Origin of the sequence: Agarivorans sp. QJM3NY_29, assembly GCF_050870835.2 — a bacterium.
Classification (GTDB): Bacteria; Pseudomonadota; Gammaproteobacteria; order Enterobacterales; family Celerinatantimonadaceae; genus Agarivorans.
The window spans coordinates 230,686-346,028 of record NZ_CP194036.2; the positions used below are offsets into that span (position 1 = coordinate 230,686).

A 115,343-nucleotide genomic window follows, 5' to 3' on the forward strand; every position below is an offset into this window, starting at 1 on the left:
CAGCGTCGAAAATCGCAGCGAGTACATGACCGTCGGTAATTTGCCTTCGGTATTCGATTTTAGTTTTCAAGGTGTGGTTCGTTCCGTTATTTCGAATGGTCAAGCGAACGAAGCGATGCATTATCTATTTTCTTCTGACGATTATTATATTGGTGCTAAATCGAGTGCAGGCACCCTAGTCAATTTTGTCGGTAACCATGATATGGGCCGGTTTGCTTATTTCCTGCGTAAGGACTTACCTGAAGCTTCTGAAGCCGAATTGATTAAACGTTTTAAGTTGGCCCATGCTTTCATGTTTTTCGCGCGTGGTGTTCCTGTGATTTATTACGGAGATGAACAGGGTTTTGTCGGTGACGGAGAGGATCGGGATGCGCGCGAAGATATGTTGGCCAGTCAAACCGAGTCTTTTAATGACAACGATCTGTTGGCCACAGATGCCACGACTGCAGAAGCCAATTTCGATCGACAGCATCCTTTGTACTTAAGTCTGAAAAAATACATTGATGTATTTAAGTCAGAGACCGCGTTACGCCGAGGCAAGCAGTTCGAGCGCTATTATGACGATAACGATGAAAGTGCTGGCATATATGCCTTTTCACGGGTGATCCCTGAAGAAGGCTTGGATTATTTAGTGGTCTTTAATACCGCCAATCAAGCTAAGCAAGTGAGCTTGGATGCGACGGGCCAGAGCTATCGGTTAGTCTATCAAGAGGATCCCGCAGAGCTAACGCGGCAACAAAATAATCAAGTTGAAGTAAGTTTGGCTCCACTTAGTTTTGCTATCTGGAAGTCGCAGACTGCTCTCGAAGCGGTGGATTTATCAGAGGCGGCACTCTCATTTACTGGGGTCAATAGAGGGGATGTGATTAGTGCCCGCAGTCGTATAGAGGTGACGGTTGACGGATTGAAACCAGCGGCAGTTGATTTGGCTAAAATTGAGTTTTCATATCACGAAAAAGGGAGCACAGAAGAAATTCAATTAGGAGCTGATTGGTCAGCACCTTACAGGATTTTTTGGACGCCTACTGGCATTGACGATGGGACTCAAGTCGAGTTGACCGCTACTTTGGTGAATACCCAGGGTCTGCAACTCAGTCAGTCGATTGATTTAGTGGTTGATCGACGGATCCCTGACGAAATCTCCTTGCACTACCAAAATGGCAATCGTCGCACTCAGGCATTTGCGATTAGCGACCAAGGGGCATTTCGCGGACCACTTGCGGTGGAACAGAACCAGATCCAACTACCGTGGGGCGATAATGATGCGGCACAATTTGTGGTGTTTGAGTCTTTCGATGTCAAAACCGGGCGCTATCAGTATGACCGACCGTTTTTGGTTGAGCGCTCTCATTTAGTACAAGGAAGCCACCAACTCAAAGATGGCGGTCTTAAATCCGATATTTTTGTGAATAATCTGCAACAGTTGACTAAACAAGAGCATGCGGTTGATCAAGCCTTACCCCCGACCTTGACACATATGGTCGACCCGCTTGAACAACCTTTTTTCTTGCGAGGTTCGATGAACGGATGGGCGGCCGTTGACCAAATGATTAAGCAAGCCGACGGCTCCTATGCAGCCACTAGACTGGTTAAAATGGGAGGCAGTGAATTCAAGTTTTCTGACGCTAATTGGACGGCGTTCAATTTGGGAGGGGCGTATGGAAAACTTGGTTTAGTGCAGAGTGATAACCCAGCAAATCTTAACGACATCTTTGTTCGTGATGAGCTCTTTGAGTTTCGTTTGTTCACCATGTCTGATGAGCAAGGGCTGGTGTATCGCTTTCATCATTTGCAGCCAGTACCTGGGCCTTTGGCGAAACCTGTGGCCTTAGAATACCTACCGAAACATTGGAAAATTAAAGGCGATTTACGTTTTGCTTATCTTGATAAAAATAAATATCAGTTGAAAGTTCGTATTGAGCAAGCGGGGACTTATGCACTAAAAATGGATGGCATAGCCGTATCAGACAATAAAAATATTAAAGTTGATCAGAAAGTCGCTGTCAGTACTGGCGAGTCGGATGACTTAACTATTGCGGTGGAACATCCAGGCAGCTACATCTTTAGTTTAGATGCTAAGGATCTCGAGCATCCTAGCTTACTGGTTTATGAAGATACTCACGGCAAGGTTGATCTCGGTCCTTATGCCAAAACCCTATATTTACGGGGTTCGATGAATGGCTGGAGCACTTCTTTACCGATGGGGTACAGCGGGGCCAAACGATATTCGTTGGTCGTATATCTCAGCAAAGGGACTTATCAGTTTAAGTTGGCTGATGAAAGTTGGGGCCCAAGCAGCAATATTGGCGGCGATGCTTCAGTCGCCATCGCTCAAGAGATTGAGCTGGTTACGGCGGCAGACAGCGGTAACTTAAGTATGACGCTGGTGGATGACGGGGTGTACCAGTTTACTTTGTTTGCTGCGAATAAGAGTAAGCCTTTACTCACCTTAGAAGAACTTCATCAAGTGATTATTCACTATTACCTGCCAACAGAACAACGCTGGGAAACTGAATTCGTGGATTTAGAACCACAACAAGCAGGCTTTGAGACTTGGTATATCGAATCGCTCGGGACGACATTCGCCAGCGAGCAAGAAGCTCTCGCGGCCTTGGACGCGAGCGAAGAAAGTTAAGCCTCGATAGTTCTAATTTGCTTACCGACGTCTTTTAAACATCGGTAAGCATACAAGAAATAAGGAAATGTTGAGAATGAATCGCGGTATAAGCAACAAGGAAATCCAACGATGAGTGTTTGTCCTTTGGTGGTCGATCTCGATGGAACGCTGTTAAAAACTGATTTGTTATTTGAATCTTTGATGGCATTTTTACGCCGCCATCCACTGCAAGTTTTACGTTTATTTTGGTGGGTAATTCGGGGGAAGGCCTATTTTAAACATCAGTTGGCTAACTGGGTTGAGTTGGATGTGACCGTGATGCCCTACCACCTAGAATTGTTAGATTATCTCAAGGAACAACAAAACTTAGGGCGCAAATTGATCCTAGCAACGGGGTCGGATTTTGGTTTAGCCACTCAGGTCTCAGAGCATTTAGGGTGTTTTGATAGCACCTTTGGCAGTAGCTTGCATCTAAATTTAGTGGGTAATAACAAACGTGTATTGCTCGATAAACTTTATGGTGCCGGGCGTTATGATTACGCCGGAAATTCCGAGAGTGATTTGTCGATATGGGGATCTGCGCGTCGTGCATTAGTGGTGAATGCGAAGCAAGGGGTGCTTAAAAAAGCTGGTGTTTTAGCCCCAATCGATCGGGTTTTTTTGCCAGAACGAGGGGTTTGGCGTGGTGCTATTCGAGCGATGCGTTTGCATCAATGGGCAAAGAACAGTTTGGTTATGGTTCCTTTATTTTTTGCTCATCAGTTTGCCGACCCGAATATTTGGTTGAAAGCCTTAGCGGCTTTTGTTGCCTGTGGTTTATGTGCGTCTAGCGTATATTTACTCAACGATTTACTCGATTTGACCGACGACCGCCATCATCATAGTAAACGCCGACGCCCTTTTGCCGCAGGGCAAACGCCGATCCCTTTGGGTTTGCTTATGATCCCGCTGCTGTTAATGGTTACAGCGGTTATTGTGAGCTGGCTCCCGCCGATGTTTGGCAAGGTCTTAGCGGGTTATTATCTACTGACAATGTTATATAGCTTTTACTTGAAACGGGTGGTGCTGCTGGATGTGCTGGCACTGGCCATGCTGTACACCTTTCGGATTATCGCGGGTGGTTTTGCAGTTGGCATTGCGTTGTCTTTCTGGCTGTTGTCGTTTTCGGTCTTTTTCTTCTTAAGTTTGGCGATTGCGAAACGCTATACCGAACTCATGGTTGCGAAACGAACCCAGAAGCAGGAGTTGCGCGGAAGAGGCTATGAAACCGACGACATTACGCTGATTGCTTCCTTAGGGTCGGCGAGCGGTTATTTATCGGTGCTGGTACTAGCGCTATATATTAACAGCCCCACAATTACTGCTCTTTATACTCATCCGCAATTAATTTGGCTGGTTTGTCCGGTACTGCTGTATTGGATTAGTCGGGTATGGGTGATCGCCCACCGAGGCAACATGCATGATGATCCGATTATGTTTGCGCTCAAAGATCCAACTAGCCTGGTTTTAGGCTCGGGTATAGTTTCAATTATATTAATGGCGATTTAAATTATGAGTGAATTTCAGTCTTGGGGGCAGGTGCCATACGCTGAGCAGCATGTGTCTCCCTTTCTTTGGCGTCATCACAATCCATATCCGGAAGTTGATGCGCAGACCAATATTTTACCCTATGGCAATGGCCGTAGTTACGGTGACAGTTGTTTGAATCACACTGGAAGTCTGTTAAACATTCGACCGCTGAAACGTTTACTGTCATTTGACCGAGTGCAAGGGCGTTTAACTTGCGAAGCAGGGGTTTTGCTGAGTGAAGTTTTAGCATGTATTGTTCCTCATGGTTGGTTTTTACCGGTGACGCCCGGTACCCAATTTGTCACGGTTGGCGGGGCGATTGCGAATGATGTGCACGGCAAAAATCACCATGTTGATGGTACCTTTGGGGTACATGTTGAATGTTTTGAACTGCTGCGTTCTAACGGTGAACGTTTGCTTTGTTCATTGCAACAAAATAGCGAATTGTTTCGTGCCACGATTGGTGGTCTAGGTCTCACTGGAGTGATTACTTGGGTGGAGTTTCGGCTTAAAGCGATCGGCTCGAATATGATTGATTCAGAGAACGTGAAATGCCGTAATCTTGATGAGTTTTTCTCTTTGGCCGAAGACTCTGATCAACAGTATGACTACACCGTGGCTTGGATAGATTGTTTGGCCAGTGGCGCATCACTTGGCCGAGGTATTTTCATGCGTGGTAATCATGCCTCGCAAGGGGTCAAGTCAGCGCCTCGTTTTTCCTTATCGGTGCCGTTGACCCCGCCAATTTCACTGATCAATAAACTCAGTCTGAAGGCCTTCAATTTTGCTTATTACCATAAGCAGATGGAGAAGGTTCACCAACAACGTACTCATTATCAACCGTTTTTCTATCCTCTGGATGCTGTGGGTGAATGGAATCGGATCTACGGACCTAAGGGATTTTACCAATATCAGTGTGTGATCCCTCTGGCTGATGCGAAAGCAGGGATGAAAGCGATCCTAACGGAAATCTCTGCTTCTGGCTTAGGCTCATTTTTGGCGGTATTAAAAATGTTTGGTGCCGTCGCCTCCCCTGGATTGCTGTCGTTCCCTCAAGAAGGAGTCACCCTAGCCTTAGACTTTCCTAATCAAGGCGATAAAACGCGTCAATTAATGCAAAAGCTCGACGATATCACCTTCAATCATGGTGGGCGGGTGTATCCAGCGAAAGATGCACGCATGTCAGCGGAGCATTTCCAACATTATTATCCACAGTGGCGTCAACTGGAAGCCTTGAGGGATCCTAGACATAGCTCCAGTTTTTGGAGACGGGTAACAGAATTATGAAAATATTAGTCATTGGCGCAACCTCGGCAATTGCTCAATCGGTCATTCGTTTGTACGCTGTCGAAAAGGCCGAAATTTACTTGATTGCTCGAGATGCAGAAAAGTTATCAACGGTGTGTGCTAACGCAGAAGTATTGGGCGCATCGCGAGTGCATAGCTGTTGTGGCGATCTCAATAATTTAGCATTTCAAATCAAAGCGCTTGATGATGCTCAAGTTCAGTTACAACGTTTCGATTTGGCTCTGATTGCACATGGTACGCTCCCAAATCAACAAGACTGCAGCCAGTCGGTGGATGCAACTCTTGCCGCCATTGAAACAAACTTTACGAGTACCGCCGCGCTACTCACTGAACTTGCGAACCGCTTTGTGACTTGGCAAGCCGGCACCATTGCCGTGATTAGCTCGGTTGCTGGCGATCGGGGGCGTCAATCCAATTATGTGTATGGTGCGGCGAAAGGCGCTTTGAGTATTTTTGTACAGGGCTTGCGTAATCGGCTATACCGCAACAATGTTGATGTGTTAACCATTAAGCCTGGCTTCGTTGATACGCCCATGACGGCAGACTTTAAAAAGGGGTTGTTATGGGCATCGGCAGATCAAGTTGGGCTAGGGATTAAAAAAGCGGTTACTCGGCGACGTTCCGTGGCTTACTTACCTGGATTCTGGTTCTTTATTATGAGTATTATTCGGCTCATCCCAGAAATACTATTTAAGAGGATGTCGCTTTGAGTTCTCGTTTAATCGTTCTGTATATTTTATTCGCCATCGCCGCGACTTGGGGAAATTTGACCACTCAGTGGTTGAGTGATCAGATTTATAAAGGGCCGGGGCAGTTTTATATTTCGTTGTTTACGGGAACTTTTGTTGGGTTATTGCTTAAATATTGGTTAGATAAGTCTTACATTTTTTATTTTCAAACCGAAAGTCGTGGTGATGATATACAAAAGTTCATCTTATATAGTTTTATGGGAGTTATCACCACCGTACTATTTTGGGGGACCGAATTGCTTTTTGCATTGTGTTTCGTCGATCTAGAGGGGGCCAAGTATGTGGGAGGTATCGTTGGCTTGGCGATGGGCTACCTACTAAAGTTTTACTTAGATAAACGCTATGTGTTTGTTACTGCAAATTAGTCATAGGGTACGACTTGACGACTGCTTGGGGGCCTGACAATGAGTTAGGCCTTTCTATTTTGAGTGGAATGAAAAGCCAGCTCTCTGGGCGGGTACTATTGACGGACCAATGGATTTTGAAATTTGCGTGACTGGCCGTGGGTATACGCGTTTTTAGCTGTGTTGGCTAATCGGATGAGTGGGGCGTTCATTCATTTTAGGCCGAATTCAGTGCACTTGGCTGCTATTGCAAGTACACTTTTGGCTGGATTCGAGCAGCAAATGGAGCAACTAAATGATGGATATTCAGTCGATCAATGTCGAATTAATACCAGAAAATAGCGCAAAAGCACTCTATCCTGAGCCATTTGCGTCGATGGTTAAGAGCCGGCGTAAAAGAAAGTTAGGTGACTACTTTGGATTGATGAATTTTGGTGTAAATTTGACGACTTTAGCACCTCATTCGATCTCTGCACTCAAGCATCATCATTCTAAACAGGATGAATTTATATACATTGTTTGCGGAACTCCAACCTTGATTTACGGTGAAAAAGAAATTCTCATGTCTGCCGGAGACTGTATGGGTTTTAAGGCGAATACAGGCATCGCTCACCAACTCATCAATCGGACTGCGTTTGAGGTGAGTTATCTAGAAGTGGGGGATCGAACGCTGGACGATGCCGTTGCATATCCTGATGATGACCTCGCTTTGATTCATGAAAAGGATGGTTCCTGGTCGGTATTACACAAAGACGGCTCAGCCTATTAGCCCGCTCATGTGTTCATCAAAACAGTCGCTAGTTAAGTTGTCGCATTGTAAGATGCTGGCGTCTGTTTAGCTTGGCTTATAGAGAAGGATTGTGCGTGGAAATTAGGTTTGGACGGCAGTCAGATATCGCTGCAATTACCGATATATTTAACTTTTATATATTGAACAGTTACGCTCGTTTTGAAGAGCGCATATTCACGCTGGAGGATCGCCAGCAATGGTTTGAGCAATTTCGGGCCGACTCAAAATATCAGCTTTATGTTGCCTGCCATGAGAATGACATTTTGGGCTTTGCTTGCTCTCAACAATACCGGGCGATTGAAGCATTTGACGATACTGTCGAGGTGACCATTTATTTACTTGAACGGGCAAAAGGGCAACGCGTGGGATCATTATTGTACCAGCGTCTTTTTAGCGAACTGGCTACTCAGAATGTTCATCGAGCGCTTTCTGGTATTGCGTTACCAAATGCAGCATCGATTGGATTGCATCAACAATTTGGATTTAGCCAAGTGGGAGTGTTTGATCAGTATGCGAAGAAAAATGGCCAGTATCTCAGCGCGATGTGGTTAGAAAAGGTGTTTTCTAATCATCCCGCTTAAGCATTCATCAGTCTGTTATGGGTGATAGCGAGCATTTAATTTTATAAAGTCAGTGGATTTTATTCATTGTAAATAAAACTGGGCGGTAACCACCCAGTTTTTTAATTCCTGCTCATCCTAGAAAGGGGCGTCGATATCAACCACATTCACCAGTTTATGGTTGACGAACTCTTTGATCCCTAAACCAATCAGTTCGCGACCATAACCGGAGTTGCGTATTCCTCCGAAGGGGAGATCTGCTTTTACCATGGTTGGATGGTTCACGAAAACCATTCCAGTAGAAATGCGGTGGGCAATTTGTTCGCCACGTTTTTCATCCGCAGTGAATACTGAGCCACCTAAACCAAATGGCGAATCGTTGGCAATATTTACCGCATCATCTTCATCTTCAGCGGGTAAAATCATTGATACTGGTCCAAAGAATTCCCAATAGTAAGCCGGATTATCGGCCGTAAGGTTGGTTAAAATAGTTGGCTGTACAAAAGCTCCCTGCTCTGGGACTTTAGGGCCGACTTCAGTTGCCGTAGCACCATAAGCCACCGCTTCTCGGATCTTCTGTTTCACTTCATCTGCGGCGGCTTGCGATGATAAAGGCGCTAATGTTGTTTCCACATCCATCGGATCGCCAGCCTTTAATGCGGCAACCCCTTGGCTATACAGGCTTAGAAATTCATCATAGACAGATTTGACAATAATCATGCGTTTAGAGGATACGCAGACTTGACCACCGTTCCAGTGACGGCCAAATACAGCCCATTTCACGGTTTTTTCGAGTTCTGCATCTTGCAGTACCACAAAAGCATCAGCGCCGCCAAGTTCAAGGGTTGATTTCTTCATTGCTTTACCTGCTTGAGCGGCCACAACTGCCCCAGCTCCTTCTGAGCCCGTCAAGGCTACGCCGCGAACAAGTGGACTGCTAATGATTTTTTCAACTTGAGAGCGAGTGGCATATAGCTGTTGGAATGCGCCATTGGGTAAACCCGCTTCAGACATCAATTTAGCAAATGCAGCTGCGGCTTGAGGAACATTAGAAGCATGTTTGAGTAGTAAAGTATTGCCAGCAGATAGTTGTGGCGCCAAAATGCGGGCAATTTGATAGAAAGGAAAATTCCAGGGTTCGATCGCTAGCAGTACGCCGAGTGGTTCATGGTGTAAGGTTGCTTTGGAGTCTGCTACTGGCAATGTTTCTGGGGCGAGCAGTGTTTCTGAGTGTTTAACATAGTATTCCATGATCTGAGCGGATAGCTCGACTTCGGCTTCAGCTTCAAGCAACAGTTTGCCCATTTCCAAGGTTAGGATCTTGGCATATTTAGTTTTGTTCTCTCTTAGTATATCGGCCGCGCGTTGTAAAATTTCTGCGCGCTGAGCAAACGATGTTTCACGCCATTTTAAAAAAGCTTGGTTGGCATTGTTTAGCGCCAGCTCGACTTCGTCGTCGGTCGCGTCAGCAAATGTTTTGATTAGGTCGCCAGTATAAGGATTCACGCTTGCGTAACTCATAAATAAAACCTCTAGAAAAATAGACTTTGGTGGTGAAGAGATGGCTGTCGGGTCATCGTGTATGGATAGACTGCCGCAGCCGCTTAGCATTGCTTGAATGAAGCCGATTTGGCAGAAAAACAACAACTCAAATGGCTTAGGAATAAGATAAATTCTTTTCTTTAAACAAAACCTTAAGCGATTTCGATGAGGTAATTATGATGATAAAGAGTGGATAGAAGAAATTGTTTCAAACTATCTTATTGATAGTTTTTCCTGATGAGTCAACGTTGATACCACATCTTTGACCCCGACCTCATTTAAGCTGGGGCCTTCCGGTAGGGTTTGTGGCTGGTCTCTGGGTAACCGCTGGATTAATTTCAGCGGCGACACCTAGCGTTTTCAACTTTGCTTAAATACAGCGCTAGTGAAAAATGCAGCCATAAGTCATCAAGCCTAGGTGTAATCCTTGCTTGGATCGGTCAATATGAATTGCTTACAAATTGAATAGGAAATCAGCGTGTATCAACTTTACTACTATCCAAATAACGCAAGCTTAGCCCCGCATTTTTTGTTGTTTCATATGCAGCTCAAGTATCAATTATTGCTGGTTGACCGGAAATCCAATTTTCAAAAATCGCCAGAGTATCTAAAGCTAAATCCAGTGGGGCGAATACCGACACTGATTGATGAGGGGAGGGCAATTTTTGAAAGCACTGCCATTTGCATACATTTGTGCGAACAGCATCCCGAGCACCAGCTTATTCCTGACTTGGGGAGCAGGCTGCGCCCCTTGTTTTTTCAGTGGTTAGCTTATTTAAATAATACCCTTCAAGCGGAATTGATGGTTCGTTACTATCCGCACCGACACACCGACGATGCATGCGCCATTCCGAATATTGTAGCGGCACAAGATGAGCGGATCGCGGAAGCGTTAGCAGTGATTAATGCTCAGTTAGTGGGTAAACAATACTTGTTGGGTGAGCAGATCAGTGCATGTGATTTCTTCTTGTTTATGTTGGCCGAATGGTCATTACCGAGTAAGATCTCGCCTTTAGATTTTGAAGATTTGGCTGCCTATTTAAAACGTCTGTCGGCGCATCCAACAATTCGAGCGGTTTGCCAGTTAGAAGGGATTGATTTGACTCCTTTTGAATAACGGTGGGCTCAAGATGAGCCATGATTGAATTCACCTCGGCACGACCTTGGTAGGCCTTGCCGAGCGCAATCATCGTCTCTCCAAAGGCTTTATGCCTAACTATAATCACAATCCCAAAATCGACAAGCAAGCTCTGGCTTGATCTGATGCTGCGGTTTTGGCTGTCAGTAGACACTCTCGAAGTCTGTGTAAGATCAACATCTCTTGTTGAACTTTTGTTTTTACGGAAGCTGCTCGGGTATTTCGTCTATTACTGGCCTCAAAAGCTGCCAAGGTGTCCTTAAGCTCATTTTGTTACCACGAACAAATGGTTTTATATGTTGCGCAGGGTTCAGTTCTACATGATGCTCCATTGCTGAAAATACTCTGCCCTGCTAATGAGAAAATTATCGAGGAAATTATCGAGACAGCCATCTTAAGATACGATTGCATGAGTGACTGCCCCTGCTCATTTCTGTCAAGAGGAAATTATCGAGACAGCCATCTTAAGATGCTATTGCATGAGTGACTGCCCCAGCTCATTTCTGTCAAAAAAACGCTTCAAAGGTGGTCAAATTATATTGTTGTTCGGTAGTTGCGGGCTAATCTTGGCTGATTTCATATTTGTGAAAGGTATCTTCAATGCTGAGGTCAAATCCAGAGAGCGCGCCATACTTAACCGTGCTTGAAGTCAACAAACGCATTTTATGCACTCCTAAATGTTGCAATATTTGCGAGCCGATGCCTATTTCACTGCTTGCATATGGACTGTTGTTGCTACCTTGATTCAGCTGATTCAAAATAGCTTGGGCACTGAGTTGTCGACCAATGAGTACCAATATGCCACCAGTGAGACTGCTTTGGATTTGCTCCAAGGCGTCTTGAATATTCCACTTCTTGCTATCGATCTTAAATAGATCGAGTGGATAATTAAGCGCATGCACTCGCACCAGCGGGGCGCAGGCTTGGTCACTTTGAAAGTGCTCGCTTACTAGCGCGTAATGTAACTGTTGATCGATGGTATCTTGATAGGTCATGAGTTTGAATCTGCCATGTTGAGTATTCAGATGTTGCTCTAAAATACACTTCACGACTGTTTCGGTTTTTAATCGAAATTTGATTAAGTCAGCAATGGTTCCCAACTTGATATCATGTTTTGCTGCGAATTCTTCTAGCTGCGGCCGGCGGGCCATACTGCCATCCGGATTCAGAACTTCGATAATGGCACAAGATGGTTCAAGACCTGCAAGTTTTGCCAAATCACATCCCGCTTCAGTATGGCCCGCACGGATTAATACGCCACCAGGTTTGGCGACGATAGGAAAAACGTGTCCAGGAGAGACGATGTCTGAAGGCTGCGCAGCGTCACGGCTGGCCATCTTAATGGTATGAGCTCTATCTTGAGCGGAGATCCCTGTGCTAATTCCAGTGGCGGCTTCAATGGAAATGGTAAAATTGGTGCCATATTGTTCGGTATTATTTTTTACCATAATGGGCAGTTTAAGCTGCTGGGCGCGTTGTTCGGTAATAGTTAAACATAGTAGTCCGCGACCTTCAGTCACCATGAAATTAATCATCTCTGCAGTGATGTTCTCGGCAGCAACTAATATGTCACCCTCATTTTCTCTATCTTCATCGTCCATCAGGATGACCATCTTCCCGAGTCGAATATCTTCAATGATGTCTTCAATGCTACTTAAAGTCATATTTCGTGCTCGCTTGAATTTAAAATTACCAGTGAATATATATGCTAGCGTTGCAGTTTAGCACTTTCAGGTGCGATTTTCATGAGTTCATTTGTGCATGTTTCGTTATCTGGATACAACTTTATTCCAATATATAAATCCTTTTAAATCAGTTAATTAGTATTATTTAGGCTTGGTTTCATCCTTTCCAACAGGCTGGCGTATGGATCGTTATCAGTATTATTTTTGGACCGTTTGATGTGCGGTTACGAGCAATTTATATTCAATGACTGTGATGCTGCTCAGGTTTTGTACATCTCGATGTGGACAGATTTTAGATCATTCACTAAGCTGATTTTGAATAAATAACGTTACGTGAATATATATTCAAGGGGTGATTATAATGATAAATAAAATACTAACTATCAGCGCATTAGCGTTAGCGACTACCTTCTCTAGCTTGTCTATGGCTGATAACGGTTTAATAGCAATTATTACGCCGTCCCACGATAACCCTTTCTTTAAGGCGGAAGCGATGGGGGCAAAAGCGAAAGCAGAAGAGCTGGGCTACACAACCTTGGTAGCGTCTCACGATGATGATGCCAACAAGCAAGACCAGCTCATTTCAACTGCAATCGCGAGAAATGCCAAGGCCATTATCCTCGACAATGCGGGTTCTGATGTGACTATCGGGGCTCTCGAAAAAGCTAAAAAAGCCGGGGTTCCAGCCTTCTTGATTGACCGTGAAATTAATAAAACAGGTATTGCGGTTTCTCAAATCGTATCCAACAACTATCAAGGTGCTCAGCTTGGCGCAGAGAAGTTTGTGGAATTGATGGGAGGAGAGGGGAATTTCGTTGAACTCTTAGGTCGTGAATCTGATACCAACGCCCATGTTCGCTCTCAGGGTTACCATGATGTGATCGACGATTACACCGACATGAAAATGGTGGCTCAACAAACTGCAAACTGGAGCCAGCCAGAAGCGTTTAATCGCATGGAGTCTATTTTACAAGCCAACCCAAATATTAAAGGTGTGATTTCGGGGAACGATACCATGGCTCTTGGTGCCGAAGCTGCGCTTAAAGCGGCTGGCCGGAGCGATGTGATTGTGGTGGGTTTTGACGGCAGTGATTATGTTCGAGATTCCATTATTGCGGGCGCAAATATTAAGGCAACGGTCTTACAACCAGCCTGGGACCAAGCGCAAATGGCGATGGTGCAGGCCGACAAATATATTAAAACTGGCAGCACAGGCTTAGATGAAAAACAATTAATGGATTGTTTATTGATCGATGAAAGCAATGCGAAAAACTTAGATACCTTTGCAATGAAGTAAATCCAATAGGAGCTAAGGCTTGCTTTAGCTCCTTTTTCTACTCGGCAATATCCAGTGGTATGTAAAGGATAGTTAGAACATGAGCGTGATGAATTTAAGCAAGTTTTCTTTAGTTCCATTGTTTTGTGTGGCGCTATTGGGATGTGATGTCGTTAAGTTGGACCAAAATGGCAAACCAATTATTCCGATGACTGCAAAAGAGGCTGCATCTCTTCAAAATTTAACACCAGAGGTGCTCGCAGAAAAATTTTGGGGGGACATTTTAAAAGAAGCAAAGGTCAAATCTAAACCGCTTGAACAGGGGAATAGTGGCGGCCTCAAAAGCCAGTTTGTTCGCATTAGTGGAGTGGTTGACCAGGTTGATGATAGTAAAAAAGCCGCGACAATGACGGTGGTGACCGGTGACCAACATGTGGTGTTACAGATTGGCCCGATCGTACGTGGCAACTCCATTAGAGATGCGACCAGTTTCATTAATTTTGACGACTTTAAGAACCAAGTTCAGTTTGCTCGTTTATCAAAAGAGCTGAATAAAAAAGCAATCCAAAATTTTGCTCGTCCTGATAGCTCTTGGGCCGGGAGTCCGGTCGAAGTATTAGCGGCCGTGACTTATAAAAATATGGGTGTCACACAAGTGATTCCTCTTGAAGTTATGAAGAGGTAGTCGGCATGAATTCGATGAATAAAGACATCATCATGAGAGCAGAAAATATCTCGATGGTATTTCCTGGCACCAAGGCCTTAGACCGTGTTTCGTACAATGTATACCGTGGCGCGGTGAACGTGATTATCGGTGAGAATGGTGCTGGTAAGTCCACCTTAATGAAGATACTCGCAGGGGTACAGAAGCAAACCGAAGGGCAAATGTTTATCGCAGATCAGCCGATCGCTTTCGATAGTACTCGTGGTGCGGCTGAACATGGCATTGGTATGGTTCATCAAGAGTTGAACCTTTCAGAAAATCTTACGGTTGCAGAGAATATTTTTCTTGGGCGTGAGAAACAGAAGGGTATTTCTCCCATCGATAATGCGAGTCAATGTGAGCTTGCAGCAAAACTCATGACACGTCTGAAACAAGATATTAATCCGAATGACCTAGTTGCCAACCTTAAAGTGGGTCAAAAGCAGCTGGTTGAAATAGCGAAGGCACTCTCAACTGAAGTGGACATCTTGATCCTCGATGAGCCGACTTCGGCCTTGAGTAAAAAAGAAGTCGACATTCTGTTTGAGGTGATCCGTGACCTTACCGCGCAAGGCGTTTCGATAATTTATATTTCTCACCGTTTAGAAGAGCTGATGGAAATTGGCACTTACATCACGATCTTAAGAGATGGCAAATTCCAAGCCGAAGCCGCGGTTGAAGATATCAGTGTTCCCTGGATTGTGCGTCAAATGTTAGGCAGTGATCCGGTGGTCGATTTTCTTCCGGAAGATAGAGAATTTGGAGTCAAAGTTCTCGAGGCGGAGGGCATTACTTATATCAATGAGTCTGAAGCGAAAGTGGTCAACGATGTGACCTTTTATGTTCGAGAAGGGGAAATTGTTGGTATTTATGGCTTGATGGGGGCAGGGCGAACCGAGTTGTTTGAGTGTTTGGTTGGGAAAGCGACTTACGCTGGCCGTTTTTCTTTAAATGGAAAAATTATTCGAGCCACTACCACCACTCCCGACCGAGTCAAAATGGGCATTGGATTGGTCCCGGAAGATCGCAAACAATCGGGTATTTTCCCGGTTAGTTCGGTGGCCAGTAACTTGACAATTTCAAGCCTTTGGAAGCGTTTAAAGGGGCTCGCTATCTCTGAGCAAGAAGAAGACAAGGCGGTTGCGGAAGCGATCGATAAATTGTCGATTAAAGTTTCTTCACCGAAAGTGGAAATTCAGGCTTTAAGTGGCGGGAATCAACAAAAAGTAGTGATCGGTCGTTCATTGCTCACTGAGCCGAAAGTGCTGCTGCTGGATGAGCCCACTCGAGGTATTGATGTTGGGGCGAAAGCAGATGTGTTTGAAATGATGGTTAAACTTTCCGAGCAAGGGATAGGCGTGTTGTTTTCCACCACCGATCTGAAGGAAATCATGGCGGTTTCGGACAGGATATTGGTGATGTCTAACGGCAAGCTATCAGCAAATGTTTTGCGTAGAGAGACCACCGAAGAAGAATTAGTACTAGCAAGTGCGCAGGGATTTTAATTATGAAAGCCAAAGTAATCGAGGGCATGGCGATGCCAACATCTCAGTTTAATTCAGCAAACATCGGTTTGATGTTATTGAAGTTAAGAACTTTTATAGCATTATTCATTATCTTAGGATTTTTCTCATTTACCGTGGATGGATTCCTTGCTCCGGGTAGTTTAATCATCATGGTTAAACATATCTCGATCAATGCTTTTCTCGCCTTGGGAATTACATTTGTCATCATCACCGCAGGTATCGATCTATCGATCGGTGCAACCCTTGGGTTTTGTGGCATGGTTGCAGGCTTCATGATTTCTAAGGGGATCGTGTTACCCATGTTTGGCATTGCTATATTTCCCAGTGTGTGGGTGATCGTGCCAACTGTAATGGTCGTTGGGGGCCTGATTGGTGCATTGAATGGAGTTCTTATCACGCGTTACAACGTTGCGCCCTTTATCTGTACTTTGGGCACCATGTATGTGATTCGGGGAGCTGCCATGTTGTTGTCTGGGGGAGAGACATTTCCAGGGCTACAGGGGAACGCGTTACTGGGTAATACGGGCTTTGACCAGATTGGTGCGGGTTATTTGTTTGGTATTCCGTATGCCATCTGGATGATGTTTGTGGTTGCGGCAATTATTGCATATGTGGCTAAAAAACTGCCCTTTGGTCGACACGTATATGCGATTGGTGACAATGAGCGGGCGGCTGAGCTTTCCGGAGTGAAAGTGAAAAACGTCAAGATTTGGGTTTACACCATATCCGGTTTGTGTGCGGCGATTGCAGGTATTGTGGTGACATCTCAATTAGTTGCAAGTCATCCTGCAACTGGTACTGCCTTTGAGATGAATGCGATTGCTGCCGTGGTTCTCGGTGGAACTTCTTTAGCCGGGGGACGTGGGACGATTACAGGGACGCTTATTGGTGCCTTTGTTATTGGTATTTTGGCTGATGGCCTAGTCATGATGGGGGTGAGTGAATTCTGGCAAATGGTGATCAAAGGCATCGTCATCATTGTTGCGGTTATTATTGATCAGATGCAAAGCAAGATGCAGTACAAAGCTGCGATTACGTCTCAGAAGTCTGTTGACTAGGTTTATTGTTGGAGAAGCAAAATATCGTCTTGTTCACATTTTGATCTTTTGACGCTATTTTTTTTCTCCCCATGAATATATATTCAGTATTGAATATATTGGAGGTTTGTTATGAATCCTTATCGTTTATCAATTGATGAACTTGCTAAGAAAGCCACCGATATTCGCAAACGAATTGTGGTGCTAAATGCGGAAAGTCCCGCTGGTGGACACACTGGTGCTGACTTATCGCAAGTCGAGCTCGTCACATCTTTATATTTTCGAATTTTAAATTGCTCTCCTGATCGGCTCGATGATCCAGAGCGTGATATTTACATTCAATCGAAAGGCCATGCTGCAGGTGGCTACTACTGCTGTTTATCTGAGGCGGGTTACTTTCCAAGTGATTGGTTAGCGAGCTACCAGCACCCTGATTCCAAATTGCCGGGCCACCCGGTGAAACACAAGACGCCGGGCGTGGAACTTAACACTGGAGCGCTTGGTCATGGTTTACCAGTCGCCGTTGGGCTTGCATTAGCGGCCAAAAAGTCGGGTAGCCAGCGAAAGATTTATGTATTGACTGGGGATGGTGAATTGGCCGAAGGAAGTAATTGGGAAGCGGCTTTAGTGGCAGCCCATTATGGATTGGATAACTTAATTATTATCAATGATAAAAATAAGCTGCAGTTAGCGGGCTTTACCAAAGACATTCTGCAAACCGATCCCTTGGATAAGAAATGGCAAGCCTTTGGAATGCAGGTGAGTGAATGTGAAGGCAATAACATTGCGTCGGTCGTCTCGGCTCTGGAAAGTTTGAAGCCCGAGGGAAAACCGCATGTGGTGATTGCCAATACCATTAAAGGTGCGGGGATCTCGTTTATTGAAGGGCGTCCAGAATGGCATCACCGAGTTCCGAAAGGGGAAGAAGTCACTTTAGCGTTGGAGGAGTTGAATCATGGCTAACGCAGAGCATTTTGCAAATATTATGGTTGAACGTTTTATCGCAGCTGTGAATCGAGGGGTCGATCTTGTGCCGGTGGTTGCCGATTCAACCTCTACCGCGAAGATTGCACCGTTTATTCAGGCTTTTCCTGATCGCCTCGTCAATGTTGGGATCGCCGAGCAAGCCTTGGTGGGAACGGCGGCCGGTTTAGCGCTTGGCGGAAAGGTCGCGGCAACCTGTAATGCGGCGCCATTTCTGATCTCACGTGCGAATGAACAGGTTAAGGTGGACGTTTGTTATAACAATACTAATGTGAAGTTATTTGGTCTTAATTCGGGCGCTAGTTATGGCCCCTTGGCCAGTACTCACCATAGTATCGATGATATTTCGGTGATGCGGGGTTTTGGCAATATTGAGATTTTTGCGCCGGCATCGCCCTTACAGTGTCGTCAAATTATCGATTATGCGATTGAAAAACAAGGCCCTGTTTATATCCGGATGGATGGTAAAGAACTCCCTGAGTTATTTGAGCAAGACTATCAGTTTAAACCGGGACAGATTGATGTATTAGCAACAGGCTCTGACCTGGTATTCGTGGGTATGGGCTCAGCCATGCATGAAGTTGTCGCGGCGGCCGAGCAACTTCGTGAGCAGGGAGTTTCGCCGAAAGTGCTGTGTATCTCTTCGATCCGACCGTGCGATGTTGAGCAGTTAGCCAAGCTTTTGGCAGGTATAAAACATGTGATTAGCGTGGAAGAACATAATGTCAATGGAGGCGTCGGTGCTTTGGTTGCGGAGGTGATTGCTGAATTTGGTACGGCAAGTCGTTTGAAACGGCTTGGGATCCCAGATGGTGGCTATGCCTTAGCGGCCGATCGTAAATCATTACGCGCACATCACGGGATTGATGCCAAGGGCATCGTGAGCCATGCGCTTGAGATGCTCAAGGAGAACTAATATGTCTCAGCCGTTTATCCTCGCCATTGATGAGGGGACCACCAATGCCAAAGCGATTGCCGTGAACCAAAGTGGCGAGGTATTGGCGAAGGGCAGTGTGGGTCTTGAATTGACTCACCCTCATCCGGGCTGGGCGGAGCAAGATCCAGAACAAATTTGGCGGGCAACTGTTGCAGCCATCGAGCAATGCGTGGTGGCGCTTGAGCCTGATTTGCTCGCTGGTATCGCGATCAGTAATCAACGCGAGTCGGTGTTAGTTTGGGATCGTAAAACTGGAGCGGCCTTAACACCGTTGGTGAGTTGGCAGTGCCGTCGCTCGGAAGCAATTTGTGAGCAGGTCGGCCAAAAGCCGGAAGCCCAACAAGTCAAAGCCTTAACCGGATCGGTGATCGATCCGCTTTTTCCTGCATCAAAGATCCGTTGGTTGTTAAATCATATCGACAACGGAACGGAACGGGCATTACGGGGTGAGTTATGTGCCGGAACGGTCGACAGTTGGTTGGTTTGGAAATTGAGTAACGGTAAGCAATTTGTTACCGATGCTTCTAACGCTTCGCGTTACCAATTGTTCAATATTAATCGCTTTGCATGGGATCCCTTATTGTTAGATTTGTACCAGATCCCTGTGCAATGCTTGCCAAAAGTGGTTGCCTCTAGCGGTGAGCGAGGCCTAACACAAGGTTTATCCTTTGTTGCCGATGGTGTGCCTATTTTGGCGCAAGCGGGTGATTCTCATGCGGCTCTATATGGTCAGGGTGGGTTTAATCCCGGAGTTGTGAAGGCGACTTATGGTACTGGTAGTTCGTTGATGGTGCGCATCGAACAGGCACCTAAACACGATTTTGGCGTGTCGACTACGGTGGCTTGGGATGATGGTAAACCCAGTTTGGCGATGGAAGGAAATATTACCCATACCGGCTCGGCGATTAAGTTCATCTCTAAAATATTGGGGATCTTGGATATCGACACGCTCAGCCAGCTTGCTTGGTCGGTCGAGGATGCAAATGGTGTCTTTTTTGTGCCCGCGTTGGCGGGTTTGGGAGCGCCGCATTGGGACGTGAAGGCGCGAGGTTTAATTACTGGCTTAACCGATGCCGTCACACCCGCACATATTGCCAGAGCAGCTTTCGAATCGGTCGCATACCAAGTGGCTGATTTATTGTTTGCGATGGAAGCTTCTGCCGAAATCTCACTATATGAGCTTTCGGTTGACGGTGGACCTACCCAAAATCGTCAATTGATGCAATTTCAAGCAGATTTACTACAAAAACGGATTGTGAAACGCGATGTTGTTGAAGTTTCAGCTCTTGGCGCGGCTTTTCTTGCGGGTAAAGCTTTAGGCTGGTGGCCAGACGCCGCCAGTCTATCGAAGCTTTTGCCAGCGAGTGAAGTCATCACTCCAAATCCAAATATGATCCATATTCACAATAATTATAAGTCGTGGAAGCGAGCGGTTCAGCGAACTCGTTTTCAAGCTAATGACGGAGAGGTCTAGAATGAAAGATACCCAACAACAAACTACCTTAGCGGTTTTATTTGGTAACCGTAATTTCTTCCCAAGTTACCTGCTGGATGATGCCCGCAAAGATACTCAAACGGTGTGTGAAAGCTTAGGTATTAAAACCATTATGTTGTCAGATACCGAAACTCCCTATGGAGGGGTGGAGACCTATCAACATGCAAAAATTGCCGCCGAAATGCTCAAACAGCATAAAGATGACATTCAAGGGATCTTAGTTTGCTTGCCAAACTTTGGTGATGAAAAAGCAATTGCCGATGCCATCCGTATATCTGGTGTGAATGTTCCGGTACTAATTCAAGCGGAATCCGATTCGCTAGATAAGATGGGCTTAGCCACCCGTCGTGACAGTTTCTGTGGCAAGATTTCACTGTGCAATAATCTTCGCCAATATGGCATTCCTTTTTCACTGACAACTCAGCACGTATGTGAGTTGAAAAGCGATGTATTTCTAAAAGATTTAACTCAATTTGAAAATGTTTGCCGGGTTGTTAGCAAAATGAAAGGTTGCCGTGTGGGGGCGATTGGTGCCAGACCTGCCAGCTTTAATACTGTTCGTTATAGTGAAAAAATTCTTGAGCGTTTGGGCGTTACCGTTGAAACGATTGATTTGTCGGAAATTTTCGCAAGCGTAGACAATGTGCAAGATAACGATTTGCGGATTGCCGAGAAGCTGAGCTTATTGAAGTCGAATGCAGATACCCAAGAGATCGCCGAAGACAAGTTGCTAACAATGGCTAAATTGTTTGTGGTGATTAGCCAGTGGATTGCCGAAAACGACATTCATACCACCGCCATTCAGTGTTGGACCTCGTTGCAGAAAACACTGGGGGTAAATGTTTGTTCGATTATGAGCGTGATGTCTGGCCAGCTGATCCCAAGTGCCTGTGAAGTTGACGTGATGGGAGCGTTGTCGATGTACGCGCTGTCCATGGCTTCGCAAAAACCAGCATCGATAGCTGATTGGAACAATAACTTTGGTGAAGATCGCGATAAGTGTGTGTTATTCCACTGTGGTAACTTCGCGACCTCAGAATTAGATAATCCTTTTATGAGCACCGCCGATATTATTGGCACCACGGTGGGTTGTGGGAATACTTGTGGCGCGATAAATGGCCGGATGAAACCAGGTCCGCTTACTTATTTCCGCCTTTCTACCGATGACTTTACCGGGAAAGTAAAATCTTACGTTGGCGAAGGAAAATTCGTTGATGATGACTTAGATACTGTTGGCTGCCGCGCGGTGGTTCAGGTTAAAGAGCTGGAAACCCTACTCTCGCATATTTGTAATAATGGTTTTGAGCACCATGTTGCAATGAATCACTCGTCAACTGGGGATGTGCTTTATGAAGCATTCACCAAGTACTTGGGGGTTGAATGCTACCAACATAGTTAGTGGTTTGAGATTTCCATCCAAGATAAGTTTTTGAAAGCTTGTTGAGGGCCTTGACCAACTTGCCTCGCAAGTTGGTCTTTTTTAAACATAAGCTTTTCGTGAATTTATATGCAAAATTGAATATAATTGCGGGCAAGTATATCCCGTATATTTGTTGTAAGGATGATTATGTTGAAGAGAGACGAACAGCGATTATTAGTCAAGATTGCCACACTTTATTACAACGAAGGTAAAAAACAGTCTGAGATCGCGAAGAAGCTCGACCTTTCTCAATCATTTGTTTCTCGGGCGCTTTCACGTTGTACCAAAGAAGGCATCGTTAAAATTAGTGTGGTTCAACCTGCCAACGTGTACCTAAATCTAGAAGCTGAATTGCAAAATAAATATTCTTTGATGCAGGCGATTGTGGTGGATGTGGCAGAAAATGCCGATGAGTATATGATCAAACGGGCAATCGGCTCGGCTGCCGCGCACTATATGCAAACCTCTTTACCAGCTAGCTCCTTAGTGGGCGTTTCCGCTTGGAGTGGCACCATTCGAGAAATGGTTGAACAGTTACATCCGCTTAATGTAAAAGCAAATGGTGTTGTTCAACTATTGGGAGGGGTTGGAGTAAATGGCAACGCTCAGGCTTCTATGCTTACTCATTCATTAGCCGAACTACTCAATTGTCAGCCTCATTTATTGCCGTCTCAGAGTATCGAAAGAACAGTTAATTATAAAAAAATGCTACTCAATACCGAAGAAGTCAGCTCAGTGGTCAGCCTCTTTAATCAAGTGGATTATGCCTTGGTTGGGATTGGCATGCTGGAGCCATCTCATTTATTAAAGTCTTCTGGTAACTACTATAACCCTGACATGTTGGAAGAGCTCTCTAAACGCGGTGCGGTTGGTGATATTTGCTTGCATTATTTTGATGCTGACGGGAACGCCGTGTTAGCCGAAGATGAAGATCCGGTGATAGGTATGGATCTTAAGTTACTTAGAGACTGTCCTCGGGTGGTTGCCTTAGCTGGTGGTTTAGATAAATTGGCGGCGATTAAAGGCGCACTTACCGGTGGTTATTTAGATATTTTATTTGTAGATGTTCATACCGCAAAGAAATTGATTTAATCCTTTTAGGCTGGCAGCTTTGCTGGTTTCACACCCAGAGTTTGTGAGTTATTGAAAAACATAAACATGCTGTTTCTACTTAGCACATAAATCATCTTTGGCTTACAAAATACGCAGAATGATATCGCTTCAAGCCAGCTGAATGCTGGCTAACATGCTAAAACACCAGCAATACTTAAATCGACCGCTAATGTTGCCTGTTGCATCAATAAGCAGTCATCAAGGCTTTGATTAAAAAAGAGGATGCCAGCATCTTTATGATGCGTAGTGCATACTTCCCTTAGCAAAATCAGTCTGCTGAGTTCTGCGTAGCCATACTTTTTCGTGGAAGAAGTAAGCCACCGAGTTAATTGTTGGTTCAATCGTCGCCATCAGACCACCAATGAAAGAATCGCCGGTTAATGTATAGGTGACCATAAATGCCACACTGAAGTGAATCACCGCAAAGCTTATCGTTTTCACTTGTGTCATCGATTCATGACGTTTTAGAAATGAGATGTTCTGCCAAGCTTTTTCGTGAGCATAAAAAGCGCAGGTATTGATTGAAGGTTCAATCATGGCAATTAAGCTGCCGAGCAAGAAGTCACCGGTTAAAGTAAAAGCGACCAAGGTTGCAATGGTAAAGTGAATTGCTGCAAAAGTTATTGTCTTGATCATCGTGTTGCCCCTAAGAATTTTCTCTATGTCGATGTGGATATTATTGAGAATTATTCGCATTACTTAAAATGGATAGTTTCGATGAGTACGATAGTTTTGGGCTATCGAAATTAAATAATTGATTGTTTGTCAAGTGAGGTAGGCAAAACTCAAGCTAAATCTGGTGCCGCCAAATGCTGAAGACATGTGTCATCGTTCGAGTAGAAGTGCTGCATGATGAACACATCGATGCTGAAGGCAGTTCTGAGTGCTGGATTGAACTCAATGAGAAAGAGATATCTAGAGAGATAACTAGACATCCACCCCAACTAGCCAAATGCCAGTAATAATCTAGAGAGATAACTAGACATCCACCCCAACTAGCCAAATGCCAGTAATAATCTAAACTATCAATAGTTGATTTTTGGGAGTTATTGCCATGCCTCGGTCAAGACAGTCGCAAGTGAGCTTATCGGATACATCTTACTATCATTGTATTTCCCGCTGTGTTCGGCGGGCTTTTTTGTGCGGTAAAGACCAACACACAGGTAAAAGCTATGAGCACCGTCGCCAGTGGGTGGAAGATTATTTGCTCAAATTGACGTCGGTGTTTGCCATTGATGTTTGTGCTTATGCAGTGATGAGTAATCATACTCATGTGGTATTGCACATCGATAAGGCCAAAGCTAAAGCTTGGTCCATGGATGAAGTGTTAGAACGCTGGCATAGTCTGCATCAGGGCACCTTACTGACTCAGATGTATCTCAATTCTGAGTTAGGTCCGAAGTTAAGTGAGGTGCAACTACAGGCCATTCACGCCACAGCTGAAGTCTATCGGACTCGCCTTTTTGATTTAAGCTGGTTTATGCGCCATTTGAATGAATACATTGCTCGAGCTGCCAATAAAGAAGACCAATGTACCGGTCGTTTTTGGGAGGGGCGTTTTAAATCTCAAGCCCTATTAGATGAAGCAGCCCTAGCAGCTTGTATGGCTTATGTGGATTTAAACCCCATTCGCTCAAATATAGCGAGCACGCCTGAAACCTCGGACCACACCAGTATCAAACAGCGCATTCAGCAAGCCAAACAAGGTCAGCAACCCAAGCCGCTAATGCCTTTTGTCGGTAATCCCAGAGAAACCATGCCTAAAGGCTTGCCTTTCGAGTTACAAGACTACCTGCAACTGGTGGAACTTACCGGTCGCGTTATCAGAGAAGATAAACGTGGTTATATCGATGATGCACAAGCGCCCATTTTACAGCGCTTACAAATCGATGAGGAAAGCTGGTTAGCCTTGAGCACGGGTTTAGAGCATCACTTCGCCAGTGTGGTTGGGGCTGGGCATTCACTAGAACGCTACAAGCGTGAGCACAATCAACTTCGCATCAAAGGTATGGCAGCTGCCAAGCGCTGGCTCGATGTTGGCTAAGTAATTTATGGTCTGATTTTTGTCGACCGAGTAGGTCTTTAGCAAACCTAGAAACACTGCGTCCACGAGCTTGTTTATTGCGCTATCTCGCCATAAAAACGTCTATTAATGCTACAACTTTTACATTCAGGTCGCTTTCTGTGTATGAGGAGTTGATACTCATCGCATGATGTTGGTGGTTCAATTGAAGCCTTAAGATGGCTGTCTTGAATAATTTTGCGAAAAGGTGTTATTGTTGGTTTTGTTTTTAGAATGGGTGTCTAGTTTATTGAGAATGGGTGTCTAGTTTATTCAGTTTTCACGAGGGAAATTATGAATTGTACAAGTTGTAAAAATGGAGCGTTATTTCCGAGTTTTATTGACGGCCAATTTCGTGCACATACGTGCTCAAATTGCGGTGGTAACTGGATTTTAATCGAAGACTACGTTTCATGGAAAGAAAGAAATCAAGACTACAAATTTTCTGAAGATATTTCGATTGAAGAATCTGAAGTAATGGATAACAAAAAAGCTATGTTGTGTCCGTCATCTGGGACAATAATGAGAAAATTTAGAATATCTTCTCAAAATGAACATAAAGTCGATTATAGCTCTGTTGTTGGTGGATTATGGTTAGATAAAGGTGAATGGGAATTATTAAAAAGCGAGGGATTAGCTGGTTGTTTAAATTCAGTAGTAACACAAACTTGGCAGCGTAATATTCGTCAAGATAGCGCAAAGCAAAATCTTGCAGATATTTATGAATCTAAATTTGGTGTTGAAACTTACTCTAAATTAAAAGAAATGCGTGCTTGGTTAATGTCACAAGAACATAAATCAGATTTAAGAGCTTACCTTTTGGCAGAAGACCCTTATTCCGCAGATAAGTAGTAAAACAACATAACAAGCCATTGCAGTGCTGGGATTTTTACAGTTGGATTCTCTCACTGCGTTCGGGTCTTAGCCAACAATAAAAAGTCCCTGAATGGGGCGTTGCATCCAAGATGGCTGTCTTGTTTTCATTTAATCATGGGTGTCTTATATAATTCTTTTAGGGCTAAGTTAATCCTCGACTTAAACTTATCTCATTAAATTGCTTAGTTTTTTTGAGCTATAGCCTAGGTAAGTGTCGCAAAAAGGTGTTATTGTTGGTTTTGTTTTTAGAATGGGTGTCTAGTTTATTGTTCATTTACATGGTAATCCCCCCGAAAATTAATCCCATGCAAAAGTAGAATTTTCTCGTATAGTAAATACAGGAGATTCAACATGAAAAAGTCACGTTACACGGACAGTCAGATCTTATCTATTCTCAAGCAGGCTGAGGCTGGTACACCTGTTCCTGAGCTCTGTCGTGAGCATGGAATGAGCAACGCAACCTTTTACAAGTGGCGTTCGAAATACGGCGGTATGGACGCATCCCTTATGGCGCGGATGAAAGAACTCGAAGATGAAAATCGACGGCTTAAAAAGATGTATGCGGAAGAACGCCTTAAAGCAGAGGTGATCTCAGAGGCGATGGCAAAAAAGTGGTGAAGCCCTGTGAGCGTCGATTGATGGCTCAGCGTTCGGTGGCGAACTATCACATCAGCATTAAAAGTGCATGCTATTGGTTTGGGATCAGCGAGACCTGCTATCGCTATAAATCGAAGCTTCAACCTGAGAATGAGTTGATAGCTCAGGAGTTAGTAACGCTGTGCAACAGTGAAGACTGCTCTGACTGGGGCTTTGGCCTGTGTTTTCACCATTTGCGGAACGTTAAAGGGTATACATGGAACCATAAGCGGGTTTATCGGATCTACTGCGAATTGGCTCTAAACTTACGTATTAGGCCAAAACGACGCCTGAATCGCCATACGCCAGAGCCTCTTAAAGAGCCGATTAAAACAAACCAAGTTTGGTCCGTGGACTTTATGCATGATCAGCTATCTGATGGCCGGAAGTACCGTTTATTCAATGTGATAGATGATTACAAACGTGAAGGTCTGGCGTCAGAACCTGATTTTTCAATGCCCACAGTACGAGTCACTCGGATCTTAGAGCAGCTCATCGAACAACGAACCAAACCTGTTGCGATCCGCTGCGACAATGGTCCTGAGTTCATTAGCCATGCGTTTATTAAATGGGCCAACAACCACGACATTCGAATCGATTATATTCAGCCAGGAAACCCACAACAAAACGCGTATATAGAAAGGTTCAACCGTACTATGAGGTTTGGCTTAGTGAGTAAGTATTTGTTTGACACACTTGAAGATGTTCAAGATCGGGCGACCCAATGGTTATGGTTCTACAATCATCAACGACCACACCTTGCAAATGGAGGGTTCCCACCACTAAAAACGGCAGCATGAATTCTACGAATAAATGCGGTTAATAATGGGAGGATTACCACATTTCAGTTATTATCACATAGTCATGCATCATTCGTTCGACACTATTCACGTGTTTTAACATATCAGCATTCTTCAAGTAAAAATTGAACCTGTTCGCTTCCGTAGGGACATTGCAAGGAGTTGTCCCTGAGTCAACGGACCACCTTTCTAGTAATGACCAAGCAAATACGGCTTTTTCAACGACTACTAGGTCGTCATTGTTACCCATGCCAAACTCGATGCGAATAGCTTCTTTCCCTTTATCATCGAGGTTGGGATGTAGGCTTAATTGGATCGGAATAAGTGTATTCCACTCACTATCATCATTAACTGATGATAGTGAGTTTTCATTCGTAGACGTTATACTTTTAAAGCGTGAAAAATGGAAACTTTTGAATATGGAGTGATTAGAGTCTTCTTTAATATCTTTTGCTCGAAAAACCCAGTTTAAACCATCAAAGAAAACTGTAGAGGGTTCTAATCTGCGAATGTTACGATTAAGACTATTAGCAGATATGTATTCTCCGACAACTTGTTTGTTGTCTGTAATAGCCCTTGTAATGACAGCTACTGAACCTGGATCTAGATCGGTTTTCAAATCACAAGCTCGTTTATAATAAGGGGATTCATTAGTATTTAGCTTATGGCGACAGAAACCTTCAAAATGCATTTCGAGAGCCTTACGGGCATCTATATCAACCAGAGGGGAATAAGTATCGAGTTTGATCTGGTGAGACTTCGGGTGAATATTATTTTGTTGAGTAAGTTGCTTGTACTCATTGAGATCTTTAGTTGCTAAAGGCTCAGATACACCAAATTCGTCTACTATTTCTGTTCTAAATATTTTTCCACTAAATCTAACCTTAAAATCGATAAACGCGAGTCGTACCGCTCTTGATTGGTTACCGGTTTCTTCCATTAAGCCATTGATAGTGTACATTCTGTATGTCTCTTTCAGTTTTTTGTTAACTAAATTTAACCATAGCATAGCAAAAAAAGATTTTTTACCCCACTTTTTTTGAATATTTTTCAGTGTGCAGTGTTAAAATATTAACCTGCGTCAATTAAATTTTTATATATTGGTTGATCTTTGATCGGTTTTTATGGCACAATATTAGTGTGGTCAATGCTAGATAGCTTTGTTCCATGAAATTTCATTTGAATTTGTAGGAGGGGCCAAATGGCAACTAACGGAAAAACAGGCGATAACCGTCGTCATGGTATGGTTCGCGAACGTTCACAAACTCAAACACCTTCAGGGCATTGGGTGAAGCGTGACGCGAATACTGGGCGTTTTATGGATGTGAAGCAAGATGGCGCGCCTTTTAAAGGCATCCGGAAAGAAAAATAAAAAGGCACTTTCAGTAAAATACTAAAAGTGCCTTTTTACTAGCGAAGTGAAATGTAGTCGTCATTGCAGTGATCGATTACAAGACCCAACACTAAGAGGTCTCAGGTCTCTATAGAAACCCAATCGCTCGGTGACAATTGCGATATTACCTTTCTATAGCATTCACTTCAATCGTTGAGTTCCCTCTTTATTAAAAAGTATGGAGGAATCTCTCATGAGTATTCGACCAAAACTCGTTGATGTATGCGCGTATGTGCGTCGCCGTTTCGGCCGACTCGAATACGTTTGTAAGCATAAACGTTCATATCCACTTTAAGTAACATTAATTTAGTTTGGCGGGGGTACCCGCCTTGCAGAAAGGTACTACATCTATGTTAGATCTACTGACAGATCCCTTAGTGCTCGCGGTTCTAATTGGTCCGATCGCTGGCATTGTTTGGACTAAAATACTTAATGCAGACTCTCGCAACGGTGAGGGGCTGTCAAAGGGCCATTTTAGAGTCTCGAATAGCGGCACAATAACCGCGAGTGATGACAGTAACATCCAGATTGGTCATGGCAACAACGTTACCAATCACAACTACAACGGCGGCCAATCACCGAAATCGCAAGGTGATGGTGAGGTGTTCATCTTTGGAGTGCTAGGTGTCATCGCCGCGATTCTCTATATTCGCCATCGAGAATGGGCTCTAGGTTTTAGTCTACTTTTCCTTCTTTTCAATACCGCTTTTACGCTCAGTTATTTTGAGTCCAAGAACACTAAAGTTATTAAGACCTTAGCCTATGGTGTTCTGTTTTACATTCTTTATTCCATCTATCGATCGCCCATAGACCCTTACTACGTCAGTATCGTCCAAGCGTTAAAAGGTCAAGGGTTAAAAGCCTATATCGAGGCTATTCGCTTGGATAACCTCCCTTTTCAAATCATTTTAACTGCGATAAGCCAAGCGGGGGCTCTGTTCCTCACTGTGTTTGCATCTCATGCAATTCGAACAACACATGCAGATCGAGGGTTCGCGAAAAACCTTCAAAAGATAGGTGTGATGGTCATTGTTTTAGCAATGCCGTTATATCTACTTCATGTTGAGGCAGTTAACGCCCTGATCATAACTTTTATAGGAGAAGTAATATGAAGTCATTATGGATACTCATACTTTCTGTACTTCTTTCAGCTTGTTCTGCTTCGATCCCTAAAGAAGTCGTTGAGCTGTCCTACAAAATGGATAAGGACATGACGCATGTCGAACAAGCATACATGGACTTGGTTCGTCAGCACATCAGTGTTCTTAAAAAGCAACGAGAAGACTATTTGTACAAAGAGTGGGTGCCAGCCTTGTTGGAAGACTGGATAGTCGAAGGAATGCTGATTGAAATGGCGCAGGGGAAAGTGGTTTATGACAACCAAGTGGAAGACTTTGTCGCCGTGGATAAGCCTAATAGGCTGGCTCAGTTAAATGGGGTGAAGGAATGGGCTCTAGTTGCTACCGAAGAAATTGAGGCGAAGCGCCTTGAGCTCATAGTGCCATTGGAAGAAGCTGAGTATGTGATGTTAGCTGATATTCGCCAGAGTTTCACATTAATGAAGCAGGGGAATCAAACCATTACTGCTCACCTGAATAGCATCAGAGAGGTGCAAGATGTGCAGAATGACCTACTTGAAAGTGTCGATTTAGAGCAATTAAGAAATAATATCAATCAACAACTTAGTGAGTTATCGGATCAGGCTTCTCAAGGCTTAGATAAGGTTCGTGAACTCGAACAGAAAGCACAACCTTATATGGAGAAAGTCAAATGAGTATGAGAAATCGAATTAAGAAGTCTGTTGCTCACGCGAACAGTCAATTGGCAGAGCGAGAGCTTCAGTTATTGTTAAACACTAGTTTTGAGTTGGCGACGTTAAGTCCTGCAATTAAAGGGCATGCCCAATATCAAGCGTTGATGGAGGTGATTCAAGTAGCTACGAATCGAAATTTAAGTGTGGCAGAACTTGAAAATAATATCCGACAGCTTGGTGAAGAGACTTGGCTGCTGGCACAAGACATCGTGAAAGCCGTTCGATAGGAGGAACTATGCAAATTGATATGCACTATTACGGTACATTCTGCGTTGCTCGCGCCGCAGGTCTAAACCGAGAATCGGCACGTATTATAGCGACCGCAGCTCAGTTTGTAGATGACAATGCACAGCAAAACGGCATTGATTTAGCGGATGCTTCGGCTTGTCGAGTCGAAGCAACAGCGCATCACACTGCGGATGTAAGCAACATTGACCCTGATGACCAAAGACAAGTTTGGGTGCCTTACCATTTCTTACCGGGAAATGAAGGTAATTCATTCACTGAGCGGTTGGTATGTCGCAAAGATAGCGTGATTGCCCAGCAAATGTGTCAAAACCACCTAGAGCAAGCTGCAAAACCTTACTTTCTGGAGTTGCTAGGGGTAATGGCTCACGTATACGCTGACACATTCGCGCACTACGGTTTCTCAGGAGTGAGCTCTCGACACAATCGGGTAGGTAATGACTCTTTTGAGTTCAGAGAGTTAGATGAAAAAATGGAAGCATATATTGTTGGTAAAAAAGACAGTTTTTTTGCACGATTTAACCCAATTGTTCGCAACATTAAGTCTCATCTCGCTGAGGAACTGTCTGGGGCGTTAGGTCATGGGGGCGTGGTGACATTTCCTGACAGGCCGTACTTGAAGTGGCGTTTTGAATACGACAGTGGCCACGATTCTGGTTGGAGGGATAACCCTGCGACTTTCCTTGAGTATTGTCACAAACTTCACTCTATGCTGGCAGCATTACCAGAAGAGTATACTGAACCCGAGCAAAGACAGGACTGGACGGCGCTGAAAAACAAGATAACGGAAGTTCTCGCTTTCCAAGGTGCAGGGGGGGCTCGCATTGATAAGTGGAAACACGAAGCTCAGTACGGTGAATTACTCAATATCGCGGAAGATATTCCAGAGTATAGAGATTGGAATGATGGTTTTGGAGCTCTTAGCCATCGCAGTAGCTCTGAGGCGATGGAACATCCTATCTATCGTTACTATCAAGCGGCTTCTTATCATCGTTGGTATGTATTGCGAGAGCTTTTGCCACAACATGGTTTGATGGTGAGATAGATTATGATTGGCCCGCAGGTGTGGGCCAATCATACAAGTGTGGTGGAAGAGTAAACTTGGCTAATAGGTTAGAGTATTTTGCAATACATTAAGTAATCCATTTAATGCCATTTTAGGAAATTGTGTAACTCATTTATGTCCAAAAGTGAGTTACAAAACTAAGCCAACTGATAACACGTATTGTGGCTAGTTTTTTTGATGAAGGAAAATTAGCGCTTCCGGTTAGAACAATTATTTTTCAAAACGAAGACAATCTATTTTCTATAATTTCAATGTGTTAGAGGCTTTTACTAAAAAGATTGTCTTCGTTCTATTCAAATTATCTTCGTTTTAATTTCATCAATACAACTAACAATCCAGCCCGCAGGCGACGCCGGAGGCCCAGGCCCATTGAAAGTTGTAGCCGCCTAACCAGCCGCTTACGTCCATCACTTCTCCAATAAAATACAAGCCTTTTACTTTGGTTGTTTGCATGGTTTTTGAGCTGAGTTCATTGGTGTCGACGCCGCCGAGGGTCACTTCTGCAGTGCGATAGCCTTCGGTGCCGTTCATGGTGATTTGCCAATCATTGAGTTGTTTGGCAATGCTGTCGCGCTCGCCATGGCCCAATTGATTAAGCGCTTTGGCAAGCTGCGCTTGGTCAAACAAGGCTTCGACTAAACGTTTGGGAAGCCATTGGCTGAGGGTGTTTTTGAGGTTTTGTTTGGGGTGTTGTAACAGCACCTGTTCCAGCAGGGCTAGCGCATCTTGCTTTGGGAGCAGGTTAATGTGGATCGCTTCGCCGGCTTGCCAGTAGTTAGAGATTTGCAGAATCGCGGGGCCAGATAAGCCGCGATGGGTAAATAACAGCGCTTCGCTAAATTGGTTGCCGCAGGCGGCGGTGATACAGCAGGGGACGGCGATCCCGGAGAGCGCTTCAAAACGTTGTTTTTGTTCGCTATGCCAGGTGAATGGCACTAGGCCTGCGCGGGTTGGCAATAGTTTGAGGCCAAATTGTTCGGCAATTTGGTAACCAAAGGGGCTGGCGCCAAGTTTGGGCATGGATAAACCACCAGTTGCGATGACCAGCGAGCTGGCTTGATAAGATTGGCCAGCGGCTTGGACTTCGAAGCTTTGTTCATCGAGCTGTTGAATACTGCTGATTTCGCTGCGCAAGCGGATGTTCACAGCTGCCCAGTCACATTCGGTGAGCAGCATGTCGACGATCTGTTTGGCGTTGTCGTTGCAAAACAGCTGCCCGTGGTCGCGCTGGTGGTATTCGATGCCGTGGCGCTCGACCAATTCGATGAAGTTGCTTGAGGGATAGCGGGCCAGAGCTGATTTTACAAAATGCGGATTACTACACAGATAGTTGTTGGGGGCCACATTGATATTGGTGAAGTTACAGCGTCCCCCGCCACTGATGAGTATTTTGCGGCCAGCTTTTTTGGCGTTATCCAGCACCAGCACGGAGCGCCCGCGATAACCTGCGGTGGCGGCGCACATTAAACCCGCGGCGCCGGCGCCAATAATAATTACATCGAATGTTTGTGTCATGCCTGCCCCCAAAAAATCAGCGGCATTGTACCGCTAGCGCTGCTCCGGCGCTAGCGGGGATGTTGCGCTTATTTTAAGGCGCGCCCAACGTCTTGGCTAAACGGCTCAGCAAGGAAGGTGATGCCCGCTAAGGGTGCCGGGTTTGGCGCATCGGGCTGAATGCTCGGATTGACCGGATAACTTAAACCGTCGAAACGCAGCAGCCGAAGCCCCGGGATCGCGCCGCCGCCAGAAACTTCCAGCAGTAGATCTTGCCAGCGGGCGTTACTGCTGGAAGCAAGATAGAAGGGGGGGCGCACCAGCGTGGTTTTACTAAGGAAGCGATAGCCGCTGTCTTTAGCTTCAAAAATTAATAAGCTGCAGCCGCCGCTGCCACACCAGTCCAGATAAGTGATTATTTCATCTTGACCATCCCCGTTGAGATCAAATTTCCACCATTGGTAGCGGGTGCCATTTAGCGCGGTGCGGTGTAGCTTGAAGTATTGTTTGAGCGCGCCTTCAACTTGTGGATCGTAGTCGCTGCTGGCGAGCAGGCTGGCTGGCTCGAAGCGACGTTGGATATGGCTTGGCTCACTGGGGCCTGGCGCCGGTGCCGGGCCATTCATTTTCATCATATTTAAACCCAGTTTGCCCTGCTGCTGTTGCTCGGGGTCACGCAGTCGCAGCAACATACCGTCCCAATCAAAATACATCTGGCTGTTTACTGGTTGGTTCTGGCTTTGGCTCAGGGTAAGTAGCAGGCTGGTTTGATCAAGCGGTTGCCAGTAGCCTTTTTCAATAAAGCTTTTGTCTTGAGCGAGATAGTTATTTTGTAATTCAGCACTTAAATCTTGGTTGAGAGTGAGATTGACCATTCGGCCACTGCCTGATGCGGTGGCGAGTTTGGCTTGGTAGTTGCCGCTAAGTGGTTCAATATCTTGTTGAAAGGGGCGACGGGCGCAGCCCTGATAGCGAAGCCCTTGGTAGAGTAGCTCGGCGTGATAGGCATAAACGGTATCGGCCATGCTGTCGAAACACTGTTCGGCCTTTACCGCGAGTCGCAGCTGGTCAGCAGATTGCCAAAACTGAGTGCCTTGATCCACACCGCTACGGTAAATTGGGTGGCTGCTCGTACCGGCGAGAGTACTCAGTTGCAGTTTGCCTTCGTTGATGTCGATTCGCCAGCTGGGTTCGTTTCCCATAGCGTGCAGCGCTGGGGTTTTGGCTTCACAGCCGGGGCCTTCGCTGGCCAGATACTGCCAGCGTTGTGGGCTGATCTTGGCCCGATAATCCGCTTCAGGCGCCTGCATACCCACGTTGTTGAAACGACCGTCAAATTCTACGTAGACTTGGCTGTGGTTGGCAAAACGGCTGAGCAGTTGCCGGTCATCGCTGGATAAATCGAGCCAATAAGCTTGCTCTCCTTGGCAGGGAGTGAATATTGTGGCCTCGGGTGAGTTGACTAACCAGCCCTTTAATCGGGTGTTTGGTTGATGAGGACTCGGTGGTGCCTCGGATGGTTTGCTTGGCTGAGTGGGGGGCGGTGTTGGGGCGCAGGCTACCAAGCCGATACTCGCGAGGGACGCGATGCAAAGTCGTTTGATTAGCCTCATCGTGATTTCCTTTTATTTATAGCTTAAATGTACCGATTAAAAATTCCGCCACACCATTTTCTTTATTGCTAAGTGTTTGTTCTAAATGAGGTAATGTCAACTTTAAACGGTCGTGTGCGTTGGCCATGATTACCCCTTTGCCGACCAAAGAGAGCATTTCTTTGTCGTTAAGGCCATCACCAAAGGCAATACAGTGCTCTGGTGCGATGGATTTTTGCTCTAATACCGCTTGTAAGGCTGCGCCTTTGTTGGCCTTGGCTGTCATTACCTCAAGGCAGTCGGGTAGTGAGAAGGTAATATTGAGGCTGTCACCAAATTCATCGACCAGTTCCTTTTCGAGCTGTTGTAGTAATTCATGTTCTGCAACAAAAAATAGCTTACAGATATGCTGATGATCTATCCGATCGAAGTCGGTCAACTGATAGTTAAAACCAGAGTGCTTGTTGAAGGAGCGGACGTATTCATTGTTTTCTTCAACGTACCAGTTGTCTTCGTGGTAAATATTTCGATGAAGTGGGTATTTTGCCGATAGCTCCAGAATACGAGTGATTTCAGCGGAACTCAGATCGGCACGATACAGAACTTCGCCGGCTTTATTGTGGACGCGGGCACCATTGGAGGTAATTAAATACATTGGAAAGTCGAATTGATCGGCGATTGGTCGCACATCGTTGTAGTGGCGTCCGGTGGCAATTAAAAACTTAATATTTTGCTCATAGAGGCGAGCAATGGTTTGTTGGGTATGTTCTGAAATTTGATGCTCTGCATTGAGCAAAGTGCCGTCAAGATCGGTTGCGATTAATTGGTACATATCGATTACTCCTCGGTGAAACTGCGACCGGTGGCTTTAGCCTCTGCTGAGACTGGTTTGATGAGCTTAAGCTCGGTGTTGTTCAAAAAAAATGAGAATGCTCGCCAAGGCTGGGTTGCGGATCTCATCACTCTCGAAAAAAATCTCATGTTTGGCCCCTATCACGGGCATCAATTGAGCGTTACTTGATTTACCTGCTGAGGCAGTCAACCTATGGAAAAAGGCATTTTGCCCTTCTGCTGTGACAATAGGATCTTGCTCCGCTTGTAATAATAATAGCGGAATATTGATGTGAGCAGCGTCTTCAATGCTCAGTTGCATGGCTTGAAAACTTTGTTGTAACCAGCGGTTACTTGGGCCGCCGAGTTGGATCGCTGGGTGCTCGACATAAGTTTGCAGGATTTGTTGATAGCGAGCCGGGCTATGGCTCAGATGATTGCGACTAAACTCACTTGGCCGATAGTCGCCTTGACCCAAAGCATAATGAGGTCCATAGCCGAACTGCCGCTCTAAGTGCGCTAGACCTGCGGCTAGCGTCTTCACGATAGGTTTAGGGAGCAGCCCCAAATTAATCCCGAACATGGGGGCCGACAGCGCCACGGCCTGAAAGTGATTTGGATGCTGCTGTAGGTAGCGAGCGGCGATGGTGCCACCCATCGAATGGGCTAATAAAAAATGCTGTTGGTATTGGCAGGGCAAGACAAACTGCTGCACCAGTTGCTGGAGATCATCAACAAAGTATTGAAAATTTTCGACATCCCCAAGTTGCCTGCGAGGGCTTTCTCGATCTGATAAGCCTTGGCCGCGATGGTCAATGATGAAAATATCGTAACCTTGCTGAGCGAGATCGTAGCCTAATTCGTAATACTTGAGGTAGCCTTCGGTACGACCCGGAGAGATCACAATGGCTTGATGTTTAGGCTGAGCGGCGTTTAATTTGGCGAAGTGAATACGCAGGTCATTCACCCCAGAAAAGCTGGATAGTTCGGCATATTGTTGCCAGTAGGGCAGGATGAGCTGCTGATATTGCCTCTCGAGTTGATTTTCCTGACCGAGCAGATAAGGCGGTGTACGCATCATTCAACCTCGAATGTGTCGCTATGAATAGCTATGGAGTTGCGCATTATCTCAGCGAATGAACATAGTCACAATTGGCAAATTAAGGCGTTTGCTTGGTCGAGTCGAGAATTTTGCTTACAGGTGCTTTATTTAATCGCCGAAACCGGCCCGGGCGAGGGTGACTAACATTGGAATAAGCAGTAATACGCCGAGCTCTAAACGAATTAACCAAATCACCGAAGCGTGTTGGCGATAGCTAATCATGGACGGTTTGCCTTGTTTTAAGGCTCGTCGCCAGCGATAAAAGGTAGCCGATGGATACAGCGAGAGTAGAACGACAACGAAAAATAGCAGCATTTTTAGTGCAAAAAAAGGATTGTCGAGATAACTTTTGTCGGTGCTTTGAAATACAGATAATCGTAATGCACCGGTAATGAAGATTAATACGGTGGCGATGGCATGGGTGGCATCGGCCAACAGTAGCTTCTTGACATCGTCCTGAGTCATGCCTCGGCGAAAAAGAAAGGCTTCTGAGTACAATGCGCCCGCCAGCAACACAATTGCCGTGACATGCAACCCTGCATTTATGGCCTCAATTAAACTCATCGTTCAGTATCCAAGAAAATTTGTTGTTCTAGAAAACGCTATCAGCGCAGCAGGATAGTACTGCAAAACCATCCTTGATGCTATACCCTAACAGGCCTAAGTACTTGAGGTCTAGGGTATATAAGGACGCATTAATGAAAGCAAAGCTATCGGCATATGGTTTGTTGTTGTTACCGCCATTATTTTGGGCCGGTAATTTTGTCACTGGTCGCTATATTGCGGGGCAAATACCGCCAATGTCATTATCTTATTGGCGTTGGACGATAGCCTCGCTGTTGGTCTTGCCTTTTCTTTATCGGAGTCTGTGGCAACAGCGGCGAGTGATTCAACGCTATTGGTTGCGCATTAGCTTACTCGCTTGTTTAGGCGTAGCTGGCTTTAATTCCTGTGTTTACATTGGTTTGCAGAGTACAACCGCGACCAATGCTTTGATTATTAATTCGATGATCCCGATCTTTATTTTGCTGGTGAGCTGCTTAGGCTTCGGTCAGCGAATGGGAATGAAACAGATCCTCGGTATTATATTGTCGTTTTGCGGGGTATTGGCCTTGTTGGTAAAAGGGCAATGGCAGTCACTGGCAAGCCTAAGCATCAATCGCGGCGACAGTTGGATCCTGTTATCGGCAGTTATTTGGGCGTTGTACTCCATTGGTTTACGTTTTAAACCGTCCCAGCTAAGCGGTTCCGCCTTTCTTGGTTCAACCTTGGTGATAGGATCACTGGTATTAAGCCCATTTTATTGGCTTAATTTGCCGCAAGCGGCTTTTTCTTTGAATCACGATAGTATGGTCGCCTTGGCCTATGTGGCGGTTTTCCCATCGTTATTGGCTTATCAAAGTTGGAATTATGGCGTGAAAGTTGTTGGCGCAAGTGTTGCTGGTCAATACATTCATTTGATGCCTTTGTTTGGCGCGATCCTCAGCGTTTCATTGTTAGGTGAGCAATTAGCGGTTTATCATCTGATTGGTGCCTCGTTTATTGCTGCTGGCTTATTGGTGGCCCTGCTTCCCGTGGGTTTGCTGCGCCGACGTTTTGTTGGTTCGTCTATTGAGGCGGAGGGCGCGGAGTCGAAGCATGTTGGCTGAATACTCGCGCTAAGCTGTTTGGTTTATTCAATAGTTTTTTCCTATCAAATAAATCAATGCAATCGAATTTAAGTATGGGCTAATTCGACTTAAGCTAGTCTTATTATTTTCTTGAGAGCATGATGATGTACCCAGCGACTACTTGTTTCGGCCCATGCCAGCAGACCCCAATTGTTGAAAACACAGCTTTAGTCGCCGAAGGGGGCGGACAACGCGGTATTTTTACTGCCGGTGTGCTCGATAGCTGGATGAGCTTGGGGTTCAACCCGTTTCAGTTACTGATTGGCACCTCTGCCGGTGCACAAAACTTATCTAGTTATATGAGTTGTCAGCATGGCTTCGCCCAAAAATCAATTACCGAGACCTCTCGCCATGCACGATTTTTCAAGTTAAGTCGTTCGCTTACCGGGCGAAGCATCATCGATTTGGATTGGTACTTTGAACAGGTGAATCGGCCAGCCGATCCCTTAAATGTGAACAGTGCGGCGTCTTTGTTACGGTATCGCCGTTTATTGTTTGCCACGACCAATACCCGCAACAAGGCGGCTCATTATTTTAGCCCTAGTCGGGACAATTGGTTGCATCTGCTAAAAGCCTCAAGTGCCTTACCATATTTATATAAGGGGGGCGTTGAGATTGAGGGGGAGCACTACGTTGATGGTGGCTTGGCTGCTCCGCTCCCTGTGGAAGAAGCTTATCGGCGGGGGGCAAAAACGATTGTGGTGATTCGAACCAAGCAACAGGATTATGTGGCTGAATCCCCTTGGAGCCAACGTTTAAAAACCTGGGTCTGCCAATCGGGAGAATGTCCGAAAGCGCTCGATTATCAGTTGATACATGAACAGGCTTACCAACAGTCTTTGGATTTTATGCATCAACCTCCAGAAGATGCGCAAGTGTTTCAAATTCATCCCAGTCAGGCTTTATCGAGTAAGTTACTCGGTAGTAAAACCTCTGCCCTAGAGCAAGACTATCAACTAGGACTTGAGGCCGGGCTTCGCTTTGTAGAACAGTTCGAGCAGACGACCCCGTTGGGAACTCCGTTGGCTTAAGCTTATTATGGATCGCTGAGCTCTGAAGGTTTAGTTTCGAAACTAACTAATCGGCTGCCTTGAACCGTAAGTTGACCTTCGAGGCCCTCGCTAAATTGCTCAAACTGGTTTTTCTTTAGTTGAAAGCGCCGAGATTCACCGCCGGTTAAGGGGGTGAATTCAACAAAGTAACGATAGCTGTCGGGCATGCTGTCACGTGATTTGCCAACTGGCTTGATGGTTTGTCGTTGATGCGAAGTGACCCGAACGTCTAAGCGATGTAGGGGTTGTTGCTTATCCCAGCGACGTTGTTGAATATGGCGCCAAGCTTGGTATAAACCAAGGCCAACAATTATCGCCATCCCTGCCGCCCACCACCAAGGCATTAGCGCTTGCTCCGATGGGACTGAATGAAGTGATGAATGGTATGCATGGGTCCTTGGCTCCTGGGGTTTGAAGTGATCATTTATTGGTTTTGGCCTTTATCTGAGGCCTTAACCAGTTATCATCATAGCTTGCTATGGAGTCAAGTTTATACTTTTTCCGTTGTATTTGAGTGTTAATACGCCAGCATTGATTTGTTTAGCGACTCGTTATTGGCGATAAAAGCGCTTAGTATAAAGTGATGTCGATGGTGGATGGAAGGATGAGTGTTTGCTGAGCTTAAGTGGGCTGCGAATAAGATGCTGTAGCGTCATGCGCTGGCGCCACCGTTGGATGCTGATGGCGAGTTTTATTTGCTTGTTGGCGGGCAAGCTATACGCCACTGAGCTGAGCGCGGATATGCTTCAGGCTCAGTTTGGAGGGTGCCCACAAGTCCGCACTAGCGGTCTTCGTCTGCAAGCGATCCCCCTGCGTGTTAAGGTGGAAAGTATTGAAATCGACCTTGCTTGTCTGTTGGCGCAAGGCCAGCATGCTCAGCCGTTTCGCTTGGTTTCGCTAAAGCCTCTTGCTCTGCAGTTGTTTCAAGGTTTATTGGACTTACCGAGCTCGGTGGTTGCGAGCTCGGTCGCGGTCGATCGCCTGCAAGTTAAAGCGGGAGCGCAGTCGCTATTTGATGGCCAACTACAACTCTCACAACGAGGCCAGCAATGGCTTGCCAGCTACCAACAAGATGATGGTTTGGCAATTAAGCTGCAGCTGTTGCCAAAAGCTGAGACCCTCATCTTAGAAGGCCATTTAGGGAAGCATAGCTTGCGTGCATTGGCTGGTCTGATTCAGCAGCCGCAATTGGATGGGCCAATATTTGCCGATGCAGATTTTTCCTTGCGGGGAAAAGCGGGCCAGCACTTACAATTAAATGCTCAATTTAAGTTACCTACTTTGGCGATGGAGGGGAAGGCTTGGCTACAAGGGTGGCAAGATTGGCGGTTAAGGCTGGAGAGTTCTAGTTTTCGTTGGCAGGGAAAAGATTGGCCGAGTGTTGAGAGCAAAATCCAAGCAAAAGGTTGGCAAGTTGAGGTTGCCGATTGGCAACTTAAAGGTGAAGGCCTGTGGCAGTGGACGCCAACGATGCAGCTGTCGGGGCTGCTGCATAGCGATAATGTATTACCCTTGCAGCAGGCTCTTTTGCCTTTAGCTGAACCAGCAAAATTACTGTCGGGAGCTTTGGAATCACACTTCACTTGGCAAGCGGAGCAACTGAGTAGCCAGTTTAAACTCAGTGGCCTAAATGCTTTGTGGGGAGAGTTGGCATTGGCCGATGCACAGCTCGCGGGGCAGCTCGATTATCAGCCACATCTTGGTTGGAAACACGCGGGAGAGTTGCAAATTAAGCAATGGGATATCGGTTTTCCGGTGAGCGATATTCAACTGCATTGGCAGCAGCCTAACTATGCCCCCTTGGTACAATGGCACTCGCTACTGTTAGACGATATCTCTTTTGGGTCTTTAGGTGGACGGGGCAGGCTTGCTCAATTGAGATTGAAGCTACCGAGCCAAACATCTTTGCAGTTGAGCAAGGTCCAGTTATCTCAGTTGGCGACACTTTATCCCGAATTAGCTTTAAGCATGCAGGGCTCGGTATCAGGGACGCTTCCCCTGCAACTGAGCAGACAGGGTTTGGCAATCAAAGGCGGCTCGCTGGCGGTTGTTGAGCCGCATGGGCATATCGCTCTCACTCACCAATCCTTACTGGCGGTAAAAGCGCAGCACCCTTCTTTAGATTTTGCTCTAAGCTTATTGGAAGATTTTGATTATGAAAAGCTTGCAGCTGAGCTAGATTTTGCCGAAGATGGGCTGCTCGATATGCAAGTGCAACTGATTGGACGCAATCAACAACTGAGTCCTCGTTTGGTGACTTTGAACTATCGTCATCAAGAAAATATTTACCAGTTATTACGTAGTTTACGTATTGGCCAACAATTGTCAGGACAACTACAGCAATGGATAGACGACAGCGCTTCAGAAGTATCCCCTTTGCCTTAGCGGTAACTTTTGGGCTTATGGCTTGTACCCCAAGGGTGGAGGTGGCCGTAGATAAGCCAATTACGGTGAATTTAAATGTCAAAATTGACCATGAAATTCGAGTGCGAGTTGATAAGCAGCTCGATGATTTGTTTAACGATGAAAGCGGGCTATTTTAGGAGAGTATGATGAAGTGGAATAGCTGGATTTTAAGCCTATTATTGTGTTTTAGCTTATCGGTATCGGCGATGGACTTAGATGATGCCAAGGCCAAAGGTTGGGTCGGTGAACAAACTAATGGTCTATTAGGAATTGTAAGCCATCGCGCAGAAGTCAGTGATTTGGTGAATAATATCAATCAACAACGACTTGCCAAGTACCAACAAATTGCCAAGGAAAATGGCTTAAGTGAGCAGCAGGTCGCTATCCTCGCGGGAAAAAAAGCGATTGAACGTAGTCAAAGTGGTCATTACATACAATCGCCCGCTGGAACTTGGTTAATAAAACCCTGACCGTTTATACGTCTTAAGACGCTAAATAGCGTCTTACTTCGTGGCACACTTGTTGATAGCAGTCTAAGCAGGCACTTAGATCTTGTTCCAATGTCTCACTGTGCTTGAGTTGCTGTACACAGCGGTTTAGTGGAGTGCTACACAGTAAAGACGCAAGGCCTTGCAACTGTTGCAGTAAACCCTTTGAACAACACTGTTGTTGTTGCGCTTGAGCAATTAAGAGCAGGTCTTGTTTGCTACTCTGCAGAAAATCTTGCAACCAATGTCGAACCAGCGCTTCATCGCCAAACTGAGCCTTCCGTTTAGGCCAGTCGATAGCACTAAGCCGACTCATGGTTTTGGTGTGTAAATGGGCGAAGGAAACTGGGTTATGTTGGTGACTTCATGGATTTTTGCGGTGCCGATATCATCGACAGCATCGATGCGCAAAATATTATGCATCGGTACGTAGGTGCGGCTCACTCCGGAGAACTCAGTTTTTAATTTTTCTTCATTAGGATCGACCACGAGCTTGGTTTGAGTATCGAAGACTAAGTCGGCTAACTCAACGAAGCCGAACATTGAACCTTGGGAGACATCTCTGGCATAGAGCTCATAATTTTTGCCATTAGAAATAAAATTAACGCGATAAAGTTGCGACATGCTTACTACTCGTATGATGTAACTAATTACATGGATTCAAGAATCTGTAATATAAGACTATTTGATAAGGTTTCAAGCTGAGGCTGATTCTAACTAGATAGCGGATCTAAGGCTAGTTCGCTGACATTTATCAACAAAAAACTGCCTTTGCGGCTAATTCTTAGTTAATTCATCTGAGTGGACTTTATCCGCTAGTCTATTCAACTATGCTGTATTGAACAACACGATTCCTGTTCGATGGTGTTTAATTGTTGTCATCGGATGTAGAGGCAGCAAGCTCTGCCATCTCATTAGGGTCAACGCCTAATTCTTGGCAAGCATCTAAAAATGAAGCGCCAGTGTGACACATTAAAATATCAATTGCGGGCAGTAAATTAGGTGCTTCTGACATGTTTGGCCTCATTATGTTGTTAATAAAAAGATAATAATGTTAAGCACTGTCCCATAGTTTCACGACAAGCCCTAGAGATCTCGATCACAAAAATACATTTACTCTACGGATGATTTAAGTCGTGGCTGTTGTTGCTTGGCGGCGATAGGCGGTTTTTTAATGAGCTTGCTGACTTTATGTTAAGCGTTTGTGGTGAGCTGAAAATAATTGTTATCGCTTAGCTAAGCTCATACACTGAGGCATTATTGTGACACCCGATGATCCGCAGCGGCTGAATTCGCGGCGGTTCGCTATTCATAACAAGGAATTACCATGCTTGAATACTATTCAATGGCCAAACATCTCCATATGACGCTGGCGATGCTGAGTATTATTGGTTTTGTTTTCCGCTGGTTGTTAGCCTTGAAAGGCTCAGCGATGCTCAATCGCAGATGGTTGAAAGTTTTCCCTCACTTGGTTGATACCTTACTATTGGTCGCAGCTATTTTCTTGTGCATTGCTTCGCAACAATATCCCTTGGTTGAAAATTGGTTGACGGTTAAGGTTGTATTATTAGTGGTCTATATCTTACTGGGAGTGTTTGCCTTGAAGCGTGCGCCTAACCAGTTGATTCGAATATTGGCTGGCCTGGCCGCCATTGCGGTGTTTGCTCAGCTGTTGGTTGTGGCAATAACCAAGTCGCCGCTCGGGCTATTGGCTTAAGTGTATGTTTCGATTATCACTGCGTTCACTGCTGCTTAATCTATGGCATTTCTCTATCGTTTATAGTGTGGTGCTGATTAGTATTGGTTATTGTGAGGTAATGCAGCTGGATTTTGAAGTGGTGGATCAGGGGATTAATCGACACAAATGGAGCATTATTGGCCTATATTTTCTGTATTTGACCTTCTGGTGGTGGCTTAATCCTTACTTTACCCGCTTACGACGCTCCTACTAAATCAGGGCGCTTTACTTGTTGTGAGTGCGGTTAAAAGGGTTCCCTGTTGCTTGGTCATATGGGTTTGATTCGCTCGGATTTTTCTGGCCATACTAAGCTCAAATACCTCTTAAAAAGTTCGAGTCAAAGTCTGCTGTACTGGCTTACGAGGTATTTGGGTGAAGCAAACACTAGGCGCTTAACAAAGCGTCTTGTTGAATGGGCAGCTAAGCGAGCAAGCTCAATTGCCGCTTAGTTATAACGCCAATAACTGGGTAAGAATAAAACCAATACTGTTAGTACTTCTAGGCGTCCCAACAACATGCCGATCGAGAGTAACCACTTTGCGGAATCTGGTAGTAGGTGAAAGTTATGATCAGGGCCGATCACTCGACCGAGACCGGGGCCCACATTGGCTAAGGCGGTCATCGCGCCAGATAAAGCGGTGACCGGATCTAAACCGAGTAAAGCGAGGCCGCTAGCGAGTATGATCAGGGTAAAGAAGAACGCAAAAATAAAGGCGACCAAGGAGCGAATATGCTGCTCACTCACAACCCGGCCGTTATAGCGATGTGGGTAGATACCGTTGGGGTGTAGTAATTGTTTGAGTTGTCGTGAAAATAAACCACTGGCTAATTGAAAGCGGAAAATTTTAATACCCCCCGAAGTCGACCCCGAACAAGCACCCACCAACATTAAAAAGATAAATAACACGGTGGTGAAATTCCCCCAATGGCTGAAATCGGTGAGGCCATAGCCAGTGGTGGTGATGATTGAAATAATATTGAAGGTGCTAATTCGCATTGCATCGAGCAATGAGAAAGTTCCATGCAGCCATAGCCATAGGCTCATCATGCCGCCTAATACTAAGATGACGGTAATAAACCCTCGGACTTGAGCATCTCGCCAGATATAGCGTAAATCGCGGTGGCGTAGGGTTTGCACCAATAATAAGAACGGCAGGCCACCTAGCAGCATAAACATACTACTCACCCAATGACTGGCGTTACTAAAGTGTGCCATCGATTCATCGGAGGTGGAGTAACCGCCAGTGGAAATAGTGGTCATGGAGTGATTGATCGCTTCAAACCAGTCCATACCCGTAATATGGTAGGCAACAGCACAAAGTAACGACAGTAATAAATAAACCTTTAGCATATTACTGGCGACGTTTTTAGTTTTGGGCGTGTTTTTATCTGACCAGTCGGAAGATTCAGTTTGGAACAGCCGCATTCCGCCAACATTTAAAAACGGTAAGATGGCTACGCTGAGTACGATAAAACCAATGCCACCTAACCATTGCAACATCGAACGCCACAGCAAAGCACTCTTGGGCATGTCATCTAATCCGGCCAATACCGTTGAGCCAGTTGTGGTTAGGCCAGACATGGTTTCAAAAAAGGCATCGGTAAAACTAATGTGGTCGATACGATAGAGCGGCAGCGCGCCAAATAGACAGGCAACCAGCCAGACCGTGGTGGTGAGCAAAAACATTTCTCGAACCGATAGCTTGAATGTGGCCTTACTGCCCCAACGAATTAGCGCAAAGGAGGTGGTTTGAGTCAGTACAATGGTGTAAAAAAACTCAATGTAGTCGGGCTCATCGTAAGCCATACCTAAAGCGAGTGGTGCTAACATGAGTAAACTGAGTTTCGATAACACTAGCCCGACGATAAACATAATCGGCCGTAGATTTGGGATAATCACCAGCGGTTACCTTAAATTACAGGAAGAAGGGGCTAGGTTGGAATAAACGCTCAACCTCAGGAATAAACTTCTTATCCACTAAGAACATCACTACGTGGTCGTCTTGCTCGATCACCGTATCATCATGCGCGATAATCACTTGGTTATTGCGCATGATCGCGCCGATGGTGGTGCCCGGAGGAAGCTTAAGTTCGCCAACACTGCGGCCGACAACCTTGGAGGTATTATTATCACCATGAGCAATCGCTTCTATCGCCTCAGCAGCGCCATGACGTAAAGAATAAACATTAACAATGTCTGCACGCCTTACATGAGTTAACAGCGCTGAGATCGTCGCTTGCTGCGGTGAAATTGCAATGTCGATGGCACTCCCACCGCCTTGTACTAATTCAACATAAGCACCGCGTTGGATCAACACCATGACTTTCTTAGCGCCCATTCGCTTGGCGAGCATCGCCGACATAATGTTCGCTTCATCGTCATTGGTGACGGCAATAAAGACATCGACCTGCTCAATATTTTCTTCGCTCAATAGTTCTTGGTCGGAAGCATCACCACAAAACACAATTGTGTTATTGAGCATTTCGGCGAGTTGTTCGGCTCGTCGTTGATTATGCTCTATCAGTTTCACGCTGTATTGACTGTCGAGGCGTTTGGCTAATGCGGCACCAATATTTCCCCCTCCCACGATCATGATCCGGCGGTAAGGTTTTTCGAGTTTTTGCAGTTCTGCCATGACCTTACGGATGTGATCGCTCGCGGCGATAAAGAACACTTCGTCATCGGCTTCAATCACCGTAGTGCCTTGTGGCCGAATCGCGCGTCCTTGGCGGAAAATCGCAGCGACTCGGGTTTCAATGTCAGGCATGTGGTCCCGCAATACTGATAAAGCGTTTCCGACTAAAGGCCCTCCATAATAGGCTTTAATGGCAACCAAACCCACTCGGCCACGGGCAAACTGCATCACTTGCAGGGCGCCAGGGTAGTCGATGAGGCGGCTGATATAATCGGTGACTAACTGCTCAGGTGCGATCAGATGATCGACGGGGATGGCTTCGTCACAAAACAAAGCCTCTTTTTCCGCGAGTAATTCTTCTGAGCGGATCCGCGCGACTTTATTTGGGGTATTAAAGAGGGTATAGGCGATTTGGCAAGCTGCCATATTGGTTTCATCGCTGTTGGTAACGGCTACTAACATGTCGGCGTCATGCGCGCCAGCTTCACGCAGTACACTGGGGTGGGCTGCATGTCCCAATACGACTTGTAAATCAAACTTGTCTTGCAGTTCTCTAAGGCGATCCTGATCATTATCAACAATAGTGATGTCTGATTTTTCGCCGACTAGGTTCTCTGCTAGCGTGCCGCCAACCTGACCCGCGCCAAGAATGATTATTTTCATTATCCTAACAATACCTCAAGCATTCATTGCCAATTTTTAGTGTTACCTTTGCTGCAGCTAAAGGCAAGCTTAACCGTTGCTTTTACGCAGACGCGCATAATAAAAGCCATCCATGTTATTGTCACCGGGTAAAAGTTGCCAGCCGGGTTGCTGAGCCGTTTCGTTTTGGTTAATTGGGAGCAACTCAGCATCAGCAGTTTGTTGCAAAAATGCCGCGATTTGTTGGTAATTTTCTTCTGGAAGCACCGAACAGGTAGCATATAGCAATACGCCTCCGGGCTTAAGATGTTGCCACAGCGCGGTTAATATTTGTTGCTGTAGTTTTACTAACTCGGCGATATCGGCTTCTCTGCGGAGCCATTTTATATCGGGATGGCGACGGATTACACCAGTAGCGGAACAGGGCGCATCCAGTAGAATTCTATCAAAGGGCTGCTGATTCCAACGCTCAGGTTGGCTGGCATCGGCACAATGTAAGGTGGCTTTTAGCTGCAAACGTTGTAGATTTTCACTAACACGATTGAGTCGAGTTTGCTCGGTATCGACCGCGACGAGTTCGGCCAGTTGTGGCTGCAATTCCAAGATATGACAAGTTTTTCCGCCCGGTGCGGCACAGGCATCTAAGACTCGTTCTCCCGCCTGGGCATCGAGTAGCGCAGCTGCCATTTGGGCTGCGCCGTCTTGCACCGAAGCCGCTCCTTGAGCAAAATCAGGTAACTTATTGACTGCTTGGGCTTTCTCCAGGCATAAGGCTTGGGGGGCTAGCTCGCTATGCTGGCTGCCAATTTCCAGCTGGTTTAACTGTTGTTGATAGTCTAGAGTCGTTCCTTGAAGGGCGTTGACCCGCAACCACATCGGCGCATGTTGGTTATTGGCGGATAAAATATCCTGCCAACGCTGCGGATAAGCAGCCTTGAGTCGTTTGGTGATCCAGCTTGGATGACAAAATTGCAGACTATCGTTGGCGGTTAACTGCGGTTCAAGTTGCTCGCGTTGGCGCTCGGCATTTCGCAGTACCCCATTGACCAATTTCTTTAAGCTATGCAGCTTGAGTTGCTGGGTGGCTGAGACGGTCTCAGAGACTGCGGCATGCGCAGGTACCCGCATATAAAATAGCTGATAGAGCCCCACCATTAATAAAAAGTGGCCGTTACGGATTTTGCCTTTGAGGGGTTTATCCATCAATTGCTGTAACACCGCTTCGAAGCGCGGCAACCAGCGCAATACCCCAAAACACAGCTCTTTAACTAGCGCATGATCTCGCGCCACGACTTGCGGTAATACGCGAGGCAGCATTTGGCTTAAGGATTGCCCCTGGTCGACCACTTGAAACAAAATATTGGCGGCAGCCGCACGGGCGTTAATTTGTTTGAGCTTTGGCTGTTCAGCCATGTTTATTCTCCAGCACCAGACCGGGGCTAAACCAGTCCTTTCGGGCATTGAGTACATCGGCGGCGGCTAAGGCTTTTTTGCCCGGCAGTTGAATTTGTTCTAAGCGTAAGGCGTCTTTGCCGGTTGCAACCACTATTCCGCCCTTATCGGCGCTGAGTATGGTTCCCGGGGGGGCGGTGTTTGGCATGGCCACAACACTGGCTTGCCAGACTTTCACATTTTGCTCGGCGACCGGAAAATAGCTGACCGGCCATGGATTAAAGGCGCGAATACAGCGTTCGATAAATTCGGCGTCTTGTTGCCAGTCGATACAAGCTTCGGCTTTGGTTAACTTTTTCGCGTAATTCGCCTGCGTATCATCTTGCGGAGTAGCGGTTAACTTGCCTAGGGCCATGCCATCAACCGCCTGGATGAGCGATAGAGGGCCAACTTCGGCCAGTCGCTGATACAGGGATGCGCTGGTTTCATCCTCGGTGAGGGCGACTTTTTCAAGTAATAACATATCGCCGGTATCTAAGCCGATATCCATCTGCATGATGGTGACCCCGGAATGGCTGTCACCGGCCCAAATAGCGCGTTGGATCGGCGCTGCCCCACGCCAGCGTGGCAATAGAGATCCATGCACGTTGATACAACCTAAGCGTGGCGTGTCGAGGATCACCTGTGGCAATAGCAAGCCGTAAGCCACCACCACCATTAAATCGGCATTTAATCCCGCTAACTGTTGTTGTGCGGTTTCAGCTTTAAAATTCTCCGGCTGATAAACGGGAATTTGGTGTTGTTCGGCCAGTTGTTTTACCGGACTAGTTTGCAGCTTTTTTCCGCGCCCTGCTGGGCGGTCGGGCTGAGTGTAAGTTGCGACAATCTGATGTTCGCTATTGATGAGTGCTGCTAAATGGCGCGCCGCGAAATCGGGCGTGCCTGCAAAGATGATCCGCAATGGCTTCACGCTGTTCTCCAAATTTGATGTTTTACGTTTAGCGTTTTGCAAGCTTTTGGAGCTTGGTTTTTAGCCGTTGGCGTTTCAGCGGGGAGAGGTAATCGATAAACAATTTCCCTTTCAGGTGATCTAACTCGTGTTGTACACAAATCGCCAATAAGCCTTCAGCTTCAAAAATTTGCTGGTTGCCATCGGTATCTAGTGTTTGTACTTTAATCTTTTCAGCTCTTGGTACATCAGCGCGATATTCAGGCACTGATAAACAACCTTCTTCGTTCAGCTGTTCACCTTCACTTTCGATGATTTTGGCATTAATTAACACCAAGGGTTGATTGCGTTCTTCCGATACGTCGATAACCACGATCTGTTGATGAATGTTGACCTGAGTCGCAGCTAGGCCAACTCCTTCTTCTAGATACATGGTTTCAAACATATTTTTGATTATAATTCTAATACTATCATCAATATTCTTAACGGGTTGCGCTATAGTCCTCAGACGCTCGTCGGGAAAACGCAATACTTCGAGTGCAGCCATAACTTTAGTCTTTATTCAGGTTTTGGTAGATTGAAGGTAATTCTAGTCATTTATCTGACTAAAAAACAGCTTTGCATAATAGGGATGTCGTCGGGAGACACTATGAAAGGGATTAAATGGGCTTGGTTAGTGGCTGCGTTACTACTTGCGGGTAACCTAATGGCCGACACTTTGCGTTTAAAAGATGACTTCCCCGAAGTGTATGTGGTGAAGAAAGGCGATACCTTATGGGACATCTCGGCGCTTTATTTACACTCTCCCTGGTTATGGCCACGCTTATGGCAATTTAACCCACATATTGAAAATCCGCATCTGATTTATCCTGGTGATCGCTTATCGCTAATTTATGAAAATGGCGAGCCACGCTTAGTGCGCAAGCGGATCGTTAAGAAATCACCACAGGTGCACATTGAAGAAAAAAAGCAGCCTATTCCAACCATTCCTCTGGCGGCGATTGGCAGTTTCTTGTCGCATGATCATGTGATTGACCAGCAGTCGCTACAAGATATCCCTTATGTACTCGGTGATAACGATGCTGAGTCGCGGATTGCTTTAGGGCGGGCTATTTATGTTCGAGGTGAGGCCGAACCGGGTAAATATTACGGGATCTATCGAGTCGGTGATAAATATACAGATCCCGAGACTAAAGAAAATTTAGGGCAAAAACTGAATTTTATTGGAGTTGGTTTGGCGGAGCGCTTACACCCAAATAATATGATCCAGTTTAAGGTTGTTCAGGTACTAAAAGAAATTAATCAAGGTGACATCATACTGGCGTTGCCTGACCAAGACCGCTTACCCGCCTATTTTGTGCCAAATAATAAGCAACTTGCTTCGCCCGGGGTGATTCTTTCTGCTGCCACAGATACCTCTGTAATGAGTCGTAACGATGTAGTGGTGATTAATAAAGGTATTCGTGACCATGTTGCGCCGGGGGATATGTTTGCGATTACTCAACCCGGCCAGGTGATGATTGATAAGGTACAACGCAAGTCCTACGAAGAGACGGCTAATCATTACGATAGATTGTTTAATAAGGAAGATCAGCGGGTGACCTTGCCGAATGAAAAAGTGGGCGAATTAATGGTATTTAAATCTTATGATAAGGTCAGCTATGCCATTATTACCGACAGTAGAGTGATGGTGCGGGCTAATTATTTGGTCGAGAGTTTATAGTTGCTGCCGAGCTTAACGCTTGAACAGTACCTGCGGCTGGCCGGAGTGCCCCGCTTTTCTCCCAGCCGCCTGTTGGCGGTCTTAACTCGTTGTAGTGTAGAACAATTATTTGCTGCAGATGCCAAGCAACTTGCTGCCTGGCAGTTTAGTGAGGCGCAAATTAAGGCGCTGTTGCACCCAGAACAAGTGCGTATGTCGCTTGCCCTGCGTTGGTTAGAGCAGGAGCGATGTCATTTATTGGGTTGCTTCGACCCGCTTTATCCCGAATGTTTAAGACAAATACAGCGGCCCCCTTTGCTGTTATTTGTGCGAGGCCATCCAACCTTACTCAGCAGCCAGCAACTTGCAGTTGTGGGCAGTCGTCATGCGAGTTGGCGGGGCCTACAGCAAGCTCAAGACTTTGCTCGTCAGTTAACACAACAAGGACTAACTATTACCAGTGGCTTGGCTTTAGGCGTTGACGCTGCAGCCCATAAGGGTGCTTTGCAGGCAAGGGGCGACGGCACGATTGCAGTCGTGGCGACGGGGCTTGATCGCGTTTATCCAAAACGGCATCAGGCTTTGGCGCATGAGATTGCGGAACAAGGCGCGATGGTAAGTGAGTTTTGGCCCGGTACCGCTGCGAAGGCTAATCACTTTCCTCGGCGAAATCGTATTATCAGTGGTTTAAGTTTAGCGGTCTTGGTGGTCGAAGCCGGGCTGCCTAGTGGCTCTTTACTCACCGCAAATTATGCCGCTGAACAGGGCCGTGATGTATTCGCTGTCCCTGGAGCTATTGATGACCCTTTGCATGTAGGTTGCCATCACTTAATTCAGCAAGGCGCTAAATTAGTCACCTCTGCGGCCGATATAACAGAAGAGTTAGTTGGTTTTGTTGCTCAGCCAGAACAGCATTTAGCGTCGCTGGAGCAAAATATGCAAGAACAAGATTTGCCTTATCGGCAATTGTTGGATAACTTAGCATATGAGAGCACTTCAATTGATGATTTGGTCTTAAGCACTCAACAACCTGTTGATGCTGTACTGGCTCAGTTAACTGAGCTTGAGATATTGGGTGTTGTGGCCGTCGTGCCAGGTGGTTATGTGAAGCTGAGGAGGAACTAGTTATGTTTGATATCCTCATGTATCTATTCGAAACTTACATTCATAGTGATGTAGAGCTGCTGATGGATCACGATGAGCTTACAGAAGAGCTTAGCCGTGCGGGATTTCATAAAGAAGAGATCTATAAGGCCTTAGATTGGTTGGAACAACTTGCAGCCTTGCAAGATAGTGACAAACAACCTTATTTGAATCCTTCAGATATACCATCATTACGCATTTATACTGCGCCAGAAATTGCCAAGTTAGATGTTGCTTGTCGAGGTTTCCTACTGTTCTTAGAACAGATGAAAGTCTTGAATGCTGAAACACGTGAAATGGTAATTGACCGGGTGATGGAGCTTGACGGACCAGAACTTGAGCTGGAAGATTTGAAATGGATCATTTTGATGGTGCTATTCAATGTTCCCGGTAGTGAGTCGGCCTATCAGCAAATGGAAGAATTGTTATTTGATCTTGGTGACGGGCCTCTGCATTAAAGTGCTTAGGTTTGAAGCGATGATACACCGCTAACTGGCGGTGTTTCAGGCTGCTTATTGCTCAATCAGACACGCCGCTGTCGAATTAATACGCCTCAACCTGCAATTTTGTTATGCTTAGCCAAGTTGAATGAGGTGTAGCCATGTCCAAAATTGATCCTAAATTGTTTTCTGCGCATGAACATGCCTTAGAGAAAGAATACGAGGTTTGTCCCAAGTGTGGTGGTGAGCTGCAGCATCGCAGTAGTAAATCGGGAGCTTTCTTGGGATGCAGCCAATATCCCAGCTGTGATTATAGCCGTGCTCTACACCAGCAAGACCACTCCTTGGAGAAAGTTTTACCCGGTACTATTTGTCCCGATTGTGGTGAGCCCTTGATGTTGCGACAAGGCCGCTATGGCATGTTTATTGGTTGCAGTGCTTTCCCCCAATGTCAACATATCGAATCGGCTCAGCCGCAAGCCGAAGACTCGCCCGATATCCAGTGCCCTGCCTGCGGTAAAGGGCAACTGGCGAAACGTCAATCTCGTTATGGTAAAACGTTCTATGCTTGTGATTGTTACCCGAAATGTTCGTATGCGGTCAATGATAAGCCAGTCGCGAAAGCTTGCCCAGATTGTGGCTGGAAACTATTAGTACTGAAAAAAACCGCAGCAGGAATACGTGAAGTTTGTCCGCAAAAAAACTGTCAGTATAAGAGTGCACCAATCGAGCAGAATTAAACTGGCGCAAACATTAAGAAAATAGAAAGGGAAGCGAGCTTCCCTTTTTGCTGGCTTTATATCGCACCGCGTGTGAGATAAACAGTTATACCAATCTAACTCATGATCGGTTCATTTCTACTGGCCTAAATCACCGCTAACGGCGTGATGTATTTTGTCATTAGAGCCACTAATTACTGATTATCGGCAGATTTATGCTGCGCAATAAGTTGAGCACATAATGAGTCGGATTGGTATTAGTCTTCGACGTTCAGCTCTTTGAGTTTACGGGTGAGCGTGTTTCTCCCCCAGCCTAATAAGCGAGCGGCTTCTTGTTTATGCCCATGGGTATGTTCTAAGGCGGTGGTGAGCATGATCCGTTCAAAGTCGGGCATGGCTTCACCCAGAATATCAATTTGTCCCGAGACTAACTGTTGCGACACCCAAATTTTTAGCAGGGTTCTCCAGTTTCCTTCACTATTCTCCTCGTGTTCGGTGACGACCGGTTTGCTTAACTCAGTCGGAAGATCCGCCGGTAATACTTCTTGACCACTGGCCATCACCGTAAGCCAGCGGCAAACATTCTCGAGTTGTCTTACATTACCTGGCCAAGCGAGTTGCATCATGAACCTTTGGGTATCTTTGTGTAAGGATTTACTCTCTACATTTAGTTCTTTGGCGGCCTGGCTTAAGAAGTGTTTGGCGAGTGATGGAATGTCTTCACGACGTTCACCCAGAGATGGTAAGTGAATTCGAATCACGTTGAGGCGATGGAATAAATCTTCACGGAAGTCGCCTTCGGTCACTTTCTTCTCTAGGTTCTGGTGGGTTGCCGCAATGATCCGTACATCCACTTGAACAGGTGAATGGCCTCCGACCCGATAAAACTGTCCATCCGCTAATACCCGTAATAAACGAGTCTGAATATCGAGAGGCATGTCACCAATTTCATCTAGAAATAGGGTACCGCCGTTGGCTTGTTCGAAGCGTCCATGACGAATATTGTTAGCACCCGTAAATGCCCCTTTTTCGTGGCCAAATAGTTCAGATTCGATTAAATCTTTAGGGATCGCGGCCATGTTTAAGGCAATAAAGCTGCCATTTGCGCGGGGGCTGTGTTTGTGCAGTGCATGGGCAACCAGCTCTTTACCGGTCCCCGATTGACCGTTAATCAAAACTGAAATGCTAGAGCGGGATAGGCGTCCAATCGCCCGAAACACTTCTTGCATCGCAGGTGCTTCACCAATAATTTCTGGTGCGGGAGAACTGGGTTTGCTACTGACTTTATTACCTTTTTGCTCGCGGGAAACGGCAACGGCCCGTTCGGTTAAGGCGACTGCTTCATCAATGTCGAAGGGTTTGGGTAAGTATTCGAATGCGCCCCGTTGATAGGCATTTACCGCACTATCGAGATCGGAGTGGGCGGTCATAATAATCACCGGCATTTCTGGAAAATGGGTCTGGGTTTTTTCGAGTAAACTTAAACCATCCATGCCTGGCATTCTAATATCAGAAATAACCACATCGGGCTGCTCGTAATCGAGCTGCTGTAGCATCAATTCTCCATCGGCAAAGCTTAAGCAGTCGTAGCCCGCAGTTTTTAATGCTTTTTCCAACACCCATCTGATAGAGCTGTCGTCATCAACTACCCATACTGTTGCTGCCATCTTAGTACATCCTTAACGTCTTAGGGGAAGATGAATGGTAAACTCGGTGTGACCCGGCCAACTTGCGCATTCAATCTTGCCTTTATGTTGATTGATTAAATTTTGTGCGATTGATAAGCCCAAACCTGTACCGCCTTCTCGTCCCGTGACCATAGGGTAAAATAGGGTGTCGAGAAGTTCGGTTGGTATGCCTGGGCCGTTATCGATGATTTTAATTTCTGCTGCTAATCTGAAGCGCCGGCCCGCAATGGTGGCTTGGTGCGCGGTTCTGGTGATGATATTGATGGTTCCGCCTGCAGAGCCAAGCGCTTGAATTGCATTCTGTACAATATTGAGAAAAGCCTGCAGTAATTGTTCGTGGTCCATTTCAAAATCGGGAATACTTGGGTCGTAATCACGATCGATGGTGATCCCCTCGGGGAGTTCGAAGCCAACTAATTGGCGTACTTTTTCTAATACCGAATGCACATTGTGTAATTCGTGTTGACCGGGACGCTGTGGCCCGAGTAAACGATCAACCAGTTTTCGTAATCGATCCGCTTGCTCGATGATAATGCCAGTGAACTCTTTCAGTTCTGGATTTACCAGTTCTTTTTCCAATAGCTGTGCTGCGCCCCGTAATCCACCTAGTGGATTTTTTATCTCGTGAGCTAAACCGCGCACCAATTCCTTGGCCGCTTGTTGCTGAGCGTGTTGATAAAGTTCCTGTGAGATTTTCTTTTGTTGGCCAATGGCACGCATTTCTAACATTAAGCGATAGGAATGTTGCTCTTGTAATCGGGTCGCCGAGAGCTCGACCAAGGCATGATGGTTATCAAACACCAAGGTGACTTCGTTGTCGGTAAAGCTTTGACCAACCCCGCAGATGCTGCCTAACTTACTTAGGTCTAGTGAGCTGTGTTTAATTTGTAAAGTCAGTGGTTCGTTGATCAGCCGTTTCGCACTTTGCCCGAGTAATTGCTCGGCCGAAGCATTCACATATTGGATATTGAGTTCAGCATCGAGCAACACAATCGCTGTTACCTGATTTTCAAGTACCAAGCGCTCTAGCCCAGAAATCTTCAACACAACTCTCTCCTGAATGGGTTGCACCACTTTGGTGCCTCTGCACTAATTTTAACGCTAAAAAGCAGAGAATGAGAACTTAGCTTCCCCCTGCTGTAGTGCTTACGCTGCCTGATGTTTTAGCACGGTGCAAAAATATGGTTATTGTTTCGGATGATGCAATAAGCTTGCCCGAACTATCGACTAGCTGCACTTGAATTGTGTGGGCGCCTCGATCAATGTTGGTGAGTTGAAAATGAGCTTGTTTAGATAACTGGCCTTGAGGCAGCTGATCGAGCACTAATTTGTAGCTCATGCTGTTATTTGGTGCGGGGGAGGTAGCGGCTTTGATGGTTATTTTACCTTGATTATCCCTGATTGTTTGTTCATTCAGTGGCTGGCTGATATTTAATTGATATTTGATGGTTTTTTCAGCTTTCTTGACTGCTGCCCGAGGGCTTACCAGTGGCCCTTGAGTTGCTGGAGGGACGGGGTTGACCTCTAATTGAGTGGCACCCGCTTGCGGCTGATCGGAGAAGTGAGTGACACCTTGTGCATCCACCCATTGGTAGACGGTGTTGTTTGCTTGGGCGCTGAACAATATGCAGTGCATCGCTAAAAAGATCGTTAAATATTTACCCATCTTTATTTCCTCTGAGCTAATTAATTAAGGTGGGCAAGATTTACATGAAAAGCAATAAAAAAACCCGCTTAAAAGCGGGTTTTTGAAGCGATTTAACGTTTTGTTTATACGCTGTAGTACAATTCGAACTCAACTGGGTGAGTTGTCATGTTAATGCGTTCAACGTCTGCAGCTTTCAATGCGATGTAAGAATCGATGTAATCATCACTGAATACGCCACCGGCAGTTAAGAATTCGCGGTCAGCATCTAGATTCTTCAGTGCGTCTTCTAACGAAGTTGCAACTTGTGGAATGGCTGCAGCTTCTTCTGCTGGTAGGTCGTACAAATCTTTATCCATAGCATCGCCAGGGTGGATCTTGTTCTTGATCCCGTCAAGGCCAGCCATCAACATGGCAGAGAATGCTAAGTATGGGTTGGCTGATGGGTCAGGGAAGCGAACTTCGATACGACGTGCTTTTGGAGATGGAACCACTGGGATACGAATTGACGCAGAACGGTTACGTGCTGAGTAAGCTAGCATTACCGGGGCTTCAAAACCAGGGACCAAACGTTTGTACGAGTTAGTCGAAGCGTTCGCAAAAGCATTGATTGCTTTCGCGTGTTTGATGATACCGCCAATGTAGAACAATGCAGTTTCAGATAGGCCACCGTATAGGTCACCAGCAAACAAGTTTTCGCCGTCTTTCCAAATAGATTGGTGAACGTGCATACCGCTACCGTTATCACCAACAACAGGCTTAGGCATAAAGGTTGCTGTTTTACCGTAAGCGTGAGCAACGTTGTGGACAACATATTTAAGAACTTGAGTTTCATCGGCTTTTTCAACAATTGAGTTGAATAAAGTTGCGATTTCGTTTTGACCAGCGGTTGCTACTTCGTGGTGATGCGCTTCAACCGTTTGGCCCATTTCTTCAAGTACTAAACACATTGCAGAACGTAGGTCTTGTGAAGAATCGACAGGGGCAACTGGGAAGTAACCACCTTTCACTCCAGGACGGTGACCAGTGTTACCATCTTCGAAGTGCTTGTCTGAGTTCCAAGATGCTTCATCAGCATCAATTTTGTACATAGAACCTGACATGTCAGTTTTGTATTTAACATCATCAAACAGGAAGAACTCTGGTTCTGGACCAAAATAAGCTGCATCTGCAACGCCAGTAGAGCGCATGTAAGCTTCAGCGCGCTTAGCAACTGAACGTGGGTCACGGTCGTAACCTTGCATCGTTGCGGGTTCAAGAATATCACAACGAAGGTTCAGAGTGTTTTCTTCAGTGAAAGGGTCTAATACGGCAGTAGATGCATCTGGCATCAAAACCATGTCAGATTCGTTAATGCCTTTCCAGCCAGAAATAGAAGAACCATCAAACATTTTACCGTCGGTGAAGAAATCTTCGTCAACCTGGTGAGATGGGATAGATACGTGTTGCTCTTTACCTTTAGTATCAGTAAAGCGTAAGTCAACGAATTTAACTTCTTGCTCTTTAAGCAAAGCTAAAACTTCTGCAGACATGTTTTTAACCTCCGGTGTCATCAAAATTGATGGTTCAAACGATTTAGTAGTATTTATGACGAATTAACGTTGTTGTGTTGCTTCAAGCTAAAATTGTGCCAACACATAAGGCCTTGATATATATGGTGGTACTACGACTAGGCATCAAATTAGTGCAAACTAACGCACCTTGTTGGTGCTATCTTTGTCCATATTGGTGCATGAGCTTTTGAGCAGATCAATCATACCCTAATTGCTAGTTAGAAAAACCGTGATCAACTTAAAACTATGAGAATTTGTCGTTTATATGTACAATAGCCCACTTTTTGATTTTACCTCATTATATAAAGGGCTAAACGCCGTGCTAGATAAGTTAAGAAACATCGCCATTATTGCTCACGTCGACCATGGGAAAACTACCCTGGTAGACAAGCTATTGCAGCAATCAGGAACTCTAACTACCCGTGGCGATGCTGAAGAGCGAGTCATGGACTCTAACGATATTGAAAAAGAGCGTGGTATTACGATTCTTGCAAAGAATACTGCTATCGAATGGCATGATTACCATATCAATATCGTAGATACTCCTGGACACGCCGACTTTGGCGGCGAAGTAGAACGTGTGATGTCAATGGCTGATTCGGTCTTGCTGTTGGTTGACGCACAAGAAGGCCCAATGCCGCAAACCCGCTTTGTGACTCAAAAAGCTTTTGCTCAAGGCCTGAAGCCAATTTTGGTGATCAATAAAATCGATAAGCCTGGCGCTCGTCCTGATTGGGTGATGGATCAAGTATTTGATTTATTCGATAACCTCGGTGCCACTGATGACCAATTAGACTTTAAAGTTGTTTACGCATCAGCTATCAATGGTTGGGCGACAATGGATTTAGATAATCCATCAGACAATATGGAACCACTGTTCCAAGCGATTGTAGATAACGTTGCACCTCCAGCCGCTGATCCAAACGGCGATTTCCAAATGCAAATCTCTCAGTTGGATTACAACTCTTATGTCGGTGTGATTGGTGTTGGCCGTATTACCCGCGGCAGTGTTGTGCCAAACCAGCAAGTGACCATTATTGGTGCTGATGGTAAGAAACGTAACGGTAAAATAGGCCTCGTGCTAAATTACCTCGGTCTTGAGCGTAAAGAAACTTCTCTCGCGGAAGCGGGTAACATTATTGCTATTACTGGTTTAGGCGAGTTAAAAATCTCTGACACCATTTGTGATACCAATAATGTAGAAGCTTTAACTCCTTTAAGCGTAGATGAACCAACGGTGAATATGACCTTCCAAGTGAACAACTCTCCGTTTGCTGGTAAAGAAGGTAAGTTTGTGACCTCTCGAAATATTTTAGAGCGTTTACAAAAGGAAATGGTGCATAACGTTGCATTACGTGTTGAAGAAATGGATGACCCAGATAAGTTCCGCGTATCAGGCCGTGGTGAGCTTCATCTGGGGATCTTGATTGAAAACATGCGTCGTGAAGGCTTTGAACTTGCAGTATCACGTCCAGAAGTAATTCTACGTACCGTTGACGGTCAACTAGAAGAACCCTATGAAACAGTGACCATTGATGTTGAAGAAGCGCATCAAGGCAGTGTTATGGAGCAAATGGGCATTCGTAAGGGTGACCTTACAGATATGGCACCAGACGGCAAAGGCCGTGTTCGCATGGACTTCCTAATGCCAAGCCGTGGTTTGATGGGTTTCCAAACTGAATTCATGACACTCACTTCGGGTTCTGGTTTGATTTATCATACTTTCGAGTGTTACGGTCCACACAAAGGCGGCACCATTGGTCAACGTCAAAATGGCGTATTAATCTCCAATGCTACCGGTAAAGCACTGACTTACTCGTTGTTTAACTTACAAGACCGAGGTCGTTTGTTTGCTAAACATGCTGACGAAGTATACGAAGGTCAGATTGTTGGGATCCATACCCGTGAAAACGACCTAACGGTAAACTGTTTGAAAGGTAAGCAGCTCACCAACGTTCGTTCTTCTGGTACCGATGAAGCTCAAACCCTTACGCCGCCGATCGTGTTAACTCTAGAGCAAGCTTTAGAATTTATTGATGATGATGAACTGGTTGAAGTAACGCCAGAGAGTATTCGTATTCGTAAGCGCCATCTTACTGAAAACGATCGTAAGCGTGCAGCTCGGCCACCAAAAGCGCCATAAGCTGTGCTTATGACTTAAAAATTAACAAAGGCAGCGCAAGCTGCCTTTGTTGTTTCTGGAGCCGATTAAATGCAAATACCTGTTGTATACCAATCTAACTCATTATCTGTTCACTCTTACTGGGCTCAATCACCGCTAACTGCGTGATGTATTTTGTGATTAGAGCCATTAATTACTGCGCTTCATGTCTGGTTATCTGCGGATTTATTCAGCGCAACAAGTTGAGCATATAATTAATCAGCTTGGTATTACTCAAAGCAGGGGACTCACCACGTGTAATAAGTTCTCGATGAGGCGTCGGTAAAGAGGGCGTTTACGCCAGGCGATAGGGTCAATTTGGCTGCTCTGATCTAGATAAGTTCGTACAGTCTGATATAAGTTTTGAGCATATTGATGATCATCGATGATGCTGGTGACTTCAAAGTTTAACCAAAGGCTGCGCATGTCTAAGTTTACGCTGCCCACCAGAGCTACTTGTTGGTCGATAAGCAAGCTTTTGGTATGTAACAATCCTCCTTTGAAGCGGTAAATTTTAACGCCAGCATCTAATAATTGCTGGTAAAATGAATGACTGGCATAGCGAACTAAGAAAGAATTATTTCGTGCAGGTAAAATTAGCACCACTTCTACACCGCGATTAGCTGCGCTAACCAAGGCCATTTGTAGACTTTCGTCGGGAACAAAATAGGGGCTGGTCAATATAATTTGCTGTTGTGCGACATACAAAGAAGTTAGCAGCAGTTGGATGATATGGTCTCCAAAGATGCCCGGTCCCGAAGGCATAATTTGCATTGACTGCTGCCCCTTAACTGCAAATGAGGCTTCAAAACTGATGGCCTCAATTAATGGCGTATCGGTTTCCATCTCAAGATCGTAGGCCACCACCGCTTGTAGGTTGATGGCAGCAGGGCCTTCGACCCGTAGCATCAAGTCGACCCATAGCCCAAAGCCACTGGTTTGCTGAAATAATCGAGGATCCACCAAATTCATTGAACCGGTATAAGCGATTTTCTGATCGAAAGCGGCAATTTTTCGGTGCAAACGTAAGTCGACACGTTGCAGTAACATCCGTATCGGATTGGCGTGCAGCGCTTCCACAACATTGACCCCCGCTTGTGCCAGTTGCTGTCGTTTCACGGAACGAAGAAACTGCCGAGAGCCGACCGAGTCGGCGAGCAGGTAAACGCTGAGTCCTCGGCTTGCTGCAGCGGCTAATGCATCCAGTAAGGGGTCCACTAAACCGCCCTCCTGCACAATGTAAAATTCAAAATAAATACTTTGTTGTGCTTGAGAGGCATCTTCGGTGAGTCGTCGTAAAGTCTCCAGCGAGTCATCTAAATTGGTGAGTTGATTGCCGCCTAGGATCGGTAGGCCTAGCAGTCGTCGGGTGAGTCGATTGAGTGGCTCTGCTTGGGCAGAGCAGGCATGCTCCTGCACATAAGGAGAGCGACTAAATTGATGGATGCTTTGTTTATACTTTACTTCTATTAAGCGTGCGCGTTTCACGCGTAAGCGTCCTAGATAGCGCTCACCAAATAATTGGTAGCAAATAATACCGAGTAGCGGAATTGCGATAATAAGTAGCAGCCAGCTCAGAGTCACACCGACAGGGCGGCGTTTGATCACCACTTGAAAGATCACCGCAATGATCAGCAGGGAATAAATTAGTAGCGCTAAATCAGATAAGACGGTATCTAACAACAGCTTCTCACCCCAGTTCAAATGATAGAGTTTAAAATTAGCATGAATTCAATAAAAAAGCCGCGACTAGAGAGGCGCGGCTTCGGTGAGCGATAATGCTGAGCGTTAACCTAAGGTGTCACTCGCTACTTTATAGCTTGGATCTTCAATCAGATTCACTTCAACCATGCTTCCGGCTTTACTTAATAGCTTACGGCATTCAGGGCTAAGGTGTTTAAGATGCAGCATTTTACCTGCTTTTTCATAACGTTCGGCCAAGGTATCGATAGCTTCGATAGCTGAGTGGTCACTCACTCGTGATTTAGCGAAATCGATCACGACATCTTTTGGGTCATTCTCGGGATTAAATAGCTCGAGAAAGTTGGCTGTCGAGCCAAAAAATAATGGACCATCTAACAGATAAACTTTGTGCTCTTCATCAACACTCTCGGTGGTGATATAGATGTGTTTGGCATGTTGCCATGCGAAGACCAGCGCCGATACGATCACGCCAATCACTACGGCGATGGCTAAGTCGGTGAATACGGTGACCACCGAGACCAAGACAATCACGAAAAAATCGGCCTTAGGAACTTTATTCATCATTCGTAGACTGGCCCATTCGAAGGTGCCTAATACCACCATGAACATCACCCCAACTAAGGCAGCTAAAGGGATCATTTCAATTAGAGAAGACCCAAATAAAATGAAACAAAGTAGTGCGAGTGCGGCTGTAATCCCAGAGAGACGACCGCGGCCGCCGGAACGAATGTTAATCATGCTTTGGCCTATCATCGCACAACCACCCATCCCGCCAAAGAAGCCTGTGGTCACGTTAGCAACCCCTTGGCCAATACATTCTTTATTACCGTGTCCTCGGGTGCTGGTCATCTCATCAACCACGGTCAGAGTTAATAGTGACTCAATCAGGCCGATCGCTGCGAGTACCACGGCATAGGGCAAGATGATGGTTAAAGTTTCAAGATTCAGCGGAACACTTGGAATGGCAAAGTTGGGTAGGCCACCAGCAATGGTCGCATCAGCGTGTCCGGTCATGCTACGCACAAAATCTACCACCGTACGGGCGTCTAAACCGAGCAGGTGAACCGCTACAGTTACGCCTACAATTGCAACCAGCGAGGCTGGCACTGCATTGCTAAGTTTGGGTAGAAAATGAATTATTGCCATGGTGGCTGCCACTAAAGCTAACATGGTCCACAATTGGGTTCCTTGCATCCATTCTAAGTCACCGAGGGCATTGCTAACTTTAAATTGGCTCAGTTGAGCTAAGAAAATCACAATGGCTAAGCCATTGACGAAGCCGAGCATCACCGGATGGGGCACCATCCGGATAAATTTACCTAAATGACATATACCCGCCAGAATTTGCAGTATTCCCATTAATACTACCGTGGCAAACAAGTATTGCACGCCGTGGTCGGCGACCAGTGCAACCATCACCACTGCTAATGCACCTGTAGCACCGGAAATCATTCCGGGGCGGCCTCCGATGATTGCAGTAATCAAACCAACCATAAAGGCCGCGTACAAGCCGACGAGGGGCTCGACGCCTGCAACAAAAGCGAAAGCGACCGCTTCGGGGACGAGTGCAAGTGCGACGGTTAAACCTGAGAGCAGGTCATTTTTAACCGTGGCTCCTCTAAATCTTGGAAATTCAAACATGTAGTTAGGATCCGGTGAACAACGAAACGAAATGGGGCAGGATTCTAGCATTAAATGTGATTTAGTTCAAAAAAACATCACCCAAATAAGTATCTATAGTGCTCGATAAAGATACATAAGCCCTTGTTAAACTTGAGTTGCGCCCTTAACTGAGTCATTCTTTGCAAGAATAATTATTTTTGGGGCAAGGGATCATGGCGCAATGGTTAACGGCAAGTCGCTGGCAAGGGCTGTGGGTTGAGGCGCAGGACTTTAGCGGATTTCTGCTCGAACGGATCAAAGATGGCAAACTGACCATGATCGCCAGTTCTCTCGCCTATGTGACCTTACTCTCTTTAGTGCCTCTGGTTGCAGTGACTTTTTCCATCATCAGCGCCTTTCCGGTGTTTGCTGGTTTTCAACAATTGATCGAAGATTTTGTGTTTAATAATTTCGTTCCCGCCTCTGGCGATGTGGTGCGAGAGAATTTGCGTGGCTTTGTGGATAACGCGTCGAAAATGACCACCGTTGGGATTGTTGCCTTAGCTGTGATCGCACTGATGTTAATTTCCTCCATCGATAAAAGTTTAAATATGATTTGGCGAGTGACGGTTAAGCGTCGCTGGCGCAGCGCCTTTCCCATTTATTGGATGATTTTGACGCTGGGTCCCTTATTGATGGGGGGCAGTTTGGCGCTGAGTTCTTATATTTTCTCGATACAGTTATTTGCCGATGAGACTCTATTGGGGATCTGGAACCAATTGCTACGGGTGGTACCGTTGCTGTTTTCTATTGGAGCCTTTTGTTTGCTTTATTTATTGGTACCGAATAAGCAAATCCGCTTTGTGCACGGTTTTACTGGTGCGGTGGTTGCAGCCTTGTTGTTTGAAGTGTGTAAACGTGGCTTTGCCTTTTACGTTTCGTCTTTTCCTTCCTATCAAGTTATTTATGGCGCACTAGCCAGTATTCCTATCTTGTTTGTTTGGGTTTATTTAAGTTGGATTGTGGTGTTGTTTGGTGCTGAAATTACTGCCGCTTTAGGTGAATTTACTCAGTTGAAAAATTCATCGCCAAATTCTGTTATTGAGGAATCGTCATGATTGCATTGATTCAAAGAGTGCGCCAAGCCAGTGTTAGCATTGAGGGGGAAATGACCGCAAGTATTGGTGCTGGCTTATTAGTATTGCTCGGTGTAGAGCAAGCTGATGATCAGGCCAAAGCAATTAAACTTTGCGAGAAGGTGATTAAATATCGAGTCTTTCGTGACGCTCAGGGGAAAACCAACCTAAATCTACAACAGGCCGGCGGCAGTTTGTTGGTGGTATCGCAATTTACCTTGGTCGCAGAAACCGATAAAGGTTTACGACCGGGATTTTCTAAGGCGGCCACCCCGGATCAAGCTAAATTTCTTTACCAATTTTTCGTGGAGGCTTGCCGGGACCGAGGGCTGGCTACGGAAACGGGCACTTTTGCCGCCGATATGCAGGTTTCCTTGGTCAATGATGGGCCAATGACCTTCTGGTTGCAGGTGTAATTAGGCAGCCACTTGTTGACAGCCTAATCTACTTAATTCACTGCGATTTTATTCATGCTAAATTCACTGTCGTTGAACACTAGCTGACTCTGGTCTCGGCCTGCTTGATGCTCTAAGTAACCCGCCTGACGTAGTGCCAAAATATAGGCAGCCAAGGGGCTGTAGCTAAATAGCTGGTCACTCACATCGATGTTTAGTTTTAAGTCTAAATAACGTAAGAGCTGTAAGGGCTTAGATATCTCGGTGAGCTCAAAGGGCAATAGCTTGGCCAGTCCAGAAAGTTGTAGATCGCCCTTTAGTACGGTTTGTGAGTAATTTGAATCGATGTTCACGGCGAGCTGATCAAGCTGCCAGTCGAGTCCCGCTGCGACGATTTGTTGTACCAGTGGATCCAGCGCGCTTGCTTGGGTCTGCTGCTGTTTGAGTTGGCTCAATTGAATTAAACTATCCATTGGCATCCCCCCTAATTGAGAGCGTAAGCGCAGTTTCTCCATCGTGAGATGTTGTTCACCTTCTGAAAAATGGAGCTTACCGAGTTCGCCATTAATCCCCAAATAAGCCTTTTGTTGCTGTTCGCTAAATTGGTTGTTGACCTTCAGTTGCTGTAAATCGAAGCTCATATGAGCTTCGGCGAGTTGAAAGCTGAGGCTGGCGACCGACCAGTTAGCTTGCTCGACTAGTGTCCATTGCTGATGTTGGGTAAAACGTTCACTGAGCTGTATTTGCCCAATCGAGATGAAATCGCCTTGCTGTTGGTGGTCAGTTAAATGCATTCCTTGCCAATCGAGATTCAACTCTCCTTGCTGCATGGCTAAGTCGCTGGTGAGATTAAGCTGTAAAGGGGCTACGTTTAGTTCGACTTGTTGCAAGGTTTGTTGAAAGCCCTCTAGCTTAAATTGCTGGGTCAGTCGTTGTCGGATAATATTTGCCTGCCAACGCCCTTGATGCGCGAAAGGTGCGAGTTGGTAATGTTGCAGTAGCGCTTGATAGTCAGCTTGCTGCGGGTCAAATTGCCATTCTCCAGTTAACCACAGCGGCCAAAAGGTCACTCGTTGTTGAATCACTAGGTTCACGGCTCGGGGAGCTAAACCCAATTGTTGCAAATCGCCTTGAAGTTGCCAGGTTTCGTTCTGCTGCCACCAGTTGCTGTTGTCGATTTGCCGACTCAGTTGCCATTGCTGTTGCTGTGCGAGTTGAGTGAGCCATTGGCTGACTTGCTGCTGATATTGATAATGGCCGAGGCCTTGAGCAAGTCCAAGTAAGCCGAGTAGTAACAGCGCGCAGAGCAATAATTTTTTCATTTCAGCAGGTCCATTGATGGTAACTAGCGATGCAAAGTCTGGTCATTCTATATGGATTTGCTAAGGAATGCTGTAGGCTGAGCTGTGCTTGGATTTGAGGAACTGAGAGTTTGGATGATTTATTTGCGGTGCTTGCTGGTCTTTATAGCCCCCTCCAGGCATTACTGTTGCTTACCGCATTTTACGCTAGCCATCGCCTGAATAGGCATTCTTCGGGGGACGTTTGGTGGCGCTTAGGTTTGAGCCTGGGGATGACTTATGGGCTGATGTTGGCTGACAATTATTATTCGTGGTGGCCAAGTCTGGGTCTTGATTACAGTACCCATACCGCCTTGGCCTTTAGTCTTCAAATAGCGCTGGCGCAGCTGTATCCCCGTTGGCGGGGACTGAGTTGGCTGGCCTACGGGGCTTATCTTTGGTTAATGTATCACTTGGCCTACCACAGCCTGATGGATATGTTAACCAGTATGTTGATTGTTGGTTTACTGTTGTATTTAACTGTAAGATGTAAAACTTGGCTTCATTTGACAAAATAGTTAATCATCAATAGTGGTTGGCGCGAGTCGCCGCCTGTGTTTAGCTTACTTGTTGGTTGATAAGCGATAAGGAATGAGTTTATGTATAAGGTCGTTTGCCCAGAAGCTCTCGGTGAAATGGACAAATACTACCAATTTCGCTGGGAAGTATTAAATAAACCTTTACAACTCCCTTTAGGGAGTGAACGTGATGCTTATGATGCGCATAGTATTCACCGGATGATCCATGACCGTAATGGTGAAGCGCTGGCTGTCGGGCGTTTGTTTCTGAGCGACAATAAAGAAGCTCTCATTCGTCATGTGGCGGTAGCTCCTGAACAGCGGAAAACCGGTTTGGGAACGCTATTGATGTTAGCCTTGGAAGCGGCGGCTCACGAAGAGGGGGTGCAGCGTATCGTGGTGAATGCTCGGGGTGAGTCGCAAGCTTTCTTCCGTAGTTGTGGTTTTGAGCCCGCAGGGAGCCCAAATTTTGATAAGGTAAAAGTTAAAGTTCAGCAAATGGTGAAAGAGCTTTCTGCTGAGCATCGTTTTGTTCGTCAACCAAAGTTGTGCACAGCCTTACAGCAAATGTTTAATCAGCAGATCCCAATGAGTGAAAAAATGGGCTTGCGTTTACACCAGTATACCGGAAAGCAGCTTACCACCAGGCTCGCGCTGGCGGGTAATAGTAATCCGCATTCGACCATGTTTGCTGGCAGCATCTATAGCCAAGCGGTGTTGTCGGGTTGGGGAATGATTTGGTTAATGTTGGAAGAGCATGGTTTTGCTGGTGATATTGTTTTGGCAAAGGGGGAAATTAAACACCGTAAAGCGATTAGTGACGATGCTCTCGCAACCGTGAATAAGAGTCAAATGAAGGGTAGTTTACTGCCTTTGTTAGACGCTAAAAAATGTAAGATGACGGTCACTGTTGAAGTTTACTGTGAGAAAAAATTGGCCGCTGAATTCAAAGGATTTTACATCATTTTGCCTCGGACCGAGGCAAATCATGAAGCGTCGACGGCTGCGATTTGATGATTGTTCGCTGATTTATTTTTGCTTCGCGGAATTATTGTTATATTAGCTACGTAAATAGATCTTCATCGATTCATCTGGAAAGCTTATATGCAACATCTTTATCGCTTTAGCCTCAAACAGTTATCGGTGTTTGTCACCATCGCTGAAACTCAGAGTGTGAGTGTGGCGGCACAGCAGCTTGCGATGAGCCAGTCAGCGGCCAGCATGGCATTAAGCCAATTAGAATCAGGTTTGGGGCAACGTTTATTTGAACGTCAAGGGAAGCGCTTACGCTTGAATCATTGGGGCCATTGGTTACGTCCCCGAGCGAAGCGGATATTGATGGAAAGTCAGCATGTGATGCAAGGATTTGCTGGCCAGCAAATTATTAGTGGAGAGTTGGCTGTGGGGGCCAGTCAAACCATTGCTGAGTATTTTCTCGCTCAGATCATTTCTCGTCTCGACCAAGACTATCCGGATTTAGTGATTAGCCCACAGATTAGTAATACCGAATCGGTGGTGGGGGGCTTACTCGATTATCGACTGCAGTTGGGCATGATAGAAGGCCACTGTGTGGATAGCCGGATTGTGCAACAAGTTTGGTGTGAAGATCATCTGGTGGTGGTGGCGGGTCAGCAACACCCACTAGCAACCAAGTCGCAGGTGAACTTAGCCAGCTTAAGTCGGGCCCGTTGGGTATTAAGAGAAGGCGGTTCGGGGACTCGAGAGATCTTTAACGGTGCGATTCATGGCAAAATTACTCGACTGAAGGTATGGCGGGAATACAACCACGTCCCCAGCTTGATTGCACTGGTGGCGAATGGGGCTTACTTAAGTTGTTTGCCCTGGCGTAGCGTTGAGCAGGCAGTGCAGGCAGGCCAGCTTGTGCGCTTAACGACTCCCGATTTAGATATGCGTCGTAGTTTCAATTTTGTGTGGCGTAAAGATAGTAGCCAAAACCCATTGCGTGACTGTTTGATTGAACAGGCGCTGTCCCTAAATACCGGCTCTATTCCACATCCTTCTTTAGATTTACTTAGCTAGGGCTGTACTTGGTTGAGAGGATAGCGACACGGCTGTACTTGTGGCGTTTGGACAAATTGATGTTGTTCTACAAGATAACGGCGTTGCGAACGGTGATGCTCGAGGCTCATCGAAGGGGCACCGCAAGCTTGGTTAGGGCTGTACTTGGTTGAGAGGATAGCGACACGGCTGTACTTGTGGCGTTTGGACAAATTGATGTTGTTCTACAAGATAACGGCGTTGCGAACGGTGATGCTCGAGGCTCATCGAAGGGGCACCGCAAGCTTAGCTAGGGCTGTACTTGGTTGAGAGGATAGCGACACGGCTGTACTTGTGGCGTTTGGACAAATTGATGTTGTTCTACAAGATAACGGCGTTGCGAACGATAGTGGTCGAAGCTCATTGTCGGTGCGCTCCAGCGACCATCAATGGTATGCACTAAGCGCCAACAAGGCTGGTCGGCGACCACAAACTGCAAATTGTCGAAGCGTTGAGCGGCTAAATCGATATCACCTTGGAGGGTAAGTTGGTAGCGCAAACCGGGTAAGCGTTGGGGGGCAAAACTTAACTTCCCTTGACCAATGGTGGCGCTAAGCGCCAGATTAGTAAATTGAGTCAAGCCCTTTGGTAAGCTGTTCGGTGCTTGCCAAAAAACAGCGAGTCCGTTGGCAATCAAGGGATTGGGATCTTCGAAGTATTGCCGAGGGCTTTCGATGATTTGGTCAAGGGTGACTTCCAGATCGACACCGGGGAGTTGCAATAACTGACTATGTAAATCGATACTACCGTCGATATTATGATTAAAGTCTTGCAGCTTGCCGTGTAGTTTGCCGCTAAAGGTCAGATCGCCTAATAATTTGAAATCGCGATTATCGGCTAACCTCGCCAATGAGCTTAAGTTGAGTAACAATCCTGAAATTTCAGCTTTCCAAGGTTTGTGCTGTTGATCTAATAAAGCTTGTCCCTGTAATTCAAATTGGCCCAGCGGTAGTTCCCCGTATAAATTGAAATAGCCTAGTTGTTGTTCTGCTCCGACATCCATGCTGACATGGCTCAGTGCGATCCCTCGAAAGGCCAGTTCTGGCGCTTCAATGAATAATTGAGCACTGGGTTGCCAGAGTTGCTCGATATTCTGCCATTGGCCATCTTTGAGCAGCGCTAAATGACGTAACTCAACATTTAAGCCTTCAGCTGAGAATGGAAACTGATCCAAATAAGACAGCAGTTTTACCTGTTGTAAATTGACCTGCTCAATATTAAGTTGTTGTAATCGAGGGCTTGTCGTCAGTGCTTGGGAGACTTGTTCAGTAGCATTGTCCTTCGTTTGCATCAGGCTTAGCCAACTAGGTTGAATTGGGATTTCACTATTGCTCAAGGTGAGCTGTTGGATGTTTAGCGCCGCTTGTTGCCAATGGTAGTCTAGCGCTAAGCTCAGTTTTCCTTTAAAGACATCGCTGCGGAAAGCATCGAGGGTAAAGCGCCCTTGAGCGACCGCTCCGCTGGCGGTGAGTTCACTTAATTGAAATTGGTCGAAGGTGACCTCATCAGCGATAAAGGCATAGTTAGCGGTGACTTGCTCTTGCTTGAGAGGCCAGCGGCTGTGAATATTTTCCAACTCACCGGTAAAGTGGTTGAGCACCAGATTATGCCCCGAAACTTGCGTGGCCATACTGATTTTATTGAGCAAGATACTATCGATATCAATTTGCTCAAGCCAACTGAAAGAAGGGAATTGTTGGCCCTGAGTGGATGCTTGGTTGGCTAATGGTGATTTATCTTTAGGCTGAGTAAAGTGCTCGATTCGAGCATTGTTCAATACCAGTTGTTGAACTTGTAAGTGTTTGTTGCTCAGCTCTCCTGAACCATAAAATGAACCTTGCCAGAGGTCGGCTCCAAGATGTGTGATGCTTAGCTTTTGGTTGCTATATTGAAGGTTGAGCTGTGGCAGTTGCACCTCTTGATAGGGGTTGTCCAGCTTTTCGGCACTGGCTTGTAAGCTAAATTGCCAATCGCTGGGGGAAGGATGAGCTAAGTCTACGGCAAAGTCTTCGATGCTTAATTCAAGCTGTTTTAGGTGATAACTTTGTTGGCCTTGTTGCCATAGTACGTCGCTGTCTTTGAGTTGTAATTGTTTGATCTGTAATTGATTTATCCAAAGCAGCGAAAAGTCTTGTTGGGTTGAGTGACCATCCGCGGGCTTGCTTGCTTGCAGCAGCTCGGGCCTCATTGCCAGTTGAGCATTTTCTAGAGTCACTAATTTTAAGCTTAACTGGCCCTTTAGAAGTGGTAGGGCTGCAAGCTCTAGCTGAACGCTTTTCGCCATGAGAGCGGCTTGCTCTGATTTGGCGAGTTCTAGACCGTAGATTTCAATACTCAGCGGATCAGTCAAAGACCAGTTACTACTTTGGTAAGTTAACTGCCAGTCACTTTGTTGATTGAACCAACCCAGGAAATCGCTTTTGTAGCGATCGGGGTGAAAAGAAAACAAGAAAAAGACTGAAGTTGCCAGTATTAGCAATAAAAAAATGGCAAATAAGTCAAGCAGGCGTTTCATGTAGGCAGCGTTTCCTTGCGACTAATTAACGTAATATTAATAAGTTGGCTATGTAGCTACAATACTTGAGTCTGCTTATTATTCATAGCCGCTTAGCCCTAGCTTAACTAAAACTGAGTCTTTAATCGTTAATCACCTTTATCTTTGCGTTTAGAGCTTGGCACAACCAAGGCTATTCCGCATAAGATAAAGACGATGCCAAGCGCTTTTAGCCCGCTAAATGTCTCGTCTATCCAAGGCAGGCTAACAGCCGCTATATAGACCAAGACATAACTTAAACTCAGCAAAGGGTAGGCTAATGACAGGGGGAGATGTCTTAAGGCCATCACCCAGCAACACATCGACAGCCCATAACAGCCAAGTCCAAATATCACCGCGAGTAAGTAGTGGTAGCTCGCGCTGAATAATAAGCCCCATTGCTGCTGAAGCCAAAGCTCGCTCAGTGATGAAAAATGCAGGTTGAGTTGGCTCATGCCCCATTTCATGGCCAGTTGTGCTAATGAAATAAATAGCACACTGAGTAAGGCCAGGCTGAGGTTATATGGGGGCGCTTTTATAGCCATTGACTGGCGCCTCCTAAAATAGCTACGCCGATCACAATCAAGAGCACGCCCCACCACTGGCGAGTATGCACTTGTTCCTTAAAGGCGAACTTGGAGACCAACAACATAATCACAAAGTTGCTGCTGAGCAGCGGATAGGCCACTGAAACATCCCATTGGCTGAGCACGCCTAGCCAGGAGATGGCCCCGAGCGCCAGAAACACGATCCCCAACAATAGCGGTTTTGCCAATAGTTTGCTGCGGATCCCCATATTGGGCTGCGCAACGAATAGTAGCGCGGCTCGTTTCTGCCAGTATTGGCTCAAGGAACTACAGGCGATTGACGTCAGTAATAAAAAAATGCTCACGGCTGACTCTGCAAGGCTTGATAGTAAAGTACAGTGTAGCGGCCGCGTTGAATGCGTTGGTCGGTGGCAGGAAGGGTATCGCCGAAATGGGGTTTATCACGAAAGTAAATCAATACTGGTGCTACTTTACGGTGTTGTTCAATGAATGTCGCTAGCGCAGCACTGGGGACAAACCGTTGCTGTGCATCGGGGTAGCTTAGACCATATTCGAGTTCACCTTTGGCGCTGGTTAAATACACATCACTGCGTTTGAAATACCAATTAAGGGCTGACATGGTATCGGGGTAATCGGCAACCAAAACGGTGTTAGCATCGACCAAGTGTTCAATTTGTTGAACAAATTTGGCCGGCATTTTTGAATAAATACTGAGGTTGGGGAAAGTCGCCCAAGCCAGCATAAATAGCGCCAAGGGCATCAGCATGTAACTGGCTACCTTACCATTTAAACTGTTGGCTTTAACTGCGACGACCGCCATTGCTGACCAAAAGGCGAAGATGCTAAATAGCAGCCAAGGTCGATAGCTTTCATCGGCGTCTAAGGGTAACTTGCCACTGAAATTAAGAATTAAAGTTGCTATTGCCAAGAGTGCGAACAACAGCGCATTTAGCCAGGATCCCCAATTGAGCCCACGACAGGAACGCGCAAAGGCTTGCTGAATGCCAAAGGCAAACAAAATCGCCAAGGGTGCCATAATAGGCAGAATGTAGGTGGCCAATTTACCCTTTGCTAGGGAGAAAAACAGCAAGGGTAATATTGCCCAGAGAAGGGCATAGCGTAACAGGGGAAGATGCATTTGCCCTTTTAAGTGACGCAGTGCGCTGGGGGACCAAAATAGCCAAGGTAATACTCCGGCGGCAACAAAGGGCAAGTAGTACCAAATTGGCGCCGAGTGCTGGGCATTTTCCGCAGCAAAACGCTGAATATGCTCAATCCAAAAAAAGTAATGCCAATAATCGACCTCGGCAGCATGAATGGCCAAGGCCCAAGGGAGGCAAGCCAGCAGTGCCAGTAACATCACCCACCAGCCCCATTTAATAATTTGTTTAAATTGCTGACTCCACAGCATATAAGGCACGACCACCAGCACCGGTAGCGCTAAGGCCAGAAAGCCCTTGGTGAGTACCGCAAAACCACAATATAAACCGGCCAAACCATAATATTTAGCGCGTTGCCGGGTCGTGTCACTGCGGATGGCAAAATAGAAAGCGGTAAAACTGGCGGTGAGCCAAAGGTTTAACATGCTGTCGAGCACACTATAAGTCCCTATCCCAGAGACCATGAACATACTGAGATAGATCCCACTAGCGAGCCAGGCAATTGAGCGTGAAGCAAACCGCCAGAGTAATAACCATAGGCAGAAAGCTGCGCCAAGCGCGCTAAAGGCTGATGAGGCTCGCACTGCAAAATTGTTTTCGCCAAATACCAGCTGCGCCAAAGCGTTCATCCAATAGCCCATCACGGGCTTCTCGAAATAACGTAGACCATTAAAGTGCGGTACGATCCAGTCGCCGGAGGCGACCATTTCTCGTGAGATTTCGGCATAACGTAATTCGTCGGGAGACCAGAGATCGCGCAGCCCTAAAGGCAGTAAATACAGTAGGATAAAGAAAATGGGAACCCAGCTAGATAATTTAAGTTGTGTGTGACGCATGTTTGTTCCTAGCTTAGCTACTGATTGGTCTCACAAGCGAGGCTTGGTGACTCAGCCAGCCCTCACGACCCTCTATTTCAATGTTTAAGATACTGTCCTGCGGCCAAGTCTCGTAATGCTGATCGAGTAGGTCGCTCAGTGGCACAAACTCAATGTTGTGCTGCTTCGCTTGGATCAGCAATTGCTCAAACATTTCCGCACAAACAATGCCTTCCACTTCAGCGTGGATGGTATAAACATTGAGTGCATCCGGTTTAATTTTGTCGAGAATGGCTTGGTTATAGTTATGCTCGTCTACGCCTTCTTGACCGATCAGTTCATCATAGGTGGGTAGTGTCACTGGAATTTGGGGGGCCATGCCCGACTTGGGAACAAAGATCGACTTGCCTCTACAATCACTATTGTAACGAAATGGGAAGGCTTCCTTTTCATCGAGGGTCGTTTCGGTGCAGCGCCAGCCAGCAACGGCGCTGCAGCTGATCTCTTTGCCGATAATATCGGAGAGCATCTGGTAGCCTTTGCTGAGCTCTTTGGCTAACTCGGTGGGTGACATACTGTCGGTTTTCATTTGCCACTTGTGATGATCCCAAGCGTGCAAGCCAATTTCATGGCCAGCCAAATCTGCTTGCTTGATGACTGACGCGAGCTTGTGACCGATCACTGGCCCTGGCCAAAATGTGCCACGCAGAATGATATCCCAGCCATAAAGGCTGGCGGCCTTAGAGCGTAACATCTTCTTTAAGAAGGCTGGACGCAGCAGCCGCCAAATATGGCGGCCCATATTGTCTGGACCAACAGTGAAGAAGAATGAAGACTTAATTTGGTGCTCTTGGAAGATGTCTAATAGCTTGGGTACGCCTAAACGCGTGCCTCGAAAGGTATCAACATCGATCCGTAGGCCAACTTTAATCGTATCTTGGACACTCATGGTTATTCGTCAACAGCCGTTTTTAGGAAGAAATCGAGGGTTTCTTCGATGGTATCTCCCATCTTGATGGTCGGCTCCCAATCGAGTAAACGCTTGGCGTTGCGAATGCTAGGTCGACGGTGCTGAACATCTTGGTAACCATCCCCATAGAAGGTTTTACTTTCGACTAAATGGTAACCCGCAAAAGGAGGGAAGCGATCGCGTAGTGGATGCACGGCAAATTTTTCAACCAGAGTTTCCGCCATTTGCTTAATACTTGCCTCGTTGTCTGGTGAGCCAATATTAATGATTTGCCCGTCACACAGACCATCCTTATTTTCGATAATCCGGAATAAGGCTTCAATGGCTTCGGAGATATCTGTGAAGCAACGTTTTTGCTCACCGCCATCAATCAATTTAATTGGCGTACCTTCTACTAAGTTTAAGATCAGCTGAGTAATCGCCCGGCTGGAACCCACCCGCGCCGAGTTTAAGCTGTCTAGGCGAGGCCCCATCCAATTAAAGGGACGGAACAGGGTAAACTTCAGGTTGTCTTTTTTACCATAGGCCCAGATCACTCGGTCGAGTAATTGCTTAGAGGTTGAGTAAATCCATCGCTGACGGTTAATTGGACCGGTAATTAATGGCGAACTATCTTCGTTAAATTCTTCATCGGTACACATACCATACACTTCCGAAGTGGAAGGAAAGATGATGCGTTTGTTGTATTTGACACACTCGCGAACAATTTTGAGATTCTCTTCGAAGTCTAATTCGAATACGCGCAGTGGATTACGGGTGTATTCGATGGGCGTTGCGATGGCGACTAAAGGTAACACGATGTCACATTTCTTAATGTGGTATTCAATCCACTCACTGTGAATGGTGATATCACCTTCGACAAAGTGAAAATCGGGGTGGGTTAAATGTTGTTCTATCTGGTTGGCGCTCATATCCATGGCGTAAATTTCATACTTGCCATCGTCGAGTAAGCGTTTAGTTAAGTGATTACCAATGAAACCATTGGCTCCTAAAATGAGTACTTTTTGCCGTTTTTTGGCGGCGATCAGTGAACTGGCTTGTGGGCCAAAGCGCATGCCTGCGACGAGGTGTAACTCGCTGGCGAGTTGCTGGCCATTGAGATATAAACCCTGTTCACTTTGGCCAGTATTGACTACGATGGAGCCTTGAGTGCAAGCAATGGTTAGTGGCGTGGTCGCGACAATGGTTCCTGGGCTTGCATCATAATCTTGCTCGCTGATGCTGGTGCTCCAAAAAATCACCTTGCGTTCACCTAAGAAGGTAAACGCGCCAGGGTAAGGTTCGGTGACCGCGCGACAAAGATTGAAAATGGTTTGGGCGTTATCGGACCATTTAATTTCACCGTCGGCTGGGCTTCGGCGACCATAACAGCTGGCGAGGCTTTCATCCTGGGGGGTTAAGCAATGACTACCCTCGATAATACTGGGCAAGGTTTGCGCGAGCAACTCACCACTGAGTTTGGTGAGTCGTTGGTGCAAAGTGGCGGCTGTGTCATTAGCATCGATGGCAAGTTTATGCTGTGCCACAATGTCGCCAGCGTCTGCTTTTGCGGTCATGGTATGGAGCGTGACTCCGGTTTCGGTTTCGCCATTCACTAGGGCCCAATTTACTGGCGCGCGGCCACGATAAGCCGGAAGTAAAGAACCATGTAAGTTAAAGCCGCCTTTGGGCGCAATCTCGAGAAGCGATTGGCTAAGCATTGAACGGTAATAGAACGAGAACATCACATCGGGCTGTAACGCCTTAATTTTTTCCAGCCATAGCGGGTGGTTGACGTCTTCAGGTGCAAATACCGGGATCCCCTGTCGTGCAGCTAATTTGGCGACCGAGTCAAAAAATACATTTTCTTGACTGTCGTCGAGGTGGGTAAAGACTGCGGCAATATTGATACCCGCATCGAGAAGACTTTGAATGCCAATACAACCAATGTTGTGATAGGCAAATACCACTGCTTTCATGGGTTATTCCTTAGAAGTAATCGCTAAATTTAGTTATTGCTGTTTTTTATGAGTTTCATTGTGGGTCCGCGGATGCTTAGTCGCTTCACCTAGTAGTACATCTTGCACATAGTAACGTGGTCGAGCTCTTACATCAGAATAGATCCGGCCGATATATTCACCCAGTAAACCAAGGCCTACAAATTGTGCCCCGACAAAAATAAATAGCAGTGCAAATAAGGGGAATACTCCATCTACGCCCCATTCCGCGCCATACATAAGTCGCATTAATAACAATACCAAGCCAAATAATCCGCCGAGGGTGGCAATTACCCCGCCCATAATGCTGAGCATTCTTAACGGCGCGGTGGTCATGCTGGTGAGTAAATCAAACATTAAGTTGATTAAGCCCATTACGTTGTACTTCGACTCTCCCTGTTGGCGCTCACTATGCTCTACGTCGATTTCAACGGTGCGTCGAGCAAAACCATTGGCTAAGATGGGAATGAAAGTACTGCGTTCGTGACACTGTAACATCGCATCAACCACATGTCGGCGATAGGCTCGCAGCATGCAGCCGTAGTCGTTCATGGCTACGCCAGTAGAGCGTTTGACTATTCTGTTGATCAGCATCGAGGGGTAACGACGGAGTCGGCTATCTTGACGATTTTTACGTACGGTCCCTACCGCATCGTAACCCTCTTCGGCTTTGGCCACCAAGTTAGGAATTTCTTCGGGAGGGTTTTGTAAGTCGGCATCTAGTGTGACGATTAGATCACCGCGTACATGCTCAAAGCCCGCCATAATTGCGTTATGTTGTCCATAATTACGGTTGAGAATGACGCCCACCACGTGGCTGCCTTCTTCGGCTGCAGCCGCTTCAATTTGTTCGGCGCTGTTGTCTTTGCTGCCGTCATCGATCAGTAGTAATTCATAGTCCTTGCCCATGCTATCGGCTGCGGCACAGGTGCGCTTCATTAGTTCTGGTAGACTTGCTGCTTCGTTATAAACCGGGATCACGATGGATACGAAGTGAATCTCTTGCTTATGTTTCATTAGAAGTTCCAATAAAGTGGGTGATGGCGTTTACCACTCGTTCGACATCGCTCAGTTGCATATCGGGGAATAGGGGTAAGGAGCAGATCCGCTGACTGTTAAACTCGGTATTTTGTAGATCAGGATTTATTTCACCGAAGCGGCTCAGGTAATGGTCTCGATAGTATTTCTGGCTATGGCAGGCTTTGAAGTGAATGCCTGCGCCGATGTTGAGTTGTTTTAATTGGCTAATTAATTGGTCACGGTCAAAGCCACAAAGATGAGGCTCGACTCGGATAATCATCAGATGGCAGCAGTGTTGGTGGTCATATTCGGGGACCTGCAGAGGGCGAATGCCGGGCAGCTTAGCTAACAATTGACGATAATGGGCGACCAGTTTTTGGCGTTGTTGAGTGATCCTTGTTAAACGTTGCATTTGTCCGAGGGCAAGTACAGCGCAGAGATCCGGCATGTTGTATTTGAAGCCGGGTTCGATCACTTCGGCTTGGGGGGCGCGGCCTTGGTTCTCGCGATCAAAGGCGTCAACACCAAGGCCATGAAATTTAAGACGGCGGATCCGTTCTGCCAGCTGCGCATCGTTGGTGGTGAATATCCCACCCTCCGCTGTTGTGACATTTTTAATAGCGTGTAAGGAAAAGATGCAATGTCCTGTTTGACCGATGGGGCGGCCTTTATATTCACAACCGATGGCATGAGCAGCATCTTCAATTAATGGGATTTGGTAACGCTCTGCCAAGGCATAAATGGCATCTAAATCTAAGGGGGCGCCAGCATAATGCACAGGGATGATCAACTTGGTCTTATCGGTGATAAGGGACTCGATCCGCTCTGCGGTGGTCATCAAGGTATCGGCATCTACATCCACAAAGACTGGTTTGGCTCCGACGAGGGTAATCAGGTTCACCGTCGATACCCAAGTCATGGATGGGGTTATTACTTCATCACCGGGGCCGATCCCTAAAGCGACTAAGCTCAGATGAAGACCCGCCGTCGCACTGCTTAAAGCCACCGCGTGTTGGGCACCAGTATGGGCTTTGATTACGTTTTCGAGCTCAGCATTTTTGGGGCCAGTGGTTATCCATCCCGATTTTAATACCTCAATTACGGCATCGATTTCTGGTTGCTCGATCGCGGGGCGACAAAGAGGTAGAAATTTTTGTTCCATCGGTTTCTCTCTAAGCGTTTTAATATTTTTATTTAACAATTACTGTTAAAACGCAGAAAGTCTAACCGCCTAGCCTGCTTAAAGAAAGCGCCAAAGACTTGCTCAGGCTATTGTTTTGTTAAAAACAATAGCCTGAGCAAGTAATTAAAAGAAAGTTTGCAGCTTGATTAGAAGGTCGATCCTGTGCGGCCGTCTGTTTATAGCATTATTGGGTTTTAACACTACAGTGTGACTACATTTTTAAGGTCGTGATAGGGGACGTTTCGAGACTCTTGTAAATAGTCCGCTAAAGCCTGTTGTTGGTCAGCATTAAGCTGTAAACCCTGTTTGGTGCGTCGCCATAAAATATCTTCGGCGGTGAAGGCCCATTCTTCAGCTTGCAGGTAGTCTACTTCAACTTGGTAGAGCTGGCCGCCAAAGTGTAGGCCTAGACCATGATGTTTTACCGCCGCAAGTAATGTTTGAATTTGGCGACCAAATTGGTGACACCAACGTTCGATTAAGGCTGGGTCGAGCTCTGCCGCGAGCGCTTGTTGTTGTGCGATAAATTCTGCGAGCGGTTGTTCTAATTTGCCGCCAGGTAAGGTCGCTTTACTGGTCCAGGGGGCTCCCATCGCTGATACGCGAGGGGCCAATAAGGCTAAGGCTGCCTCGGCGAGTTTACGATAGGTGGTGAGCTTACCGCCAAATACAGACAATAGTGGCGCACCTTGTTCGGCTTCGCTGAGTTCTAAGGTGTAATCGCGGGTGACCGCAGAGGGGTCGTCGGATTCATCCTGACACAGTGGGCGCACCCCAGAGAAACTATGGATAACATCGTTGCTGGAAATTTGCTGCTGAAAGTGCTGATTTACCACATCGCACAAGTAACTTATTTCTGATGTGGAAATTGCCACTTTGGCGGGATCGCCGTGATATTCAAGATCGGTGGTGCCTATCAGCGAGTAGTCTTGCTGGTAGGGGATTACAAATACGATCCGTTTATCGCTATTTTGTAAGATGTAGGACTGGCTTTGGGCATGAAGTTTGGGCACCACAATATGGCTGCCCTTGACCAAACGAATACGACGTGGCGGCATGAGGTGCATTGCCTGCTCGATGAATTGTTGTACCCAAGGTCCTGCAGCGTTGACCAGACTATCACAGCGAAGTTGTTGGCGTTGATGGGTATTCTGGTTGAGTACTTCAACCAGCCAGTGCTGTGCTTCGCGTTTTGCCGAAATGACTTGGTGGCGAGGTGCGATATAGGCGCCCTGTTGCTTGGCTAACAGGGCATTACTAACCACTAGGCGGGCATCGTCGACCCAGCAATCGGAATACTCGAAGCCCTTGCTGATGTCGCTTTTTAGCACGCTGTCTTGGCCAAAGTACAAGCCCTTACACGCTGCTAAAGTACTGCGTTTAGCAAGGTGATCGTAGAGAAATAAACCCATGCGAATCAATAGCCAAGGGCGAAGATGAGGTCGATGTGGTAGGCGAAAGCGCATCGGCTCAACTAAGTGAGGCGCCATGTTTAATAATACTTCTCGCTCTTTTAATGCTTCGCTTACTAAGCGAAACTCGTAATATTCTAAATAGCGTAGCCCGCCATGAATTAACTTCGAGCTGGCTGAAGAGGTGGCGCTGGCGAGATCATTTTGTTCGAATAAAGCGACTTTGAGGCCACGGCCTGCCGCATCTGCGGCGATACCGACACCATTGATGCCTCCGCCAATCACGATCATCTCATAGTGACTTTCAAGCTCAGTAGTTGGCATGGCTGGCCTCTTGAATATATTTTCGTTTATGTTCGTTAACGAACATAATAGAACACATTCAGTTTAAAAAACAATCAACAAACGACATTTATTGATTAAATTAAGAACAATTTTATAGATGCTACAGCTTGGGCGCTATCGGAGCAGGAGTGGTGAGATGAGACGCTCGCTTTGCGCGATTGAGGTTCTGGGGATGGCGGACTGCTCCAGTTGAATTTCATGGCTGATAGGCTGCGCTTTTATGCGCCGTATTTAAGCCATGCCGAAAAAGTAGGCAGGGCATCAATAGGGTTAAGTTTCAGCAAGTAAATTAATCGGGTCTGGACATAGCACCAACGGTATTTGTGCTCGCTTTAAGATATCTGCGATGGCTTGTGGCACGGCTCTGTCACTGTAGAACTGGTCTACTTGGGCGATATTGCCGATGTTGATCATCGCATTACGACCAAACTTGCTGTGGTCTGCAGCAAGGATCACCTTGCGTGAGCAAGCGATGATGGCCTGAGTGACCCGTGCCTCATGATAATCAAAATCGAGTAAAGAACCGTCTAAATCAATGCCACTGACGGTGATCAATCCATAGTCGAGACGAAACTGATGGATGAAGTCAGTGGTGGCTTCGCCAACAATCCCTCCATCTTTATTGCGCAGGGTGCCGCCCGCCAGAATGACTTGAAAGTCATCTTTAGACATTAATATGTTTGCCACATGAATGTTGTTGGTGATGATGCGTAAGTCGCGGTGTTTAAGCAGAGCCTTCGCAAGGGTTTCCGAGGTGGTGCCGATGTCTAAAAATAGCGATGCGCCGTTGGGGATCTGTTCGGCGAGTTTACGTGCAATACTTTGTTTTTCTGTCGCTTGTTTAATTTTTCGCTTGGCGTAAGAGTCGTTCACGACGCTGCTACTGAGTAAAGAGGCCCCACCATGATGGCGATGGATGAGTTGTTGCTCGGCTAAGTTATTCAGATCACGGCGAATGGTTTGTGGGCTGACGGCCAGCGATTCAACGAATTGCTCGGTCGCTACAAAACCTTGAGTTTTTAATATTTGCAATATTTGCTGGTGGCGTTGGGTTTGTTTCACGACACGTGCTCTCATTTTCTTAGGAACATGCAGTTTAGCTTTTATTTGTGGCTTTGACGGAACTGCAGCGTTATTTGACTTAAAACTTAGCAATAAATGTAGCGAGTAAATTGAACCGTAGTCACGGAAACTTGCCAAATATCAGCTTAATGTTCGATTTCGAGCATAATATACAAATAATTCCTCAATATAGTGGAGTCTTTATGGAACCGGCACGTTATATCGTGGCTCTCGATCAAGGCACAACCAGTTCTCGGGCGATCATTTTTAATCATCAATCTGAAATTGTCGGTAGTGTACAACGCGAATTTACTCAGTATTTCCCGAAACCAGGCTGGGTAGAGCACAATCCAATGGAGATATGGGCTAGCCAAAGTGCGGCTCTTACTGAGGTGATGGCCAAAACTGGCATCACCAGCGAGCATATCGCCGCGATTGGTATTACCAATCAGCGTGAAACGACCATTGTCTGGGACAAACACAGCGGTCAGCCAGTGTATAACGCGATTGTTTGGCAATGTCGCCGAACCACCGAATTGTGCGAACAATTACGAGAGCAAGGCTGGCAAGACTATGTGCAAGAGAATACCGGTTTGGTATTAGACGCTTACTTCTCTGCTTCAAAGTTGAAATGGATCCTCGATAACGTTGTTGGTGCGAGAGCTAAAGCGGAAGCGGGAGATTTATTGTTTGGGACCGTAGATACTTGGTTACTCTGGAAATTAACTGGTGGGCGAGTGCATGCCACCGATCTGACCAATGCGTCCCGTACCATGTTGTTTAATATTCATAGCTTACAGTGGGATGAGACTTTACTGGCGCTGTTTGATATTCCCAGACAAATGTTACCGGAGCTAAAGTCTTGTTCCGAGATCTATGGAAAAACCAATATTGGGGGGAAGGGAGGAACTCGGATCCCAATCGCCGGGATCGCTGGCGATCAACAGGCTGCTTTATTTGGTCAGCAGTGTTTGCACCAAGGAATGGCCAAAAATACTTACGGGACTGGTTGCTTCTTGTTGATGAACACGGGTGATAAACCGGTGAAGTCGAGTCATGGTTTGCTCACCACCATTGCGATGTCCCTGAATGGTCAATTGAGTTATGCCTTGGAAGGCAGTGTCTTTATGGGGGGAGCTACTATTCAGTGGTTACGTGATGAGTTGGGCTTGATCCGCGAAGCCGCCGATACCGAATATTTTGCTGCTAAGGTCGCTGATACAAATGGCGTTTATTTGGTGCCTGCCTTTGTGGGTTTAGGCGCTCCTTATTGGGATCCACATGCTCGTGGCAGTATTGTCGGTTTAACTCGTGGGGCCAATCGTAACCATATAATTCGAGCAGCACTGGAGTCGATCGCCTATCAAAGTCGTGATTTATTAGATGCGATGCAGGCCGATGCCGGGATCCGTTTACAACAACTGCGAGTGGACGGTGGTGCCGTGGCCAATGATTTCTTATTGCAGTTTCAAGCGGATTTGTTGGCTACGGAGGTATTACGCCCCTCATTGATCGAATCAACCGCTTTAGGTGCGGCTTATCTTGCTGGTTTAGCGGTGGGCTATTGGGATGGCACTGAGAGTTTGGCTGAGATTAACTCGACAGAGCGTTGCTTTACGCCGAATATGCAAGCGCAACAGCGTCAGCAGTTGTATCAAGGCTGGCAGCGGGCAGTAGACAGTTGTCGTTCATTTTCTAATCTAGATGCGGAGCAGCCAGCATAGCGCATATTCTCAGGACATGGTGCGGTATGTCCGAACAGTGATTGTAAGTTTGGCTGTTGTTAGGCTTGGGCAAATTGCTCGCGTTCGGCTAACCAGCGGCTAATGAGTGGCGTAACACTAGCACTGTGTTGTTGCAGTAGTTGTTTGGCGAGGCTTTGCGCCTCGTGAATTAGTGCTTGGTCTCTGACTAAGTCGGCGATTTTGAACTCGGCAAGGCCAGTTTGTTTGGTGCCGAGTAGTTCACCGGGGCCTCGTAATTCCATGTCTCGCTGAGCGATCACGAAGCCATCGGTACTGTCGCGTAAAACACTTAAGCGCGCGCTTGAAGTCTTTGAGAGCGGACTGTGGTACATCAATACGCAGTGACTTTCTACCTCACCTCGTCCCACCCGGCCACGAAGTTGATGTAATTGTGCTAAACCCAGTCGTTCTGGGTTTTCAATAATCATCAGACTGGAGTTTGGCACATCGACACCGACTTCAATGACCGTGGTTGCGACGAGTAGATCGAGTTGGTGGTTTTTAAATTGCGCCATCACCCATTGCTTTTCTTGGGCTTTCATTCGTCCATGTACCAGCCCAATACGCAGATCCGGTAATTGTTTTTGTAGGGTTTCGGCGGTGTCTTCGGCAGCTTGACACTGTAATACTTCCGATTCTTCAATTAAGGTACAGACCCAATAGGCTTGACGACCATCTTTGTGGCAGGCTTGGTAGACTCGCTCAATCACCTGTTCCCGCCGAGTATCGGGCAGTGCTACAGTGGTTATGGGAGTCCGCCCCGGCGGTAATTCATCGATGATCGAAAGCTCTAAATCGGCATAGGCAGTCATCGCTAAAGTTCGCGGAATTGGAGTGGCGGTCATAATTAACTGGTGAGGTAGGGTATTGCTGCCTTCGATAGCTGCACCTTTTTCCCGTAGTGCCATCCGTTGATGCACCCCAAAGCGGTGTTGCTCATCAATAATCACCAAAGCCAGTTTGTGGAACTGGACTTGTTCTTGGAAAATCGCATGGGTGCCCACCACCATTTGCGCTTCGCCTGAGGCGATCTCGGCGAGTGCTTGTTGGCGTGCCTTGCCCTTTTGTTTTCCAGCGAGCCAGGCCAGCTTAATACCTAAGGGCTCGAACCAGCCTTGAAAGTTAAGCGCATGTTGCTCTGCCAATATTTCGGTGGGAGCCATGAGAGCCACTTGGTAGCCATTGCCCAAGGCCTGTATGGCTGCCATCGCTGCGACCAGTGTTTTACCACTACCCACATCGCCTTGCACTAGGCGCATCATCGCATGGGCTTGTTGGGTATCTTGCTTTATTTCGGCGGTGACCTTCTGCTGGGCCCGAGTGGGTTTGAAAGGCAGCGCGCTTAGAAATTGTTGTTCGAGTTGGCTCACCAAGGGTAGGGCAATAGCTGCCTGGCGTTGCTGTTGTTGGCGTAGCTTAAGCATGCTGAGCTGGTGAGCGGCCAATTCCTCTATAATTAAGCGTTGCTGGGCCGGATGACGGCCTTCTTCCAATAGACTGAGTTGGCAATCTGGTTCCGGGCGGTGTAATAGCTTTAAGGCTTGGTTAATGTCTAAACCGTGCGGGCGCAGGTGGCTGGGGAGCCAGTCGACTAGCGGATATTGTTCTAGTAAGGCGAAGGCCTGCTCGCTAAGTTTACGTAGATTGAGTTGCTTGAGTCCTTCGGTGGTTGGGTAGACAGGAGTGAGTTTTTCTTCAACTAAGGGGGCGCTAACATCGCTCACAATGCTGTATTCGGGATGAATCATCTCCCAACCGTGCTTGCCGCGTTTCACTTCACCAAAGCAGCGCATCCATAAACCCTGTTGCATGGCTGCTTGCTGGGCGTTATTGAAGTTAAAAAAACGTAAGGTGATACTGCCACTGCCATCATTGATGCGACAGGTGAGCATACGGCGACGTGCATAGATTAATTCGGTTTTAGTGATCTCGCCATGAACTGAAACATGGCTGCCGTGCAACAAGTCGTGAATAGGCCAAATATGGGTGCGATCTTCGTAGCGCAGGGGTAAATGGGTGAGCAAATCACCGACGCTACGAATCTCCAGTCGTAATAACTTTTCGGCGAGTCTATCGCCAACACCTTTCAGGGCCGTTACAGGCAGGCTGCTAAGTTCCACGGGAAACCACTGTAAATATGATCATGTAAGAAGTATATATGAATTTTCTCATGAATATTACTTGCTTGCTCAACTTGCTTGCTGCTCGCTTAAGTATTGTAGTGGTTTAATATTTGCCAAGATCATATTTACCAATAATGGCATATGCTATATATTGGCGGAAAAATTCAACAGGAGTCGATCATGAGTGCGAATAATGACTGTCCCGATTGTGGGAAAGCGCTGGACTGGGATGGGCAATACTATTGCGCAAGTTGTCAGCTGCATTATCAGAAGCTGGCCTATTGCCCAGACTGTGACGCAGCGTTAGAAAAGCTAGCAGCCTGTGGGGCTGCCAGTTATTTCTGTAATTCTAGCTCTTGTAATGAACTTAAGTCGAAATCAAGAGCCAGAGTTGAATTTAAGCCGATCGCCTAAAGCCGATAGCTTGTTTGGTTTAAGTGACTTCAAGGTTCAATTTACAAGTGGCTTGGCGTATCATTCAGGACTACGGCGGTACCGCCATTTTTAATTCCAACTTAGTGAAGGTAGTTCAGTTCTCATGGCCAAATTATCACTGCAAGAGCAAATGCTTAAAGCAGGTTTAGTTGACAAGAAAAAAGCTAAGAAAGTCGGTAAAACCAATAAAAAATCACGCACTTTGGCTAAAGAAGTGAAAGCTGCCGCTGAACAAGTCAAAATAGAACAACAGCAACGGGATGCCGAATTAGCTCAGCAGCAAAATGCTGAAAAAGCAAAAAAAGCGGTTGCCGCACAAATTAAACAGCTGATCGAAATGAATATGATTGATCGGAAGCGCGGAGACGAAGGCTATAACTTTACTCACAACGGGGTGATTAAAAAGATTTTTGTCACCGAAGAGTTGCGCAAGCAACTGAGTAACGGTCGCTTAGCCATTGTGACTTTAGGTGAGGCATACCAAGTGGTACCGACGATCGTGGCTGAAAAGGTTGCCCAGCGTGATGAAAACGTAGTGGTGCTGATCAACGATCCTAGTCAGGATGTGATTGACGAAGATGATCCTTACGCCGATTACCAAGTGCCTGACGACTTGATGTGGTAAGCCAAATATAGCGCCTTGAGGAGCTTTATTTTTATTTGTAACGGATGATATTGCGCTCAGGTAGCGACATTGGACTGGTTTGTGTGGTTAATCAGGGCCGCCTATCAGATGATTCAGCACTGGTATTATTTTGATCTAGCTAAAGTCGAATAGACTTTTGTTGAAATAAACGTTGCTGAAAAAACTTAAGCGGGTAAGTTAAGCTTAGAGTGTGCATTTGTGAATTCTCACCACTTAGGAGTAGTAATGGAAAACAAAAATGTAGAAAACGTAGCGCTGGTTTTGGAGTTTGTTTCTATGAGTCGTCGACGTAACAAATTGAAGCGTGAAATGGCCGATGTGGACAAAAAAATTCGCGATAACCGCAAACGAGTTGAGTTACTCGATAACCTAAGTAACTACATTCAAGCGGGTATGAGTGTCGAAGAAATTAAATTGATTATTGAAAATATGCGTGGCGACTATGAAGATCGCGTGGATGAATATACGATCAAAAATGCTGAATTGTCGACAGAACGTCGTGTATTAGCGCAAAAGCTGAAAGAAACTAAATTCTCATAAGTTCTATTTTGGTGATTGGCTTGATGTGATTGATTGGAAGCTCCCTCGGGAGCTTTTTTGTTATGGTTTGGGGGGCTTATTTCGCATTAGTTTTTATGGTGCGTTTGGGTTTCACCTTGACGGCGATACTAAGCTTTGCTGGCTAAAGCTTCGTACACAGAACAAAGGTCACCCCGTATTCCCTTAAATCTTGCGTTTCTCATCAACCAACGCGCCTAAGGAAACTTGCTACGCCCAAGTCGTCTGCTCCCTAGTACTCCACTTCATCGCTGATTGAGTGCGATACTCCGTGGGCATGATGGTGATTAAAGAGTGAAGTGAAAGCCTTCGCTTGATGAGTTGAATTGGATCAGTGTTAAAATCAGGCCTTATAGGTTGCGCTTTGCATTGCTCTAATTTAGCGGAGTAAAGCTTAATGCTGTCCTTTAGCTTCCTGTCTAGCGAAGATTCATAATTATCGGATATTTCTTCGTAAAATATTTGAATCCTTTGGCTGATAATTTTAAACCAAACGATAATGATTGAATCATTAACAGTGTTTGATTTGACAATCAAAAAAGCCGCTCTAGGAGCGGCTTTGTTTCATCAACACATTATCTGCTTAGATATGAGAAAGGATCTTCTGTACCGTTTCTTTAGCATCCCCAAACAACATGTCGGTGTTCTCTTTAAAGAATAATGGATTTTGTACACCCGCATAACCGGTGGCCATTGAACGTTTAAATACTACCACCTTCTTGGCATCCCATACTTCCAGTACTGGCATACCTGCAATTGGGCTACCAGGCTCCTTCGCAGCAGGATTCACTGTATCGTTGGCACCAATCACTAAAACAACGTCGGTAGCGGCGAAGTCTTCGTTAATTTCATCCATTTCCATCACGATGTCGTAAGGGACTTTGGCTTCGGCTAACAACACATTCATATGGCCCGGTAAACGACCAGCAACGGGGTGGATCGCAAAGCGAACCTTAATGCCTTTCGCTCGTAATTGCTTAGTAATTTCAGCCACCGGATATTGTGCTTGTGCGACGGCCATGCCGTAACCTGGAGCAATAATGACCTCGTTGGCTTCTTTCAGCATTTCGGCGACGTCTTCGGCCTGAACTTCGGTATGCTCGCCTTGGTCTACATCGGCAACCACGGTGCCGCCTTCGGTGCCAAAACCACCTAAGATCACGCTCACAAATGAGCGGTTCATCGCCTTACACATGATGTAAGACAGGATTGCACCAGAGCTACCCACCAAAGCACCGGTGACGATTAATAGGTCGTTGCCGAGCATGAAACCTGCGGCGGCTGCAGCCCAACCAGAGTAGGAATTGAGCATTGAAACCACGACTGGCATATCTGCACCACCAATCGCCGACACTAAGTTATAACCAAATACAAAGGCAATGAGGGTCATGAACACCAGCGCCCACATTGACTCTGAGTCCATGAAGATACTACCTAGGTAGATTGAGACCACAATCATGCCTAAGTTTAACCAGTGTGCGCCTGGTAGCGCTTTAGGGGCACTACTGATCAAACCGCGAAGTTTACCAAAGGCAACCACTGAACCGGTAAAGGTGACCGCGCCAATGAAAATGCCAAGGAAAACTTCAACTTCGTGGATTGATTTGGCGACAGGGTCGATCAGGCCTGTGACAGTGTCAATTAACGAGCTGTGGTCGATAGCGCTGGAAAAGCCAACTAATACCGCAGCCATACCTACGAAGCTGTGCAAGATGGCAACCAGCTCTGGCATTTCGGTCATTTCAACTTTAAGCGCTAAGCGTATACCAATGGCCGCACCAATCGCCATGGCGATGGTGATAATCCAACTTCCACCGGTAACTTGGGTACTGGCGAGGGTCGCGAGTACCGCGATTACCATCCCTACGATGCCAAAGATGTTGCCGCGTTGAGCGGTTTCTTGCTTACTGAGGCCTGCCAAGCTGAAAATAAATAATAAGGCAGCGACTAAATAAGCGGCTGATACAATACCTTGAGACATGTGACTATTTCTCCTTAGACGTCTTTACGGAACATTTTCAGCATCCGCTGAGTCACAGTAAAACCACCAGCAATATTGATGCTGGCAATCAGTATGGCAATGCCTGAAAGTAGTAAAACTACCCATGAGGTATCGGCTTTCATTTGCACCAAGGCTCCCACAATAATAATACCGCTAATGGCGTTGGTGACACTCATTAGAGGCGTATGTAGTGCATGGCTTACATTCCATACCACGTAGTAACCCACCACACAGGCCAGCATAAACACCGTGAAATGTTGTAGGAAGTCACTTGGAGCAGCATCGGCTATCCAAGCAAACGCCGCCGCTCCGGCAGCTGCAATCAATGGCTTAAGCCATGGCTTGTTGGGTTTCTCTTCAACTGCTTCGACTACGGGAGTCGGTTCGGCAGCTTTCGGTTGAGCGCTGACTTGAATGGCTGGCGGTGGGAAGGTAATCTCACCGTCTTTCACTGAAGTCACACCACGTAGTACTTCGTCTTCGAAGTTGATGTTAATTTCGCCGTTTTTCTCTGGGCTTAATAGCTTGAGTAAGTTGACTAAGTTGGTGCCGTATAGCTGGCTAGCTTGTGCCGGTAGGCGACGCGAAATATCGGTTAGGCCAATGATCGTCACATCGTGTTTTACTGCAATTTCACCGGGTTCGGTTAATTCACAGTTCCCGCCAGTCGCAGCCGCTAAGTCGACAATTACACTGCCGGGCTTCATTAACTCAACCATGTCGGCCAAAATAAGTTTTGGTGCAGGGCGTCCGGGGATTAAAGCCGTGGTAATGATGATATCTACGTCTTTGGCCTGTTCACGGAATAGGGCCATTTCGGCTTCGATGAAGGCGGCGCTCATTTCTTTAGCGTAACCGTCACCACTGCCAGTGTCTTCTTCTTCGTATTCAAGTTCGAGGAATTCGGCGCCCATCGAATTGATCTGCTCTTTCACCTCAGGACGGGTGTCGAAGGCACGTACAATCGCTCCTAGACTACCTGCTGTGCCGATGGCGGCCAAGCCCGCGACGCCAGCACCAATAATTAATACCTTTGCAGGGGGAACCTTACCTGCGGCGGTGATTTGACCGGTAAAAAAACGACCAAAATGGTTGGCCGCTTCGATGACTGCGCGATAACCATCAACGTTGGCCAACGAGCTACGAGCATCAAGAGATTGAGCGCGAGATATCCGTGGCACCATGTCCATCGCCAGCAGGTTTACTTTTGCGGCTTTAAATTTCTCAAGTAACTCTGGATTTTGGGCTGGCCAAGCAAAGCTCGCTAAGGTTGCGCCTTCCTTTAATAGGGCAATTTCATCGGTGCTGTTATCACTGCCATCAAGCGGAGCGTTCACCTTAAACACCAAGTCAGCTTGAAAAGCTTGCTCTGTGCTTACAATTTCTGCGCCTGCTTCTATATAGGCCTCGTCATTAAAGCTGGCTGCTGTTCCAGCGCCGCTTTCCACTGCCACAGAAAAGCCAAGTTTTAATAGCTGTTCCACGGTTTTTGGGGTGGCGGCTACCCGGCTCTCCTGGTCGAAGATCTCCTTAGGTATTCCGATTTGCATAGTGTGTTCCTGCTAATGGTTGTTTTGTAGAGTTGCGATTTAACAACATCTTTTTACTTATTGAATAAATGTTAGCGATTGCCAAATGGTGAATTTTATCCATTTGGTCTGATATGAAAGAAAACTACGGGCCAACAGTCAAGTAACTTCGCACAAAACTTGAAGTTAGTGCCAATGGTAGACGCTCTTTTGTAACAAACAAGGTCTTGAGTGTTATCTGGAGGTTGCATTAGGTTGCGAAAATGTAATGCGAGCAGCGTACTGGCATGAAAATAGCACTAATCAGTAGCGTCAACTATTCTTAAGTATAGGTATTAGCCTCTTGGTGATGAGTCGTTGGTTAAGCATTGCATAAGAATAGTCAGTTGTTGAATGTTTAATTCACGGGGGAGAGCTGGTTATGGGTATTATATTATCGATATTAATAGCGGCATTATTGTGGGCGAGTAACTTACAGGCTCAATCTAAAGTTGGGTTTGATTTTAGTCTCGAAAATCAATTGAAACAGCCGCCATCTACTGGTGATTTATTTAGCAATATTAACTGGTTACAAGAGCAACAAAGGGTCGCATTTCGAACTAATAAAGTCTTGGAACCGAGTCAGGATTATCAACAAAAAGCCTTATTACAGTACCAACAAGTGCCGCAATGGCGCTCTAGTTGGCGTGGAGGCGTGCGCTGGCAAGCTCAGCAAAATTTGCTCTTTAAAGTGAAAGGGAACCGTATATCGGGTCACTTAAGCTTGCCAACTCGAATGCTATGTGCAATTTGCAAAACGCATTTAGAGACGACAGTTTGGAAAGATGGTTATGTCCAACTACAGTTGAAATCTTATTTCGAATAAGCTTTCTACCGCATTCCCAAGTCGATATAATAGCAACAAAAAATAAGGGGGATCCTGTGGGCTATTTGCTGTTGGCCTTATTGCTAGTTGTTGTACTTCCTTTGGTGAGTTTTTTACTGGGTTATATCGAAATATATATCAATTATGGTGCCTCCGTGTCAGCGGTTATTTTGGCGCTATGGTTACTGATGGATATTACTCGTATGAAAAAGCGTTAGCCCTTTTGGTTAGGGGCTTACAGCAGAACTTTGTTAAAGTCTGATTTGTTAGTAACGATTTTTGTGAATATCTATTCACACCTTATCTGCTTATTGTATTCTCACAGTAAGTGATTGATTCAATTGTTCTTATTTTTATCATCATGATTTAATTTCCGCAGTGTTTGCTGTTGTTGTGCTTGGCACTGCCGGAGTGGGCGTTTCTGGTCGATTTACACTTCACTTAGCATTTGTAAGGTTTTGTTTTTATTGGGTATTTTTTTATTGCTGGTTTTGGGCAAATTGAAGCCTATTAAATTAGCACTTCACATTTTGGAAAAAAACCTATAGATTAGTCCCCGCAAGACTGAGCTAGATCAAGAAATCATAAGCAAAGGAAGCGCTTTTCATTTTATTTCTTGTGTAATTTTTATTCACTAGCTAGCCTTACTTTCGCAAGTGGCAATAACGAAGAATGAACCGAAAATTTGTCTTTTTACACTTGTAATAACTTTAGGAGGTATATCCATCATGGAACAAGAACAGCAACCAACGATGCGTTGTTTTGCCACGGGCAAGGGCTTTTTTGTCCGCCTGCCCATCACTGAAGAAATGGAAGCAAAAGAATGCGACTCAGATGTTGAAGCGGCCGAGTAAACTACTTTGGTAGTTGCCTTTTAACTCGTGACTTAATATAACGCTATTCACATCAAAAACCGCTAGGCTAATCCCTAGCGGTTTTTTTTATCTCTTGTTTGCAAGCGAACGCCTCTCTGGATCATTGGCATAAACCGTACCGATTACTCTCTCTTGGTTACCCTGTCTCTGCGCAACTTGCGGCATATCAAATCTGACTATTTTGCAAGATCTATGGCCTATCTAAAATTAGCGTAATGGACTAGATTTAAACTATGGATCGGTTCTGTTAATCGTGTGACTAAGGAGGTTGACATGAAACTCGTTCCTAGAGACCGCTGGTTTGATTCTGACCATTTTTGGAATGAGCTTGTCGGGTCTGATTTTTTTAATAGTCGAGATGGGTTTTTTGAACCGCGTGTCGATATCATCGACAAAGATGATAGTTATTTGTTTGTGGCTGAGTTACCCGGCGTCGCGAAAGACGACATTGATGTTGACTTAGAGGGTGGTGTGTTGACTATCCAAGCGAAGATAGCTGAACAGCATCAATCTGATGTCGATAACGTATTGCGTAAGGAACGTCGCTCCGGTTTTTTTAGTCGCAGTATCAATGTCGGGAAGTCTATTCAGGCAGATCAAATAAGCGCCGAGTTAGTCAATGGTTTATTGATGCTCAGAGCACCCAAAGTCCAATTAGAGGAGGCAGAAAAACATAAAATCAAGATCCGTTAGTCTAGCCTTGGCGTTTAATCGCTAACCAATAGGTGTTTACCCAACGCCCAAATTAAACCAAGTCTCGTGCTTGGTTTAATTATATAGGCCTAGGCTTATTACACGGAGGCTTTTGTTGGCAGTACTTTTTAGTCTCGCTCAAATATACGTCAGCTTGAATGACTTCTTCGCCTTAAGTATTTGCCATAAAGTGAGATCGTTGCTTTGATAGCCGTGACCTATCACTGTAAAAGTAAGATACAATTTTTATTTATGTTTGAGCCGTTATAGTATGATCGCATCTTATTCTCATGGAGTTTAACAATGTTTGCTGTAATTTTTGGTCGTCCAGGTTGCCCTTTTTGTGTTCGAGCTAAACAGATTGCTGAACAACTTAGTGAAAAACATGAAGATTATAAATTTCGTTATATCGATATTCATGCCGAAGGGATTTCTAAAGCAGACTTAGAAAAAACGGTTGGTAAACCTGTAGAAACCGTGCCGCAGATCTTTGTTGATGAAAAGCATGTTGGTGGTTGTAATGAATATGAGGCTTTCATGCGCGAACAGTTTGAGTTTTAAAGCTAAGTTGATAATAGATGAAGCCAGAGGCCACTCTGGCTGTTAGCCATAAGCCTCTTATGGACACACGGTGCAGATCATTTTGAACGGTATTAAATAACAGTCGGCTTCGTTAATCATGGCTTAAGGGCCTGTTTGCCCCTTCTTATTCGCTTGTTCTCGCTCAAATTCTATAATTTTTTACTTGTTCAGCATCAATTGTTTTATTTTTGGCTAAGCTCAAACAGAGAGGTACATTGCGAAAAAGGAGCCGATGATGGACGCCAGTTATTTGCTTAACTTAGATGCGAGTATTTTGTTGGGCATCGTGAATGAAAAATTACGTTTGGAATGTCATAGTTTAGAAGACCTTACCTTAACCTTGGGTTGTGAGGAGCGCTCTTTGTCGCGCCGCTTAGAAAGTATTGGTTATCACTATGATGCGATCAGTAATCAATTTAAGGCGATTTAATTCGTCCCATTGAGTGGTTTGGACCATAGCCTATTGAGTCGTTTACCGTGACGACTCGAAGGCCCTGCTGCGCTGAATCGTTGTTTTCTCTTCTTGGAACTAAAGTTCGATAGCGAGTGATGTGGAGATTGAAACTGCAGAGAATCAAATCTGATTTTCTGCTTTAATTTTATAGCCGCAGTGTTTGTTATTCGCTTCAAAATTAGGCATTCACGATGGTTTTCCGTTGACTGGCGTTATCCACCTAGTCATTTTTAAACCTGGGTTTCCAGTAAAGTTTATTATTATCAATGGCTTACATCTATCCATAAATGGTTCCTATGTCATAAATCTTTAATTTTTCAGTCACCTGCCTGTCATCCGTCAACCCTAATATTTGCTCAACTTTTAGTTGATGTAGTTCACATTTTTTAGGGAATAAAATGAAAAAGCTAACTCTTATTGCACTTGCGGTTGCTGCCGCTGCTGGTTCTGCTAACGCTGCTAAAGTATACGAAGATGATACGCATGCGGTCGATATTTATGGTCGTGTATATGCGGGTTACATCTCGGGTAGCGAAAATTCAGATATCGGCCAAGATGGTGAAAATGATTCCTATGTTCGCTTCGGGGCGAAATTAAAATCGGCCATGACCAGCAATTTGAATGCCATTGCTCGTTACGAATTACAGCATGACATTACCGATGGCGATGCCACCGATGATAAAAATGGCAATATTAAAACACGCCTAGCTTACGTGGGCTTGGGGGGTGACTTTGGTAAAGTCACATACGGTCGTCAAAAAGATGCTTTAGACCCTATCTCTGGTGATATCACCGATGTTTCTTTTACGAACCAATATGGTTACGTAAACAATGGTGGTAAGCGTTTAAGTAATGTCCTGAAGTACCAAGGTAACTTCGCAAATATTAATATTACTGCTGATTACCAGCTTAAAAATAATGACTCTCAATCTGATGCCAACGGCATCAAGGCTGATTCATCTTATGGCGCATCATTAGTTTACAACTCTGATTTTGGCCTAAATGTTGGCGCTGGTTATCGTGCGCAAAACAACAGTGCTGATGGTGTGAAAGATGGTTCTTTATGGATTATTGGTGCCGATTATTCAATTGCTAATGCTTATATGATGGCGGCCTACAGCGAACGTGAAGCTTATCGTGGTAAAGATGATAAATTTAAAGCAACAGAAGCCGCATTGGGTTACAAATTTACCAAGGCATTACGCGCCCAAGTGGTTTATCAAAACGATAAGAATGATACCAAGAATAAAGATGCAAAAGATCGGGTGATGCTTGAAGGTCGTTACGACTTAACCAAGCAAGCACGTGTTGTTGCTGCTTACGCGCTTGATCAAATCGACGGTGCAGATGATGAGTTTACTTTAGCGGTACGTTACGACTTCTAAAGGTTTGTTCTTGCTCGATTAGCAATATAATAAACGACCTTTTCCTGTTTACTTCTCAAGGCTCCTCTTAAGGAGCCTTTTTTTGTTTTTTAGCGATAGCACACAAGTAAAATAATGTTGAATTAGTGAAGGGATCGGGTAAGGTAAATTTGTCATTAATTAGTATATTGGGAAATGGGATTGCTTAGTTCAGTCGGTTTATGGATAAAGGCTTGGCTGTTGCTTGACGATAGTGAGCAAGTCCATCCAGTGATTGAAAATTGGAAAATTAGCGCACTTCGGATCATTTTGCTCGCTTGTCTGATTCTTACTGCTGCGATTGTCGTTGATAGTTCTCGTGTGGCTTATGCCCTTGGTTACTATCATATTTTTGTCATTACTCTATTTTTCTATACCTTGCTTATCCTGCAGTTAATATGTAGTTGGCGTTATTATCATCAAGTTTCGTGGCTGTTATTACTGACTATTGGCCTTTCTGGAATATGTATTCATCTATTTATTTCTGATCCCCATTTGGTGTTATTCGGTTCTATCGTGGTTTATTCGTTACCGATGGTGGCCTTGGTTTTATTGGGGATGCGAGCAGCGATAGCTTGTATGCTATTTAATCTATTTCCCTTATATATTTCTGCCGAAGGGATTACGTTTTACCAATGGCTTCCTTTTGATATTGTTTTAGAAAATACCAATTGGTATTTAAATAGCTTGATTTTTTTGGTGTTTAACATCTGTTTACCTTTAGCGGCTGCCCGAACCATTGCCGCCGCAGCTAAGCTTGGCAAGCAACAGAGATTTAAAAATGAAGCTTTATCGATGCATCATGATCTATACCGCTCCTTGTTTGCCGATGCCGCAAATGCGCATATTATGTTGGATCGACATTGTTGCTTGGTCGACTTCAACCAGGTGGCCAGTCGTTTATTTAAGCTGAACAGCGAGCAGATAAAGAAAAGTGAAACCATTAGCCGCTTGTTACCCCAGCTCAATATGGCAAATAAACGAGGCATTATTCATCTTAGTCAAGCAGGGTTTGATATCACGTTACGTTATAGCGTGAAAAGTATGTCGCGTAAGTATTATAGTTTGGTGAGTTTTGAAGATGTATCGAGCCAAATTGCCCTCACTAAACAGTTAGAGTCGGAACAAAAAAATAGCGAGCAGATGAAGTCTTTGGATGCCTATTCTGGCTTACCCAATAGTATGTGGTTTCGGCAGCATATCGAGCGATTAATTGAACGTTACACCACCGGCTTGTCGATCGTGGTGGTTGAGTTGGCCAATAGCCAATATATTAAGCAAAAATGTGGCTCAACAGGTGTATCTTTAGCCTTGCAGACCTTAGCTAAAACTATACGTCAATTACCTATTGCCCCCATGGCTGTGGCGCGGGTGGGCGAATTTAGTTTGGGTTTTATTTGCATTGGCGATAGTCAGCAGCAAATTGTAAACAAGATGAATCTACATCACCAAAGTTTGTGTGCCAGTTTTATGTTCGAGGACAAGCCAATTAAGTTTGAGGTGAAGTGTGGTATTGCTCTGATGCCACAACATGGGCAAACACCGAACGAGCTGATTAGCGCGGCCATTTACGCTTCATCCAACGCGTTTCCTAAACATGCTTGTGTGTTTAACCCTCAGGAAATGAATTTGTTTTTTGCGCGTCAGGAAATCGCTGATGTATTGGCGGATATGCTACAGAGTGAGCAACAGCAGCTGTACTTAGTCTATCAAGCGAAAGTTAATCAACGCGGCGAGCTGATTGGTTTGGAAGCCTTGTTACGTTGGACTTCACCGCAATTAGGCCCGGTATCGCCAGCGGTGTTTATTCCGATTGCTGAAGAGCGCGGTTTGGTGGTCGCTGTTACTCGTTGGGTCATCGAACGAAGCTGCAAACAGATCCGGGAATGGCTGGATAAGGGCTTAACGCCAGTATCGGTGGCAATCAATCTTTCGGCGGTAGATTTAGAACAAGCTGATTTTGTAACTTTTTTATTGAACCGTTTGACTAAGTATAAGATCCATCCGCGCTTTATTGAACTCGAATTAACGGAGTCAGCCTTAGGTATGAGTACCAAGCGAGCCAGCGAAGTGGTTGAGGTGCTATATAACTGGGGATTCACCATTACTATTGATGATTTTGGTAGCGGCTATTCTAATCTGTCACGCTTGGTTCTTTTTCCTGTGACTCGCTTGAAAATTGACCGACAGTTTGTCGTTAATATTCATCAAAATAGCAAACACGCACAAATGGTCAAAACTATTATTGCCATGTGTGACAGCCTCGATATTGAGGTATTAGCGGAAGGGATTGAGCTAAGAGCGCAACTCGACCAATTGCTGCATTTAGGTTGTCAGCAGTTTCAAGGTTTTGGCTTTGCTAAGCCTTGTTTGCCAGAGCATGTTGAAAAATGGTTAGCCTCGCCAGCCACGGAGTTGAAGTTTAATCCGGTCGAGCTGCTTGTGCAGCAGCCAATAATAGGCGAGAAAGTCTAACCTTAGGATTTGTTGTGCTTCTGTGGTTCATTTATGGCTGCAGTTCGAGTATTCATTCATCGCGGTGAAAGAGCAGGCGTTTGATGTTCTAAGTCAATACCGATCAATTTTCCTTGAGCGGTATTGACCCGGAGTGTGATTAAGCGGTAATGTCCATCAATAAAATCTTAGAACGGCGTTGCAAATTATAGATAGCCTGTTTTTCTGCGGGTAGGTCGCTGAAATCGGCAGGCGAAAATCCACGCTCTCTAAACCAGTGAATACTTTTGGTGGTGAGTACAAACAATTGATTTAAGCCTTTGCTTCTCGCCCGCTTAATAATAGCTTGGAGCAAGCGGTCGCCGCGGCTAGATTGACGATATTGTGGATGGCTCACCAGACAAGCAAGCTCTCCCATACTCTCGCCAGCAAACAAATATAGCGCGGCACAGCCGATAATCATGCCATCGCGTTCAACAATGGTGAAACGCTCTATTTCCATTTCTAATAATTCTCTAGAGCGCCTTACCAATATACCTTGTTCTTCTAAGGGGCGGATCAGTTCGATAATACCATTAATGTCATCCAGCTTTGCTTCGCGAACTCGCTCGTAACTGTATTGGACCAATTGAGTTCCACTGCCATCTCGAGTGTACAATTCGTTTAATAGCGAGCCATCTTGTTGATAGCTGACCAGGTGACAACGTTGGATCCCTCGGTCACTGCAGCGAATGGCTGCCGCTAAATAACGAAGTGTGTCTTTATCTGTTGCTTTGAGAAACGCCTCAGAACACATCAGTTGATTGGCGGCATCGGGAAGTAGCTCACTCACTAGTTGGCCGTCTTCGTCATGGATCCCTTGTTCTGGACAGAAATAGATGACTTTATCGGCGTTTAAGGCGACTGCGATTTCAGTGGTGATATCTTCAGAGCAAATATTAAACAACTCGCCAGTTACCGAGACTCCCAGCGGTGACACCATGAGAATTTCACCATGATCGAGCTGGCGCCTAATGCTTTGATGGTTAATTCGTCTAACCTTACCAGTATGTAGGAAGTCGATGCCGTCTTCTATGCCGATCGGTTGTGCGACCACAAAGTTACCACGAACCACATTAATGTGTGCTTGATGTAAAGGTGAGTTAACCAAGCCCATCGATAATTGCGCTTCGATGTCCATTTGGATCTGACCGACCGCCTGTTTAATGATGTCAAGGCTGCGCTCATCGGTGATACGCTGCTCGCCTGCAAACTCACAACTGTGGTGATGTGCTTGGATTAATGCGTCGATTTGCGGGCGTGCGCCACACACCAGAACGATTTTCACGCCAAGAGTTTTGAGCAGAGCAATGTCTTGAATAATATTGCTAAAGTTGGCACTGCTGCTGGCTTCACCACTGAGCATGATGACAAAGGTTTTACCGCGATGGGCATTGATATATGGGGCTGATTGGCGAAACCAGCTAACTAAATCTTCGGCCGAGTGGTCCAATGTATTCTCCGCGAATAGCTATTTATAAAATTCGATTAAAAAATCAAATATATAGTTATTGTTGCATATATGCGTACATTGTCGAGAATAAAGTTTGTCAATTTTACTAAACTTATCTCGCAATGAGTTAAATCACAGTTGTTTCGTAAGGCGAGGTGGAGTATAAGCTGCTGTAAATATTTTAAGGAATATTTTATTTAATCTTAATTTTAATTTTGTCAGTCGTTGAGCTGTTTTTATAGAAGAAAGAGGTAATTATGGAAAACTATGTCGTTCCTGAGCATTTGGCGATGCGTAAGCAGCCACGCCAAGAGCGTACTAGACGACTAGTCGAGCACATTTTAGATAGCACATTAACGCTAATTAGAGAGCAAGGCATGGCTGCGGTGAATACTAATTTAATTGCTCAGCATGCAGAGATTGACATTGCCTCTTTATATCGTTTTTTTCTGAATAAAGAGTCGATCTTTTTTGCTTTAGCTCATCGATGGTTTGATAAGGTGCTGGTGGTGCTTGATGAAACTAATTTTCATTTGGCTTCCGGCGGTATTAAAGATTACTCAGATAGTGGTCAGCGTCGCGTGAATGAGTTGCCAGAGACGGCTGTGATGTTAGTCAGCTTTCATGAATTATTTACCCACGATAATGACTTCAAGGCGCTAGAGGATTGGTATCGGGGAATTATGATTACTCAGGCAAAACAATCTTTTGTCGAAAAAGGGTCCGCTTGGGATGATGAAGCGCTGACTAGCGTGTGTATCTATTTCTATAACTTTACGCGAAACTTCATGGCAGGCACCATTGGCATGAGTCGGCAAGAACATTTACAACAATTTAACTGGTTTCAGGTGATGTTAGATAAAATTCGTTTGATGGTATTGCAGGATCCTGTTCCGGCGAGCTTCTTACGTTAAGGTGTTATTAATCATTTGGTTTTGCGGAACGCTGGGGTATTCTTGGGAATCGACCAGCTGTTCAGCGCCTAAACAATCTAACCAATGGCTGTAGTCTAAAGTTCTGTTTTCTATAATTAAATTTGTAAGTCGTTGATCTGACAAATGTTGTGACGCGAGCTTATCCTTGGCCCAAGCTTTCCTGTCATTTTGTGCAATAATCACTATGTTTTCCATATTTATCAGGTCAAACTAGCTGTTTATATAATGTTCAGTTTGGGTCAATTTAACAATTTGAACCTTCACTAGCTTACAGATTGTGAATTAGGGCTTAATATTTGAGTCATCGGGGTGTGAAAGCAGGGCGCGCTTCACACTTATTTTTGGGAGAGCCATACATGGAACTGGAAGCCTTTTTCCAGCAAGTAAAGAAACTGCCAGTGATGCCGCAAATCATGCAGGAATTGCTGATGAGCATTAACGATGAAAATGTCGACCTGCATCATTTGGGAAGGAAGCTTGCGACCGATCAGTCCCTCGGGGCGAATGTATTAAAGATGGCTAACTCGGTCGCCTTCCGCGGGATCAAGCAAATTGATTCAATTGAGGCTGCTGCCATTCGCTTGGGCTTGAAAAGGGTTCGCTCGTTAGTGGTTGCGGCGGGACTGAACGGCATGATGCCGCATAAAAACTTCGATCAAAAACAGTTTTGGACACAGGCGATGTACGTAGCGATGCTGGCTCAAGCCCTCGCTAAATGTACCGATGTTGATCCAGATACAGCCTTCACCTGTGGCATGCTACATAATTTTGGTGAGCTGATGATTGCCATTGCGACTCCAGAAGAAGCTGGCCTGATTGAGCTGAGTTTAGAATCGGGAGAAACTCGGGTATCGGCGCAGCGCCAAACTCTCGGTTTAGATTATGCCCAGATCGGTGGTGAATTGGCGCAGCGTTGGAACTTCTCTCCGGTGATTACCGATGCCATCGAACAGCAGTTGAATCCGGTGGATTTTGATCCAGTATCAAAACCAGCGGTGTTGATCCGTTTAGCTATTTTTGCTCATCATGCCCTTGATGCCGGTTTAAGTGCTGAGTTGGTCGCGAATAATTTGCCAGCACCGCTTTGTGAGTTAATCGCACTGAATAAGAGTAAGGCACCTAGCTTGCTTGAAGAGGCCACCGAGCAAGCTCATCATGCGGTGACCATGAGTAACATCTAAGAACATAATTGTCGCGAGCCCGGTTTGCTTGATTGCTCAACTTTGTGTGCGTGGGCTGGTACGCCGTAGATTAATTCTTTGGTTTTTCGAAACCAGCCAGCCACCACCTTTTGGCCTTCGTTCCGGCCTGACGAGCATCTTCGAGTAACAAATAATTTACTGGTACGATCAATAGAGTCACGATGGTGGCAAAAATAATCCCAAAACCAAGTGAGACAGCCATTGGAATTAAAAACTGTGCTTGAGTACTCTTCTCGAAAATCAGAGGCATTAAACCAGCAAAGGTGGTTAACGAGGTGAGGATTACAGCTCTAAAGCGAGCAACCCCAGCCTTAGTGACCGCACTGAACAAGTCGATTCCCTTGGCTCGTTGCTGGTTAATGTAGTCGACCAGCACAAGGCTGTCGTTGACTACAACGCCGGTTAAAGCCAGCATGCCCATCATGCTCATAACCGTTAGCGACATACCCATGATCATGTGGCCGAGTACCGCGCCGACTAAACCAAAGGGGATGATCGACATCACCACCAGTGGTTGCAAATATGATCGGAAAGGAATGGCGAGTAGTCCATAAATTACAAATAGCACAAATGCTAAGCCAATCGCCAGACTGGTAAAGGATTCGCGCTGTTCTTTGGCTTCACCTTCTAAACTGAAGTTAACTTCTGGATAGCTGGCAAGTGTTTGAGTGAGCCATTGTTGGAGCTCGCTCTTAATCACTTCGATGTTGGCTTGCTGTTTGTTGACGTCGGCGCGAATATTTTGGGTACGCAAGCGATCGATCCGGGTAATCGTGGCCGGGCTTTGTGAAGGACGCAATGTGGCAACTTCATCGAAGGGCAGTTCAGCGCCGCTGGCTGTTCTAATTAGCATTTTATTGAGATTATATTGCGAGTGACGCTCATCCGCTGGATAACGGACATAAACTTTGACATCTTCACGTCCTCGCTGGATCCGCTGTACCTGATAGCCAAAAAAGGCACTCCTCACTTGTTGGGCGAGCTCGTTTAAGCTTAAACCTAAGGCTTGTGCTTGTGGCTTTATGTTTAGTTGTAGTTCTTGTTTGCCGTTGGCTAGACTATCTTCAATATCAAATACCGCAGGATATTCGGCTAATTTTTTTCTAGTCAGTTCGGCAACTTGTGACATGGCCGAAAAATCATTGCTACTCAACTGAATGTCTAAAGGTGAGCCGCCTCGGCCGATTTCAGCTCGGAAGGTAAGGCTCTCTGCTCCGGGAAGTGGGCCGATGAGTTGCCGCCACTGACGCACTAAATCGGCGCTGGTGACTGGGTTGGTTCTGCTCTCGGGGGGTTCAATTTCAAACATTACACGGCCAGTATTACTTTGGCCGCTGCCAGAGCCGCCGCTAGAGCCACTAGTGGCTAAAATGTTGAGAATGATGCTCTCGCCACTTTCTGAGTCTCGGTATTGATCTTGTAACTGACGGGCGGCCTCAAAGATCCGTTGAATATAATTATCGGTGATATTAAAGCTTGTGCCTGCTGGTAGTACTAAGCTGGCCCGTGCCGTTTCGCTTGGCACTCTTGGAAAGAAAACAAAGCGTACCCAGCCAGAGGTTGCTAAGGATAGCACGACTAAGAAGATGCTGATGGCGAGACTGAGGGTTAATAAACGGCGGGATAGTGCACGTTTCAAGAGTGGCTGATAGAAGCGTAAAATTGCATTTTCAAAGCCATCGGCGATGGCATGTTGCCAGCGATTAAAGCGGCTAGAATGATTCTTATTGAGTGGTTTGAGGTGCTTCAGGTGGGCTGGTAAAATTAGTTTTGATTCGATCAAAGAGAACAACAAGACCGGGATCACAATCATCGGGATTTGCGCAAATATCTTGCCTCGAACCCCATCAATCATCAGCAGCGGCAGGAAGGCGGCAACTGTAGTTAAGACGCCAAAGGTCACTGGAACTGCGACTTCTTGGGTCCCCTTAATCGCTGCATATAGTGGTTCTTCGCCAGCTTTAAGGTGAGTATAAATATTCTCCCCAGTGACGATGGCATCGTCGACCAAAATTCCCAGTACCATGATGAAGGCAAATAACGAGATGATGTTGATGGTGACATCGAGGGTAGGCATCACCAGTAAACCGCCCATAAAGCTTAGCGGAATGCCAACACAGACCCATACTGCAATGGCCGGACGTAAGAAAATAGCAAGCAGTAAGGCGACCAATAAACAGCCTTGCAGGGCGCTGTTCTTGAGCGTATTGAGACGGGCTTTTACCACGCTGGAGCGGTCGCGCCAATAATTGACCGATACCCCTGTGGGCAATTGACTCTGTTTTTCAAGGATGTAGTTTTTCACAGCGTCAGCCACGACAATGGCGCTTTGATCGCCGACTCGATAGACTTCAATCATCACTGCGGGTTGTTTATTAAATCGATTCACAATCGGTGTTTCTTCGAAACCATCCACCACTGTGGCGATATCAGCGAGTTTAATACGAGTACCATCGGCTTGACTGATGATTAATAAATTCGCGAACTCTTCGCCAATGTAAGCTTGGCCTTTAGTGCGCAGTAAAATTTCCCCTCCCTGTGTTTTTACCGAGCCTGCAGAAAGATCTAAGGAGGCGAGTCGAATGGATTCGGCGACCTTACTTAGGCTTAAGCCATATTCACGCAGCTTTCTTTCGGAGACTTCGATAGAAATTTCGTAGGGGGCGACCGCATCCAGTTCCACCTGACTTAGTTCCGGGAGTTGCAATAGTTCGTCACGGATCTGTTCCGCCAGTAGCCGCAGTTCTTTGGTTTGAAGGGCACCAGAAACAGCTACCGAGATGGTCTCACGTTTGCGCTGACTGAGGCTGACGACAGGGCGCTCGGCATCACTCGGGAAGGTATTAATTGCGTCGATCCGAGATTTAATGTCGTCCATCACATCACGAGTGACGTAGTGAGGATTTACTTCGGCACTGACGCGCGCGGCACCTTCCTGAGATATCGAGGATATTTGGTCGATGCCTTCGATATCGCTGATCGCTTCTTCAATGCGGATCGCTAAACTTTGTTCACTTTCTTCGGGACTTGACCCGGGCAAGGCGATACTCACGTTCACCATATCCAGCTCAAATTCAGGAAATACCTCCAAAGGTAAACGGTAGCGGGCGGAGTATAAACCTAAGCCGACAATCAGCACCATCAACAGGTTGGCGGCTACGTGGTTACGGGCGAACCAAGCAATTAGACCATGCATCGCTTAGTCTCCTATGACTCTAGCTGGGGTGCCACTGATCACCCTGCCTAGCGGGGTGGTGACTAATGTTTGACCAGGATTTAAGCCGCCATCGATGATATAACTTTGTGGATCTTGCCAGATCAGTGAGACTTTTTTACGCTGTAATAAACCATTTTCCAGGATGACTACCTGCTGGTCTGGATATAAGGCGCTACGAGGGATCACATAGACTTGTTTTAAGGTTTTCCCTTGAATATTGGCGCTGACAAATTGGCCGATTTTTAGAGGCGGTTTATTTTCATTGTTGGGTCCGTAGGGGTCGTCGATTTTTGCCACTAAGTAAAGTTGGCGGCTGGTGCTATTGAGTGCTGCCTCGCTACGTTCGATTTGAGCTCGCCATTGGTATTGTTGCGTTCCTAATTGAGTATAAAGCTTGACCAAGGGCTTGCTGATGCTGCTGTGACTTTGGCGAAAGTTCTCGGGAATGTTCAGTACCGCTTGATCGCTTAAGCTAAGCGGTAAACGCAGTTCTAGGTAGTCGATGGCATAGCTGCTTGCCAGTTGTTTGCCGCTGCTCACGTATTCACCAAGCTCGACATTCTTGTCGATCACCCGTCCCGCGTAAGGGGCTCGGATCACGGTCCGTTCTAGTTCCAATTTGGCTTTACTTAACTTGGCTTGAGCCGAGGCTAAAGCGGCTTGTTTGGCGGCGAGTTGTGGTTTGCGTAAAACCAAATCGTTGGCTGGTTTACCTTTCCCTAAACGCTGCCAATCGCGTAATGCTTGGACGACTTTGGCTTGCTCTTCGGCGAGTTGCAGTTGCGTGGTTTGTAGTTCGGCAGCGGCAATGGTGATCGCATTTTGGTAATCTCGCTGATCTATTTTGAGTAATTTTTCGCCTTTTTTAAAAAACTCCCCTTCCCGAAAATTATCGGAAACACTGGTGATGGTACCCGCCACCTGAGCGATCAACTTGGTTTCAGTATGGGCTTGAATACTACCATAGGAGGCAATCCATACCTGATAATCCTGCGGTTGCAAGCGGCTGACTTCTACTGCTAATTTGGTTTGTTGTTGGACAGTTTTTTTCTGAGCTTGTGGTTTGTTTTGTTTAATATACTGGCTAAGCAAAATACCCAAGATGATGATCAGTACTGGCAAGCTAAGTCGTAGTAATTTGGCCATATTGGCAGTACTCCTGGTTAAGGTAAGTCGTCTGAAGAAAAGGTCTGGCGGCGGGTTTGTGAATGATTGAGGTCGCCGCCTAAGGCGAGGTAGAGTTCAATTCGATTTTGTAACTGCGAATTGAGTGCACTAATTGCGCTGCTACGGGCGTCGAAGGCACGCCGCTGCGATTCCAGTACCGTCACGTATTCGTTGAGGCCTGCCAGATAACCTTCGAAGGCTAACGTCTCGGCTTGCATCGAATCCTCCGCTGCGGCAGCCAGCAATTGAGCACTTTGATAGAGACTTGGTTCCAAGCTGAGGCTGTTTTCCACTTCGGCAAAACTATTCAATATTTTCTCTAAGTAAGACTGATTCAAAGCTTGCGCCTTGGCATATTGTTGCAGTTGTATATTTTTCCGTTGGCCAGCATCAAACATGGGGGCTGTCAGGCCTGCAAACAGCGACCAAATAAGTGACTCGCCATTCACTAATTGCTGCAATTGTGGGCTTTGACTCCCGCCGCTGGCGGTGAGTTTTAGGCTGGGGAAGCGATCTCGATAAGCCGCATAAACGCGCAGATCGGCGGCAGCCAATTGATACTGCGCAGCTTTCAAATCATGACGACGTAGTAACAGTTCGGAGGGTAAACCTGCAGGCATCGCTGGTAGTGCTTCGGCCAGTTCGCCTTGCACTTTGATGCTGCCACTTGGGTAGCGACCGAGTAGTAATTCCAGTTGGCGCTGGGCTTTGAGTAATTGTTGTTGGCGGTTATTTTGCTGTACTTGAGCTGCACTTAAGTCGGCACGGGCGAGGTAGACGTCGAGCGCACTGTTGAGGCCGCTTTGGTAGTTTTCTTGAATGATTTGCAGGTTAGCACCAAGGTTTTCGTAACGTTGATTCACCAAGGCGAGTTGCATTTGTGCTTCAATAAGGCTGAACCACTGCTTTGCGGTGGTCGCTGCCAAACTAATTTGTGCCTGTTGCCATTGCTCAAAGCTGACCTTAGCATCCAGAATAGCGGCTTGTTGGCGCGCATCGAGCTTTGCTAACCAATCGATTTCCCAATTGAAGTTAAGTCCCAGTTTAAATTGAGCATTGCTGGCTGCATCAGTACCACTGCGTTGTCCTGAAATAAAAGCTTCAATATTGGGCCATTGCTGAGCTTGTTGAATTTGGATCTGGTAGAGCTGTTGATCGAGGGCATAGCCGCTTTGCTGTAAATTGGGATTATTCTGAAAGGCTTCTTTGAGCAAGTTTTGTAGCGGTGCCGGGAGCGCTTGTTCAAAATGATGATCGGCAAAGGTTCCTTGCCGATAATGGCTACTCCAGTGACTGTTGGCCACCAGAGGAGCCTGCTGAGGTGGCGATGCCTTAAGGCTACAGCCGAATAACACTGTGCTTGCCAAGATTGGCCAGATCCATAAAAGCCGCAGCATCTTATTCCTTGTGACTTAACTATCCATTTATTAAGTGCTATTTAACGTGGCTAGCTGGCTGATGTCGAGTGTTGTCGCATAAATTTTACGACTATTTGCGCTAGCACTTAGCATGGCGATACATTTGTAATATCCAATTAAACACTAAATCGGCATCAAGCGCTTGCTGTAGGCTCTGTTTGGCGCAGCGAAAGGCTTCGGGAGACAATAACTGCTGTCGTTTGTCGATCAGCGCCTCAGCGTAGCCATATTCAAATTCTGGATGACCTTGAATTGCCAATATATGCTGCCCAATCTGAAACATAAAGTTAGGGCAAAAATCACTGCTGGCTAAGCGTTCGGCATGTTCGGGAAGTTGCAGCACTTGGTCTTGATGGCTGACTAAGATATGTAGTCGTTCTGGAGCCGTTTGTTGTTCAGCCCAAGACGGAGCCTTGATGAGTTGATTATTCGCAACGCCTAAGCCCCAGCCTTTGTCTGACTTAGCGACTTCGCCACCCAAAGCGCGCGCGATCAGTTGGTGACCGAAACAGATACCAGCTAAGGGCGCCTGTACTTGCTCACACTCTTGCACCCAGCGAATTAACGCGTTGATCCAAAGGTCTTGGTCATAGGCATTATGACGGCTCCCGGTAATCAGATAGCCGTCGAAATCAGTCAAAGAGGGCAGCTGTTGCTCTAAGGCATTGAATACTTCAAAAGTTAAACTGGCGTCTTGGGCACCGAGGTGGGCAATAAACATATCAGAATATTCACCGTAGTGCTTGGCTAAATTGGAGTCAACTTTGTCGCAATTAATAATGGCTATATGCATGTTACCAGTCCAATGGTTAATTTAAATTTAAAAGTTCGCTGTTAAATAAATCGTATCAAGTCTGGAATAATATGCAATATTTGTGTAGTTTTGTTAATTATTAAACAACGAATGATGATTTAGCCCGGAGGGAACATGGCTCAGTATGATTTGCAGTATTGGCAGAAACAGGCACTCGAATTAGATTTTCCAACACAAGCATTTATCAATGGAAAGTTTGTCGACGCGCAATCAGGAAAAACGTTTACGAGCATTAATCCGGCCAATGGTCAGCCCTTAGCTGAGGTGGCCGAATGTGATGCCGCCGATGTGGAACTGGCGGTGAGCGCCGCTCGAAAGGCTTTTAGCAGTGGTTCTTGGTCGGGTAAGGCCCCATCCGAGCGCAAGCAAGTGATGCAAACCTTTGCTCAATTAATTGAACAACATCAGCAGCAGTTAGCATTGTTAGAAAGCTTAGATATGGGGAAGCCAATTGGCGATGCTTTATCTTACGATGCCACGGCAACCGCCCGCTGTATCGCTTGGAATGCTGAGGCTATCGATAAGATTTATGATGAAGTGGCCCCCGTCACCTCAGACGCTTTGGCCCTGGTCACCCGTGAAGCTTTGGGGGTGGTTGCCGCGATTGTGCCGTGGAACTTCCCTTTGGTGATGGCCTCATGGAAGCTTGGACCGGCATTAGCTACGGGCAATTCGGTGATCCTGAAGCCTTCTGAAAAATCACCATTGAGTGCATTATTTTTGGCAAAATTAGCTCAGCAAGCTGGGATCCCCGATGGCGTCTTTAATGTTTTGCCCGGTTATGGTCATACTGCAGGACAAGCGCTGGCCTTGCATATGGATGTGGATTGCATCACCTTTACTGGCTCTACCGGCGTGGGTAAAAAACTGGTGGAGTTCTCAGGACAATCGAATTTGAAGCGGGCCTTCATGGAATGTGGTGGCAAAAGCCCTAATCTGGTGTGTGCCGATGCGGCAGACTTGGACAAGGTAGCCGAAACTGCGGTGGGATCGATATTCTATAACCAAGGTGAAGTCTGTACCGCTGCTTCGCGCTTGCTGGTACATCGCAGCATTCACCAACAGTTGATTGAGAAAATGCTGCCTTTAGTTGAGCAATGGCAACCGGGTCATCCGCTGGATCCAAACACCAGTATGGGCGCAATGGTTGATCAAACCCAGATGCAACGGGTATTAGCGTTTATTGAAGGCGCGAAAGCTCAAGGTGCTAAATTGTTATGTGGTGGCGAGCAGGCGTTGCAAGAAACTGGTGGTTATTATGTGCAGCCCACTATTTTTGATGATGTAGCGGCCGACTTAGATATTGTGAAGCAGGAAATATTTGGCCCAGTGCTGGTGGTGCAAGTATTTGATGATTTGGAGCAGGGCATTGCACTGGCCAACGATACCGATTTTGGCTTGGCTGCCGCAGTATGGACCGCCGATCTGAATACTGCAGTGCGTACCTCACGTGCTTTACGAGCCGGAACGGTATTTGTGAATAACTGGGACGGCGGGGATATGACCATGCCCTTTGGTGGTTTTAAACAATCCGGCAATGGACGTGACAAGTCATTGCACGCACTTGAAAAATATACCGAACTTAAATCTACTTGGATTGATCTGACTTAAGTTCTAATGAGCCTGAGTTGCCCGACTCGAGGGAGTCGGGCGTTTCAATAAAATGATCTAAAATGAACTGCTGGTCGAGCGGATTCAAGTCGAAACGAAAAGCCACCTCGTTTAGCGAACGATAATCATGGCAATGGTGTTCTCCGATGTACTTCACCGCACGGATCAGATCTGTTCCTTTGGGCAATAAGCAGCAATCACTCATGTTAGGCACCTCTCTAACAACCGCTTTAAGTATAGTTTGTTAAGCGAGCGCCGGAAGACAAGATAGTTTGATCGCTAGGGTCGCGATTTAAAGTGACTCTGACCCCTTTTACTTAAGTGACTCTGACCCCTTTTACTTTTAAAATAAATGTATATTTATCACATAAAATCAATGCAATACGATTTATAATTTGCTTCGCTTGAATATTCTGAAGCTGAGCCATGCTTGCGTGGTAAAGAACTAGATTGTGGGGGAAGCTGAAGTAAACGCGGTGAAATCGACGCTTGCTTTATGCTTGTGTCTCATCTGATTATCTCCTTTCATATAGGCTCGTTGGGCATTCTATCGTGTCTAAAGCATATCGGAATGTTTTTACAAGTATTGCTGGAGGTCTAATTTTATTATTTCTCATTCAGTAAGGTGTTGATCAATCGATAGTTGCGATTGGAGGACGATGAGTATTTACCAGTAACACCTTTACCAGCCAAGCATGGTGCGCGGCTTATGCAGGAATAAAACAGTGAAATATTTAGTTGTATTGTTAATGTATTTAAGTCTTTGGACTTGTGCTGCAACCAGCAAAACGGAGGATTTAACTCAAATATCTGCTGAGAATCATCAGCTTGCTGACTTAGTGGCCGGGATACAGAATAAACATCCTAGTCGTTACCTAGAATTAGCCGGAATACTCTTTCAACAAGGCTATAAGCGGCAAGCGGTGAAGTGGTTCTATGTGGGGCAAATTCGCTATCGTGCCTATTTAAAGGCCAGACCTGATCTGGATCCATCTGCAGATGCCGCACTATTTGCTTCGTTAATGGATACGCTTGGTCGACCATTAAATGAGTATATTGCTGGTGATGTGGATGAATGGGTTGAAGTGATCAACCAGGCCATCGATTGGCATCATTCACATGCCGATGGATTTTTAGGTAAGGCGTCAAATCAAGCGGTTTATGCGGCAGTGTTAAACGGTTTAGTGGGTATGCGCGATCATATTGCGGTAAACAAAGATGCAATTCGGCGTCAACGAGTAGAGAACGGCTTACAGAATCGCGAGTAAAGTCGCTCAGGTTCATTAGCAGTGCTCCTACTCAACGGATTAACTTTCTATAGATTGAATCTCAATGAAATGAATATATTACAATAATATCTATGCTTTCATATGGATATTGTTAATAATATGACGTTCGATGTTGTTTCAATAAATTCAACGCATTATCGCATTATTATTAAGGAAGTTTTTAATGAAAAATAAAGGTGGCTGGATAGCGGCTTTTTTTATCACCTTTTTGAGCGGATGCTCAACCCAAAGCCCTCAAATTGAATCAGTTGAAAGTGCCCACTCTCAGGAAGCACAACGGGAAGCGCAGACCTTGCAACAGCAAGCCCCAGCCAAGCCAACTTTGAAACGAAAGGTCGCTCTAGGCAGGATCTCTAATGAAACGATTTACGGTAAAAGCTTATTAAGAGATTCAAAAGGGGACGTGTTGGGAAAACAAGTCACCGATATGCTTTCTAAAGCGTTGACTGAGTCGGGACAATATCTTGTATTTGAACGCCCTGACATCGCCAGGTTGCAAGACGAAGCTCAACTAACCGGTGGAAAAACCGATTTTGTTGGTGTTGATACACTGATTATCGGTTCTTTAACCGAATTTGGTCGAAAAACCGTCGGCGAAAGTGGCTTTTTATCGTCCACCAAGAAGCAGATTGCTTATGCAAAAATGGATTTAAGACTTGTTGATAGTAAAACTGGCTTGGTATATCACTCGTTATCTGGTGCGGGCGAAGCAAGCACTGAGTCAGCTTCGGTTGCTGGTTTTGGTTCTAAGGCATCCTATGATGGCACGCTTAACGACCTTGCAATCTCTAATGCCATATCTGATGCAATCAGTAAGTTAACCCAAGAGATCCAATCGCGGCCATGGAAGACCGACATTTTAGCTTTAGAAGATGGGTTAATTTATTTAAGCGGTGGTAAAAGTCAGGGAATAACAGAAGGCATGGCTTTTTCAATTGAAACTCAAGGTAAAGAAGTTAAATCAAAGCAAACTGGATTTATGATTACTTTACCTGGTAAGTCAGTAGCAGAAATTAAAGTTATTCAATTATTTGGTGATAATGAAACCAATGAAGGCTCGGTTGCTACATTAACGGGTGGTTCGATAGTTGACATGGATCTAACTAAATTAAATGTAGTGGAGATGAAATGATGATAAGTAAAATATTAGTTTCAGCTCTAATTCTTGGGGCGCTTAGTGGTTGTGTTCAAATGCCCACATCAACCAGTAGTACGCTTGATAATCGTCCTCAATTAATCTTTTCTTCGGCAGGAAGCACTAAAGATTTGGCTACTTATACTTTGCAGGTCGATGGCTTAGAGATGGGAAGTATTGTGGATTATCATGACGGAAATAAGGCTCTTAAGTTATTGTCTGGCACACATGTGGTAGAGGTATTCGATGGTGATAAGTCGGTATTAAAGCAAAAAATATACCTTGGAGATGGTGTGACTAAAACGGTAATTATAAAATGAAGACGCTTAAATTAATTTTTTTTATGACATCAATGGCCTTTCTATCGGGATGTCAAACGACCAAAACGATGTATGACTGGGGCGGCTACGATGAAAGTTTATATGAGTATTATCATGATCCTGTCGCAGCTGAGGAGTTTCCATTAGCCTTAGAAGAACATCTTCTACAAGTTGAACAGAATGGCCAGAAAGCTGCACCCGGCTTATATGCCGAAGTTGGAACTTTTAATTTGAAGTCTGGAGATGTCCCTAAGGCAATTAATTATTACACCAAAGAATCGGAAACCTGGCCGGAGAGTAAACCCTTGATGGACGCAATAATCCAAAACTTAGAAAAGCAGCTTCCTAAAGAGTAGTTATTATGTATAAATTAGTTATCATTTTATTCGGCAGCTTATTGCTTACAGCTTGTCAAAGCGTACCGACTGAGCCTCGACAAACAGGGTTTGAGGACATTAAGCCTCGTTCAATATTAATTTTACCAGTGATTAACCATAGTGTAGATGTTGATGCGCCACTTGCTGTATATAGTTCCTTACCAGTGATGCTCGCTGAAAAAGGCTACTATGTTTACCCCTCCAATACGGTTAAAACAGTCTTAGAGTATGAAGGATTGTATGAACCAAGCGAAATTCATAATTTACCTACCAGTAGTTTGGCTGAAATGTTCGGCGCCGATACCATTCTCTATGTCACAATAGAAAAATGGGATACGACCTTTGTTCTACTCTCTAGTACCACTGTTGTTGATTTTTCTTATCAATTTAAAAATCCAACCGGAGATATTATTTGGGAGGCTCATAAGCACATAGAGTATACACCTCAAAGTTCTTCTACAGGGAATTTGCTGGGCGATTTAATTGGGGCTGTTGTGACCGCGGCGATTAATAGAGCTGCGCCAGATTATATGCCTTTGACTCGAGTCGCTAATTATCAGGTGTTTTATACAGACCCTTCAACTTTCTTGCCGAATGGTCCGTATTCGCCACTTGCAGTTAAATAACTCTTTACTGGTGCTTGTGGGATAAGCGTAGAGTGACATTCAAGGCGTAGATTTGCGCCTTGAATGTGTTTGGGTAAATCTTTAGCGGGGTCTCACGGCCCATAGATGCAATAGCTCTAGGCCGATAGTGGCTGCAGCAAGTGCGGTTACATCACTTTGATCGTAGGCGGGCGCAACTTCGACGACATCCATGCCGATTAAATTGATCCCTTGTAGACCCCGTAATATTTGTAAGATCCGATTACTGCTTAAACCGCCGCAGACTGGGGTACCAGTGCCGGGGGCGTAAGCCGGGTCAAGACAGTCGATGTCGAAACTGATGTAGACGGGGTGGTTGGCCACTCGTTGGCGAATTTGTTGAATAATTAACCTGAACTCGGGATAAAAAGAAGGGAACTAAAAGCTGGTTCTGCGATCAGATCTTTCGACCAAGAGAGAACCATCGCAAAGGAACCAGCTATGCATAAATTAGTGGACTTATTTTGTCATGTCGATGACTTTTGTAAGGCTTTTCTACCTCAGTGGCAAAAACTTCAGCTTGAAAGCGGCGAACGTAAGCGAAACCGCAAAGGTCGAATGTCCGAAAGCGAAATCATGACAATCATTATCGCTTTCCATATGTCTCATCAGCGTGATTTCAAAAACTTTTACCTTGGAATCGTACGCCGTCACTACAAGAGTGATTTTCCCACACTACTCAGTTACACACGATTTCTTGAAGTAATGTCTTCTGTGCTCGTGCCATTGAGCTCTTTTTTTACTCATGTTAAAGGAGAGCCGACAGGCATTGAGTTTATTGACTCTACGAGTATTAAGGTCTGCCACAATTTACGCATTCCAAGGCATAAGGTTTTCAAAGGAACTGCGGCAA

At 45.8% G+C, this 115,343-nt stretch carries 108 protein-coding genes and 2 pseudogenes (2 of these 110 only partly in view); 63 read left to right on the plus strand and 47 right to left on the minus strand.

All coding sequences use genetic code 11. The features are described 5' to 3' along the window. The 7 genes from ACRRS0_RS01030 to ACRRS0_RS01060 all read left to right on the plus strand — a co-directional run. Window positions 1–2,635: the 3' portion of an alpha-amylase family glycosyl hydrolase gene (locus tag ACRRS0_RS01030; RefSeq protein WP_432455060.1), read on the plus strand. It extends 965 nt beyond the left edge of the window; the window shows 2,635 of its 3,600 coding nt (coding positions 966–3,600); its start codon lies beyond the left edge, outside the window; it ends in the stop codon at window positions 2,633–2,635. Between the two features lie 111 nt (window positions 2,636–2,746). Further along, window positions 2,747–4,165 (plus strand): UbiA family prenyltransferase, encoded by a 1,419-nt coding sequence (locus ACRRS0_RS01035; protein ID WP_432455059.1) that lies wholly within the window; start codon window positions 2,747–2,749, stop codon window positions 4,163–4,165. Window positions 4,166–4,168: 3 nt separating this feature from the next. After that, entirely contained in the window at window positions 4,169–5,473 is a 1,305-nt protein-coding gene (locus ACRRS0_RS01040) for an FAD-binding protein (RefSeq protein WP_432455058.1), read from the plus strand. Then, window positions 5,470–6,204, plus strand: a complete 735-nt coding sequence (locus tag ACRRS0_RS01045; protein WP_432455057.1) for an SDR family oxidoreductase — start codon at window positions 5,470–5,472, stop codon at window positions 6,202–6,204. The genes ACRRS0_RS01040 and ACRRS0_RS01045 overlap by 4 nt, the downstream gene beginning before the upstream one ends. Beyond that, window positions 6,201–6,608: a GtrA family protein gene (locus tag ACRRS0_RS01050; RefSeq protein ID WP_432455056.1), complete on the plus strand. Its 408-nt coding sequence runs from the start codon at window positions 6,201–6,203 to the stop codon at window positions 6,606–6,608. Before ACRRS0_RS01045 ends, ACRRS0_RS01050 begins: the two co-directional genes overlap by 4 nt. 274 nt (window positions 6,609–6,882) lie before the next feature. Further along, a complete protein-coding gene (locus ACRRS0_RS01055) occupies window positions 6,883–7,356 on the plus strand; it encodes a cupin domain-containing protein (protein WP_432455055.1) in 474 nt (157 codons plus the stop codon). A gap of 95 nt (window positions 7,357–7,451) precedes the next feature. Beyond that, a complete protein-coding gene (locus ACRRS0_RS01060; protein WP_432455054.1) occupies window positions 7,452–7,958 on the plus strand; it encodes a GNAT family N-acetyltransferase in 507 nt (168 codons plus the stop codon). Between the two features lie 117 nt (window positions 7,959–8,075). On the opposite strand, the gene ACRRS0_RS01065 is transcribed toward ACRRS0_RS01060, so the two are convergent. Then, on the minus strand, window positions 8,076–9,458 hold the full coding sequence (locus ACRRS0_RS01065) for an NAD-dependent succinate-semialdehyde dehydrogenase (protein ID WP_432455053.1): 1,383 nt from the start codon (window positions 9,456–9,458) through the stop codon (window positions 8,076–8,078). Window positions 9,459–9,957: 499 nt separating this feature from the next. Here ACRRS0_RS01065 and ACRRS0_RS01070 point away from each other — a divergent pair, with 499 nt between their 5' ends. Then, window positions 9,958–10,596 carry a glutathione S-transferase family protein gene (locus tag ACRRS0_RS01070; RefSeq protein ID WP_432455052.1) on the plus strand — a complete coding sequence of 213 codons (639 nt, stop codon included), beginning with the start codon at window positions 9,958–9,960 and terminating at the stop codon, window positions 10,594–10,596. Window positions 10,597–11,177: 581 nt separating this feature from the next. Here the strand turns inward: ACRRS0_RS01070 and ribB are convergent. Further along, on the minus strand, window positions 11,178–12,281 hold the full coding sequence (ribB, locus tag ACRRS0_RS01075) for a 3,4-dihydroxy-2-butanone-4-phosphate synthase (protein WP_432455051.1): 1,104 nt from the start codon (window positions 12,279–12,281) through the stop codon (window positions 11,178–11,180). Window positions 12,282–12,663: 382 nt separating this feature from the next. Between ribB and ACRRS0_RS01080 the strand changes: the two genes are divergently transcribed. The 9 genes from ACRRS0_RS01080 to ACRRS0_RS01120 all read left to right on the plus strand — a co-directional run bounded on the left by ACRRS0_RS01080 (window position 12,664) and on the right by ACRRS0_RS01120 (window position 22,772). Next, window positions 12,664–13,599, plus strand: a complete 936-nt coding sequence (locus tag ACRRS0_RS01080; protein ID WP_432455050.1) for a D-ribose ABC transporter substrate-binding protein — start codon at window positions 12,664–12,666, stop codon at window positions 13,597–13,599. A gap of 79 nt (window positions 13,600–13,678) precedes the next feature. Then, complete coding sequence (locus tag ACRRS0_RS01085; RefSeq protein ID WP_432455049.1) at window positions 13,679–14,263, plus strand: DUF2291 family protein; 585 nt, start codon at window positions 13,679–13,681, stop codon at window positions 14,261–14,263. A gap of 5 nt (window positions 14,264–14,268) precedes the next feature. After that, a complete protein-coding gene (locus ACRRS0_RS01090; RefSeq protein ID WP_432455048.1) occupies window positions 14,269–15,786 on the plus strand; it encodes a sugar ABC transporter ATP-binding protein in 1,518 nt (505 codons plus the stop codon). Between the two features lie 2 nt (window positions 15,787–15,788). Continuing rightward, window positions 15,789–16,865, plus strand: a complete 1,077-nt coding sequence (locus ACRRS0_RS01095) for an ABC transporter permease (protein WP_432455047.1) — start codon at window positions 15,789–15,791, stop codon at window positions 16,863–16,865. A 111-nt stretch (window positions 16,866–16,976) separates the two neighbouring features. Next, the gene (locus tag ACRRS0_RS01100) at window positions 16,977–17,807 is read left to right on the plus strand and encodes a transketolase (protein WP_432455046.1); all 831 of its coding nucleotides are present in this window, start codon (window positions 16,977–16,979) and stop codon (window positions 17,805–17,807) included. Next, the gene (locus ACRRS0_RS01105; protein WP_432455045.1) at window positions 17,800–18,744 is read left to right on the plus strand and encodes a transketolase family protein; all 945 of its coding nucleotides are present in this window, start codon (window positions 17,800–17,802) and stop codon (window positions 18,742–18,744) included. The genes ACRRS0_RS01100 and ACRRS0_RS01105 overlap by 8 nt, the downstream gene beginning before the upstream one ends. A gap of 1 nt (window position 18,745) precedes the next feature. After that, the gene (locus ACRRS0_RS01110; RefSeq protein ID WP_432455044.1) at window positions 18,746–20,239 is read left to right on the plus strand and encodes an FGGY family carbohydrate kinase; all 1,494 of its coding nucleotides are present in this window, start codon (window positions 18,746–18,748) and stop codon (window positions 20,237–20,239) included. A 1-nt stretch (window position 20,240) separates the two neighbouring features. Next, window positions 20,241–21,659 (plus strand): L-fucose/L-arabinose isomerase family protein, encoded by a 1,419-nt coding sequence (locus tag ACRRS0_RS01115; RefSeq protein WP_432455043.1) that lies wholly within the window; start codon window positions 20,241–20,243, stop codon window positions 21,657–21,659. A gap of 168 nt (window positions 21,660–21,827) precedes the next feature. Then, window positions 21,828–22,772, plus strand: coding sequence for a sugar-binding transcriptional regulator (locus ACRRS0_RS01120; RefSeq protein WP_432455042.1), 945 nt, complete (start codon window positions 21,828–21,830; stop codon window positions 22,770–22,772). Window positions 22,773–23,027: 255 nt separating this feature from the next. Here the strand turns inward: ACRRS0_RS01120 and ACRRS0_RS01125 are convergent, their stop codons facing one another. Then, complete coding sequence (locus ACRRS0_RS01125; RefSeq protein WP_432456116.1) at window positions 23,028–23,243, minus strand: DUF2061 domain-containing protein; 216 nt, start codon at window positions 23,241–23,243, stop codon at window positions 23,028–23,030. Window positions 23,244–23,333: 90 nt separating this feature from the next. Continuing rightward, window positions 23,334–23,489: pseudogene (locus ACRRS0_RS01130) on the minus strand (DUF2061 domain-containing protein); the annotation flags it as partial. Between the two features lie 358 nt (window positions 23,490–23,847). Between ACRRS0_RS01130 and ACRRS0_RS01135 the strand changes: the two are divergent. The 3 genes from ACRRS0_RS01135 (at window position 23,848) to ACRRS0_RS01145 (ending at window position 27,167) form a co-directional block, all read left to right on the plus strand. Then, on the plus strand, window positions 23,848–24,837 hold the full coding sequence (locus tag ACRRS0_RS01135; protein ID WP_432455041.1) for a transposase: 990 nt from the start codon (window positions 23,848–23,850) through the stop codon (window positions 24,835–24,837). A gap of 312 nt (window positions 24,838–25,149) precedes the next feature. Then, window positions 25,150–25,707, plus strand: a complete 558-nt coding sequence (locus tag ACRRS0_RS01140) for a zf-TFIIB domain-containing protein (RefSeq protein WP_432455040.1) — start codon at window positions 25,150–25,152, stop codon at window positions 25,705–25,707. Between the two features lie 375 nt (window positions 25,708–26,082). Next, window positions 26,083–27,167, plus strand: a protein-coding gene (locus tag ACRRS0_RS01145) for an IS3 family transposase (protein ID WP_432451743.1) whose coding sequence is annotated in 2 segments (ribosomal slippage) — window positions 26,083–26,332 and window positions 26,332–27,167 — 1,086 coding nt in all. Because the reading frame shifts where the segments join, the coding sequence is not laid out codon by codon here. 34 nt (window positions 27,168–27,201) lie between these two features. Here ACRRS0_RS01145 and ACRRS0_RS01150 read toward each other — a convergent pair. After that, window positions 27,202–28,128 (minus strand): hypothetical protein, encoded by a 927-nt coding sequence (locus ACRRS0_RS01150; protein WP_432455039.1) that lies wholly within the window; start codon window positions 28,126–28,128, stop codon window positions 27,202–27,204. Window positions 28,129–28,368: 240 nt separating this feature from the next. Here ACRRS0_RS01150 and ACRRS0_RS01155 point away from each other — a divergent pair, with 240 nt between their 5' ends. The 5 genes from ACRRS0_RS01155 (at window position 28,369) to ACRRS0_RS01175 (ending at window position 31,664) form a co-directional block, all read left to right on the plus strand. After that, window positions 28,369–28,539 carry a hypothetical protein gene (locus ACRRS0_RS01155; RefSeq protein ID WP_432455038.1) on the plus strand — a complete coding sequence of 57 codons (171 nt, stop codon included), beginning with the start codon at window positions 28,369–28,371 and terminating at the stop codon, window positions 28,537–28,539. A gap of 371 nt (window positions 28,540–28,910) precedes the next feature. Continuing rightward, window positions 28,911–29,672 (plus strand): hypothetical protein, encoded by a 762-nt coding sequence (locus ACRRS0_RS01160; RefSeq protein ID WP_432455037.1) that lies wholly within the window; start codon window positions 28,911–28,913, stop codon window positions 29,670–29,672. Further along, window positions 29,669–30,334, plus strand: coding sequence for a hypothetical protein (locus ACRRS0_RS01165; RefSeq protein WP_432455036.1), 666 nt, complete (start codon window positions 29,669–29,671; stop codon window positions 30,332–30,334). Before ACRRS0_RS01160 ends, ACRRS0_RS01165 begins: the two co-directional genes overlap by 4 nt. Then, entirely contained in the window at window positions 30,331–30,600 is a 270-nt protein-coding gene (locus ACRRS0_RS01170) for a hypothetical protein (protein WP_432455035.1), read from the plus strand. The genes ACRRS0_RS01165 and ACRRS0_RS01170 overlap by 4 nt, the downstream gene beginning before the upstream one ends. A gap of 8 nt (window positions 30,601–30,608) precedes the next feature. Further along, the gene (locus ACRRS0_RS01175; protein ID WP_432455034.1) at window positions 30,609–31,664 is read left to right on the plus strand and encodes a DUF6765 family protein; all 1,056 of its coding nucleotides are present in this window, start codon (window positions 30,609–30,611) and stop codon (window positions 31,662–31,664) included. Window positions 31,665–32,012: 348 nt separating this feature from the next. Here ACRRS0_RS01175 and ACRRS0_RS01180 read toward each other — a convergent pair whose 3' ends face one another. The 5 genes from ACRRS0_RS01180 to ACRRS0_RS01200 form a co-directional block, all read right to left on the minus strand. Further along, the gene (locus tag ACRRS0_RS01180; RefSeq protein WP_432455033.1) at window positions 32,013–33,200 is read right to left on the minus strand and encodes an NAD(P)/FAD-dependent oxidoreductase; all 1,188 of its coding nucleotides are present in this window, start codon (window positions 33,198–33,200) and stop codon (window positions 32,013–32,015) included. A gap of 68 nt (window positions 33,201–33,268) precedes the next feature. Next, window positions 33,269–34,792 (minus strand): copper resistance protein NlpE N-terminal domain-containing protein, encoded by a 1,524-nt coding sequence (locus ACRRS0_RS01185; RefSeq protein ID WP_432455032.1) that lies wholly within the window; start codon window positions 34,790–34,792, stop codon window positions 33,269–33,271. A 16-nt stretch (window positions 34,793–34,808) separates the two neighbouring features. Continuing rightward, window positions 34,809–35,603 (minus strand): HAD family hydrolase, encoded by a 795-nt coding sequence (locus tag ACRRS0_RS01190; protein WP_432455031.1) that lies wholly within the window; start codon window positions 35,601–35,603, stop codon window positions 34,809–34,811. A gap of 66 nt (window positions 35,604–35,669) precedes the next feature. Further along, window positions 35,670–36,683, minus strand: coding sequence for an alpha/beta fold hydrolase (locus tag ACRRS0_RS01195; protein ID WP_432455030.1), 1,014 nt, complete (start codon window positions 36,681–36,683; stop codon window positions 35,670–35,672). 129 nt (window positions 36,684–36,812) lie between these two features. Next, on the minus strand, window positions 36,813–37,268 hold the full coding sequence (locus ACRRS0_RS01200; RefSeq protein WP_432455029.1) for a DUF2214 family protein: 456 nt from the start codon (window positions 37,266–37,268) through the stop codon (window positions 36,813–36,815). A 134-nt stretch (window positions 37,269–37,402) separates the two neighbouring features. On the opposite strand from ACRRS0_RS01200, the gene ACRRS0_RS01205 reads away from it, so the two are divergent. Further along, window positions 37,403–38,353, plus strand: a complete 951-nt coding sequence (locus ACRRS0_RS01205; RefSeq protein WP_432455028.1) for a DMT family transporter — start codon at window positions 37,403–37,405, stop codon at window positions 38,351–38,353. 119 nt (window positions 38,354–38,472) lie between these two features. Further along, window positions 38,473–39,405, plus strand: coding sequence for a patatin-like phospholipase family protein (locus ACRRS0_RS01210; RefSeq protein ID WP_432455027.1), 933 nt, complete (start codon window positions 38,473–38,475; stop codon window positions 39,403–39,405). A 5-nt stretch (window positions 39,406–39,410) separates the two neighbouring features. On the opposite strand, the gene ACRRS0_RS01215 is transcribed toward ACRRS0_RS01210, so the two are convergent. After that, window positions 39,411–39,770, minus strand: coding sequence for a DUF2500 family protein (locus ACRRS0_RS01215; protein WP_432455026.1), 360 nt, complete (start codon window positions 39,768–39,770; stop codon window positions 39,411–39,413). Window positions 39,771–40,107: 337 nt separating this feature from the next. Here ACRRS0_RS01215 and ACRRS0_RS01220 point away from each other — a divergent pair, with 337 nt between their 5' ends. The 3 genes from ACRRS0_RS01220 to ACRRS0_RS01230 are packed head-to-tail and all read left to right on the plus strand — an operon-like array spanning window position 40,108 to window position 42,302. After that, window positions 40,108–41,811, plus strand: coding sequence for an intermembrane phospholipid transport protein YdbH family protein (locus ACRRS0_RS01220; RefSeq protein WP_432455025.1), 1,704 nt, complete (start codon window positions 40,108–40,110; stop codon window positions 41,809–41,811). A 17-nt stretch (window positions 41,812–41,828) separates the two neighbouring features. Beyond that, on the plus strand, window positions 41,829–41,969 hold the full coding sequence (locus ACRRS0_RS01225; RefSeq protein WP_432456115.1) for a YnbE family lipoprotein: 141 nt from the start codon (window positions 41,829–41,831) through the stop codon (window positions 41,967–41,969). Window positions 41,970–41,975: 6 nt separating this feature from the next. Next, on the plus strand, window positions 41,976–42,302 hold the full coding sequence (locus tag ACRRS0_RS01230; protein WP_432455024.1) for a YdbL family protein: 327 nt from the start codon (window positions 41,976–41,978) through the stop codon (window positions 42,300–42,302). Window positions 42,303–42,315: 13 nt separating this feature from the next. Here ACRRS0_RS01230 and ACRRS0_RS01235 read toward each other — a convergent pair whose 3' ends face one another. The 3 genes from ACRRS0_RS01235 to ACRRS0_RS01245 form a co-directional block, all read right to left on the minus strand. Further along, the gene (locus tag ACRRS0_RS01235) at window positions 42,316–42,636 is read right to left on the minus strand and encodes a hypothetical protein (RefSeq protein ID WP_432455023.1); all 321 of its coding nucleotides are present in this window, start codon (window positions 42,634–42,636) and stop codon (window positions 42,316–42,318) included. Further along, window positions 42,633–42,944, minus strand: coding sequence for a DUF1820 family protein (locus tag ACRRS0_RS01240; protein ID WP_432455022.1), 312 nt, complete (start codon window positions 42,942–42,944; stop codon window positions 42,633–42,635). The genes ACRRS0_RS01235 and ACRRS0_RS01240 overlap by 4 nt, the downstream gene beginning before the upstream one ends. 244 nt (window positions 42,945–43,188) lie before the next feature. Next, window positions 43,189–43,335 carry a hypothetical protein gene (locus ACRRS0_RS01245; protein ID WP_432455021.1) on the minus strand — a complete coding sequence of 49 codons (147 nt, stop codon included), beginning with the start codon at window positions 43,333–43,335 and terminating at the stop codon, window positions 43,189–43,191. A gap of 312 nt (window positions 43,336–43,647) precedes the next feature. Between ACRRS0_RS01245 and ACRRS0_RS01250 the strand changes: the two genes are divergently transcribed. Both ACRRS0_RS01250 and ACRRS0_RS01255 read left to right on the plus strand, forming a co-directional pair. Then, entirely contained in the window at window positions 43,648–44,037 is a 390-nt protein-coding gene (locus tag ACRRS0_RS01250; RefSeq protein WP_432455020.1) for a SirB2 family protein, read from the plus strand. A 4-nt stretch (window positions 44,038–44,041) separates the two neighbouring features. After that, entirely contained in the window at window positions 44,042–44,272 is a 231-nt protein-coding gene (locus tag ACRRS0_RS01255) for a hypothetical protein (protein WP_432455019.1), read from the plus strand. Window positions 44,273–44,503: 231 nt separating this feature from the next. Here ACRRS0_RS01255 and ACRRS0_RS01260 read toward each other — a convergent pair whose 3' ends face one another. From ACRRS0_RS01260 to def, 5 genes are all read right to left on the minus strand, one after another. Then, window positions 44,504–45,952 carry a TrkH family potassium uptake protein gene (locus ACRRS0_RS01260; RefSeq protein WP_432456114.1) on the minus strand — a complete coding sequence of 483 codons (1,449 nt, stop codon included), beginning with the start codon at window positions 45,950–45,952 and terminating at the stop codon, window positions 44,504–44,506. A 22-nt stretch (window positions 45,953–45,974) separates the two neighbouring features. Next, window positions 45,975–47,357, minus strand: a complete 1,383-nt coding sequence (gene trkA, locus ACRRS0_RS01265) for a Trk system potassium transporter TrkA (protein WP_432455018.1) — start codon at window positions 47,355–47,357, stop codon at window positions 45,975–45,977. 69 nt (window positions 47,358–47,426) lie between these two features. After that, window positions 47,427–48,749 carry a 16S rRNA (cytosine(967)-C(5))-methyltransferase RsmB gene (gene rsmB / locus ACRRS0_RS01270; RefSeq protein WP_432455017.1) on the minus strand — a complete coding sequence of 441 codons (1,323 nt, stop codon included), beginning with the start codon at window positions 48,747–48,749 and terminating at the stop codon, window positions 47,427–47,429. Continuing rightward, a complete protein-coding gene (gene fmt, locus ACRRS0_RS01275) occupies window positions 48,742–49,698 on the minus strand; it encodes a methionyl-tRNA formyltransferase (protein WP_432455016.1) in 957 nt (318 codons plus the stop codon). The genes rsmB and fmt overlap by 8 nt, the downstream gene beginning before the upstream one ends. A 28-nt stretch (window positions 49,699–49,726) precedes the next feature. Continuing rightward, a complete protein-coding gene (gene def / locus ACRRS0_RS01280; protein WP_432455015.1) occupies window positions 49,727–50,224 on the minus strand; it encodes a peptide deformylase in 498 nt (165 codons plus the stop codon). A 102-nt stretch (window positions 50,225–50,326) separates the two neighbouring features. Here def and ACRRS0_RS01285 point away from each other — a divergent pair, with 102 nt between their 5' ends. The 4 genes from ACRRS0_RS01285 to ACRRS0_RS01300 all read left to right on the plus strand — a co-directional run bounded on the left by ACRRS0_RS01285 (window position 50,327) and on the right by ACRRS0_RS01300 (window position 53,702). Then, window positions 50,327–51,400, plus strand: coding sequence for a LysM peptidoglycan-binding domain-containing protein (locus ACRRS0_RS01285; protein ID WP_432455014.1), 1,074 nt, complete (start codon window positions 50,327–50,329; stop codon window positions 51,398–51,400). Further along, entirely contained in the window at window positions 51,401–52,504 is a 1,104-nt protein-coding gene (gene dprA, locus ACRRS0_RS01290) for a DNA-processing protein DprA (RefSeq protein WP_432455013.1), read from the plus strand. Window positions 52,505–52,506: 2 nt separating this feature from the next. Then, a complete protein-coding gene (locus ACRRS0_RS01295) occupies window positions 52,507–52,980 on the plus strand; it encodes a DUF494 family protein (RefSeq protein WP_432455012.1) in 474 nt (157 codons plus the stop codon). A 143-nt stretch (window positions 52,981–53,123) separates the two neighbouring features. After that, on the plus strand, window positions 53,124–53,702 hold the full coding sequence (locus ACRRS0_RS01300; RefSeq protein WP_432455011.1) for a DNA topoisomerase family protein: 579 nt from the start codon (window positions 53,124–53,126) through the stop codon (window positions 53,700–53,702). A gap of 236 nt (window positions 53,703–53,938) precedes the next feature. Here the strand turns inward: ACRRS0_RS01300 and glnG are convergent, their stop codons facing one another. The 4 genes from glnG to glnA form a co-directional block, all read right to left on the minus strand. Further along, window positions 53,939–55,348, minus strand: coding sequence for a nitrogen regulation protein NR(I) (gene glnG / locus ACRRS0_RS01305; RefSeq protein WP_432455010.1), 1,410 nt, complete (start codon window positions 55,346–55,348; stop codon window positions 53,939–53,941). Window positions 55,349–55,360: 12 nt separating this feature from the next. After that, window positions 55,361–56,416 carry a nitrogen regulation protein NR(II) gene (glnL, locus tag ACRRS0_RS01310; protein ID WP_432455009.1) on the minus strand — a complete coding sequence of 352 codons (1,056 nt, stop codon included), beginning with the start codon at window positions 56,414–56,416 and terminating at the stop codon, window positions 55,361–55,363. 76 nt (window positions 56,417–56,492) lie between these two features. Beyond that, window positions 56,493–57,035 carry a DUF4124 domain-containing protein gene (locus ACRRS0_RS01315; protein WP_432455008.1) on the minus strand — a complete coding sequence of 181 codons (543 nt, stop codon included), beginning with the start codon at window positions 57,033–57,035 and terminating at the stop codon, window positions 56,493–56,495. A 104-nt stretch (window positions 57,036–57,139) separates the two neighbouring features. Continuing rightward, window positions 57,140–58,546: a glutamate--ammonia ligase gene (gene glnA, locus ACRRS0_RS01320; RefSeq protein WP_432455007.1), complete on the minus strand. Its 1,407-nt coding sequence runs from the start codon at window positions 58,544–58,546 to the stop codon at window positions 57,140–57,142. Window positions 58,547–58,886: 340 nt separating this feature from the next. Here glnA and typA point away from each other — a divergent pair, with 340 nt between their 5' ends. Further along, window positions 58,887–60,710, plus strand: coding sequence for a translational GTPase TypA (gene typA, locus ACRRS0_RS01325; RefSeq protein WP_432455006.1), 1,824 nt, complete (start codon window positions 58,887–58,889; stop codon window positions 60,708–60,710). 252 nt (window positions 60,711–60,962) lie between these two features. On the opposite strand, the gene cls is transcribed toward typA, so the two are convergent. Together cls and ACRRS0_RS01335 are read right to left on the minus strand one after the other, a co-directional pair. After that, a complete protein-coding gene (gene cls, locus ACRRS0_RS01330; protein WP_432455005.1) occupies window positions 60,963–62,411 on the minus strand; it encodes a cardiolipin synthase in 1,449 nt (482 codons plus the stop codon). Window positions 62,412–62,516: 105 nt separating this feature from the next. Continuing rightward, window positions 62,517–64,073: a SulP family inorganic anion transporter gene (locus ACRRS0_RS01335; RefSeq protein ID WP_432455004.1), complete on the minus strand. Its 1,557-nt coding sequence runs from the start codon at window positions 64,071–64,073 to the stop codon at window positions 62,517–62,519. Between the two features lie 194 nt (window positions 64,074–64,267). Between ACRRS0_RS01335 and ACRRS0_RS01340 the strand changes: the two genes are divergently transcribed. Both ACRRS0_RS01340 and dtd read left to right on the plus strand, forming a co-directional pair. Beyond that, window positions 64,268–65,152, plus strand: a complete 885-nt coding sequence (locus ACRRS0_RS01340; protein WP_432455003.1) for a virulence factor BrkB family protein — start codon at window positions 64,268–64,270, stop codon at window positions 65,150–65,152. Continuing rightward, a complete protein-coding gene (gene dtd, locus ACRRS0_RS01345; RefSeq protein WP_432455002.1) occupies window positions 65,149–65,586 on the plus strand; it encodes a D-aminoacyl-tRNA deacylase in 438 nt (145 codons plus the stop codon). The genes ACRRS0_RS01340 and dtd overlap by 4 nt, the downstream gene beginning before the upstream one ends. Before the next feature lie 32 nt (window positions 65,587–65,618). Here the strand turns inward: dtd and ACRRS0_RS01350 are convergent, their stop codons facing one another. Next, the gene (locus ACRRS0_RS01350) at window positions 65,619–66,887 is read right to left on the minus strand and encodes a hypothetical protein (protein WP_432455001.1); all 1,269 of its coding nucleotides are present in this window, start codon (window positions 66,885–66,887) and stop codon (window positions 65,619–65,621) included. A gap of 110 nt (window positions 66,888–66,997) precedes the next feature. Here ACRRS0_RS01350 and ACRRS0_RS01355 point away from each other — a divergent pair, with 110 nt between their 5' ends. The 3 genes from ACRRS0_RS01355 to ACRRS0_RS01365 all read left to right on the plus strand — a co-directional run bounded on the left by ACRRS0_RS01355 (window position 66,998) and on the right by ACRRS0_RS01365 (window position 69,463). Then, window positions 66,998–67,423: a hypothetical protein gene (locus ACRRS0_RS01355; RefSeq protein WP_432455000.1), complete on the plus strand. Its 426-nt coding sequence runs from the start codon at window positions 66,998–67,000 to the stop codon at window positions 67,421–67,423. 81 nt (window positions 67,424–67,504) lie between these two features. Further along, complete coding sequence (locus tag ACRRS0_RS01360) at window positions 67,505–68,437, plus strand: YiiD C-terminal domain-containing protein (RefSeq protein ID WP_432454999.1); 933 nt, start codon at window positions 67,505–67,507, stop codon at window positions 68,435–68,437. 90 nt (window positions 68,438–68,527) lie between these two features. Continuing rightward, the gene (locus tag ACRRS0_RS01365) at window positions 68,528–69,463 is read left to right on the plus strand and encodes a LysR substrate-binding domain-containing protein (RefSeq protein WP_432454998.1); all 936 of its coding nucleotides are present in this window, start codon (window positions 68,528–68,530) and stop codon (window positions 69,461–69,463) included. Window positions 69,464–69,731: 268 nt separating this feature from the next. Here ACRRS0_RS01365 and ACRRS0_RS01370 read toward each other — a convergent pair whose 3' ends face one another. The 10 genes from ACRRS0_RS01370 to ACRRS0_RS01415 all read right to left on the minus strand — a co-directional run bounded on the left by ACRRS0_RS01370 (window position 69,732) and on the right by ACRRS0_RS01415 (window position 82,505). Continuing rightward, a complete protein-coding gene (locus ACRRS0_RS01370; protein WP_432454997.1) occupies window positions 69,732–71,996 on the minus strand; it encodes a hypothetical protein in 2,265 nt (754 codons plus the stop codon). A 128-nt stretch (window positions 71,997–72,124) separates the two neighbouring features. After that, window positions 72,125–72,559 (minus strand): 4-amino-4-deoxy-L-arabinose-phosphoundecaprenol flippase subunit ArnF, encoded by a 435-nt coding sequence (arnF, locus tag ACRRS0_RS01375; RefSeq protein WP_432454996.1) that lies wholly within the window; start codon window positions 72,557–72,559, stop codon window positions 72,125–72,127. After that, window positions 72,550–72,906, minus strand: coding sequence for an EamA family transporter (locus tag ACRRS0_RS01380; protein ID WP_432454995.1), 357 nt, complete (start codon window positions 72,904–72,906; stop codon window positions 72,550–72,552). The genes arnF and ACRRS0_RS01380 overlap by 10 nt, the downstream gene beginning before the upstream one ends. Continuing rightward, window positions 72,903–74,558: a lipid IV(A) 4-amino-4-deoxy-L-arabinosyltransferase gene (gene arnT / locus ACRRS0_RS01385; protein WP_432454994.1), complete on the minus strand. Its 1,656-nt coding sequence runs from the start codon at window positions 74,556–74,558 to the stop codon at window positions 72,903–72,905. The genes ACRRS0_RS01380 and arnT overlap by 4 nt, the downstream gene beginning before the upstream one ends. A gap of 13 nt (window positions 74,559–74,571) precedes the next feature. Continuing rightward, entirely contained in the window at window positions 74,572–75,486 is a 915-nt protein-coding gene (arnD, locus tag ACRRS0_RS01390) for a 4-deoxy-4-formamido-L-arabinose-phosphoundecaprenol deformylase (protein WP_432454993.1), read from the minus strand. Window positions 75,487–75,488: 2 nt separating this feature from the next. Continuing rightward, window positions 75,489–77,465 carry a bifunctional UDP-4-amino-4-deoxy-L-arabinose formyltransferase/UDP-glucuronic acid oxidase ArnA gene (arnA, locus tag ACRRS0_RS01395; RefSeq protein WP_432454992.1) on the minus strand — a complete coding sequence of 659 codons (1,977 nt, stop codon included), beginning with the start codon at window positions 77,463–77,465 and terminating at the stop codon, window positions 75,489–75,491. 33 nt (window positions 77,466–77,498) lie between these two features. Continuing rightward, a complete protein-coding gene (arnC, locus tag ACRRS0_RS01400) occupies window positions 77,499–78,500 on the minus strand; it encodes an undecaprenyl-phosphate 4-deoxy-4-formamido-L-arabinose transferase (protein WP_432454991.1) in 1,002 nt (333 codons plus the stop codon). Next, window positions 78,490–79,665, minus strand: coding sequence for a UDP-4-amino-4-deoxy-L-arabinose aminotransferase (gene arnB / locus ACRRS0_RS01405; RefSeq protein WP_432454990.1), 1,176 nt, complete (start codon window positions 79,663–79,665; stop codon window positions 78,490–78,492). Before arnB ends, arnC begins: the two co-directional genes overlap by 11 nt. 221 nt (window positions 79,666–79,886) lie before the next feature. Further along, entirely contained in the window at window positions 79,887–81,422 is a 1,536-nt protein-coding gene (gene glpD / locus ACRRS0_RS01410; RefSeq protein ID WP_432454989.1) for a glycerol-3-phosphate dehydrogenase, read from the minus strand. Between the two features lie 291 nt (window positions 81,423–81,713). After that, window positions 81,714–82,505 (minus strand): DeoR/GlpR family transcriptional regulator, encoded by a 792-nt coding sequence (locus tag ACRRS0_RS01415; protein ID WP_432454988.1) that lies wholly within the window; start codon window positions 82,503–82,505, stop codon window positions 81,714–81,716. A 203-nt stretch (window positions 82,506–82,708) separates the two neighbouring features. On the opposite strand from ACRRS0_RS01415, the gene glpK reads away from it, so the two are divergent. Beyond that, window positions 82,709–84,229, plus strand: a complete 1,521-nt coding sequence (gene glpK / locus ACRRS0_RS01420; protein WP_432454987.1) for a glycerol kinase GlpK — start codon at window positions 82,709–82,711, stop codon at window positions 84,227–84,229. A 59-nt stretch (window positions 84,230–84,288) separates the two neighbouring features. Here the strand turns inward: glpK and recG are convergent, their stop codons facing one another. Continuing rightward, complete coding sequence (gene recG / locus ACRRS0_RS01425) at window positions 84,289–86,370, minus strand: ATP-dependent DNA helicase RecG (protein ID WP_432454986.1); 2,082 nt, start codon at window positions 86,368–86,370, stop codon at window positions 84,289–84,291. Between the two features lie 183 nt (window positions 86,371–86,553). Here recG and ACRRS0_RS01430 point away from each other — a divergent pair, with 183 nt between their 5' ends. The 3 genes from ACRRS0_RS01430 (at window position 86,554) to ACRRS0_RS01440 (ending at window position 87,994) form a co-directional block, all read left to right on the plus strand. Then, the gene (locus tag ACRRS0_RS01430; RefSeq protein ID WP_432454985.1) at window positions 86,554–86,787 is read left to right on the plus strand and encodes a zinc ribbon domain-containing protein; all 234 of its coding nucleotides are present in this window, start codon (window positions 86,554–86,556) and stop codon (window positions 86,785–86,787) included. Between the two features lie 124 nt (window positions 86,788–86,911). Beyond that, window positions 86,912–87,433: a DUF2058 domain-containing protein gene (locus ACRRS0_RS01435; protein WP_432454984.1), complete on the plus strand. Its 522-nt coding sequence runs from the start codon at window positions 86,912–86,914 to the stop codon at window positions 87,431–87,433. A 246-nt stretch (window positions 87,434–87,679) separates the two neighbouring features. Further along, entirely contained in the window at window positions 87,680–87,994 is a 315-nt protein-coding gene (locus ACRRS0_RS01440) for a DUF496 family protein (RefSeq protein WP_432454983.1), read from the plus strand. A gap of 601 nt (window positions 87,995–88,595) precedes the next feature. Here the strand turns inward: ACRRS0_RS01440 and pntB are convergent. Together pntB and ACRRS0_RS01450 are read right to left on the minus strand one after the other, a co-directional pair. Beyond that, window positions 88,596–89,993: a Re/Si-specific NAD(P)(+) transhydrogenase subunit beta gene (gene pntB, locus ACRRS0_RS01445; protein ID WP_432454982.1), complete on the minus strand. Its 1,398-nt coding sequence runs from the start codon at window positions 89,991–89,993 to the stop codon at window positions 88,596–88,598. 14 nt (window positions 89,994–90,007) lie between these two features. After that, the gene (locus ACRRS0_RS01450) at window positions 90,008–91,564 is read right to left on the minus strand and encodes a Re/Si-specific NAD(P)(+) transhydrogenase subunit alpha (RefSeq protein ID WP_432454981.1); all 1,557 of its coding nucleotides are present in this window, start codon (window positions 91,562–91,564) and stop codon (window positions 90,008–90,010) included. A gap of 400 nt (window positions 91,565–91,964) precedes the next feature. On the opposite strand from ACRRS0_RS01450, the gene ACRRS0_RS01455 reads away from it, so the two are divergent. From ACRRS0_RS01455 to ACRRS0_RS01490, 8 genes are all read left to right on the plus strand, one after another. Continuing rightward, a complete protein-coding gene (locus ACRRS0_RS01455) occupies window positions 91,965–92,408 on the plus strand; it encodes a hypothetical protein (protein ID WP_432454980.1) in 444 nt (147 codons plus the stop codon). Between the two features lie 56 nt (window positions 92,409–92,464). Further along, window positions 92,465–92,626, plus strand: a complete 162-nt coding sequence (locus tag ACRRS0_RS01460) for a hypothetical protein (protein WP_432454979.1) — start codon at window positions 92,465–92,467, stop codon at window positions 92,624–92,626. A 510-nt stretch (window positions 92,627–93,136) separates the two neighbouring features. After that, window positions 93,137–93,262, plus strand: coding sequence for a hypothetical protein (locus ACRRS0_RS01465; RefSeq protein WP_432454978.1), 126 nt, complete (start codon window positions 93,137–93,139; stop codon window positions 93,260–93,262). A 294-nt stretch (window positions 93,263–93,556) separates the two neighbouring features. Further along, the gene (locus ACRRS0_RS01470; protein ID WP_432454977.1) at window positions 93,557–93,976 is read left to right on the plus strand and encodes an Hsp20/alpha crystallin family protein; all 420 of its coding nucleotides are present in this window, start codon (window positions 93,557–93,559) and stop codon (window positions 93,974–93,976) included. A gap of 303 nt (window positions 93,977–94,279) precedes the next feature. Continuing rightward, window positions 94,280–94,537 carry a GrxA family glutaredoxin gene (locus ACRRS0_RS01475; RefSeq protein ID WP_432454976.1) on the plus strand — a complete coding sequence of 86 codons (258 nt, stop codon included), beginning with the start codon at window positions 94,280–94,282 and terminating at the stop codon, window positions 94,535–94,537. Window positions 94,538–94,790: 253 nt separating this feature from the next. Continuing rightward, window positions 94,791–94,988, plus strand: a complete 198-nt coding sequence (locus ACRRS0_RS01480) for a DUF4250 domain-containing protein (protein ID WP_432454975.1) — start codon at window positions 94,791–94,793, stop codon at window positions 94,986–94,988. A gap of 422 nt (window positions 94,989–95,410) precedes the next feature. Next, a complete protein-coding gene (locus ACRRS0_RS01485) occupies window positions 95,411–96,397 on the plus strand; it encodes a porin (RefSeq protein ID WP_432454974.1) in 987 nt (328 codons plus the stop codon). A gap of 180 nt (window positions 96,398–96,577) precedes the next feature. Beyond that, the gene (locus ACRRS0_RS01490) at window positions 96,578–98,890 is read left to right on the plus strand and encodes a putative bifunctional diguanylate cyclase/phosphodiesterase (RefSeq protein WP_432454973.1); all 2,313 of its coding nucleotides are present in this window, start codon (window positions 96,578–96,580) and stop codon (window positions 98,888–98,890) included. Window positions 98,891–99,029: 139 nt separating this feature from the next. Here the strand turns inward: ACRRS0_RS01490 and argA are convergent, their stop codons facing one another. Continuing rightward, window positions 99,030–100,361, minus strand: a complete 1,332-nt coding sequence (gene argA, locus ACRRS0_RS01495) for an amino-acid N-acetyltransferase (protein WP_432454972.1) — start codon at window positions 100,359–100,361, stop codon at window positions 99,030–99,032. A gap of 257 nt (window positions 100,362–100,618) precedes the next feature. Here argA and ACRRS0_RS01500 point away from each other — a divergent pair, with 257 nt between their 5' ends. Continuing rightward, window positions 100,619–101,275 (plus strand): TetR/AcrR family transcriptional regulator, encoded by a 657-nt coding sequence (locus ACRRS0_RS01500; protein WP_432454971.1) that lies wholly within the window; start codon window positions 100,619–100,621, stop codon window positions 101,273–101,275. Here ACRRS0_RS01500 and ACRRS0_RS01505 read toward each other — a convergent pair. After that, a complete protein-coding gene (locus ACRRS0_RS01505; RefSeq protein WP_432454970.1) occupies window positions 101,267–101,479 on the minus strand; it encodes a hypothetical protein in 213 nt (70 codons plus the stop codon). The genes ACRRS0_RS01500 and ACRRS0_RS01505 overlap by 9 nt on opposite strands. Window positions 101,480–101,652: 173 nt before the next feature. Between ACRRS0_RS01505 and ACRRS0_RS01510 the strand changes: the two genes are divergently transcribed. Then, on the plus strand, window positions 101,653–102,477 hold the full coding sequence (locus ACRRS0_RS01510) for an HDOD domain-containing protein (RefSeq protein WP_432454969.1): 825 nt from the start codon (window positions 101,653–101,655) through the stop codon (window positions 102,475–102,477). Window positions 102,478–102,547: 70 nt separating this feature from the next. Here ACRRS0_RS01510 and ACRRS0_RS01515 read toward each other — a convergent pair whose 3' ends face one another. The 4 genes from ACRRS0_RS01515 to ACRRS0_RS01530 all read right to left on the minus strand — a co-directional run bounded on the left by ACRRS0_RS01515 (window position 102,548) and on the right by ACRRS0_RS01530 (window position 109,093). Further along, the gene (locus tag ACRRS0_RS01515; RefSeq protein WP_432454968.1) at window positions 102,548–105,694 is read right to left on the minus strand and encodes an efflux RND transporter permease subunit; all 3,147 of its coding nucleotides are present in this window, start codon (window positions 105,692–105,694) and stop codon (window positions 102,548–102,550) included. Between the two features lie 3 nt (window positions 105,695–105,697). After that, window positions 105,698–106,861 (minus strand): efflux RND transporter periplasmic adaptor subunit, encoded by a 1,164-nt coding sequence (locus tag ACRRS0_RS01520; protein ID WP_432454967.1) that lies wholly within the window; start codon window positions 106,859–106,861, stop codon window positions 105,698–105,700. A gap of 17 nt (window positions 106,862–106,878) precedes the next feature. Beyond that, complete coding sequence (locus tag ACRRS0_RS01525; RefSeq protein ID WP_432454966.1) at window positions 106,879–108,279, minus strand: TolC family protein; 1,401 nt, start codon at window positions 108,277–108,279, stop codon at window positions 106,879–106,881. Between the two features lie 100 nt (window positions 108,280–108,379). Next, window positions 108,380–109,093: a glutamine amidotransferase-related protein gene (locus ACRRS0_RS01530; RefSeq protein WP_432454965.1), complete on the minus strand. Its 714-nt coding sequence runs from the start codon at window positions 109,091–109,093 to the stop codon at window positions 108,380–108,382. A 135-nt stretch (window positions 109,094–109,228) separates the two neighbouring features. On the opposite strand from ACRRS0_RS01530, the gene ACRRS0_RS01535 reads away from it, so the two are divergent. Further along, window positions 109,229–110,725 carry an aldehyde dehydrogenase gene (locus ACRRS0_RS01535; protein WP_432454964.1) on the plus strand — a complete coding sequence of 499 codons (1,497 nt, stop codon included), beginning with the start codon at window positions 109,229–109,231 and terminating at the stop codon, window positions 110,723–110,725. Here the strand turns inward: ACRRS0_RS01535 and ACRRS0_RS01540 are convergent. Then, complete coding sequence (locus ACRRS0_RS01540) at window positions 110,703–110,930, minus strand: hypothetical protein (RefSeq protein ID WP_432454963.1); 228 nt, start codon at window positions 110,928–110,930, stop codon at window positions 110,703–110,705. The two genes, ACRRS0_RS01535 and ACRRS0_RS01540, sit on opposite strands and share 23 nt — an antisense overlap. A 520-nt stretch (window positions 110,931–111,450) precedes the next feature. On the opposite strand from ACRRS0_RS01540, the gene ACRRS0_RS01545 reads away from it, so the two are divergent. From ACRRS0_RS01545 to ACRRS0_RS01565, 5 genes are all read left to right on the plus strand, one after another. Continuing rightward, a complete protein-coding gene (locus ACRRS0_RS01545; RefSeq protein WP_432454962.1) occupies window positions 111,451–111,993 on the plus strand; it encodes a hypothetical protein in 543 nt (180 codons plus the stop codon). 184 nt (window positions 111,994–112,177) lie between these two features. Next, the gene (locus ACRRS0_RS01550) at window positions 112,178–113,146 is read left to right on the plus strand and encodes a CsgG/HfaB family protein (RefSeq protein ID WP_432454961.1); all 969 of its coding nucleotides are present in this window, start codon (window positions 112,178–112,180) and stop codon (window positions 113,144–113,146) included. Next, window positions 113,143–113,469 carry a hypothetical protein gene (locus tag ACRRS0_RS01555; RefSeq protein WP_432454960.1) on the plus strand — a complete coding sequence of 109 codons (327 nt, stop codon included), beginning with the start codon at window positions 113,143–113,145 and terminating at the stop codon, window positions 113,467–113,469. The genes ACRRS0_RS01550 and ACRRS0_RS01555 overlap by 4 nt, the downstream gene beginning before the upstream one ends. Then, on the plus strand, window positions 113,466–113,825 hold the full coding sequence (locus tag ACRRS0_RS01560; protein WP_432454959.1) for a DUF4810 domain-containing protein: 360 nt from the start codon (window positions 113,466–113,468) through the stop codon (window positions 113,823–113,825). Before ACRRS0_RS01555 ends, ACRRS0_RS01560 begins: the two co-directional genes overlap by 4 nt. Window positions 113,826–113,830: 5 nt before the next feature. Continuing rightward, window positions 113,831–114,472, plus strand: a complete 642-nt coding sequence (locus tag ACRRS0_RS01565) for a DUF799 domain-containing protein (RefSeq protein ID WP_432454958.1) — start codon at window positions 113,831–113,833, stop codon at window positions 114,470–114,472. A gap of 81 nt (window positions 114,473–114,553) precedes the next feature. Here the strand turns inward: ACRRS0_RS01565 and ACRRS0_RS01570 are convergent. After that, window positions 114,554–114,838, minus strand: a pseudogene (locus ACRRS0_RS01570) (arginase family protein); the annotation flags it as partial. Between the two features lie 93 nt (window positions 114,839–114,931). Between ACRRS0_RS01570 and ACRRS0_RS01575 the strand changes: the two are divergent. Beyond that, window positions 114,932–115,343 carry the 5' portion of an IS982 family transposase gene (locus tag ACRRS0_RS01575; protein ID WP_432454957.1) on the plus strand. It continues 476 nt past the right edge of the window, so only the first 412 of its 888 coding nucleotides appear in the window; its start codon is at window positions 114,932–114,934; the stop codon falls past the right edge of the window.

Excerpts from the sequence above, each read along its gene's own strand:
- ACRRS0_RS01035 (WP_432455059.1), top strand. The coding sequence starts at position 2,747 with ATGAGTGTTTGTCCTTTGGTGGTCGATCTCGATGGAACGCTGTTAAAA.
- ACRRS0_RS01040 (WP_432455058.1), top strand. The coding sequence starts at position 4,169 with ATGAGTGAATTTCAGTCTTGGGGGCAGGTGCCATACGCTGAGCAGCAT.
- ACRRS0_RS01045 (WP_432455057.1), top strand. The coding sequence starts at position 5,470 with ATGAAAATATTAGTCATTGGCGCAACCTCGGCAATTGCTCAATCGGTC.
- ACRRS0_RS01055 (WP_432455055.1), top strand. The coding sequence starts at position 6,883 with ATGATGGATATTCAGTCGATCAATGTCGAATTAATACCAGAAAATAGC.
- ACRRS0_RS01065 (WP_432455053.1), bottom strand. The coding sequence starts at position 9,458 with ATGAGTTACGCAAGCGTGAATCCTTATACTGGCGACCTAATCAAAACA.
- ribB (WP_432455051.1), bottom strand. The coding sequence starts at position 12,281 with ATGACTTTAAGTAGCATTGAAGACATCATTGAAGATATTCGACTCGGG.
- ACRRS0_RS01080 (WP_432455050.1), top strand. The coding sequence starts at position 12,664 with ATGATAAATAAAATACTAACTATCAGCGCATTAGCGTTAGCGACTACC.
- ACRRS0_RS01085 (WP_432455049.1), top strand. The coding sequence starts at position 13,679 with ATGAGCGTGATGAATTTAAGCAAGTTTTCTTTAGTTCCATTGTTTTGT.
- ACRRS0_RS01090 (WP_432455048.1), top strand. The coding sequence starts at position 14,269 with ATGAATTCGATGAATAAAGACATCATCATGAGAGCAGAAAATATCTCG.
- ACRRS0_RS01095 (WP_432455047.1), top strand. The coding sequence starts at position 15,789 with ATGAAAGCCAAAGTAATCGAGGGCATGGCGATGCCAACATCTCAGTTT.
- ACRRS0_RS01100 (WP_432455046.1), top strand. The coding sequence starts at position 16,977 with ATGAATCCTTATCGTTTATCAATTGATGAACTTGCTAAGAAAGCCACC.
- ACRRS0_RS01105 (WP_432455045.1), top strand. The coding sequence starts at position 17,800 with ATGGCTAACGCAGAGCATTTTGCAAATATTATGGTTGAACGTTTTATC.
- ACRRS0_RS01110 (WP_432455044.1), top strand. The coding sequence starts at position 18,746 with ATGTCTCAGCCGTTTATCCTCGCCATTGATGAGGGGACCACCAATGCC.
- ACRRS0_RS01115 (WP_432455043.1), top strand. The coding sequence starts at position 20,241 with ATGAAAGATACCCAACAACAAACTACCTTAGCGGTTTTATTTGGTAAC.
- ACRRS0_RS01120 (WP_432455042.1), top strand. The coding sequence starts at position 21,828 with ATGTTGAAGAGAGACGAACAGCGATTATTAGTCAAGATTGCCACACTT.
- ACRRS0_RS01125 (WP_432456116.1), bottom strand. The coding sequence starts at position 23,243 with ATGACACAAGTGAAAACGATAAGCTTTGCGGTGATTCACTTCAGTGTG.
- ACRRS0_RS01135 (WP_432455041.1), top strand. The coding sequence starts at position 23,848 with ATGCCTCGGTCAAGACAGTCGCAAGTGAGCTTATCGGATACATCTTAC.
- ACRRS0_RS01140 (WP_432455040.1), top strand. The coding sequence starts at position 25,150 with ATGAATTGTACAAGTTGTAAAAATGGAGCGTTATTTCCGAGTTTTATT.
- ACRRS0_RS01150 (WP_432455039.1), bottom strand. The coding sequence starts at position 28,128 with ATGTACACTATCAATGGCTTAATGGAAGAAACCGGTAACCAATCAAGA.
- ACRRS0_RS01155 (WP_432455038.1), top strand. The coding sequence starts at position 28,369 with ATGGCAACTAACGGAAAAACAGGCGATAACCGTCGTCATGGTATGGTT.
- ACRRS0_RS01160 (WP_432455037.1), top strand. The coding sequence starts at position 28,911 with ATGTTAGATCTACTGACAGATCCCTTAGTGCTCGCGGTTCTAATTGGT.
- ACRRS0_RS01165 (WP_432455036.1), top strand. The coding sequence starts at position 29,669 with ATGAAGTCATTATGGATACTCATACTTTCTGTACTTCTTTCAGCTTGT.
- ACRRS0_RS01170 (WP_432455035.1), top strand. The coding sequence starts at position 30,331 with ATGAGTATGAGAAATCGAATTAAGAAGTCTGTTGCTCACGCGAACAGT.
- ACRRS0_RS01175 (WP_432455034.1), top strand. The coding sequence starts at position 30,609 with ATGCAAATTGATATGCACTATTACGGTACATTCTGCGTTGCTCGCGCC.
- ACRRS0_RS01180 (WP_432455033.1), bottom strand. The coding sequence starts at position 33,200 with ATGACACAAACATTCGATGTAATTATTATTGGCGCCGGCGCCGCGGGT.
- ACRRS0_RS01185 (WP_432455032.1), bottom strand. The coding sequence starts at position 34,792 with ATGAGGCTAATCAAACGACTTTGCATCGCGTCCCTCGCGAGTATCGGC.
- ACRRS0_RS01190 (WP_432455031.1), bottom strand. The coding sequence starts at position 35,603 with ATGTACCAATTAATCGCAACCGATCTTGACGGCACTTTGCTCAATGCA.
- ACRRS0_RS01195 (WP_432455030.1), bottom strand. The coding sequence starts at position 36,683 with ATGATGCGTACACCGCCTTATCTGCTCGGTCAGGAAAATCAACTCGAG.
- ACRRS0_RS01200 (WP_432455029.1), bottom strand. The coding sequence starts at position 37,268 with ATGAGTTTAATTGAGGCCATAAATGCAGGGTTGCATGTCACGGCAATT.
- ACRRS0_RS01205 (WP_432455028.1), top strand. The coding sequence starts at position 37,403 with ATGAAAGCAAAGCTATCGGCATATGGTTTGTTGTTGTTACCGCCATTA.
- ACRRS0_RS01210 (WP_432455027.1), top strand. The coding sequence starts at position 38,473 with ATGATGATGTACCCAGCGACTACTTGTTTCGGCCCATGCCAGCAGACC.
- ACRRS0_RS01215 (WP_432455026.1), bottom strand. The coding sequence starts at position 39,770 with ATGCCTTGGTGGTGGGCGGCAGGGATGGCGATAATTGTTGGCCTTGGT.
- ACRRS0_RS01220 (WP_432455025.1), top strand. The coding sequence starts at position 40,108 with ATGGCGAGTTTTATTTGCTTGTTGGCGGGCAAGCTATACGCCACTGAG.
- ACRRS0_RS01225 (WP_432456115.1), top strand. The coding sequence starts at position 41,829 with ATGGCTTGTACCCCAAGGGTGGAGGTGGCCGTAGATAAGCCAATTACG.
- ACRRS0_RS01230 (WP_432455024.1), top strand. The coding sequence starts at position 41,976 with ATGATGAAGTGGAATAGCTGGATTTTAAGCCTATTATTGTGTTTTAGC.
- ACRRS0_RS01235 (WP_432455023.1), bottom strand. The coding sequence starts at position 42,636 with ATGAGTCGGCTTAGTGCTATCGACTGGCCTAAACGGAAGGCTCAGTTT.
- ACRRS0_RS01240 (WP_432455022.1), bottom strand. The coding sequence starts at position 42,944 with ATGTCGCAACTTTATCGCGTTAATTTTATTTCTAATGGCAAAAATTAT.
- ACRRS0_RS01245 (WP_432455021.1), bottom strand. The coding sequence starts at position 43,335 with ATGTCAGAAGCACCTAATTTACTGCCCGCAATTGATATTTTAATGTGT.
- ACRRS0_RS01250 (WP_432455020.1), top strand. The coding sequence starts at position 43,648 with ATGCTTGAATACTATTCAATGGCCAAACATCTCCATATGACGCTGGCG.
- ACRRS0_RS01255 (WP_432455019.1), top strand. The coding sequence starts at position 44,042 with ATGTTTCGATTATCACTGCGTTCACTGCTGCTTAATCTATGGCATTTC.
- trkA (WP_432455018.1), bottom strand. The coding sequence starts at position 47,357 with ATGAAAATAATCATTCTTGGCGCGGGTCAGGTTGGCGGCACGCTAGCA.
- rsmB (WP_432455017.1), bottom strand. The coding sequence starts at position 48,749 with ATGGCTGAACAGCCAAAGCTCAAACAAATTAACGCCCGTGCGGCTGCC.
- def (WP_432455015.1), bottom strand. The coding sequence starts at position 50,224 with ATGGCTGCACTCGAAGTATTGCGTTTTCCCGACGAGCGTCTGAGGACT.
- ACRRS0_RS01285 (WP_432455014.1), top strand. The coding sequence starts at position 50,327 with ATGAAAGGGATTAAATGGGCTTGGTTAGTGGCTGCGTTACTACTTGCG.
- ACRRS0_RS01295 (WP_432455012.1), top strand. The coding sequence starts at position 52,507 with ATGTTTGATATCCTCATGTATCTATTCGAAACTTACATTCATAGTGAT.
- ACRRS0_RS01300 (WP_432455011.1), top strand. The coding sequence starts at position 53,124 with ATGTCCAAAATTGATCCTAAATTGTTTTCTGCGCATGAACATGCCTTA.
- glnG (WP_432455010.1), bottom strand. The coding sequence starts at position 55,348 with ATGGCAGCAACAGTATGGGTAGTTGATGACGACAGCTCTATCAGATGG.
- ACRRS0_RS01315 (WP_432455008.1), bottom strand. The coding sequence starts at position 57,035 with ATGGGTAAATATTTAACGATCTTTTTAGCGATGCACTGCATATTGTTC.
- glnA (WP_432455007.1), bottom strand. The coding sequence starts at position 58,546 with ATGTCTGCAGAAGTTTTAGCTTTGCTTAAAGAGCAAGAAGTTAAATTC.
- ACRRS0_RS01335 (WP_432455004.1), bottom strand. The coding sequence starts at position 64,073 with ATGTTTGAATTTCCAAGATTTAGAGGAGCCACGGTTAAAAATGACCTG.
- ACRRS0_RS01340 (WP_432455003.1), top strand. The coding sequence starts at position 64,268 with ATGGCGCAATGGTTAACGGCAAGTCGCTGGCAAGGGCTGTGGGTTGAG.
- dtd (WP_432455002.1), top strand. The coding sequence starts at position 65,149 with ATGATTGCATTGATTCAAAGAGTGCGCCAAGCCAGTGTTAGCATTGAG.
- ACRRS0_RS01350 (WP_432455001.1), bottom strand. The coding sequence starts at position 66,887 with ATGAAAAAATTATTGCTCTGCGCGCTGTTACTACTCGGCTTACTTGGA.
- ACRRS0_RS01360 (WP_432454999.1), top strand. The coding sequence starts at position 67,505 with ATGTATAAGGTCGTTTGCCCAGAAGCTCTCGGTGAAATGGACAAATAC.
- ACRRS0_RS01365 (WP_432454998.1), top strand. The coding sequence starts at position 68,528 with ATGCAACATCTTTATCGCTTTAGCCTCAAACAGTTATCGGTGTTTGTC.
- ACRRS0_RS01370 (WP_432454997.1), bottom strand. The coding sequence starts at position 71,996 with ATGAAACGCCTGCTTGACTTATTTGCCATTTTTTTATTGCTAATACTG.
- arnF (WP_432454996.1), bottom strand. The coding sequence starts at position 72,559 with ATGGCTATAAAAGCGCCCCCATATAACCTCAGCCTGGCCTTACTCAGT.
- arnT (WP_432454994.1), bottom strand. The coding sequence starts at position 74,558 with ATGCGTCACACACAACTTAAATTATCTAGCTGGGTTCCCATTTTCTTT.
- arnD (WP_432454993.1), bottom strand. The coding sequence starts at position 75,486 with ATGAGTGTCCAAGATACGATTAAAGTTGGCCTACGGATCGATGTTGAT.
- arnA (WP_432454992.1), bottom strand. The coding sequence starts at position 77,465 with ATGAAAGCAGTGGTATTTGCCTATCACAACATTGGTTGTATTGGCATT.
- arnC (WP_432454991.1), bottom strand. The coding sequence starts at position 78,500 with ATGAAACATAAGCAAGAGATTCACTTCGTATCCATCGTGATCCCGGTT.
- arnB (WP_432454990.1), bottom strand. The coding sequence starts at position 79,665 with ATGGAACAAAAATTTCTACCTCTTTGTCGCCCCGCGATCGAGCAACCA.
- glpD (WP_432454989.1), bottom strand. The coding sequence starts at position 81,422 with ATGCCAACTACTGAGCTTGAAAGTCACTATGAGATGATCGTGATTGGC.
- glpK (WP_432454987.1), top strand. The coding sequence starts at position 82,709 with ATGGAACCGGCACGTTATATCGTGGCTCTCGATCAAGGCACAACCAGT.
- ACRRS0_RS01430 (WP_432454985.1), top strand. The coding sequence starts at position 86,554 with ATGAGTGCGAATAATGACTGTCCCGATTGTGGGAAAGCGCTGGACTGG.
- ACRRS0_RS01435 (WP_432454984.1), top strand. The coding sequence starts at position 86,912 with ATGGCCAAATTATCACTGCAAGAGCAAATGCTTAAAGCAGGTTTAGTT.
- ACRRS0_RS01440 (WP_432454983.1), top strand. The coding sequence starts at position 87,680 with ATGGAAAACAAAAATGTAGAAAACGTAGCGCTGGTTTTGGAGTTTGTT.
- pntB (WP_432454982.1), bottom strand. The coding sequence starts at position 89,993 with ATGTCTCAAGGTATTGTATCAGCCGCTTATTTAGTCGCTGCCTTATTA.
- ACRRS0_RS01450 (WP_432454981.1), bottom strand. The coding sequence starts at position 91,564 with ATGCAAATCGGAATACCTAAGGAGATCTTCGACCAGGAGAGCCGGGTA.
- ACRRS0_RS01455 (WP_432454980.1), top strand. The coding sequence starts at position 91,965 with ATGGGTATTATATTATCGATATTAATAGCGGCATTATTGTGGGCGAGT.
- ACRRS0_RS01465 (WP_432454978.1), top strand. The coding sequence starts at position 93,137 with ATGGAACAAGAACAGCAACCAACGATGCGTTGTTTTGCCACGGGCAAG.
- ACRRS0_RS01470 (WP_432454977.1), top strand. The coding sequence starts at position 93,557 with ATGAAACTCGTTCCTAGAGACCGCTGGTTTGATTCTGACCATTTTTGG.
- ACRRS0_RS01475 (WP_432454976.1), top strand. The coding sequence starts at position 94,280 with ATGTTTGCTGTAATTTTTGGTCGTCCAGGTTGCCCTTTTTGTGTTCGA.
- ACRRS0_RS01480 (WP_432454975.1), top strand. The coding sequence starts at position 94,791 with ATGATGGACGCCAGTTATTTGCTTAACTTAGATGCGAGTATTTTGTTG.
- ACRRS0_RS01485 (WP_432454974.1), top strand. The coding sequence starts at position 95,411 with ATGAAAAAGCTAACTCTTATTGCACTTGCGGTTGCTGCCGCTGCTGGT.
- ACRRS0_RS01500 (WP_432454971.1), top strand. The coding sequence starts at position 100,619 with ATGGAAAACTATGTCGTTCCTGAGCATTTGGCGATGCGTAAGCAGCCA.
- ACRRS0_RS01510 (WP_432454969.1), top strand. The coding sequence starts at position 101,653 with ATGGAACTGGAAGCCTTTTTCCAGCAAGTAAAGAAACTGCCAGTGATG.
- ACRRS0_RS01515 (WP_432454968.1), bottom strand. The coding sequence starts at position 105,694 with ATGCATGGTCTAATTGCTTGGTTCGCCCGTAACCACGTAGCCGCCAAC.
- ACRRS0_RS01520 (WP_432454967.1), bottom strand. The coding sequence starts at position 106,861 with ATGGCCAAATTACTACGACTTAGCTTGCCAGTACTGATCATCATCTTG.
- ACRRS0_RS01525 (WP_432454966.1), bottom strand. The coding sequence starts at position 108,279 with ATGCTGCGGCTTTTATGGATCTGGCCAATCTTGGCAAGCACAGTGTTA.
- ACRRS0_RS01530 (WP_432454965.1), bottom strand. The coding sequence starts at position 109,093 with ATGCATATAGCCATTATTAATTGCGACAAAGTTGACTCCAATTTAGCC.
- ACRRS0_RS01535 (WP_432454964.1), top strand. The coding sequence starts at position 109,229 with ATGGCTCAGTATGATTTGCAGTATTGGCAGAAACAGGCACTCGAATTA.
- ACRRS0_RS01540 (WP_432454963.1), bottom strand. The coding sequence starts at position 110,930 with ATGAGTGATTGCTGCTTATTGCCCAAAGGAACAGATCTGATCCGTGCG.
- ACRRS0_RS01550 (WP_432454961.1), top strand. The coding sequence starts at position 112,178 with ATGAAAAATAAAGGTGGCTGGATAGCGGCTTTTTTTATCACCTTTTTG.
- ACRRS0_RS01555 (WP_432454960.1), top strand. The coding sequence starts at position 113,143 with ATGATGATAAGTAAAATATTAGTTTCAGCTCTAATTCTTGGGGCGCTT.
- ACRRS0_RS01560 (WP_432454959.1), top strand. The coding sequence starts at position 113,466 with ATGAAGACGCTTAAATTAATTTTTTTTATGACATCAATGGCCTTTCTA.
- ACRRS0_RS01565 (WP_432454958.1), top strand. The coding sequence starts at position 113,831 with ATGTATAAATTAGTTATCATTTTATTCGGCAGCTTATTGCTTACAGCT.